Origin of the sequence: Exiguobacterium sp. BMC-KP (genome assembly GCF_001275385.1) — a bacterium.
In the GTDB taxonomy this organism is placed as follows: Bacteria; Bacillota; Bacilli; order Exiguobacteriales; family Exiguobacteriaceae; genus Exiguobacterium_A.
On record NZ_LGIW01000013.1, the window covers coordinates 57,672 to 173,014 of the forward strand.

Consider the following 115,343-nt stretch of genomic DNA (forward strand, 5'->3'; position numbering starts at 1 on the left):
GGAATCACCTTCTCTGGAGGTGAACCACTCGCTCAGCCAGAATTCCTGGAGGCTGCTTTAACAGAAGCGAAACGAAATGGATTGCATACTGTCATCGATACCGCAGGATCAGTGATTCCGAAAAACATCGATGCGATTCTCGATGCGACGGATTTAGTTCTACTTGATGTCAAACATATCGACGATGCCGCTTGTCGTGTCTTGACCGGACGGAGTAACGCTAATACACTCGCCTTCGCAAAACGCCTAGCTGAGCGAAACATCCCCGTCTGGATTCGCCACGTTCTTGTCCCAGGCATTACGATGTCTGAACGTTTCCTGCGTCAGACCGGTGAGTTCATCCGAACGCTCGGAAATGTCGAGCGTGTCGAAGTACTTCCATATCATCAGCTTGGAGTCTATAAGTGGGAAAACCTCGGTCTTGCTTATCCGTTGACGGACCTTCTTCCTCCTTCGCCAGAAGAAGCAGATGCTGCACAAACGCTTCTTGAATCATACTTGTGTTAACTTTTCCATTTTGTTACAATGACGTCATAGATTATGAACAGGAGGTACAACACCGAAATGAAGCAATCACTCGTACACGTCGCTTGATGAATGAAATCATCTCTTTCGCAATGCAGTTGCGGATGTCTGACGCTACGAGTCTGCTCTTTTTCGGTGTGACCGGTCATTGGTCATCGCCTTCTTTGAGTTACTCCTGCACACCATCCGCGCGCTTCGGATGGTGTGTTTTCATTTCATCTTACTGGAAATGAAACCTAAAGGAGCTGCTTTTATGCCTACTGAAACACTTACGATTCAACACCTATCGATGGATTACGACGAACGACGCCTTTTCTCGGACGTCTCCTTTCATATTCATGCTGGCGAACACGTCGCTTTGATTGGTCCGAACGGCATCGGAAAAACGACATTGTTACACTTAATCGCTGACCAACTTCAGCCGACTGACGGTTCGATCAAGCGTCATTTCAAAAAACTCGGTCTACTATCACAACACTTCGTAGCGGGCAATCACACCGTTCTCGATGTCGTCGAACGAGCAGATTTAGTCCGTTATCAACTTCGCGCTGACGCCATGAACGGTGACTTGACGGTCTATCAACAAGCACTTGATCTGGACGCCTTCTCGCTTGAAGCAGATGCGACGCGCGTCTTAAAAGAAGTGAAACTAGATGAAGTACTCTGGAGACACGAAGCATCCAGTTTAAGCGGTGGTGAACAGACACGCCTTCAACTTGCCTGTCTACTTCTGTTGCGACCTGATTTCATCATTCTCGATGAACCGACGAATCACCTGGATCAAGAGACACTCGATTGGCTCACCGAATGGGTCAACACGTCACGGGTCTCGATTCTCTATGTCTCACACGAACGATTTTTCATCGATGCGACGGCAGATGCCGTCATTGAACTATCCGAATCAGGAGCAACGCGGTATAACGGAAACTACCAGTTCTATAAAGAACAAAAGGAACATCAAGCCTTGTCACAGCAACGAGCGTATGAAAAACAAGAACGCACACGCAAAGAACTAACCCGCATGATCCAAGGCTATCGGCAGTGGCATCAAAAAGCTTCGGATCAAGCTAGTGAACGCGATCCATATGCGAAAAAGAAAGCCGCTAAACACGCAACAAAGGTCAAAGCAAAAGAACAACAGCTTGAACGTCTGTTAGAGGACCGTGTCAAAAAAACCGAGGTCGCACCGACTGTTCACGTAGCATTCGAACATGAAGCGATTCATGCGAAGCGACTCGTTTCGTTCGAACACGTCACATTTAGGCATGGGACGAAAACCATTCTAAACGACATCTCATTTTCGATCGATCGCAGTGACCGGATTGCCGTTACTGGACCGAATGGAAGCGGAAAAACGACCTTACTTCGTCTCATTGAAGGAGAATATATACCGAATCAAGGGAGAGTGCTACGCCATCCTCGATTAAAAACCGGCTATTTTTCACAAGCCCTTTCCCACTTACCGACGTCAGGTACTTTGTTAGATGCATTACTCGAATTCGGAACAATGAGTGAAACGGATGCCCGGACGTTGCTTGCCTGTTTTTTATTCCGGCGCGATGATGTTTATCGGTCGATTACTGACGCCAGCATGGGTGAAAAATGCCGAATTGCTTTCTTACGCCTTTATTTTTCTGGTGCGCATCTGCTTATTCTAGATGAACCGACTAACTATTTGGATCTCGCAACACGTGAACAAATTGAAGCCGCACTTGATGTCTTCCCGGGCGAACTCCTCTTCGTCTCTCACGATCGCTATTTTACCGATCGTCTATCGAATCGGACATTTGATTTAACGGCTGGATTCGAAGATCATCCAGTTGGAACTGCTACCGTACGAAACGCGCGCCACAGTGACCTTGAAGCAATTCAATCCGATTTAACCCGGCTCGATGCTTTAACGGGGATCGTACCGTTTAATACGGCATCCAATGAATCTCCAGAAAAAGAATAATGCGAAAAAGCATCTGCACTGAGAAAGAGACGTACTCTTTCTTCGTTGCAGATGCTTTTCGTATGTCGTTCGTATTATCGCTTTTGATACTTCACTTTCGTATGCGCTTGTGCTTGTTTGTGGATTTTTTTCCACTTGTCTTTCTCCGCTGCCTGTAACGCAGCGTTTTGCTTACGTTCCGCATAAGCGATTTCTCGTTTTAGCTTTACGAAGCTATTCCAGCGCTCGGTGGATAACATTCCATCCTGTAAAGCAGTTCGTACGGCACATCCTGGTTCCTTGTCATGTTCACAGTTTCGGAAACGACAGTTCTCAGCAAGTTCTTCAATATCGGAAAAGGTCGACGATAAACCGTCACTTCCATCCCACAAGGCTAATTCCCGCATCCCTGGTGTATCGACGAGCAATAGACCATTCGCAAGTCGTTTCAGTTCGCGATGCGTCGTCGTGTGACGTCCCCGTTCATCGTCTTCCCGTACGCCCCCTGTTTCCATTAACTGTTCTCCAGCTAAAGCATTGACAAGCGTCGATTTCCCGACACCAGACGATCCAACTAACACGATCGTCTGCTTGATTTGTAACTGTTCACGCAACGCTTCTAATCCGTCACCGCTCAAAGAATCAACGGCAAGGATTGATGTTCCGAACGCGACTGCTTCGACAGCCTGTAGTTCCATTTCGATCGACGCCATCAAACTCTTTTTCGTCAGGACGATAACAGGTGTCACCCCTGCATCCCAAGCAACTGTTAAATAACGTTCCAGTCGACGGACGTTGAAGTCATGTCCAAAAGCCATGACAAGCAAGGCGACATCGACATTCGCGCAGATGATTTGTTCCTCGGTTTCTGTGCCCGCTACTTTTCGCGAAAATTGAGACGATCGAGGTAAAACACGCTCAATCCGTCCCTTCCCCGGTTCTCGCTCTGTTTGAATGATCCAGTCTCCAACTGCCGGCAATTCTGCCTTTGTCGAAGACTGGAAACGCAGTTTACCAGACAGTTCGCTGAGCGACTCTCCTGATTCGGTTACGACCTGATAATGTGTTTGATAGACAGCTATGATCCGTCCTAATCGTTCTGTTCCTGTCGTTTCGTAGACAGGTGGTGTACCCCATTCGTTCAAATGGTTTCCTCCTCTGATTTAAGGGAGGGAAACCCCTCCCTGGTTTCCGACACATGTTACTTTTTTAGCGTTGATAGTTGCACTCATCAACATCACTCCTCTCAATTCGATTCCTTTCTAGAATATCATATCAAGCGTTCATTCTGATAGCGCTTCCCTCAAAGTCAGACCTTCTCTCCGCCTTAAGTCCGAGAGCAAATACGGTCCAAAGAGCGTCGTGTGAATCAAGGGACTCCCGTATCATAAAGGTATTAACACAAGGGAGGCTTCCTCATGAAGCAATCGAAAGGAAAACAAGTGCTGATGATTCTTGCGGGACTGGCATTACTCGCCGTTGTCATCGGAACATTACCTCACATGATCGGACTCGGTTTAGGAGCGTTGCTCGCATTCTATTCCATCAGTAAGTTCATGCAGTCAAAAAATTGGCCAGCTAAACTTGGCTTCGGATTCATCGCAGCCATCGGGATCGGTCTTGCCCTCTCGAACATCTGGGCTGTCATCGGAATCGTCGCGGCAATCGCATTGTACGTCGGTTACATGCGTATGAAATTACAGCGCGTCGACGTTCAAAACTTATTTGCCCGCCGCCGTACATCAACGACGCACTTTGAAACCGATTGGAAAGACCTAGACGAAAAACGATTTTAATCAAAAGCATGACCCTATACCATTTGCCACTTCCAAGGAGGAATTTTTCATGAAGAACGTATTTGATCAACTCAATGATTTTGCGACACAGATGATGACAGAAGTCAAAAAAGCAGCCGAACAGGGCGAAGTACCTGCTAAAAAACTGGTTCGTCATATTCGCTCAACCGAAGCTGATTTAAAAGAGATCGATCGACTCCTCGAGCGTCAACGGACGTTATTACAAGAGTTGACACAGAAACAAGAAGAAGCGAAGGATTTAGCCGACAAACGTTTCAAGCAAGTGGAAATCGCAAACGAAGCCGGTGAACAACAACTGGCTGAACGTGCAGCCATCGAATCGAAACATTATGGTGAGCAATACCGGTTCTTCGAAGAACTTGTCGCTGAGACGAAACGCGAGTTGAACGAGCTAGAACGCGAAGCGCTCGAGTTGAAATTAAAGCTAGAAGATTTACAAAATAAACGGTACGAATGGATGATGCGTGAAAACGTCTCGAACTTAAAAAACAAGATGAACCAGGTGCTAGATCGTGAACCAAATGCTACTATAAAGGAAGAAGCACATCCGTTCACAGCGGAAGAACCAGAAGCAAAACAACCTGTCGTCGATGAAGATGATATCGATGCGCGTATCGCTGAGCTCGAGCGCCGCATTCACCAATAAGCAGTCAATGGCGAAGGAGGCGTATGCCTCCCTTTGTCATGTTAGAAAGGAGATTGATCGTGCGACGATTAAGTACGAAACAACTGGTCGGTTACGTATCGATCCTGTTCGCCCTCGGTCTGTTCTACGACCTATTATCCGGTGCAGGAAACGTATTATTTGGTGTCTTATTTCCTTTCCTGCTGTATTACGTCGGAATCCATTTCCGGCGCCGTAATCATGAAAAATTAGCGATTCTATTCTACATCGTCGGTACGATCATTCTTGCTGGCGTTGTTCTCAGTTCGGCTGCCATCGGTTTTGTCATTGCCGGGATTTTGCTCTATCTTGGGATCATTCTCGTGACACGGCATTCCGTCCGCGAATTTTTATTTTCACGGATTGCACCGCATCAATATGAAGAGGAAGGCATCAAGATTCAGCCCGCTTATTCCTTCTCGACCCAAGCCGATGCACCGTACGTCTTACAGGATTTAAGTGAACAGTTCATCGTCAAGGATTTAGAAATTGATTTGACGCACGCTTATGTCCCGGAAGGTGAGACTTTGATTGTCGTTAGTGGCGTCGTCGGGGACGTCCGAATTCTGTTACCGTCCGGATACGACTATACGCTCGATACGTCAATCGGCTTCGGAAGTGTCAAGACGGACATCCGCCGGATCCCGACCTTCTTTAATCGACGTATTCAATTTCGAGCACCTGAATACAGTGAGGCAACGCGTAAAGTGCGTATTCATGTCATGCTCGGCATTGGCAATGTGGAGGTGTCTTCGATATGAAGCGTGATCAATTCCCGCTTGGTGTCATTGCGCTCCAAGTCATGACGGGCTTTCTGACAGCCGTCATGACGACGTTATTGTTCTTAAGTACACGTCAAGTCGATTGGCATGTCCTCTTTGTCCGTCAACAAGATTTCCCTGTCCTTCTGCTCGTCATCGGACTATCGTTACTTCTGCCGCTTGCGATCGGAAGCATGCATTACTTTTTCTTAAGACGTGACTTCAAGCGTGTCACGACTGCCATCATTGAACTCGAGCAAGGAAAGGATGTCACGATTGTTCCAGGTCCCTACTTTCATACGTTGACACGTCTGTCGCGGATCGGGAAACGCATCGACGAACAAGTCGAAACGGTACAAAAGATCAGTACGCGTCCGCAACATGTCGAACAAGTAAGAGTTCAAGCTGTCACAGAAGAACGCAAGCGACTCGCACGCGATCTGCACGACTCCGTTTCGCAACAGCTCTATGCTATCTCGATGATGACGACAGCTGCCAAACAAACGATTTTGTCTCAACCTGAAGCTGCAGCTAAACAGATTGAGATGGTCGAAACGATGGCGCAAACGGCTCAGTCTGAAATGCGTTCCCTGTTGCTTCAGCTCCGTCCCGTCGAACTCGAAGGGATGACGTTGCAACAAGGACTTTCTCAGCTACTCGAAGAATTATCTAGAAAGCAATCCACGCAATTGAGCTGGAAGTTAGAAGAGATGTCACTGCCACGACAAATCGAAAACGAGCTATTCCGAATCGTCCAAGAAGGATTAACAAATGCACTACGTCATGCAAAAGCGTCTCATATGGATATTGAACTCCGGCAATTCAACGAAACGATCATCCTGAGCATGAATGATGATGGTGTTGGGTTCGTCGTTGATGAAAAAAAACTTGCTTCTTACGGCATTAATTCAATGCGGGAACGAACGGCTGAGATGGGCGGAACGATCCGACTCATCAGTGTTCCAGGGCAAGGTACCCAAATCGAAGTAAAACTTAGAAAAGATCGGATGGTGCAAGTATGATACGCGTATTATTAGTAGATGATCATGAGATGGTCCGGGCCGGTGTGTCTGCTTTCCTTTCCACACAACCAGACATCGAAGTCGTCGCTGAAGCATCGGATGGTCAAGCGGGAGCCCTGCTTGCGCTTGAACACCGACCGGATGTCATCTTAATGGATTTAGTGATGGAGCCAGTCGACGGTGTCGAAGGAACACGATTGATCCGCAAAGACTGGCCGGAAGCAAAAATTCTTGTCGTGACGAGCTTTCTCGATGATGAGAAGGTCTATCCTGTCATCGAAGCCGGTGCGATGAGTTATGTCTTAAAGACAGCTAGCGCTTTTGATATTGCAGAAGCGATTCGTAAGACCGCAAACGGTCAATCTGTCATGGCAGCACAAGTGACGGGTAAAATGATGGAACGTCTCCGTCGTCCCACGACACATTTGCATGATGATTTAACGGAACGTGAGCAAGAAGTCCTTCAATTGATGGCACGTGGTATGGCGAACCAAGAAATTGCAGACGAATTATTCATTTCCTTAAAAACTGTCAAGACACACGTCTCGAACATCTTATCAAAACTCGATGTCGTAGACCGCACACAAGCCGTCGTCTATGCCTTCAAGCATAATCTCGTCAAATAAGATTTAGCACTTCATTACTTATTCCTTCAGCTCACGCAAGAACCCCAGATTGTCTCCTACTCGGAAACAATCTGGGGTTCTTTGCTTTTCGTTATATCATTTACCAGAGCTTCCATCCTGGAGCGCCTGGAGGAGCATTTTCGATCATATGCCAGATTGGTACCGTATACGCAAACGCAATCAAAGCGAATGTCACGAAGATCCATAACTTCCAGTTCTCAAAGAAGAGTGGCGTTGCCATCGCTTCTTCTTCTGTTTCAGCGATCGGAAATTCTTCCGTTCCTTTTGGTGTCCGGAAAGCAAGCTGGAACATGGCATATAAGAACAAGAGAATCGAGATGAACAAAATCGTTCCACCAATCGCCATGGCAACATGATACGGAATCCAGTCGGCGACGATCGAATCCTTGAAATAGCCGGCCGGACCGGTCCGTCTTGGATTACCGAGTAGACCTGAAATATGCATCGCCGTCGACATGAAGAGCATTCCGATCGTCCAGGCAGCCGTTTGAATAAGCCCGATACGATTCATTGCCGCTGTCAACGTCCGACCACGTAAGAGAGGAACAAGCCAGTACGCTGTTCCGAAGAACGTCAATGCCACAGCGGCACCGACCGTAATATGAAAGTGTCCGGTGACCCATAACGTGTTGTGGACGATGATATTCAGTTGATGCGATGCATTGATGACACCACCCGCACCTGCAGGAATGAAGAACAACATCCCGATGAACGGTGCAAGGAAACGGACATCACGATACGGCATTTTTTTCACCCAACCAAATATCCCAGTCGCTCCTTTTCGACGTCCAGCGAGTTCAAATGTCGCAAACATCGAAAAAGCTGTCATCAATGATGGAATGATGACGAGGAACGTCAAGACGACTTGGATATACTTCCAAAATGCTGAGATTCCTGGTTCTAACAATTGATGGTGAAAACCGACCGGGAACGAAAAGAGTAGGAACAATAAAAATGACATACGTGCTAACGCGTCAGAAAAAATCTTTCCTCCAACGATTTTCGGAATGACGGTATACCAGACAATGTAAGCAGGTAACAACCAAAAATAGACGAGTGGATGACCAAAGTACCAAAATAGTGTCCGCGATAGTTCAATTCCGACCTTATCCGTCCAACCGAGGGATAAAGGAAGTAACTGAAAGAGAATCGTCGCTGCTACGCCGAGTGTCGCAACGACCCATAACAAGGCAGTCATGATACTCATGTACGCTTGCAGGGGTGGATGAACACCAGGGTGTTCCCGCTTATAATCAGCATACATGCGGAACATGGCACCCGAAGCAATCCATGTTCCGACGACGAAGATGACGAGTCCGATATAAAATACAGGATGTGCCTTGAGTGGGGCATAGAATGTATAGAGGACGGAAGCTTCTCCTGCAAGTACCATCCATGTGACGAGGATGACACCAAGAATCATGAACCAGAATCCGACCCATCCGAGACGTCGTGGAAAATCTTCAAATCGTCCAAATGATTGACCTAAAAATGAGAACAATAACCCAAAAATGAATAGTGTCGTAAAGACGATCGCAAGCATTAATCCATGAGCGGTCAGAAGCTCATAATATCCGATTCCGGCGATTTCTGGGATGGCACCTGTACGTACCATCGTTTGCAATAGTCCACATAAACCACCGATCAATAAGGCAACGAGTGAAAAACTAACATGCGCGAAGGCAAGTTTCGCTTCTTTAATTCCGATGACAGTAGCCGGCAGACCACGCTCCATCTCAAACTGTCTTAGTTTTTTAGAAATGGCATTCATCTTATTCCACCACCTTGATTTTAGTTGCCATCATATGATGACCTGATCCGCAATATTCGTTACAGACGACAAGATATTCGCCTGCTTCCTTGAACGTATACTCGATTGAATTAATATGTCCGGGAACGACCATCATGTTGACGTTTGTCTTGACGATTTCAAATCCATGTACGACGTCCTTTGATGTCACGAGAAAATCGACCGTCGCCCCTTTAGGTATGACCATATCTTTTGGTGTAAACTGAAAAGCTTGTGAAACGATGACTGCTTCGTAACGGTTGTCATCAATCTTCTTTAGCCCTGGCTTATCGAATGGTTTCGTTTGATCGACTTTCGTCGGGTCAATCAACGTCGCATCGGATGGCGGTTGATTCCCAGATGCAAAGGCTGATACACCGATGATAGTCAAGAAGACTGCTAACATCGCTACTCCGAAGATCAACCAGATTTTTTCTAGACGATGAATATGCATCGTAACTCCCCCTTAACGTGATATAAATAATAGAAAGATTGAGCTCCACATCCCGATGATGACACCTGCTACAATCAGGACAGCAACGAATGTTCCTTTGAGGTTCGATTCTGTTTTTTTGCTCACGGTGATTACTCCTCTCCTGCTTTGAACTTGTCTTAATTGTAAGAATTCAACAGGTCAGGAAACTGTGATAAACATCACTTTAAATGTGAAGATTCCGCAGTTTCTATTTCGAAAACACACAGAAAGTTCACATCTAAATGAGTATAGAAAATTTTTCTACATATAAAAAATGACGTGAGACAGGAAAATCCTGTTTCACGTCGCGATTATTCTTAGATCAGCTATTAAATTCGACAAACACCTGCCGGACACCCTTCACAATGACACAGATCCCGTAGATATTGTGGATCATGAATAATGATTTCTTTTGCCGTCATCGAAATAATCCCTTCTTTTTTCCACTGAGAAAACATACGATTAACGGTTTCACGTGGTGCACCGATCAATTGACCAAACTCCCCGTCGGATGGTCGCTTCGCAAGACGGTAAGTTTCCCCCAGTTGTTCTCCTTCCATCGCAATCAGGCGAAGTAACGTCGAAGCTAATGCACCTGGTTTTCCAAAAAGTAGTAAGTCACGTAGTTTCGTTTCTGTCTGTTTCCGCATCAATGCTTGCCATCGCATGATCTCAAGCGCAAAGGCACCGTCTTTTTTCATGAGCTCTTCTAATTGGTTTTTTGATAAGAATCCGATGATGCTATCTTCCATCGTTTCGATACTGTAGGAACTCGGAAAAGCTTCTCCTACATCAAATTCACCAAACAAATCTCCTTTGAAGTATAAAAACATGAGTAATGGACTGCCTTTTTTCGTCAACTTCGATAGTTTGACGCCTCCTTGTTTCACATAAAACAACTTATCGTTCATTTCCCCTTCCCAACAGACGATGGAATCCTTTTTGAACGTCGTTTCTGTCATGAAGCTTTCAAGCAACGTTCGTGTCTCTGATGATAAGACGAACGTATTGGCTTCAGTCGTTCCACAAGTTAGCATATCCATTTCTCCTCTCCTCTTCTTCTGCTTTTAGTATAGAACATCACAGTCCAAAAGAATGGATTTTCAAAAGATTGTCAAACTTTGTTCAACATTTCACATTTATACTTTAAACATTACCTGACGACTGCTTTTGAGAGTACAAAAGAAATCGTCAGGACTGATATCATTGATCTACGCCATAGTAATGATGAACGATTCGATTGACTGCTTGACCAGGTGTCTGATCATACCAACTGGTTTGAAACTCCTGCATATGCTGACGACATTCTTCAAGTATCGCATCAGACATGACCCACTCTATCAACTGCTCCATCCGCTCTGTTTGTCTGACAGGTAGCGGCTTCGGATACTGATTGATAAGTCCTGGTAGTTGTCGGTATGTGTCAATATCCGGTGTATATAAGAACGCAGGAATTTTCAGCAGACAGCTTTCAAATGGAATCGAAGAATAATCGGTCACAAGAACATCTGTGATAAGCAGATAATCATTGATTGGATACGTATCGTCTAACAAATGCACATACGGAGAACGATCAGTAGAAAGTGCCTGAATCGTCGGATGTAATTTAACGAGAATCGTCCACCCCGATTTAGCGAGTTGTTCGAATTGTTGAATCGTTTGGTCTTCCATTCCTTTGTTTTCTCGATATGTCGGTGCATACAATAAGATTCGGCGGTCAGATTTTACGAACCGCTTTTTAAGTTCAAGTAGCTTACGCTCTCGCTGTCTCTCGTCGAACCAATAATCTGTTCGTGGCATGCCGAACGGTTTAAAGTGGGATCGTTCTAGATCATGCGGTATCATAAATTGTTCAGCACAACGCATTCCGGGAACAATAAAATCTCCGTATTCTTGATAAACACGTCGAAATCGTTTTTGTGCCTGCGTTGACATCGAACGAGTTTTCGATGAGGTCAGTCCAAATTGTTTTAACGTTCCAGCGGCATGCCACAATTGAATCCGTCTTGTATGTTTTCGAGTAGAGGCAACACTGAATTCTCCAATATAATTATCTAAAAAAATATAACGAGAAGTAGCTAAATGATAAGACATCGTAATCAATCGCATAGGATGATAAGCAACTTTACGACTGACATTCCAATAATCTGTCGCCCGCATATAGCGTTTATCGAAGATGAGAACTTGCTTTTGTTGTTTTTTTCGCTGATTTAAGCGAAGATGTATCGGCATCGCATTTTCACCATAGCTCATCCAAAATAACGTTTTTTCTTGAACGGGTAAAAAGCAAAATAGTTTATAGACTATTCGAAAGATGAATAAATAGATCGAAATAATCATTGAACGCATATTTAGTGACTCCCTTAAAAAAGAGACCTCACTTCCGCGAGGCCTCAACATTATTCATTAATTCGAGCCAAGCTCATTTTTAATTTGGCTAGTCGAGATTCCTTCAGTACGCTCTAAGTAAACGACTTCACAATGATCTTTCAAAAAGTCGAACTCACCTTTCCAGTCATCTCCCATTACAAATACATCTACACCATGTTTTTGAACGTCTTCTACTTTTTGTTCCCAGTTGTTTTCTGGAATAACTTCGTCTACATATCGAATGGCTTCTAAAATCAATTTACGATTCTCATAATTATGATACGCTTGTTTATGCTTAAGACGATTGAATTCATCTGTCGAAATTGCAACGATGAGATAATCACCCATTTCTTTAGCTCGACGCAAAATGTTGATATGTCCCCAGTGTAACAAATCAAATGTACCGTACGTAATGACCTTCTTCATCTAAAAAACACTCCCCGTTTATTTAATATTCTCTAAGATATCCATTGCAGCTCTTTTTGCTGCATGACCGTCATCCCATTCACAATAGTGACGACGAAATGCTTCACTCTTCAAATTGAATCGTCGCTCCCACGAATCAATTTGTCTAATTTCTTCAAAAAGAAGTTGTTCGTCTTGAATCAACGGACCCGGTGCTTCTTTCTCAAAAGAAAAATAAAATCCTCTCAAGTGATCACGATAATGTTTGAGATCATAGGTGTAGAATAGCATAGGACGTTTCAAGTGCGCATAATCGAACATCACAGAGGAATAATCCGTCACCAAGATATCTGCCGCTAAGTATAGCTCAGAAATTTCAGGATATCTAGAGGCATTCTTAATCGCTGATACAGCACTCAAATCCAGTTGATTTCCAACAAGATAATGGAGTCGTACAAGCATCGTATACTCATCACCAAATTCTTCATCGAATCGTTCAATGGAGAAAGGTAACGTAAATGAGTAGTTTCCTTGTTCAGCGTAATCATCATCTCGCCATGTTGGAGCATATAAAATAATTTTTTTATCGGATTCTATTTGATAATGTGCCTTTACCCGCTCGACAAGACTTTCCTGCTTTTCATTTTGGTACAACACATCATTTCTAGGATATCCGATTTCTAACATTTTGCCTTCGTATCCAAACGCTCTTTTGAAAATTTTACTAGAGTATGCGTTCGGAGAAAGAAGAACATCCCATTTTGCTGACTCTCTTATGAAATCTTTTTTATAGCGATCAGTTGATGTGTTCGCCATTCGGACATCAGTCATATCAAGCGCTAATTTTTTTAATGGTGTACCATGCCACGTTTGATAATATAGAGTACCTTTTCGTTTCACTAGCCACGAAGGAAGGCGGCTATTGGACACCCAAACGCGAGAAGTAGCTAATAAAAAAATCCATTTGATCGTCATCCGATTCACAGATGTTACATGTTCATCCGTTATAGAAACACCGCGTTGTTTGCTGATAATCAGTTCTAAGCCGGCGTTCATCTTTTTCAACTCATCGTAGATGGCTTTAGGACTATCATTGTATTGTTTGCCCAAAAAGCTTTCGAACATGACACGATTTTTCCGTACCGGAAATAAGGTGAAGATTCGCATCATGGTCCGAAGACTTCGCTCCACCATACCTGTTTTTTTCATGAGTCGAATTAATTTCTTCTTCACAATCAAAATCCCTCTCATACCATATATTCAATACAGCTCATCATAACAAAAAGCGCATCCATTTGGAATTGGTATTTGTTCGCATGTAGCGGAACGGTAGATCAAATGCCGTCGTGTTTTTGACGATTCCTTTTCGATGGCTGAACGTCTCGAAGCTATATTTCCCGTGATATCCACCCATCCCGCTTGCTCCGACTCCACCAAATGGTAAGTGGTGCTGTGCGACGTGCATCAGTGTATCGTTGATACATCCACCACCGAACGAAATCCGTTCAAGGATACGATGTTCGACGGCTTTATTCTCTGTGAACAAATAAAGAGCAAGCGGCTTGTCACGATCATTGACGAACGTGATGACTTCCTCGATTTCACGATATGTGAGTACAGGTAGAATCGGTCCAAAAATTTCATCTTGCATCAATGGAGCATCCGTCGCCACATCCGTCATGACAGTCGGCGCCATCTTACGGGTTTCTGGATCTACTTGTCCTCCAAATTCAATCGTACCTTGCGTCAAATAACTGCTTAGACGCTCCAAATGGTCGTCTGAGACGATTTTGACGTACGAAGAAACACCAACACCGTTCCCGTACTGTTTGAAAGCTTCTTCTTCAATCAATTGCAGGAAGCGTTCTTTGACATCTTCGTGAATCAATACGTAATCCGGAGCAATACATGTTTGCCCAGCATTTAACCATTTCCCCCATGCAACCCGCTTGGCTGCTAGACGAAGGTCCGCATCCTTGTGCACGATTGTCGGAGATTTCCCACCTAGCTCAAGCGTGACCGGTGTCAAATGTTTCGCAGCTGCCTGGTGCACAATTTTTCCGACACGTGTGGAACCCGTAAAGAAGATATAATCAAAGCGCTCGTTCAACAAGGCGCTACTGACTTCAGCATCCCCTTCAATGACGATTCCGAATCGTTCATGGAAGGCCGTTTCAAAAACTTCTCGTAATACACGAGAGACGTTCGGTGTCAGCTCGGATGGTTTAAGGACGACCGTATTCCCAGCAGCAATCGCGCCAATAACGGGAGCGAGTGCTAATTGGAATGGATAGTTCCATGGTGCGATAACGAGAACATTGCCATATGGCTCGTACTGAATTTCACTTTTCGATCCGATATGCAAGAGAGGTGTTGCTACACGTTTTGGTCGTGCAAGTCGACGGAGTTGTCTTTCCATCCGTTGAATCTCTCCGTAAACGAATCCGATTTCAGTTGTGAACGCGTCATGCTGTCCTTTATTAAGATCCTGTTTTAATGCTTCATAAATCGCGGCTTCATGCGTTTCGATTGCTTGACGTAAGAATGTCAGCATACTTAAGCGAAAGGCTAGACTGCGTGTCGCACCTGTTCGGAAAAAGTGGCGCTGCGTCTGAAGGCGTTCTGATAGCACTGTTTCTGTAATCGTTGTTTCCATCCGAGAATCTCCCCTTTAACTGATCTATAACACTGTTCTCATCTTACCATATCTCTTTTTCGATACGAAAAAAGACGGAGAGGCTTCTCCGTCTTCCTTCTTATAATTGAATCGCTGTCTCAAGCGCAACTTTCATCATATCGTTGAATGTCGTCTGGCGCTCTTCCGATGTCGTTTCTTCTCCTGTCAACAGATGATCTGAAATCGTCAAGATCGTCAATGCATTCACTTTATGTTTCGCTGCAAGCGTGTAAAGACCTGCCGCTTCCATTTCGATCGCAAGACATCCGAAATCGGCCCATTTTTTGAAATGGTGGAAGTCATCTTGATAGAACTGATCCGTCGTGAAGATTTGACCGACTTTTGCATCGATACCTTGTTCTTTTGCTGCTGTATACGCTTTATGCAACAAATCAAAAGAAGCTGTCGGTGCGTAGTCTAAGCCGTTAAAACGAACACGGTTTTGTGCCATGTCATGAGAAGCACTCATCGCGATGACGACGTCACGGACCTTAACGTCTGGCGTGATACCACCAGCAGTTCCGACACGGATCAAGTTCTTCGCACCGTACGACTGAACGAGTTCATTCGCATAGATCGACATCGATGGTACACCCATGCCTGTTCCTTGAACCGAAACTTTTTTACCTTTATAAGTACCTGTAAAGCCATACATTCCTCGAACTTCATTGTAGAGAACGACATCCTCTAAAAACGTCTCAGCGATGTATTTAGCACGTAACGGATCTCCTGGAAGTAAGACCGTTTCGGCGATTTGTCCTTCAGCTGCATTAATGTGTACACTCATGTACGATTCCTCCTCGATAGTCGTTTAAATCGACAACAATTCACGAAACTCATTCGGTGTCATGCCGAATTGTTTTTTGAACACTTTCCGAAAATACTTATCGTCCTGATATCCGACTTCAAGTGCGATTTCGTAAATGCGCGCTTCCGTCTCACTCAATAATTCCTTCGCCCGATTCAAGCGAATCGTTTGAATGTAATCAGATAAGTTAACAGAAAAACGCTGTTTGAAGCGTCGTGATATATACTCTCGGCTCAAGTAAAACCGTTCGCTCATGAATTGTAGTGTCAATTCTTCCGCATAATGCGTTTCGATGTATTTGGCGATTTGATCAATCGCTTCCCCTGATTCCACTACCGGATGGATACATTCCATCGCGCGGGACAAGGCATCATTGAGTACATCTGGATCAACAGGCTTCAATAAATAATCGAAGGATTGATGCAAAATGGCACGCCGCATATACGTATAATCATCATACCCTGTCAGCACGATCGTGACGACCTTTGGATGATGATTTTTTGTCCATTCTAGTAACGTTAATCCGTCGAGTCCTGGCATTTCGACATCTGTCAGCATTAAATCAATCGTTCCGGTATCCAGTAAGCGTTTGGCTTCTTCCCCATGTTCCGCCTCGTAAATGCGTGAGACCTGCCAACTGTCCCATTCTCCGAGCAGTTTGACCGCTTCCCGTACATGTTGTTCATCGTCTACGATCAATACATTCATGTCAATTCCCCCTTCTCATATGGAATCCGAATCACGATTTTGAATCCACCCTTTACAGATGCAGAAGAGAGCGTCATATTTGCTTCCTCCCCGTAAAAAATCAAGAGACGTTCATAAATATTATGGAGACCAATCCCACTTGTCTCAAGATCTTCCGGACTACGATGCATGCGCATTTTCCGATCAATTTCTTCGAGTCGCCCTGCTTCGAGGACGGCGCCGCTATTCTCAATTTGAATGATGAGGCGTCCGCCGTCCGTCCGTACTTTATAAGCGAGATAGTTTTCTGTTGCTGCTAATTGTTGACGGAAGGCGTGCTTAAAATAGTTTTCAGCAAACGGTTGTAAAATCATCTTTGGTACTTCAATGTCATTGAGGTGCCAAGGGACGTCGACGATATAACGGAACCGTTCTGGAAAACGTTGCTGTTGCAAACGAATATACGCCTGGAGATGATCGACTTCTTGTTTTAACGTCACGATCGTCTGCTCATTATTCATCGAGTAACGCATCATTTGAGATAAACCCGTGATGGAGCGATACGCGATCTTCCGGTCTCCTTGTAACGTCGTCGTACCGATGGATTGCAAGGCGTTGAATAAAAAGTGTGGATTGAGCTGGGATTGTAATGCCCGTAGCTCATTCGTCCGATTCTCAAGTGCCAGTCGATACTCCCGTTTGATTAAACGATCGATGCGTTGAATCATACGTTGAAACTGGCGGTTGAGTAATCCAATCTCGTCATTCGTCGTCGCAACGAATGGCGCTGATAAATCCCCTTGTTCGACTCGCCAGACATTTGCCGTCAACTGTTTGATTGGTTTCGTAATCTGCATGGCAACGAGACTTGCTGCAATGATCATGACAAATAGTGAGACGAGACCAATCAAAACAAGAATCAATGCTGTTTCGTTCGCTCCTTGGATGACCGATGCATACGGAATTCGTTTGACTAGTGTTAGTGGAACTCCATTCGTCATCGTCTTCGAGTAGACAATGAAAGATTTTCCGACACGTAAACTCCCACTCTTCCCAGTAAATTGATCTACTGGTAGTTTCATCTCTGCTCCAGTCTGTGCCAAAACACGCTGATCTGTCATCAACCACAACGATTCTTCTGGATCATTCTCGAACAGCTTCAACTGTTGTTCAAACACACGGACAGGGATATCCACCGAGAGGAAGCCGAGCGGCTCATCTGTTTCGACACGATCGATGCGATAACGAAAACTAACAACTTGTTTTTCATCGAGAATCATCGTGTGTACATTATACGGTTCAATGGTGTGCGCCCCGTCAATTAACCAGCCATTTTTTTGTTTCATCAATTGAAAGTAATCCGTTTCCTGCATCCAATCGAATGTTCCCCGACTCGTCGTTTTCATATTGTAGACCGAATACTCCGAATAGCCATTTAAGATGACGAAATGCAACTGCTCGATATCCTGACGGGACAAAAACAGACCTAACATCGCTCGCGAAACGACTCCATCCGATTCGTCTAGTTCCTTGTCTGCTCCAACACGCATGATGTTCATCAACGAACGATTCGCATACAGACTCGTCGATAGACGGCGAATATCCTCTATGTAGTGGGTCACCTGTGTATTTCCCCGCGTCAACACATTCAGGCTAGAACGTTCTGCCTGTTCGATGTTTTGATGCCGCACATACAAGTAGGAAATCGATGTCGCGAGGGCTGTTGGAATCAAGATTGCCAGGACGACGAGACGAATCAAACGCGTCCGGATACTTTTCATAAAAGGCGCCCCCATCCTTTTTCTTGTAATCAATCGTATCATAACCTTGAATCCGCTTACATCATTTCCTGATATTCTCTTTCTCGATTCGCTAAAAAAATTCTTTTCTGTTTCGACTTGATTCCGAATGAATTTTACTATAACATCATCAATGTTCGTTTTTTAATCAATTTGTTATGAAGGTGGTCCTTTTATCCATGTTTAAACTTGCCGCACATCAAACAACCGTAAAACGTGAAATCCAAGCTGGATTCGTGACGTTCATTACGATGGCATATATTTTGCTCGTCAACCCGACGATTTTAGCAGATGCCGGTATCCCGCAAGCTCAAGCTTTTTCTGCGACGATCATCGCGACATTGATCGGTACACTTCTGATGGGACTTTATGCGAATCTCCCCATCGCAGTCGCACCCGGAATGGGACTCAATGCGTATTTTACTTACACACTTGTCGTTGGTGAAAAAATCCCATATCAAACAGCACTCTCAGTCGTATTCGTCGCTGGTGTCATTTTCTTATTGTTATCACTCTCACCGATTCGAACGAAGTTAATTGAAATCATTCCGATGACATTAAAGCTTGCTATCACAGGTGGAATCGGTCTCTTCATCGCTTCACTCGGTCTGAAGATGTCAGGAATTTTAGTCGCTAGTGAAGATACACTCGTCACAATCGGTGCATTGACATCACCAGAAGCACTCATTACGCTCATTGGACTGTTAGTTGCAGCTATTTTGACGATCAAACGTGTACCAGGTGCTATTTTGTACGCCATGGTCCTTTCTGGATTGATTGCATTCTTGACAGGTGAATTGAAGTTTTCCGATTCCTTCGTCGCATTACCAACATTACCAGAAGGACTGATCATCACTAATCCGTTCAACGCCATTCAAGATGTGTTCCAATATGGTTTGTTCAGTGGTGTTCTCTCATTCGTGCTCGTGACGATGTTTGACACGACAGGAACGATGGTCGCAGTTGGAGAACAAGCCGGACTAATTGAAGAAGATGGATCGTTGAAAAACAGCGAACGTGCACTATTATCTGATTCAACAGCAATGGTTGCTGGTTCATTGTTTGGAACAAGCCCAACAACCGCTTACGTAGAATCTGCAGCAGGTGTCGCTGCTGGTGGACGAACTGGACTCACATCCGTGACAGTCGGAATTTTATTCGGCTTATCTGCCATCTTCGGACCGTTCGTTCAATCAATTTCGAGTGTTCCAGCAATCACTGCTCCAGCATTGATTTTAGTCGGTGCCTTCATGATTCAAAATATTAAACAGATTCCATGGGATGATTTCAGTGAAGCATTCACGGCTTTTCTTGTCATCTTGATCATGCCATTATCCGGTAGTATCGCAACTGGTATCGCATTTGGTTTCATCGTCTATCCGATTATGAAAGCTATCCAAAAAGAGCGCGTTCATCCACTCATCTATGTATTCGCGCTTCTCTTCTTCATTCAATTATTCTTCCTGTAATACAAAAAACATGCCTGTTCCGTTAATTGATCGGACCAGGCATGTTTTTTGTATTATTCTTATTTCTTCATTTTATCCCATGTCTTCGTAAAATCTTGCAACATTTCGTCAGCCGTTTTTTGCTTACCGACATATGCTTGCATGATTGCTCCGAACTCGTTTACTGCTCCATCCGGATACTTGAACCAGTTCCATGAGATTGTTTTTCCATCTTTCGAGTACGCTTGAATATCATCTGCAAGCGGTCCTAAATCCTTCGCTTCGATTGATTTGAAAGCTGGAATGAATTTGAATTTATTGACCATATAATCTTTCCCTGTATCAGATGTTGCCATCCATTCGAGGAATTTTTTTGCTTCTGCTTTATTCTTCGAGTTCTTGTTGACAACCCAGTTGTTTGGTACGCCGACAGGAAGACGATCCATCTTTTCTTTATCATCATTAATCGGCATCGGGATGAAGCCCATGTTGATTTCAGGGTTTACATCCGTGATCAATTGTTGTGCCCAGTTCCCTTGTTGAATCATCGCTGTCTTACCTTCAGCAAACTGAGAAACTTGTGTGTTGTAATCCGTCGTCAACGGATTTTTGTTCCCGTACTTGATCGTTAAATCAAATAGATTCATGAACTCCTTGAACTGTTTGTTGTCTTCAAACTTTGCTTTTCCAGCATTCAAGTCCGCGATGAACTGGTCCGGATCATCCTGCTGCGCGACCGGAATGTTCAAAAGGTGATTTCCAAGAACCCACCACTCTCCGTATCCGATCGAGAACGGTGTCACTCCATCTGCTTTCAATTTCTTCGAAGCATCAGTCAACTCAGTTAACGTTTTTGGAAGTTCTGTGATACCAGCTTTTTTGAAGATATCCTTATTATAGATGAAACCATATCCTTCGAGGTTCATCGGCATTCCGTATAACTTCCCGTCGATTGTCATCGGCTCTTTTGAGAGGTCTGTCAAATCACTGACCCATTTTTCATCCGATAGGTCTTCTAGTTTGTCCTGCCATGTTTTCGCTTCTGTGAATCCACCGTTGTTGAAAACATCAGGTTCATTGCCTGAAGCGAATTGTGATTTCAGAGCCGCACCATAATCCGATCCGCCACCAACAGTTTGTACGACGACTTTCGTTCCTGTTTCCTTCTCATATGCTTTTGCCATCTTTTCCATGTCTTTTGCGATTTCAGCCTTGAATTGGAATACGTTGAGCGTCTTACCATCTTTTGAACCACTATCTTTCGAGTCATCGCTATTCAATGTACCGCCACCACATGCTGCCAAAGCGACAACCATCGCCGTCGTGACGACAGGTAATGCTGCCCATCTTCTTTTACGCATTCGGATTCCCTCCCTGATTTCGTTTCATATTCGTGCTACATCTTCACAATAAATGAAAACGCTTGCAATGAAGAGAGAGAAAGTTGTCCGGTGTGGTGGAAAATATTGAACAATCGTTATCCGAGTCTTTTCATCGGAATTGTTGTATCATGAAACTAGAGATTCTTTCATGAATAGGAGTTTGATGCCATGTCCTTGCAACTAACGATTTTATTGATTGGTATATTGCTGTTTGCTGCCGTTTGGACGACAAAGTTATCGAGTCGTCTTAATATTCCGGCACTATTAATTTTTATCGCACTTGGAATGATTGCCGGAAGCGACATTACAGGCTTTATTCGCTTTGACGACGCTGAACTTGCGCAGCTTCTCGGAACGGTTGCTCTGATCATCATTTTATTCGAAGGTGGACTGCAAACCGCCTGGAAGGAAGTACGTCATGAATTAGCTCCTTCTCTTTCTCTTGCGACATTCGGGGTCTTTATTGCTACCTCCATCGTTGCCGTCGCTTCCCATTACATTCTTGGCTTCAGTTGGGCGAATGCTTTCTTGCTTGGAGCAATCGTTGGTTCGACCGATGCTGCCGCCATTTTTTCTGTCCTAAGTGGTCAGCCCATTCGACGTAAAGTCGGATCCACACTCGAGGTCGAATCTGGAACGAACGACCCGATGGCCGTCTTTTTGACAGTCTTATTCCTTGAGTTCGTAACAAACCCTGAAGAGGCGTCACTCTTAGCAGGACTTGGTTCACTCGTTTGGGAAATGACGATGGGACTTCTAATTGGTTTATTTATCGGATGGGCAGCCTCGACATTGATCAATCGCATCGATTTGTCCTCGTCTAGCTTTTATCCGATCCTGCTCATGTCGTTTGCTTTCTTGTCTTTCGGATTAGCTGATACGTTCCATGCCAGCGGATTTTTAGCTGTTTATGTCACGGCGATCTATATTAGCAATCACGAACTCGTCTACCGTCAGACGCTCGTCCGCTTTACGATGAGTATGGCTCACCTTGCCCAAATCGGGATGTTCATCGTGCTCGGTCTGCTCGTCTTCCCAAAACAATTGCTTGATGTACAGGTCATTCTATCCTCTATCGCACTGGCACTGATCTTGATTTTCATTGCTCGCCCTCTATCGGTCTGGGTAAGTCTCCTACCGTTTCGTTATTCGTGGCAAGAAAAGGTCTTTATTTCCTTTGCTGGTCTAAAAGGAGCGGTGCCAATCATTCTCGCGACATATCCACTCGTTGCGGGTATTGAGAATGCATCGATGATTTTTAATATCGTTTTCTTCACGGTTCTGCTGTCGACACTGATTCAAGGGAGTATGTTGACGTTTCTTGCTGAGCGGTTACGTCTGAATGAGACACAGACCTCTGCTATTCATACGGTCATTGAGTTCATGTCGATCGGTAAACCAAATGCAGAAATCATTGAATTGACGTTACCGATGTCCCATCCATTCATTGGAACGACCATTTCAGAAATTGATTTACCACAGGAATTTTTGATTACCGCCATCATTCGTGATGATCAAATTATTACTCCTCGTGGTGACACTGCTCTTGAAGGCAACGATCAATTATTACTGCTTACTCCAAAACATCGGATTAAGACACTCAAACGATTCTTGTTTCCCCCTGCTTAAGGTTCATACAAAACAGGGTAGTAGATGCTTATCATCTACTACCCTATTTTGATCTGTTCACTTATTCTGTTGCTTCGTCTTTGCGTCTTGCGTCTGTTCTTTCTGTTTTGCTTTAGAGCGACGATAGAGGATATAGCCTCCAAGAACCACGACGATTCCGCCTAGAATCCACCACAACTCCTGCTCTAACCCTTTTAACATCGATTCAGCCCGTTCTACTCCAAACCGTTCACCGACCCAAATGTAAAAGAAGGAAACTGGAAAAAGTCCAATACTTGAAGCGAGTAGATAATGCTTGAACGATAAACCGAACAAACCACACGGGATCGAGACAACTGAGCGAACAACTGGGAAGAACCGTCCAAATAATGCTGACCATGTTCCGTACTTCGCGACAATCCGCTCTCCCTGAGCGATTTCTTTTTCTTTAATCAGTAGCCATTTACCGTACCTGACCAGGATCGGACGCCCCGCATAACGACCAAGAAGATAAAAGACCGTTGCCCCCATTAGACTTCCTAAAAAACCGACAAGAACAGCCACTGTCCAACTCACCGTTCCGTTTGACACATATAGACCTAGTAGCGGTAAGCCGACTTCTGCTGGAATCAATTCCGTTCCAAGACCAACGATCATAATTCCTAAAAACAGCCAGAGATTGGATTCTCCGGCTGAGAATAACCATTCCAACATACAAGTAACCCTCCGTTCATCCTCTCGCTGGACGGAGGAGATAATAGATGATGACGACTAGTGTCGTCCAGACGCCTGTGAAAATCCCGATGATCCCGACAATAAAGAAGCCGAGTGCAACGATTGAGCCTGTCTGTTTATAATCCCGCCACATTGTCCGTAAGCCTTTAATGTTGAACCATAAAAACGCAATGAACAAAATAGGGATGAGTATCCCAACGATTAATAGAGAAGACATGCTTTCACCTCTTTCTTATTTATTGTTATCCCCATTCTATCAGGAATCGACACGTCTTTCCTCCGCCTAAGGTCTTATGAACTTTAAAAAAAGAGTACACTTCCGAATGGAAGTATACTCTTCAGTATTTAAAACGTCATTCTTTTGACGCTTTCTTACTATATATATGTCAGAGCAAGTGAATGCCTTCAGCTTGAAGACTCTTACGTGTCTCTTCCGACCAAACAGAAGCTTGAACTTCACCGATATGACGCTTCTTCAATAAGAACATCGCCATACGGGATTGACCGATCCCTCCACCCATCGTTAACGGTAGACGCTCTTCGAGCACACCTTGATGGAACGGGAAAGCCAACTTATCTTCTTCTTGAGCGATTTCTGTCTGCTTTAACAGCGCTTCACGGTCAACGCGGATTCCCATCGAAGACAACTCGAATGCTCCGATCTCTGGGTGGTGGACTAAGATGTCACCGTTGAGTGTCCAGTCATCGTAATCTGCAGCTCGACCGTCATGCTTCTCTCCTGAAGCTAGTGCGCCACCGATCTGCATCAAGAAAACAGCACCGTAAGTCTTCGTAGCTTCTGTTTCACGTTCTTTTGTCGAGAGTTTCGGATAAGCATCCTCAAGTTCTTGCGTCGTCATGAAATGGATCGTTTCCGGTAAGATCGCTGAAATGCCATACTCTACTTCCACTTCTTGTTCGACTTGGCGAATCGTTGCGTAGATTGCTTGTACCGTTTCTTGTAAATAAGCACTCGTCCGTTGTTCTTTCGTAATGATACGTTCCCAGTCCCACTGATCGACATGTATAGAATGAGTCGCATCTAACATTTCATCGCGACGAATCGCATGCATCAATGTGTACAACCCTTCTCCTGCTTCAAATCCGTACGTATGGAGTGCTTGGCGTTTCCACTTCGCAAGGGATTGAACGATTTCAAGATCTGCTGTGTGATCTAGTGCATCAAAGCGAATGATTCGCTCCACTCCGTTGAGGTGATCGTTGACACCGAGTGTACTTTCTACGAACAATGGTGCTTCGACACGTGTCAATCCGAGTGTTTTCGAAAAGCGTTCCTCAAAGCGTTTCTTTACGAGTGTGATTGCTTCCTGTGTGTGTTTCATCGATACGAGTGTTGTCATGGTGGTATTCCTCCTCAATTGTGTTTTGAAAAAGAAGCCATAAAAAAGAGCCCTTCTTTCCCAAGAATATGGGACGAAAGACTCGGTTCCGCGGTACCACCCATGTTAGCAACGATGTTGCTCACTCAAAAGACGAATCACTTCATCTTCGGCCTTATGATAACGGACAGGCAACTCCGGCTACGCCTACTGACATTCGGGTTCGGGTAGCGACTCCGGGAGGTTCTTCGCATCTTGCTTCCGACTGGGCTCTCACCATCCCCAGCTCGCTATACGGTCGTACAAGGTGTTACTCTTCCCTTCAACGTCGTTGTTACAATTGAATTGAGAACATCGTACAACATGTCACAAGTGTTTGAAAAGACTTTTTTTTAAAAAACATACAAGTTGTCAGATTAATCTGACGTAAAAAACATAACAAAAGCGTTCTCGCAGAAGCGAGAACGCGCTTACAAAAATTATTTGATGGATCCACTCGTAATTCCTTGAATAATCTGTTTTTGTAGGGCAAAGAAGAACAATAATAATGGAATGATCCCAAGCACGAGTCCGGCAAGCGCTAAGTCCCATTGCTTCGTATACTGACCGAAGAAATAGAATGTCGCGAGTGGAATTGTCCGTAAATCGACGTCTCGTAACATGAGCGATGGTAATAGGAAATCGTTCCAAATCCAAAGTGTGTTCAAAATGATGATCGTCACCGTAATTGGCTTGAGTAATGGGAAGACGATTCGCCAGAATACACCCCATTGCGAACAACCATCAATAATGGCCGCCTCCTCAATTTCTTCAGGAATCGATTTCATGAATCCATGATATAGGAAAATCGATAATCCAGATCCAAAACCAAGATACATTAGAATCAATCCCCAATAACTGTTCTGCAATCCGAGATCACCAGACAGTTTCGATAAGGGAATCATGATCGATTGGAATGGAATGATCATCGCCGCAACGAATAAGAAGAAGATAATCGTCGACAAACGTGTTTTCGTCCGAACGAGTTTCCAAGCTGCCATCGAACAAAAGATGATGATGACTGCGTTAGCACCAACAGTAATGATGACGGAGTTTAAAAAGACTTTTCCGAAGTTCATCGCTTCCCATGCTTCTGCATAGTTCGATGTCATCCATTCCTTCGGAAGACCCGATGTATTCGTAAAAATATCGCCCTGCGTCTTGAATGAATTCGAAACAACATAATAAAACGGAATCATATACAGAAGACCCATCAGTAAGGCTGCCAGTTCGACTGTTCCAAGACGTAAAGAATAGCGACTTTTCGTCTTTTTAGAACGCTTTGGTTTCTCCTCTTGCGGAGTTGGTAACGGTTGCGCCGTACTCATGCTTCCACCTCCCGTTTTTTCGTCAGATAGACTTGAGTGACTGTAATCGCCGCAACAACGACGAAGAAGATGATTGCCTTCGCTGATCCGAGCCCAAGATTATTGTTCGTAAACGATTCTTTATAGATATTCAAAGCAAGCATCTCAGTCGATTTGAATGGTCCGCCATTCGTGAGTGATAAGTTCGTATCGAATAACTTGAAGGACCATGAAATCGTTAAGAAGAGACAAATCGTGACCGACGGCATGATCAGCGGCAACGTAATGTTCCGTAACGTCGACAGACGATTCGCACCATCGATTTTTGCTGCTTCAATCAGCTCTTGTGGAACGTTTTGTAGAGCCGCGATATAGATGACCATGATGTAACCGCCACCTTGCCAAATTGAAACGATGACAATTCCCCAAAATCCTGTTCGAGCATCTCCTAACCATGGAAGTTCAAATATGCTCCACCCTGTCAATTCACCGATTGATGCGAATCCTTTAACGTAGATGAACTGCCAGACGAATCCGAGAATCAACCCACCGATTAAGTTCGGCATGAAAAAAATCGTTCGCAAGAAATTACGTGTACGAATATTTTGCGTTAATAAAAATGCCAAGATGAAACCGACAACATTCGTTAAGATGACGGCGACGACCGTGTAGCGTGTCGTTAACCAAAATGACTGCTGGAACTGTTCGTCACTTGTAAAGAGACGGACATAGTTATCAAAGCCGATCCAATTTAATTCTCCGGTCACTCCGTTCCAATCCGTGAACGAATACATGACGCCATTAAAAAACGGTACAAGCACGATCACTGCGAATACAAGAAAGACCGGTCCGACGAAGAGCCAAAAATCAAGACCGCGTTTCCACTTCTTTTGTCCAGATGTCATTGTTTCATCCCTCCTCCACTCTACAGTACGTCTTTCTCTCACACTTGAACACGTCACCATTTGACCCATTGGGTGGAAAATATTGAACGTTTTCCTTTGGCGCGTTTGTATCAGATACGCTACTATTAGAAAAAAGAGAGATCCAATCAAAGAGGGAGTCGATACCATGGAAAAGACCATTCGTTCTGACTTAGAAATTGCACAACAAACCGTCTTACGACCGATTCGAGAAATTGCGGACCGGATTGGTTTACAAGAAGAGGATTTTGATACGTACGGAAAATATAAAGCGAAGTTGACAGACGGGCTGCTGAACCGGTTGGCAACAAAATCTGACGGCAAACTGATTCTTGTCACTGCGATCAATCCAACGGCTGCCGGTGAAGGGAAATCGACCGTTACCGTAGGACTCGGACAGGCGTTACACCGGGCCAAACACAAGACGATGATCTGTTTGCGCGAACCCTCACTCGGTCCGACGATGGGCTTAAAAGGTGGCGCATGTGGTGGCGGCTATAGCCAAGTCTTGCCGATGGAAGAGATCAATCTGCATTTCACAGGTGATATGCATGCAATCACGTCTGCTCATAATACGATCAGTGCCTTACTCGACAATCATTTGCATCAAGGAAATGTCCTTGGGATTGATCCGCGTCGCATCGTCTGGAAACGGGTTCTTGATTTGAACGATCGTGCCCTACGCCAAGTCACGATTGGTCTCGGTGGTCCTGCTCATGGTGTGCCTCGTCAAGAAGGATTCGATATTACAGTCGCTTCTGAAATCATGGCTGTTCTTTGTCTCGCCGACTCGATTATGGATCTCGAACAACGGCTGAGTCGCATCGTCGTCGCCTATACGTACGATCAACAACCTATAACAGTCAAAGACATTCAGGCAGCGGGAGCTGCAACGTTACTCCTAAAAGATGCGTTTCGACCGAATCTCGTTCAAACGGTCGAAGGAACACCCGCACTGATTCATGGTGGTCCATTCGCAAATATCGCACATGGCTGTAACTCTTTGATTGCCACACAAACTGCGCTGAAACTGAGTGATTACGTCGTCACAGAAGCAGGATTCGGAGCTGATTTAGGTGCTGAAAAATTCTTCAATATCAAATCACGGATTGGTGGTCTCCATCCGGATGCCGTTGTAATCGTTGCTACGGTTCGTGCCTTGAAAATGCATGGTGGAGTAGACAAAACGCAACTCAGTGAAGAAAATCTGTCTGCCTTAACGGATGGTCTTGCTTTACTTGAAAAACACGTCGAGACGATGAACTTGTTCGGTGTCCCTGCTGTCGTTGCCTTGAACCGTTTCTTCACCGACACAGAAGCTGAACGGAACATGATCTTGACATGGTGTCAGGAACGCAATATTCGTGTGGCAGAAAGTGAGGTCTTTAGTAAGGGTGGTGCCGGTGGTGAAGCACTCGTCACCGAAATCATGCAAGCGCTTGAGGAGCCAAGTCAGTTCCGCCCACTCTATCCTGACGTATTACCGCTCCGTCAAAAAATCGAACGGATCGCGAAACATGTCTATGGCGCAGCAGATGTTCACTTTGAAGCCAAAGCGCTACGTGAACTCGAGCGGTGTACAGAGATGGGATTGAATGATTTACCGATTTGTATGGCAAAAACACCATTTTCGTTAACCGATGACCCTGCGCGGTACGGTCGTGTCGAAGACTTCACGATTACGGTTCGCGAAATTCGACCATCGATTGGTGCAGGATTCATCGTCGCACTGACTGGGAATGTATTAACGATGCCCGGATTACCTGCAGTACCTGCCGCCTTCCACATGGGCGTCTCAGAAGACGGACAGGTATTCGGACTTTCTTGATGAGAGGATGAGTTACATGACGATTGATCATTCACATTGGATAGCCTCTGACGGCTATACAACGACATTGCATAGTCTCGAAGCGCACGATCCTAAAGGCGTTGTGATCGTCTTTCACGGGATGATGGAGCATGGGGCACGGTATGAGGAATTTGCCGAATTTCTCTATGCTCATCATTACCATACGATCATTGCAGACTTACGCTGCTTCGGGACGCGTGCAGCACAGCTCGGAACGCTCGGACACCTTGAGCCGAATCACGGATTTAAACAATTGATGCAAGATGCTGAAGAGCTCGTGTATGACATCCAAGAACGCTACCCGGAATTACCTGTATTCATTTTCGGTCATAGCTTTGGTTCCTTGATTGCTCGCCGGATTGGTCAAACACTCGGTCATTCGGTCGCGGGTGTCATCGCTAGCGGTCCTCCGACTAGTACTGGGTTACTCGGTAATATCAGTGAAAAGCTCGTCGAGCGTCAGATCAACCAGATGTCAGCGACCCACCCAGCTGAGCGATTTGGACAACTCGTTTTCGGACGCTATAATTTACGTTTCTTCCCGGCACTTTCTAAAAATGCCTGGTTATCTTCGGATCCGCAATCCGTCATGCGTTATGATGCTGATCCGTTGTCCGGTCAAACGGTTACACTCGGCTTCTTCTATGAGCTACTGCAAGCAACGAAACTCGTCAATGCGCTTGCCTCCATCTATCAACACCCACGTCATTTACCTCTTCTGCTGATTGCAGGTGGCGATGACGCGGTGGCGTTTGACGGCAAAGGGATTCATCACTTGTTTGACATGTATAACCGTGTCCGCGTTGATGCTGTACAGCTGACGATTTATCGTGGATTGCGTCACGAGCTCTTCCATGAGTTCGAACGAATTCGTGTTTTTGCCGATATCGCGAGCTGGTTGAATAAACAAGTCAATCCAGCAACCGCGCGATCGTCTTCCCGTTCTTCTTAAGACCTAACGACCGATACAAAAAAGGCAGTGGATCCTAACGATCCGCCGCCTTTTTCCATCTCTATTATTTACCTCATTGAATCCAAGTCAATGAAGAAATCATTGCTTCGATTTCCTCGATCTCAAGCGTCTCGCGTTCTGCAGAGTACGTCAACAGAACTAACCGTTCCCCGTCCGAGTAAGCATAGATCCGTAAGAAGATATCTTCTTCTTTTCCATCTACTGCGAGCAACGCTTCTTTTGTTGAATTGCGACGAACTTCAAGTGCTCCCGTCAGTTCAATTCCGAACTCTTCAACCAACAGGTTGATTTCTTGTTCTGCTGCTTCATACGGTGTCAGCTCTTCAGAATCTGATTCATAAATGGATAACTGTAGCGTACCCATTGCATTTTCATCCGTCGAATAAAAACTGACGTACGTTTCTTCTTCTTGATATTCAAATACCTTTGGATATTCTAACGTGATCCAATGATCGACTGTGTACTGTTTCATTTAAATTCCTCCATTCGTTGTATCTTTTCAAAGTGGATACCCGTCACAGCCATACACTCGAATTGTCGAGCGAGCTGAGCAGAGACGAACATGCGCTGTGTGCGTTCATCTCGCATCAGGTGGTGCGGACATATCGAATCGTTGATCCGTCGCTCTGTCAAAAAATAGACACGTCGTCTCGGGATCGGACGGAAGACATCCGTCGTATGTAGATATTCGATTCGACTGACAGATAAGAGATTGAGAAGATAGTACGGAACCACTCCGTCTTTCGTCTCAAGATGTACCTTGAGACACTGTACAGAAAAAGGCGCGTATGCTTCAATGACACGTTGCATACGTTCCGAGACGAGCGGCAGATCGAATGTGTTTGGAAGGACATCCGGTAACAAATCCGCATCTTGATTGATGGAAAAAGCAAGTACACCTACGTTATGGAACCACTCTCCTATCAATAAGCGATGACGATCGAATTGATGGTGGCAAATCGCCTTCCATCCTTTTCCCATCGTCTGTTCGCTCCAAACTCGAACTTCATTCACCAGACACTCTCTCCTCTACCCAACATTACCCATATTACAAATCAAGATTACCAGTGGAAACGATTAACTAGTATTATTGTACACTGAAATTTAAAAGAAATTGCTTTTTTTCATAAAAGTTATGGAAATGACCTCTTTGCTATGCTACTATATTTCATGTAGCCAATACGCGGGTGTAGTTTAATGGTAAAACCTCAGCCTTCCAAGCTGATGACGAGAGTTCGATTCTCTTCACCCGCTCCAATTATGACATAACATAGGTCTAGGACCATTTCCCTCTAGAGGGCAGGCGACTCGCGACGTGCGAGTCGTCTTTTTTATTTGTTCTGCTGATGATTCCAGCGAATTTATGGGTATACAACGATATAGATAGAGATTCGTAAAGGAGGATTCGTATGATTCAGATGAAAATGCCCGGCGTAACGATTTATCAAAGTACACTCATGAAAACGACATCAACATTGATCGAGACGCCTGATTGTCTGATCGTCGTCGACCCTGGCTGGTTACCCGATGAGATTGCAACGATTCGTCGAGACGTCGAAATTGTGCGTCGTGAACGACCATTATACATCGTCTATACGCATGCTCATTTTGATCATATTTTAGGTGCCTATGCCTTTACGGATGCCATCGTCATCGCTTCTAAACCGTTCATCGATGTCGACCGACAGGAAGCACTCCAAGCCGTTCAAGACTTCAACGATGAATTTTACATCGACTCTCCCGTTCTCTTTCCAGACGTGACGCATGTCATCCATGAATCGGAGACGACGTTGACAATCGGTCAAACGAAACTGATTTTCTTCTTGACGCCCGGTCATGAAGCGACCCATCTTTCCTTCATCGTCATGCCACTCCACTTATTAGTCTGTGGTGATTACGCTTCCGACGTTGAAATCCCCTTGATTGAACATGATTCCGCTGAGTATTTGACGACGCTCGAGTTACTCGAATCGTTCATTTACGAATATGAAGTCAAACTGTTGATCCCCGGACACGGTCATATTTGTGACGTCCGAACGGAGATGATTGAACGACTTCATCAAAGCTATGATTATATTCTTGCACTCCGTGCCGGAAAAGAATCCGACTGGGCTCCTTCTTGGCAAACAACCTCTTTCATGAAACGCCTGCACGAAAAAAATAAGCGACAAGTCAAACGAGAACAGGAAGAACGATTAGCCCGACGCCATTATGATTAACTTCTCTCAAACGAAAAGACTCGGTCGCTAAATATAGACGACCGAGTCTTTGTGATTATCCAAGTAATGTGACGAGTAACGCTTTTTGTGCATGAAGACGATTCTCAGCCTGATCAAAGATGACAGACTGTTTGCCATCGATGACATCTGCCGTGACTTCTTCTCCCCGATGTGCGGGCAGGCAATGCAGGAAGATAGCTGCGTCATTTGCTTGATCCATGATCTGTGCGTTGACCTGATATCCTTCAAATGCTTGAAGACGCATCGTCGCCTCTTCTTCTTGTCCCATGCTCGCGAAGACATCCGTATACACGATGTCAGCACCACTCGCTGCTTCTTCAGGACTCGTTAAGACGACAATGTTCCCTCCTGTCTCCTTTGCGATGACCTGTGCCTCATGAACGACTTGTGGATCGGGAGCATAGGCCGCCGGTGTACAGATCCGGATTTCCATACCACTGAGTGCTCCACCAATCATCAATGAATGCGCCATGTTATTCCCATCTCCGATATACGTCAAAACCTGTCCAGCCCGTGTTCCAAACGTTTCTTCAATCGTTAGCAAATCAGCGAGCACTTGGCAAGGATGATGCAAATCCGTCAGTCCATTAATGATTGGAATCGTGCCATGCGTAGCAAGCGTCTCGACGATGTCATGACCGAATGTCCGGATCATTAGTGCATCGACATAACGGCTCATGACTTGAATCGTATCCGAGAGCGGCTCGCCCCGTCCGATCTGCATATCCGCGCCACTTAGAACGATTGGATGCCCTCCTAGTTCGACGACGCCCACCTCAAACGATAAACGCGTCCGTGTCGATGCCTTTTCAAACAAGAGCGCTACTTTTTTATTTTTCAACACCTCTTCATACTTATTCGGTTGTTGTTTGATATCTTTCGCGAGGACCAATAAATCAGTAAGTGCTTCCGGTGTCAGTTCCGCCATCGTCAAAAAATGCTGCAGTTGTTGCATCGTCTTCATTTCACTTCCTCCTTGATTGGTTGTGTCCATGTATGAAGTGGCTTCACAGCATAAGGCTGCTGTTCTGTCGCTTGTAAATGATAGTGCGCTAGTTCCGGTTCTGTTAAGACTTGTACCCCAGCAGCCAGCGCTGCTGCGCGACTCGCTTTTTCTTCTGTTACGTGTGAATAGAAGATGGCACAACTTGCCCAATCAATCGTTTCATCTAACGGTACGCCTATTCCGAATGCTTCTGTATCTGCTCCCGCAACGATCATGTCTCTTGTCGTCAAATGACGCTTCGTCGTCTCGTCGAAGATAAACCGTTCTAACGCGAATCCATCTGTCGTCCATTGAAGGGTTTCACCTGTCGAACGCATGACGGGACCGGTTTTAGGATCGACTCCTTGTAGTTTCAGTGTTGAAAAAACAGGTGTCTTGACGGCATGGAAATTAAGTTTCGTCTGTTCCGTCGGTAGTTCGATCGCTTGTCCAGCTGCTGCTTGGACTGCCCATTGTAAAATCGGTTGACCCGTTACTTTTGCGACGATTGGCAATGTCCGAGAGGCCCGTGGATTGATCTCAAGAACGTAGACCTGGTCTTGATGCAGGACGAATTGAATATTAAACGCTCCTTTGTATGCCATCTGTTGCCCGATCATCTGTGCAATCCGTGCTACTTCGTCTTGAACAGTAGCGCTGAGCGATACGGGTGGTAAAATCATCGTCGAGTCTCCAGAGTGAACCCCTGCCCGTTCCAATTGTTCCATCAAAATTGGAACATACGTCGTTGTTCCATTCGTGATGCAATCGACTTCGATTTCTTTTCCTTGAAGATAAGCATCCACAAGGACAGGGAATGACAATTCTGAAGCGATTGCCTCTAACTGCTGTTGGTTGTGAATAATATGCATTCCTTTTCCTCCGATGACATAAGAAGGACGAATCATGACAGGATAGCCGATTGTTGTTGCAACTTCTGTCATTTTCTCGTGTGTCGTGACTTCTTGTCCCGGAATTCGATCGACACCGATGTCGTCTAAAAATTGATAGAACCGCTCACGGTCTTCCATCTGATCAATGACATCTGCTGTCGTTCCAAGAAGGTGATAGCCTGCTTGCTCAAGACCCGCCGCAAGAGCAATCCCCGTTTGTCCTCCGAACTGAACTAATACGTCTTGGCACTCTTCTGCTTCTAGCACATGTATGACGTCTTCGAGTGTCAACGGCTCGACATACAAGCGATCCGCGACTTCGAAGTCGGTCGAGACCGTCTCTGGATTATTGTTGATCATGATCGTTTCGTAACCGGATGCTTGTAGCGCACGCACGGCGTGAACAGAACAATAATCAAATTCGATCCCTTGACCGATTCGAATCGGTCCAGCACCGATCACAGCGACTTTCTTTTTCGTTGATGCCATGACTTCCGTCTGTCCGCTCCAGTTTCCGTAGAAATAAGGGGTTGTGCTCTTGAACTCTCCCGCGCACGTATCAATCATGTGATAGACAGGAGTGATGCCTTGCTCTTTCCGTAAGTGCTCGATGTCTACAGAACTGACACCTGTCAAAAATGCAATCTGCTCGTCCGTGAAGCCCATCATCTTCGCAGTTTTGATAGAAGAGATATCTGTCGTTTTGATTTTTAATTGTTGATCGACGAGTCGTTTGAGTACTTTGACGAATAAGGCTTGCACCTTCGTCTGCTCGACAAGTTTTTCGACGGTCGTCACCTCGCGATCCAGTAGCGCGAGCATTGCAAGCAATCGACGATCTGTCGGCGCCATCACTTCTTCCCATAACGCGTTGATATCAGCTGTTTTCATCCATGTTGGATAAAGAGGAGCTTGTTCGATTCCTGCACCACGCCATGCTTTTTGCAATGCTTCTTCTAGCGTTTTTCCCATCGCCATGCTTTCACCGGTCGCCTTCATTTGTGTCCCAAGCGTCCGGTCACTGCTAGCAAACAAATCGAATGGGAAACATGGTACTTTTGCCGTGATGTAATCCATCGTCGGTTCAAAGCTTGCCATGGTTTCCTTCGTAACAGGATTGATGCAGTCATCGAGTCGTTCGCCAAGCGCAAGACGCGTCGCTAATTTCGCGATCGGATACCCGGTCGCTTTTGAAGCAAGTGCTGAAGAACGACTGACACGTGGATTGACTTCAATGACGAAATAGCGTTCTTCCGTCGGGTGGATCGCGAACTGGATGTTACATCCACCGATCACACCGAGATGCGACACGATTTTACGAGCTTCCGTGCGCAATTGTTGATTCATCCGATCCGAAATCGATTGAATCGGTGCAAAAACGACCGAGTCTCCGGTATGGACGCCGACGGGATCAATGTTTTCCATATTACAGACGATGATCGTCGTATCTGCGCTGTCACGCATGACTTCGTATTCAACTTCTTTATAACCCGCGATACTTACTTCAACCAGACACTGTGAAATCGGACTCGCTTGTAGACCGTTTTGTGCTAACAGACGGGCTTCATCTTTCGTTAAGGCAATGCCACCACCCGTTCCTCCGAGCGTAAAGGCGGGGCGGATGACGAGTGGTACACCATGCACTGCCATGAAATCTTCAAGCTCTGCTAGCGACTCGATCGTTTGGCTTTCCGGAAGTGGTTGCGCCAGTTCAATCATTTTTTGCTTGAATCGCTCACGGTCTTCGCCGTCCCGGATTGTCTCAAGTGACGTTCCGAGAAGTTCGACACCGTATTGTTCTAGCACTCCTGCTTCTTCGAGTGACATTGCAAGATTGAGTGCCGTTTGTCCACCGACCGTCGCTAGAAGGTGTGATGGTCGATCTTGTTCGATGATAGCCGTTGCTTTTTCAAGAGTCATCGCCTCAATGTAGACATGATCTGCCGTGCTCGGATCCGTCATAATAGTAGCCGGATTCGAATTCATTAAGATGACCTCGCATCCCGCTTCTCGAAGCGCCTGACAGGCTTGTGTGCCGGAATAATCAAATTCTGCTGCTTGCCCGATGACGATCGGACCCGAACCGATGACGAGTACTTTCTGTTTATCCCACATATGCTACCTCCTGATGTAATACGGTATTTACGAATTGATCGAAGACGACCATCGCCTCTGTCGGTCCCGGACTCGCTTCTGGATGAAATTGGACTGTCATGATTGGTAAAGTAGGATGAATCAATCCTTCGACGGATCCATCATTGATATGTTCGTACGCGAGTTCCATTTCAGATGTTGTGATACTTTTGGCATCAACGGCATACCCATGATTCTGAGACGTCATGAACACTTGTCCAGACGCTAAGTGACGAACGGGATGATTTGCCCCACGATGCCCATGATGTTGTTTTAATAAGGTACAGCCGAACGCATGAGCGAGGACTTGATGCCCCATACAAATTCCGAGCGTCGGATAGCTCGTCGCTAGTTCACGGATTCCTGAAAGAAATGGATCGAGTTGTGTCGGATTACCGGGTCCGTTGGAAAACAGAAGACCATCCGGTGCAAGCGCTTGAATCCGTTCTGGTGTCGTATCATACGGTACGACTGTTATCCGCATATGTCGTTCAAGCAAGGCGTCGATCATCGATTGCTTCACACCATAATCGATACAGACGACATGTCCTTGTTCCACTTCCGGTACGTATTCGATATCTGACGTCGTCGAGACGGAGGCGATATACGCTGTGTCTATAGTCTCAAGGGATGTCATGTCTTCTTGCATCATGTCACCAAACTGGTCACCCTCCGTCCGTAACAGATGCACAAGGGAACGAGTATCCACTCCCGACAGGATGGGAACGTTCGCTTCGCTTAACCAACTCGCAAGTGATGTCCCTTCCCCGTCCTCTGCTAATGTTTGGACGACGACTCCAGCGACTTGGACCTGCTTGCTTTCTGAAGCCTCCACTTGTATGCCGTACTGTCCAATCAATGGGTACGTGAAGACGAGAATCTGTCCCTGATAAGACGGATCCGTCAGGACTTCCTGATATCCTGTCATCCCTGTGAAAAAAACGACTTCTCCTTTGACAGGTGCTGTTCCTTGCCACGAACCGGTAAACGTCGTTCCGTTCGCAAGTGTTAGTTTTCCGGATTGTTTCATACGATAACCTCCTGTTGACAAACAAGTTGTATTTTTTCGACCGCTTGCATGAGTTCCTGTTCTGTTACGAACAGCGATGGCAGCAAACGAATGACAGAGGGACCAGCCGAGACGACGAGAAGACCCTCTTGGCGTAAAGCGTCAATGAGCGATGCAACAGGAATCGTACACTCGATGCCAATCATCAAACCGCGCCCTCGAACAGAGCGGACAATCGTATCTGGTAAGCTTTGTGTCAATTGCTGGCGCAAAAATTCTCCTTTTTCTTGAACATCCGCCATGACTTCCTCACTCAATAAAAGATCAAGTGTTGCTTCTGCAGCTGTCATCGCAAGCGGATTCCCACCGAAAGTCGAGCCATGAGAACCAGGCGTAAACACTTCAGCCGCCTCTGCCGTTGCGAGTAATGCCCCGACTGCAAGCCCACTTCCAAGTCCTTTCGCAAGAGTGATGATATCTGGTATTAGTGGTGTCTGCTCAAACGCAAAACGAGATCCCGTTCGACCGATACCCGTTTGCACTTCGTCGACGATGATTTTGACGTCATACAATCTCGCCTGTTCCATCAATGTCTCAAGCCACGTATCGTCTGCAACGACGACACCACCCTCTCCTTGAATGATTTCAAGCCAAACGGCAGCTGTTTGTTCCGTGATTTCTGCTAAACTCTCCATATCGTTAAATGGTAAATGTTTAAATCCATTCACCATCTCTCCGTATCCTGCTTTGATTTTCTCCTGTCCTGTCGCGCCCATCATCGCAAACGTTCGCCCATGGAACGATTGTTTGAACGTGATGACCTCCGTTTTCCCTGTCCATTTTCGAACAAGTTTATACGCCGCCTCGTTCGCTTCCGCACCACTATTACAAAAGAAGGCATGACTGAGATGACTGTCTTCTGTTAATCGCTGCGCTACTCGCTCTTGTTGCGCAATTTGAAATAGATTCGACGTATGCCAAATCTGATTCAATTGTTCTTCTAGTCGTTGCTGAATATAAGGGTGCCGATGCCCCGTGTTGCAAACAGCAATCCCCATGATGAAATCGAGATATGTTTTTCCTGTCGTATCCTCAACGATCGACCCTTGTCCTTTGACCAATTCCACATTAGTACGTTGATAAGTGGGCAGTAGTGCGCTCATGTAATTCCTCCTTGATTCGTGTCCCGATAGCCGCTACGTTTTTTCCCGATCGGATGATGACTTCCGGTATGCCATGTTGCGCTGCCTGCATCATCGCTTCAACTTTTGGAATCATCCCACCGTAAATTTCCCCGGACGCTATTGCTGCCTCGATCGCTGCATAGGTAATCTCCGATTGATAGTCACCGTTTACTTTTACTCCCTCGACATCCGTCAACAATTCGAATCGATCGACGGACCAAGCTTTTGCGACTGCAATGGCACATGCATCTCCGTTACTGTTCAAGGCACCTTGTTCTCCTGTAACGAGAGACGTGACGACGGGCACATAACCATTCGTACTTAATACCGTGAACAATCGTGGATGAATGTGTGTGATATGACCGACTGCCCCGAGTCCTTTGACTTTTTTACCATGGACACTCGCACCGTCTAGACCACTCATCCCGACCGCTGGTATTCCTGCCTGATTCAATTGTTGGACGATACCGGATTGAACTTCACCGGCGAGAATGCGTCTTGCCCCAAGTAAGACACCATCCGTCGTCACACGTACACCGTCCCGAAACACGGGTTGGATGCCCTCTTGTTCGCAGTAACTAGATAAAAGTGGTCCGCCGCCATGGACGATCAATAGTTCGTTTCCTGTTTCGACCCATGCTTTCCATTCTTCAAAGTATCGTGTATCAAGTTGTTCCCAGACACTACCACCTAGTTTGATGACTTTTCGTTTCGTCATGTCCGATAACTCGCATTGATTTTGACGTAATCGTATGTCAGGTCACAACCATAGGCGTGTCCTTGTCCTGTACCGTCATGCAAATCGATATGAATCCGGACGTCCTGCTGTGCCAAATCCTTCGAAGCAACCGTTTCATCGAATAAGACAGGCATACTCTGTTGCAACACCCACTGCGAGCCAATTTTGATATCAACGTTCGAGACATCGAGCGGCTCCTTGATACTGCCAACTGCAGCGATGATTCGTCCCCAGTTCGCATCTTCCCCAAAGATGGCTGTTTTGACGAGAGACGATCCGACGACTTGTTTGGCGATCATCCGCGCTACTTCATCAGTTTGTGTTCCGTCTACCGTCACTTCGATCAACTTCGTCGCACCTTCCCCGTCCCGCGCAATCTGTTTCGCTAAATCTTGGCAAACCGTTTCGATCGCCTGTTCGAATGCTAACGCTTCGTCTGTCCCTTCAACGATCGTTGCTCCTCCTGCAGCTCCGCTCGCTAAAATCATCACCATGTCATTCGTCGAACTGTCACCATCTACGGTAATGCAGTTGAACGTCCGATGAATCGTCCGGCGTAATAGTGTCTGTAAGACATCCGGTTCAATCGTTGCATCGGTCGTCAAGAACCCAAGCATCGTTGCCATGTTCGGGTGAATCATCCCTGACCCTTTCGCCACGCCACATACTGAAATTTGAACATCCCCTTGCATGTATTGTTGACCAGCTGATTTCGTACCGGTATCGGTCGTCAGGATCGCATGGGCAAAATCATTCGCGGCATCCTTGTCATTTGTAGGTATCAGCTGTGGAATACCTGCCAGTAACGTATCAATGGCTAACGGTTGACCAATGATTCCTGTTGAAGCAATCGCGACTTGTTCTGGAGCAATTCCGAAGTGGGTCGCTAACGCTTGTTGGGATGTATACGCATGTGATAGACCAAGTTCTCCTGTGCAGGCATTCGCATTTCCGCTGTTGACGAGGACTGCATGAATGTGTCCTTGTGACGCCTGTAACGCTTGCTTCGTCACAGTGATCGGTGCTGCTTGCACCTGATTCGTCGTATAGACAGCTGCGGCACTTGCGCCTTCCTCACACCAAATCAAACCAAGATCCTTCCGCTTTCGCTTTAGCCCGACGTGTACCCCTGAAGCTTGAAATCCCTTCGGTGTCGTGATCGTCAATGGGGTCTCTATTTGTACTTGCCACACAGGCGTTCCTCCTCTTTCATCTCAAAGTATTTAAATATAGATCGGTTGTTGGGTCAGACCAGACATTTCATCAAATCCTGCTAAAATGTTGGCATTTTGAACGGCTTGTCCGGCAGCTCCTTTTTGCATGTTATCGATGACTGAAACGATGGTCACGCGCCCTGTCCGATCATCCTTATAGACGGTCAAATCACAGTGATTACTCCCGACGACGGACTTGATTTCCGGATCAGCCTGTTGGATTCGGACGAATGGTTCCGTTGCATACTGGTCAATCAACCAGGATCGCCACTCCGCTTCCGATAAATCAATCAACGGCTGGACCGTCATAATCGCCATAATTCCTCGATTGATCGGTAGTAGTTGGGTCGAGAACGTGATCGGATCCGATGATCCAGTCCATTCGAAAAGTGCCTGCTCAATTTCCGGAATGTGCTGATGCTGATTCACTTTATACAAACGAACGTTTTCGCTGGAATGGACATGATGCGTTTGTGCCGTTAACGTTTTGCCAGCCCCCGTTAGACCAGAAGAAGCTTGAATGATGATTTGAGATGGATCGATTTTTTTCTCTTTTAAGAATGGTGTCAGTCCGAGCAAAACTGCTGTCGCGTAACAGCCCGGATTCGCAATCCATTTACTTGCCGCGACAGCTTGACGATTCCACTCCGGTAATCCGTAAGCTGCTTTTTTTTGTATGTCCACAGCTACTGGTTCCTTGTTGTACCACGTTGCATATATGTCAGACGGAAGTCGTAAATCACCACTTAAATCAATGATGTAACCGGACCAGTTTTGAAGTTGTTCTAGGTACTGTTTTGAGATTCCGCTCGGTGTTGCTAAGAAGACCATTTCTGTTTCTGTTTCTATAAGATTTCCTATTGAGAAAGAAGTTAAGGATGAGTATGTTTTTTTATTCATGAATGGGAATACGTCATTCATCTCTTCACCTGCCATCGAATCACTCATTAAGCAGACGATTTCAAAAGAAGGATGTGCTTCTAACAACCGAATCAGCTCAATTCCGGTATATCCTGTTACTCCAATAATGGTGCATTTCATATCTGTCCGCTCCCCTTCGAAGAATGTTATACCGATTTAAACATATGTATATTTATACTGTCAATTGAATTTTTATTAGTTTTTACACAAAAAAGAAGCGTTGAAGCGATTGTCTTATAGAAGACAGTCCCTTCAACGCTTCTTTTACTTCTATCTGCTTAACGCTTTTCAGCACGTTGCGCTACGAGATGATCAATTCCAAATACACCTGCACCCATAATCGCAACGACTACCACAAAAATCAGTGTAAACATATGTATCCTCCTCATCGTTCACAAAAATGTCATTTGATACTTCCTATTGTGCAAGATTTGAAGGAAAAAAGAAAGCGTTTACGACAAAAAATCGCCACATTTATAATTTTTTATATTTTTTATAGAAACGCTTATGGTTGACGCCATCCATAATATTCGTTAGTATTACGTTTGTTCAATGCTTTTGTGCATAAAAGCGTGTTAGCAACAGAGAGCTATTATACTTTCATATTCATTTAAGGAGGTGGAAGCATGCGCATGTCATTCCGTGAATCCGCAGCTATCCTAGGAATCAGCATCATTATTTTATTGTCCGCGTTATTCGGTGCCAAAGCCGAACCGCATCTTGCCATCTTATCCAGTCTTATTTTCGTCTCAGGATATGCCGTTTACCGTGGTTTTAAGTTCGAAGACGTCGAACATCATATGATTCAAGGTATTCGGGAAGCGATTAAACCCATCTTGATCATGCTACTCGTCGGTATGACGATCGCGGTCTGGATGATGAGTGGCGCAGTGCCGACCCTTCTTCATTTTGGTTTATCTACACTTTCAGCGACTTGGTTCGCTCCAAGTGCGCTTCTGATCGCGATGGTCGTTTCGACCTTTACGGGTAGTTCTTTTACAACAATCGGTACGGTCGGTGTTGCCTTAATGGGAATCGCGATTGCACTAGGCGTCAATCCGGCACTTGCAGCAGGAGCAATCATCAGTGGTGCGTGTTTCGGAGATAAGATGTCACCCTTATCGGACACAACGAATTTTGCACCGGGAATCGTTAACGTTTCCGTATTTGATCATATTCGTTTCATGATGGGAACGACGATTCCTGCTATCACGATTACGTTCATCTTATTCTTCATCTTTGGACGTAGTAGTGGTACTGTCGATTCATCTGCTGTTCAAACGACACAACAAGAGTTAGCTCGTTTGTTTGACTTATCACCTTGGACATTGCTTTCACCATTGCTCGTCATGGTGTTAGCGCTACGTAAGATGCCTGTCATCCCAACACTCATTGCAGGTGTGTTGAGTGGATTACTATTAACAGGTCTCGTACAAGGAAACTGGAGCATCTCGAACTGGATGGCAGTCATTCAGAATGGTTTAAAATTAGAATCGTCTAGTAAGACTGTTACGGCAATCATTACTAAAGGTGGATTGCAATCGATGATGTGGTCGGTTTCACTCGTCATGCTCGCCCTTGCTTTCGGTGGCGTCTTGCGTGGTATCGGTGTCATCGATGTCGTCATTGAACGGACGGTTTCCCGATTGAAACGCGATGGTAGCATCATCTCATCGGTTGCCTTATCATCGATCGGTGTTAACTTGATGGCTGGGGAACAATACTTGTCCATCTTGCTACCGGGTCAAGCATTCAAGAAAATTTTCGAAGAGCGTCAGATTGATCCGCGTTTCCTTTCTCGTTCACTCGAGGATGGTGGAACACTCGTCAATCCACTCATTCCGTGGGGAGTTTCTGGAGCATTCTTCGCTTCTACTCTTGGTGTCCCAGTAACCGAATACGTCCCGTTCGCATTCTTTTTACTTCTTTCACCATTGTTTACGTTCTTGCTTGCTTTTCTTCGTCCGACGAAAATCGAAACGAAACAGACACTCGCTTCTTAAGTCAATTCTCATGTTAGAGATCCGATATGATATATCGGGTCTTTTTTTCCGACCGCTATCTTCTTTATTCCTTATCAAATACGTCAGATTTGAGACGAAAACGGCTTGGAATCGCGTTTTTTTTAAGAATCATGTGTAAAGATGAAACGAACTGGGAATATACCAAACATAAGAATAAAAATTACAGAGAATGATAGAGAGAGAGTACATTCCTGTTCGACCAAGGAATGACTTCGATGTAATTGTGGGAGGAGTTAATATGATCAAACGTGGTACGCTGGAGCGACTTGATGGCAAATACGCTGTCCTACTGTGGGAAAATGGTTCAAGTTTCATTCCACGACGTTATTTACCACCTGAAGCACGGTTAGGCGATACGATTATCTTTGACGGTACAACTTATACGTTAGATGTCAGCAATTCATCACCCTCTTCCTTTCAGACATTTTCGTTTCGGCAAATGGGTTGATGATCGATAAAAAGCCATTCCATCTCGTGTATTGACTATAGAGAAGAATTTTCTCTCATCAGTCTTTCATGAAACGAATGGCTTTTTTGCTTTATCTCCGAACATATAGGGAGTGATCGCAACAAGATGGACAAGGAAAGTGATGAATATCAGATATTTCGATTCGTTCCAACACCGTCTGATCATGTGGACATTCATAATGTGGCTCGACGACATCGAGCTGCAAGAACAATGCACACCAAAAGCGATTCGAAAACCGGGAACATGTCGGACAATGATATAGATCTAATTGATGTGGTACCCATCCATCCGCTAATTCTTCTTGGTGAAGCTGGTAGTGCTGAATTAAGCGAAAACGATTCCAGTCATCCAAATACGCCCGTTGTAGGATCGGTTCATGCATTGAAGGGACGAACCAAAGAGGAAGACCCGTCATGAACGCTTCGACCCCTTGCGTCAAGAGAGCAGGAAACGTTGGCCACCCATCTAGTTGACCGAGTTGAAATGTTTGTTGAAAGGAGCAGTTGCGGCATCGGAGTTCCATCGTCATCCTCCTGTTCGTTTCACCATCTCTTTTAACATCTGTTCCGTCACAGGACCGACGTGTTTCGCGAGAATCGTTCCTTTCTGGTCTAATACATAGGTTGCTGGCATTGCTACAAGACGATACGCATCCTCAGACGTTCCTTCCCGATCATATAACACAGGATATTCCACAGGTGTTTGCTTCAAAAAATCCGCGACATCCGAAACACGTCGCTCTGAAGTCGTGACATTGATTCCGTAGACCGGTATATCGGTATGTTGTGAGAAGGCGTTCAGTTCTGGAATCTCCTGTTTGCAAGGTGGACACCACGTCGCCCAAAAATTAATGACAAAGACATCATGATTGATTTCGTCTAGATTGATGGTTTTTCCTTCTTGTCGCAAGGATAGATTTGGGGCTTTCATCCCTACTTCTAGACCACCTTGCGATGCTTGTTTTTGTTGTTGTTCCACTTTCGACTGCTTTTCGTCATATGTACGATAACCTTGGTAGGCAATACCAATGACCGCAATCGCTAGGATCAGATAGATCAGCGTTTTTTTCACATCTAACCCCCTCCTTCTTTGTTAAGTGTAGCAGACTTCCTCTTTTCGTCCTTCTTCTTTTATCAACAAAAAAGCGAACTCTTCTGCATCGTATGCCAAAAGAATTCGCTACATTTTATAGGATTGACTTCTTAAACGATTCAACCGTTAGTTAAAACGTGGTAGTTGTTTTTTGACTTGACGATTATCTTTGACGCTACCGACTGCTTCTGCTCCACCTAAAGCTTCGTTCAAGGACGTCTTTCCTTCCTTGACTTCTAGACGTCGATTGAATACCGATCGATTATCGACAGATGCAACGAGGATCGATGCGACATCCGTTTCCGAAATCGTCGCGTCCTTCGTATCCTTTAAATCTTCATCCGCTTCAATCAAACCACGCCCCTCACCTGTTGTGATGGCTACGGGACAAATAATCGTATACGTCAAACCACTATGTTCAATCTGTTCTTCTGCAGCATTTTTAGCAGCATAGAACGGATAGACATCTTTCTTAAATTGCTCAGGTCGATCTGCACCATAAGCGCTCAATAACACAAAGTGACGGACACGCGCTTTTTTCGCTGCATCGATTGTTTTTAAGGCAACCGTCCGATCCAGCAGTTCAATTTCTGTCGCTTCACCATCTACTCCTGCGGTTGCCGCACAAATGACTGCATCCTGTCCTGCGACTCCGTGCTCAATGACTTTTTCGAGTTCTGTTTCGATGTCGACATAATGAGCCTTTACACCGAGTTTTTCGAATCGTTCCACCAAATGTTCGTGACGAACGATGACCGTGACCTGATGACCCTTGGCAAGTGATTTGACGACGCGCGCTCCAATCGTACCGGATGCACCTACGACTAGTACTTTCATATGGGGGGTCCCTCCTCGATAAGTTAGTCACCTTCGTGGAATGTTAAGATGTCGTGTCCGAAAATCATCGATTTCAGACATCACTTAAACGATCCACTAAAGGAGCAACGTACATCAATTTATACCCGCAATGACCGATGAGAAACCCCTCCACTTCAGTTCTTCAATGTTCCATAGAATGTCGTATCGAGACGGTCCCGTAGTTCTTGCAACGCCTTTTCATCCGGTAGGTCATAGAAAATTCCGTTCAGTCGTTGACTCACTGCTTCAATTTCATAATGTTTTCGTTCTGACATCAAGGCAAGAGATAACCCTGCTGTTGCCATCTCACGTACACTCAAATCGAGATTCATCTCTTCTTTCATATACGTATGCGCTGCTGGGATTTTTGACCACCCAGTCGGTTTCAATAAGTGTGTCGCTACAGCTTGTATGACTTCGGACTGACGATTTGCACGTGCTCCATCATTATCTGTTTTTCGATGTCTCGAATAGGCAAGTGCCATCGCGCCATCCATATGGTATTCCTTCCCTTTCTGGAATGAATACTGATTTGCTTTCCCACTCGCATCCTGCTCAGAGAATGTTCCTGTCGAGACAAGGTCGATTCCGCCGATTTGATCCACTAATCCAATGAAACTATCAAAGGAAATAACGATCTTCCCATCAATTTCTTCATCGAGTAGACCAGAAACAGCCTCTTGCGTACACTCTTCGCCACCAAAAGCAAAAGCATGTGTAATTTTGTCTTTTTTTCCATTCTCACAGGAAATTGGTGTATACGTATCTCGAGGAATCGATGTCAATTGAATCGTTCGAGAAAGTGGAATGAATTGCATGACCGACAACGAATCCGAACGTGACCCACGCAATGATTCCCCTGGTCGTGCATCACTACCAATCAGTAAAAACGTAAACGGTTGGGATGCAAAAAGAACGAACGCAATCAGTAGTAGCAAGAATAGTCCAATAACCTTTCGTTTAAAACGACGTTTTTTCTTGATTTTTTTAGGCTGAGCTTCTCGCGAAGATACATCAGCATTCGTCTGTACGGATCGCTCTGACCGGTCAGCCGTCCTCGAACGTCTCGAGCGTTCTCGGCTAGCAAATAACCGTGAACCAGCGCGACCGATCATCTGTCCCATCTGCTTGAGTACGCCGCTCCCGGAACGACGCGATGAACTTTTTCGATCTCGTGGTTGCTCTTCGACATAGCGATGATACGTCACCGGTTCCTGTCGTCTCTCGAATGGTTCATGAGCGATTGGTTCTTCCGACGAGAATGCTTCTTCTTCTTTCGCCTGCTCTTCTAACTCTAAGCGTCGGCGCTCCAAGCGGGAGCGGTGTGGTTGATGTTCTGCCATTCAGATACCTCCGTATCAATCTTTTGCAATCTGTTTCTCTTTCAAGAAATCGCGGAGATACGTCCGTTTCGGTTCGTGCATCGAGGCAGCCATCTGTTTGACCCACCCTTCTGTCCGTTGACCACCAGTCCGTTCTCCGTAATACGATGACGTCGACTCTTCATATTGAGTCAGTAGTTCACGCATCGTATCGTCATCAGTATACGTATTCCGGTGGAAGACCGCATCCATCGGAAGGCGGGGTTTTTTACCGGGTTGTTGATCCGGAAGACCAACGGCAACTCCAAACAATGGTACGACATGGTCCGGAAGATGTAGCAATTCGCTGACGCGACGGGCATCATTTCGCAGGGAACCGATATAGACCGTTCCGTATCCGAGTGACTCAGCAGCTACGACTAAGTTCTGGGCTGCTAGTCCGGCATCGACAGCACCGACAACAAGTGCCTCTGTTGTCTCGATCGTCCGACTTACGTCGCCTCCTGCTAGTTCTGCCGCCAACGTATGTTTATGATAATCCATACAAAAGACGAAGAAATAACTATTCTCTGCAACGTATTGTTGACCACTTGCGACATCGACCAGCTGCCGCTTTAATTCCTCATCTTCGACACCGATGATCGCGTACGCTTGTTGGTAAGAAGACGTCGAGGCAGCTTGCGCGGCCTGGATCAGTGTTTCAATCGTCTTTTCATCTAATTGATGATCTTTAAATTTCCGGATTGACCGATGGTTTAGTAAATGTTGAATCGTTTCATTCATGAGTAATCGTCCCCTTCTGTAAGTAGCTTTCTTATTTAAGATAGTCGTCTCTGACTAAAAAGCGCAAATGAAGAGGTTCGGTTTATGAAAAAAGCGGGAAATGAATAGTGTCGTGCTGTGCTTTTTTTGCGAAGGAGGGCGATCATGAGAATACGGAAACTACGGCTCTTACTGGAACAGTATGGCGATACGACCCTTCGCGATATCATCGTCGAAATCTATCGTCAACTCCCGAGACAAGTCATCGAAGAAAAAGAGTTTGATGCCATGTTGACACAGTTCATGAAGTACAAAGATTTGCAAAAAGAACAAGAACAACCAACTGTCGAACAGACGATTGCTCAGACGGAACGGTTCGTTCAATTAGCATACGACTTACAGTACCTTGAGCCAAATCCGATCGTACCACTTCGCGAACAAAAGAATTGGTATATCACCGCGAAGCGCCTGCTCAAGCATTTACGCCACTATGCCCATCGAAAAAATGGAACTCGGATTGCTTTTGAAGAATTTTTCTTTCTTCTTTCGTCAGCTGCCGGGGAAGAACCTTTATTTTTAAGTAATGATCCCTTTCGATTATTAAAAGTCTCGCAAGTCGACTTCTTTAAAGAATTGGTCGGCTATTATAAAAATGATAGTCATGGTGTCGAGTGGATGGATCGTGCCCTCTACACGGCTTTGAAAGTACCGATGGACGTTGATACGGAGCGAAGTGATCTCCTGCTTGCTGTACTTGCACACTGCGAGACAGCAGAACACCAAGAAGCGTATATCAACTGCCTGAATACGCATGCGAAAAAACTACAATCACATGTTCGGATCGATGCAGATGCTTTGTCCACCTATCAAGAAATTCGCTTCGCGGAACTGCATGCCCTGATCTCACTACGAGCGTTAGAACGAGCAGAAACGATGCTTTTCACAGAGTATATTCCATACTTTTCACATCGTTCGACTCCTTTTCGCTATTATCTCGATTTACTCGAGCGTGCTGGACTCGAACAAGAGCATGAACGAATGGCACGTGTCGGTCGAAAAAAGCGAATTCATTTCTAGGAACATTCTCTTCCTAGTCATATGTGACGGACAAAAAAAGTAAGTGACGATGTACTCGCCACTTACTTTTTGTTGATTTCTAATAGTCTAGGGCAGATTCATCTCAATCAGAAGCATTGACGATTCCAAGCCCAACCGTCGCCAGTAAAGCGATACAAGCAAATAAAAACGCCATATCGTTCGGTGAATCGAATCCTTCATAGATCGGTTCTTTTCGATCAACGATGATATGATCTTTTGTTCCATAATTGCCATATGTCGTTGATGTACTTGTAACTGATTCATCGTAATCTTTAGCTTCTCCTACTATTGTGTTTGCGCTGATAAAAAAAAATAATAAGCCAATCACAACCCAAATATACTTCATATTCAACTAACCTCATTTTCTTAAATAATCCATCTACTTTTCATTTTAAAAATAATATATATTTACCTTTAATTTACTGTAAAATAATAGTTATAAAGACCATTTCATTTATCTAGAGGAGGAATATGATTTGTTCATTGTACCTTATAGTCAATTATCGTGTAGGCAAAAGCGATACGTTCATCAACTTCTACAACATAACCAGTGGCCACAAAATACTTTTCTTTTTCAACCACTCGAAGATCACCAATTTGTTTATCTTAAAAACGATCACGTCTATGCTACGCTTAGTTATCATATTACAAATGACATGGTTTGTCTGATGAATGGTGCCTACTCAAATATCTCCGCATTTTATCATCTTGCAAAATATTTACATGAGTATCTTATTTATCAGGGTGCTAAACAAATTAAAGTACAAATCGTTCCGCCTCAAGATGGCGCATTATCATCCATTTGGAAAGCACTTGGCTACATTCTCTCTTCTGAACAATTTCGATTAATCGGAATTTCAAATGATCGCGTTGCTACGCTGCGTTTTCAACCTATACATGCCCGTAATCAAGAACAGTATCTTACACTTCGTAACACTTCCATTAAAGGATGTGAGTATCTTTTTCCTTACCATTCTGAACATCTAGAACAATGGGTACATTCGAATACGATACCTTATTTGGTTTATGATCAACAATTAGTAATTGGTACACTTCTCTTTCAAAAACACGGTCGTTCGATTCGTCTTCTTGAAATTACTTGCTTGCCTGAATTGAGATATCAAGGATACGGTCGGCGGATTCTTGATACCTTTCAAGCTAAACTATTTAAAATAAATATCAAAACATTCGAAACACTGTTCTTTTCTACAAACTTAGACGTGTTGAGGCTCTATCAAAGAAGTACATTTTGTGATATTCAACTTTTTTCTCACTGGCATACATTTCAAGTTACAACTAATTCGTTAACGACATAATCGCTTAATCACTTCATCATATTCAGATAAGACGTATTCAGCATCGATTCGGTTGAAATCTACTCCACCTTGATCACGAAGCAATAACCCCATTTCATATAATTGCTCGATATAAGTATGTCCCTGTTTTAAAGCAAGTCCAGGGTGATAGTTATGAAAGGCGAGCAATGCATCCTCATTCACTTCAGAAGCAATAGATTCCTGCATTATACGATTTAATAAAGAGGGAAATAGCGTTGTTTGCCGGCCAATTAACGCATAGAACGGAAAGTAGTGTTTAGCGTAGATAAATGTCGGAAGATAAGCATCCATCTCAATTATCTTAAATAACAACGGTGAAGCAGGGCGTTGTAATCGTTCTGAAAGCCCAACGGTCGCCTTGCATTCGCACAGCTGATCAAGCACTCGAATCGTCAACTCTTCTTCGATATCGAGTAATAAGACGAGGTCAAGTAGATTTAATTCATGCGTCTCCATGAATTGATCACTGCGTTGAAGTTGTATCGTATAGGTGAAATCTAACTCTTCAGCAACAAGTGCCCATAACTCTTCGTGGCGCGCTGCATATAGACCTACCGGAAAGTGAAGAGGTTGCCTGACGATGGAGCGATGCCCTTCGAGTGTATAGACTTGATTGACGTCAAGACCGTATGCTAGTAGCATCTCGAGTAATTGGTGACGATTTTGACAAGTAACGAGCGTTTGGAAAAGACGATCAACTTCGACGAGTGGTTGTTTCATCTCAAGCGCTAATTGTAAATGAGCAGGCGAATCTAGCTCTAATGATCGTTTAATAAACTGTAAAGCTTGTTGTTCCACAACATTCAATTGGGCAACATGTATTCGAAATGCTTCGACATCAAGTTCCCTGAAGGCTTGTAGTGCCGGTACAATTGATTGGTTTTTCGTAAAGGGTTTCCACATGATTCCCTCGACCTCCTCATTTCAGTATCTCTTCGTAGTGTACGCAATATCCTACCGTCTTGAAAGCAAAAAATGGAGGATCTTCCGTCGTTTCAGGAAGATCCTCCATTTTTTATTTTTTACCGACTTTTAGAGAAGCGTTTCGAAAGACGGCATCTTGTTTCCCTGTCTTTTCAACACTTGTTCCGACAGACCCATGATATTCGATTTCATCTTTTGGTTGAATGAATTCATATGTGATGGCTGGCTCGCCGCGAAGGCGAACGTGAATGATTTGTCGATGTTGCAAAGAAAAGGATGCGCGCACTTCAAGAAAGGAGGAAGCCGATAAATCATGTTGCCGCTCTAGAATCTTCATTATTTCTTGTTCGGAATCACGGTAGTTTCCTTGCAGTTGGGCATACGAAATGCCGACCCCTAAAGACAAGATACCGATTAAACTAAGAGCGCAAATGACCAGCACTTTCTTCATGACTGATCCACCTCCGAGAAAAGTTCATTCTACTTATTCATCGGCTCATTCAACGACGACGTGAAGTCTTTTTTTTAATCCTTTACGTGAAACTGCATATCCACATGAGGAATATCATCTTCTAAATAAGGTTCGGATACAGTTCGGAAACCAAACGATCCGTAAAACCCTTCTAAGTGTGCTTGTGCTTGTAAGTAGATCGCAGATTCTGCTTGTAAATGAATCATTGCTCGTTGCATCATTTGTCTTGCCAATCCAACAGACCGATGAGAACGATGAACGGCTACCCGTCCAATCGCCGTTCCTTTTTTCGAATGCTCATACATCCGAAGGCATCCTACAATTCGATCACTCTCGTCGCGTACAATCAGATGCGTTGCCTGTTGATCTTGATCATCTAATTCCGGATAAGCGCAGTTCTGCTCGACGACAAAGATATCCGTTCGTAGTTTCAAGAGTGCATACAATGTATCTGGTGTCATGTGATGAAAAGACTCGAACGTAAATTCGTACATAAAAACTCTCCTCTTTTAGTGACGATAAAGTCGCGATAATTGTCCTGCATAGATAGTGACAGGTATATCTCTAAAAATCGTATCTTTTTCCCAATTCAACCCATTCGCTCGTGCGACATTTTGGGAAGCATGATTATCAGGATGAATGATGGAGATGATCCGATCATGCCCTCGATTGAATGCCTCCAGCATTAAGTGCTTTGCCGCTTCACGACCATAACCGACTTTCCAATGCTTTGGTTCGAGCCAATAACCGACTTCTAATTCTTCAATTCCATCGACTTCTTGGATGAGTAAACCTGCGAAACCAATCGGCTCGTTCGTTTCCTTTTTAAATAACAGCAAAAATCCAGTTTGTCGTTCGTCCGAATAGCGCTCTAATTGCCGCTCAAACCATTCTCTTGCTTCTTCTTCGCTTAAGGCAACACCACCGTTGATATAGCGCATGACGCGCTCATTTTGGACAAGCGACTTATAAAAATCGAAATCTGCTTCTTCGAATGGTCGCATCCATAAACGTTCACTTTCCATCAAAATCGCCTCCTTTTATACTTCTCTTTTCCCGAGTTCTTTTCGCTTCATTCCTCTTCATGACAATGCTCTACGTATGACATTTTTCATTACTAATCGATGACATTCACTCTCTACTGCTTGCAATTCCCGGCATAAGTCGGTATTTTGGGAACAGTATGTTGAACAATGACTACACGATTAATGTTAAAATATATTTTGAGCGCATGAGCGCTGGATAGGAATTCACGAAAAGGACTGAGACCATAATGACTGAACAAGTAATGACGGGACTATATGAAGGAATTTCAAAAGAGTCCGTACTAATTAATGAGCCTTTGAAAAATCATACGTATACAAAAATGGGGGGAATCGCAGATTTATTTATCATTCCGACCTCTTATGAAGAAACGGCTTTTGTCGTCCGATATGCTTACGAACAAGATATTCCATTGACGTTGCTTGGAAATGGATCGAATCTTGTCGTCCGTGATGGCGGTATTCGTGGTATTGTCCTCTCTTTCGAGAAGTTAACTGACATCTCGGTCGAAGGACATGAACTCGTCGCTCAAAGTGGCGCAGCAATCATCGAAGCTTCTCGTGTGGCTTACGCACACCAACTCAGCGGGCTCGAATTCGCCTGCGGGATTCCAGGAACGATTGGTGGCGCCTTGATCATGAATGCAGGCGCATATGGCGGTGAAGTCAAAGACTGCTTGCATAGTGCGACTGTTTTGACACGACAAGGCGAACTGCTAAATATTTCGCATGATGAACTCGAACTGGGTTACCGGACGAGTTGCTTCTCAAAGAAAGAATACATCATCCTCGAAGGTCGATTTGCTTTAACAGAAGGTGACCCAGCACTAATCAAGGAAGTCATGGATGATTTAACGCATAAGCGGGAAACAAAACAACCACTCGAGTATCCTTCTTGTGGTAGTGTCTTTAAACGTCCCGAAGGCTATTTTGCAGGTAAATTGATTCAAGATAGTAACTTACAGGGAACGCGCATCGGTGGTGCTGAAGTCTCAAAGAAACACGCTGGTTTTATCGTCAACGTCGAGAATGCATCAGCATCCGACTATATCGCGCTCATTCGTCATGTACAAGAAACCGTTCAAGAAAAATTCGGTATTTTACTTGAGACAGAAGTAAAAATCATCGGTGAAGAAGCGTAATCAATAATCTTATACAAAAGGTGAGTTCCGTATTCGGACTCACCTTTTGTTCGTTTAGATTGACCAGCTTCCGTCACGCATGACGGATTCACGCGTGCCGTCTGCAAGTTCTCCTTCGATCGATAGCTCTGCTGATCCAATCATGAAGTCAACATGAGTCATCGAATCGTTTGCTCCTTGTGCTTCTAGTTCTTCCGCTGAAAGGCTTGGACCATTTTCGAGACACGTCGAGTACGCCCGACCAATTGCCAAGTGGCATGACGCATTTTCATCAAACAGTGTATTGTAGAATAAAATACCCGAGTCTGAAATTGGCGAACGGTGTGGTACGAGCGCAACCTCTCCTAAGTAACGGGCGCCTTCATCAAGTGAAATCAAATCATCAAGTGCTTCTTGTCCTTGTTTTGCTTCTGCTTTGACGATTTTTCCATCTTCGAACCAAAGCGTAAACTCGTCAATCAAGTTCCCGCTGTAACTGAGTGGTTTGGTACTAGAGACGTAACCATTGACGCCTGTCTTTTTCGGTAACGTGAACACTTCTTCTGTCGGTAAATTCGCGATGAAATCCACACCATCTGCATTCGGACCACCGCCACCTAACCAGACATGTCGTTCTGGTAATTCGATCGATAGTTCTGTCCCTGGAGCTGTGTAGTGTAATGTTTTGTATTTCTTCTCTGTCAGGAATTTTGCTTTTGAACGTAGATTATGATCATGATCTGCCCATGCAGCAACTGGATCTGCTTGATCGGCACGTGTTGCCTTTAAAATAGCTGCCCACAGTTCATCGACCGGCTTCTCTGAGTCAGGGAACACTTTTTTCGCCCAGCTTTCAGATGGTGCCGCTACGACGCACCAGCTTACATTGTCACTCATGACGAACTTCCGCCAATTAGCAAGAGCAACACCTGCCGCTTTATTCGCACGTGTGATTCGACTCGAATCAACGCCATTCAATAAATCTGGATCTTCACTAACGACTGATAAGAATGCTGTCTTTTCTTCTGCCAGTTGATCATAACGTGCCTTTAACCAATCCGGGAACGTATCAAACGACTCTTCTGGTGCATTGAAATAACGAATTTTCGTCATCTCATCATCAGACCATTGTACATATACTTGCGTAGCACCTACTTCGTAGGCGACACGCGTGATTTCACGGACAAGTGGCAAATTCTCGATTCCGGCTCGTACCTCGAGTTGTTGTCCTGGTTGTAAATTAATTCCTGTACGTACTGCTAAAGACGCGTACTGTTGTAATTCTGCTTGTGTCGGCATTATGTAATCCCCTTTCTTGTATCTTTATTTTCACGAAATAGTTGCAATTTTGCAAGAAATAAGGCGAAACTAGAAGGAGAATAGAAGGAGGCATCACCATGGAATTCACACCCGGAGATTTTAAATCGGCTTATACGTATTTTCATCGACAGGCACTCGACCTCGTCGGTGATGAAAAAGCACAACAAGAACTGTTAGTTCGAGCAGAAATCGGACTTGCCCACTTGACGCAAGATATTGCGTCTACAGAAAGCTCGGATATCGAACGCGAGGCAGAGCTCGTTCTCTATTTCCAATTAAAACAATTGCTTGAAATGCTTCGTGCTCTGTACCAGAAAAAATTCGAAATGCATACGGAGCAGGAACAATTGTTGTTGACGGCTGTTCTGTACTTCACGTCTCCTGTTGACGCCTTACCGGACGATAACGTCCTCGGGCTCTTCGATGACGCACAAATCGTCGAAACGATTTATGAAGAACTGGCTGCAGATGTCGATCGCTTTCAACATATGGAATAAACGAAAAAAGCAGCTGTCGCGACAGCTGCTTTTTGATTATGCATTTTGCTTCGAAGCAATATGAACAGGTGTCGTTGATTGACGTGATTCATCTACCTCTAGTTTTTCTTTGTTCAGCCACGTATAGATCATTCCCATGAAGACAGCTCCACCGATAATGTTACCAGCTAAAGCTGGCAACAGGTTATGCATCGCTCCGGCAAACGTAATCGTATCCGGATGTGGCACGATTAAAGCAATTGAGAACAATGCCATATTGGCGATGACGTGATCAAATCCGGATGCAAAGAATACTGCGACCAGTACCATCATCATCATAATCTGCGCTAATTCATTCTTCATGTTCTTTGGAATGAAAATCGCTAAACAAACCATCCAGTTACAGAAAATGGCTCGTGTAAAGATTTCCCACGTCGAATGGTGAATTTTTGTTTCCGATACAGCAAACAACCAATTGTTCATCCCAAGTTCTTGTATGATTCCTGTTTGAGAAAAGAGTAGCGCGAACGCTAGCCCTCCGAGTCCATTTCCGATTAGACAAATTAACCAAACCTTCATCGTATCCATCTTCGTCGTATAGCCTCGCATCGTTGCCGTTGTGAAATACATCGTATTCCCTGTAAACAGTTCTGCCCCACCATAAACGATTAAGACCAGTGCCACTCCGAATGTTAGTCCACCGACAAGTGTCGCAACAGGTGACTCCGCCATATATAGACCGTTAATTGCCTTTAAGGTAAAAATGATTGCAAACCCAATGAAAATACCTGCTAGCATAGCACGAACTAAGTACTCGAGAGGACGCACTTGTAACATCCGCGTCGACTTGACTGCTTTATTCCGTAATCCTTCTAATGCTTCTACCTCGTTCATCGTAGAAACCTCTCTTTCTTTTGTTCAACACTTCACAATGTCTGTTCATTTATTATCATACTTCCATCTTAAAAGATGTTCAAGCGTTGAATAGACCTGTTTTATTGTTTTCATAAAAGAACGAGATGTAAACGATATCATTGTGTCGAGATTGTGAAAAATGCCTTTTCTTGTTTTATACAACTAATTATTTCGAATCGAAAGTCCTGATACGAACTGTTCGAAAAAGGTTTGTCGTCTTGATACATCCAGGACATACCTATCGATAACGACACGGTTGAATCGACTCGAAGATGAAGTGGCCCGTTCGATATCAGTTGGCGTATAAGCATCAAATGCTTTCCGGTCTATTTTAAAATCAGCACGTGAATAGGGATCGGTGTAGTGAATTTCAAGATTAGTCAAGTCAGGAATCGTTGAGAATAATACGAGTGTATGATGCATGAGGACTTTTGATAAACGAGCGTTTAAAAAATCCTGATTCACTTGTAATGTACCAGTGTCCGTCCCAATCCACGCACGCCGCTCTTTTCCAGTGACGTCATAGGCAAGCCGTAACGATTCTCCTTCAACATCTACCTGTTCTAATTCCGATGAAAACGGGAGTTGTTCGGCTAACTGACGAATCGCTACCGTATTCATCATCGAAGCACCGACTTGTCTTGCTACGATATCACCATCATGCCAAATAGACGTTCGATTTTCTTCATCTGGTTGTTGAAAAATACGAATGCCTATCAGTATCCCTAAACAGATACATCCAATAATCAAGAACGTTTTTTTCATTTTCATCACCTTCCTAAAAAAACTTACCCTTTTTCATCTTTTTTCATAAGAAGGGTTGAAATTTTATGCATATGGGCGTACTCTTGCAGGCAGATACTCACAGAAGGAGGAGCATGAGGTCACTCATCATATTGCCATGACTACTACGACACACCCACAGAAAAAGAGAGTTGAAAAAATCAGTTTTTTAATCATTGGTACATTACTTTATTCCCTTTACATCAGTTTACTACTATCTCCAAATGATATCGGATCCGGTGGTATCATGGGGATTACGCTCGTTGTGCAAGAGCTCTTCCATACCCCAATCGGCTTAACACAGTTGCTCTTAAACATCCCACTCTTCATTTTAGGTTTCCGTTTTCTACGTAAGCGATTCATGTTCTTATCTGGCATTATCGTCATTGCTTCTTCTTTTTTAATCGACTGGATTCCAACTCAAATCGTTCCAGAATCTTTAAATGATCCGCTTGTCGCTTCCATCTTTGCTGGTCTAGTCTCCGGTCTTGCAATGGCATTGATTTTCTTCGGTGGCGCGTCTACCGGCGGGCTCGATATTCTTGGAAAGTTTTTCTTCGCTCGTTTTCATAACTGGCCACTTCCTCGTATATTTCTAATGCAAGATCTTGTCATCTACATTCTTGTCTGGTGGGTCTTCGATTTGAAACACGTTATGTACGCTCTCATCATGAGCTTTGTTCGCGCTAAAGCCCTTCAAACGGTCTATAGTTTTTATTCTGCTTCTAAGCAATGTATCATTATTTGTGAGAAAGCAGATGAAATCAACGAAGTCATTACAAAAGAGCTTGGTCGTGGTGTTACGATTTTGGATGCACGGGGTGGATACTCCAACCGAACGAAAAAAATGGTCTACGTTGTCGTTCAAAATAACGAAATCGTACGCTTGCAAGAGATCGTCGCTTCTGTTGAGCCAAATGCATTCGTTACGTTCTCGGAAATTCATACGGTTTTCGGAAACTACAAGGAACATTCCTATTCGTTTTAACATTAAGCGCAGCTAAGCTGCGCTTTTTCTTCTACAAAACAGCTTCTCGGATTGTACTAGCTTTCCTGCTTTTTTTATTCAAAATGCTGACTTTCTACTTTCCTATCCCTATTCAAAAAATAGACAGGCTTCACTTTTCTTGTAATAGTAGTTAAGCTAATGACATGTCTTTTTATTTAAAGGAATGATTGCATGCACTCACTATGGCGTCAGCGTATTCTGCTGATTCTTTTGATCAGTTTATTTGCTTCTATACCAATCATTTATGCCTTGTCCGGTTATCGGACAATTGCAGCGATGACAGCGCAGATGAAGGATCATGATATACCGTTAATTAATCAAGTCGACCAGCTAGTTGAACATAATCGAGATCGAGCAAATGCAGTCCGTGGTCTCTTATTGTATGAGGATAATCGTTACATCGAACAATATTATTTTTCGACTTCGAAAATTCATGATTTACGTAACGCTCTGAATCAATCATCAACTACTCCGGGGGCAATCAAGGATTTACTTCGGCGAAACAATGTATGGGAGTCTGAAATTGAACGGGTTTTCGTCGTATATGAACGTCAAAGTCCTGCAGCAGCAAAACGTCTTGCAAGACAATCGACTCAAACAACTCAGACAATTCTTGAAGACTTATCCCGTGTAAAAGATGATTTGTATCAAACCCTTCAAGCAAAATTACAACAATCGGATACGTTAATTGCTACATATAAATGGATGTGCCTCGGCTTGTCCATTCTGTCCTTTTTAATGATTAGTGCAACGATCTTTTTCTTCCATCGCTTTGCTCCTGCCATATCAAAGCAATCAGCACAAGAATAAACGAAAAGCGCAGCTATTGCTGCGCTTTTCGTTTATTCTAAAAATCATTCAAGTACTGCTTTTCCCTCTTGTACATGTTCCATCGCCATATGGACAAGCGATGATACATGATGATCATCCAAGGAATAATAGACGACTTTTCCTTCTTTACGAAACTTTACAAGTCCCTGTTTCAATAGGGATCGCAGATGATGCGACGCTGTCGCGATCGAACAATCAACAGAAGCAGAGACGTCACAAACGCACAATTCTTCTTCAATCGTCAAAGCATAAACGATTCGTAATCGTGTCGCATCTGATAAAATTTTAAACAATTTTCCAATTTCAAGCGTCGGAATTGTATCAACGACATGTCCGATTTCGGTCGCGCGCTGTTCGTCAATCGCGATCGTTTCACAACGGGGAATGTCCATGTCCGTCACCTCGTTTCTATATATATTGCACCACGAGAAACAGGACATTGCAAGTTCAGCGCATTCGTCTGCGAATGAGCCAAAACACGAGCCACCCCCCGACAAAATCTCCGATATCCCAGACAATTCGATTTTGGTCGACAGCACGCACCCCGATATCGATGACTTTTGTACTTTCTAATCGATTCGTATAACGCTGGCGCAATGAAGCTGGGATCGGCAACCGAAGAAGTATCCGATAATAAATATCTAAATGAGTATGCCCCCAGATTTCTGTCGCAATCGAACTCGTTTTAATATACAAAGGTCGCTTGTAACGTCGCTCATACTTTTCCTTCAATAAAAGAGCCATTTCATAGGATATACGATTAGGACGCGGAAATAAAACTTTTCCTAGATGATAAATCCCCTGATTATCGACCCGAATGATTTGTGGTTCTAACCGATACCGGATCCAATAGCCCCGAAAACGGATCGTCTGCCATTTCAATACAATCACCTCTGAACGAATTATACCCTGTTCTGAAGAGATTGATGCCATTCTCGCACAGCATCTGTCATTTGCTTTGCAGCGAGCTGCCGATCTTCTTTAGCAAAAATATCAGAAATGACCGCGTATCCTTCTAGTAGAATCGGTAGAGACGAGACATTTGTTGCTGTAATGCCACCAATACCAATCAAAGGTAAGTGAACCGCTTCTCGAATCGCCTGAAGTGTCGTATACGGCATCGCATCAGCGTCTGCTTTCGATGACGTCGCAAATAAAGACCCCACCCCTAAATAAGATGCCCCATTTTGTTCTGCTTCCATTGCTTGCTCAACAGTTGCAACCGATACACCGATTACAGCGTTCGGTAAGAGACGACGTGCTGCGGTTAGAGGAATGTCCTCTTGTCCGATATGCAAACCGGCTCCGACGAGTAACGCGATATCGATTCGATCATTGATGATCAATGGAATGTCGTGACGATCCGTGAGTGCTTTTAACTGAACTGCCTGTTCAAAGAACTCCTTTCCTTGCGCTGTTTTTTCCCGTAGTTGCACGATGGTTACCCCACCTAAAATCGCTTCTTCAACGACCGTTTCGATAGCAACTCCTGGATGATATCTACGATCCGTCACGGCGTAAATCGAATAATCAATTACCACGTTCCGTCACCTCCGTCAGATCTTGTTCCGTCATCAGGCTGATGGCATTGAACAACTCTCGTTTAAAATCGCCTAGACCTTGTGCCGATGCTGCCCGCTCTCCTGCTTTTCCCATGACGAACGTTCCATGAACTGCCGCCTCATACGCCGTATAGCCTGCACCAAGGAAGCTAGCAATTATCGATGCCGTCATACAACCTGTTCCTGTGATGTCTCCAAGACGAGGAGTACCCACGTTCAATTCCATTTCGCGTGTGCCATCCGTGATGTAATCGATTGGACCGGTGACGACGACGACGGATTGCTGTTTGCGTGCGAATATACGGATACTTTCTCGATCCATGCTTCCGTCTCCCACAGCATCGACTCCCTTCGTTCGTCCATTCTCTCCAAGTAGAGTCTTGATTTCAGAGACATTTCCTTTAATGATCGTACATCCGAAATCGATTAATTCTTTTGAGAAATCGGTTCTTAATGTCGTAGCTCCTGCTCCGACTGGATCGAGGATGATTGGAACGTTCAATCGTCCTGCTTCACGTACTGCCAGTCGTTGTGCTTCCTGCATTTCTGCATCAAGTGTACCAATGTTCAAGACAAGAGCTTGTGCGAGTCGAACCATCTCTTCTACTTCTCGAATGTCTTCCGCCATGACGGGGGATGCCCCAACAGCTAATGTGACGTTTGCGCAATCGTTAATCGTCACCGTATTCGTCAGATGGTGAATGAGTGGTTTCTGTTCAAGAATGGTCGTAAACATGTGCATCCCTCCAAAGTGAATGAAAATGGTGTGTCGGTCCAATACCTTGTCCGAGGACAAATCCATGACGGATTGCTTCCGTGACATAGCTTTTTGCCTGTCGTACACTACCTGGTAAATCTTCTCCCAGCGCCATCCGTGCTGCAATCGCTGCAGATAAGGTACAACCCGTTCCGTGGGTATGTTGGTTGTCTAACCGTTCGGATGTGAAGCGATGTTCTTTCGTTCCGTCAAACAATAAATCCGTCGCCTCTCCGGGTAAGTGTCCACCCTTTAATAAGACTGCGCCCGTCTGCGTAGCCAATTGATGCATCGCAGACCGCATGTCCTCTAGATTGGTTACTGACTTTCCCGTTAAACGCTCAGCTTCTAGTAAATTTGGTGTAATGAGTGTCGCAAGTGGTAGTAACTCCATAATCAGTGCTTGTTCTGCCTCTGTCCGTAACAAGGCATGTCCACCTTTTGCGACCATGACTGGGTCTAATATGATCGGAACTGTCTGTTTACGAAGATGTGTAGCGATGACACGAATCGTCTGCGCATTCGAGACCATCCCGATTTTGATCGCATCGACACGAATATCTGAAAAAATCGATGTTAACTGGGCATCAACGATTTCCGGAGATAGCTCTTCCACCGCTTGAACACCTAATGTATTTTGCGCCGTGACAGCAGTCAGAACACTCATTCCATAAACGCCTAAAGCCGAAAATGTTTTTAAATCTGCTTGAATTCCAGCTCCACCACCGGAGTCGGATCCTGCAATCGTCAATACATGTTTCATGTTTCTCTCACCTTCCCATCGAGCAATGTAAGGGAGTCGTTACCGACAAAAAAAGCGCCGACCGCTGTAAAAAAGCAGTCGACGCTATACAAAAGCGTTATACACGCATTCCGATATCCGTTCGGCTCAACTTTCCTACGCTGGTATTATCCAGTTCAGGTAATAGGGTCGAAAACAGATTGGTTTTCCTCTCAGCCAGATTCCTCCAGCTCCCCTAGTTGCTCAAGTATTCGTTTCGCCTTAACTGTAGCATAGGGAACAAAAAAAAACGAGCCGAAGCCCGTTTTTGATTACAGATATGCTAATGGATTCACTGCATTCAGAGGAGAAGAGGCACTGTATTGATACCCTCCGACATGTAGTTCGAAATGCAAGTGTGGTCCTGTTGAATTTCCCGTACTACCAAGTGTTCCGACTTGCTGACCTTGAGAAACGGTTTGTCCTGCATGAACAGACAATGAACTCATATGGGCGTAGACAGTCGTGTACACTTTCCCGTCAAGGAAGTGCGAAATCATGACGTGATTCCCGTAAGGTCCACCACCTGATGCGGTAATGACCGTTCCGGCTGCTGATGCGACGATTGGAGATCCGACGGGACCTTTAAAATCGACACCATTATGGAATGTATAACCGTTTGCTCCACTAGCTGGTCCAAAACCTTGTGAGACGCCACCAGAAGATGGTCGAACAAATTTCCCACCACCTGAAACGATTGGTGTTGCATCTGAACTTGTTGATTCTGTATTCTTATTTGCTTGTTTTGCTGCTTGAGCATTCGCTTTAGCGGCTTTTTCAGCTGCTGCTTTCTCTGCTGCTGCTTTTTCAGCCGCTGCTTTAGCAGCAGCTTTCGCTGCCGCAATCGCACGTTCTTGAGCTTCAAGAGTCGCTTGCAGTTCTTTTGCATCTAGAAGTTCTGTCGTGAACTTCGTCTTACCTTTTCGTAATTTTTTCAGTGTAGCACTACGCTCTTTCATTTGAACTTTTAACGCTTTCTTTTGTTCAAGCAATACTTTCTTTTCTTGCATTTGCTCCGCTTTTTTCTCGACGAGTGCTTGTTTTGCTTCTGCTAATTTTTGTTGTGTCGCGATGTAATCCGAAATCATTTTATCATCTTGCTCAGCGATTTTTTTCCCAGCCATGACACGGCTAAATAAATCACCCAAATCCTTTGATCCAAAAATGACTTCTTCCCATTTAATCGAGTTCCCATCGTTTTCTTGGAACACACGTAAGCGATCACCAAGAAGTTCTTCCTGCTTCTGTAGCATCTCTTCGTAACGAACGATATCTGCTTTTAACTCGTCAATTCGAACGTTCAACTGTTTAATTTGTTTATTTTTTTCGGAAACTTGGAAAATCTTTTCGTTAATCGCTGCATCAATTTGATTGATTTGACGTTGTTCTTTTGAAATTTTCGACTCTTGTTTTTTAATCGCTTTTTCTAATTTACGTTGTTCTGCAGCATTTTCAGCCTTTTTTTCTTTAATCGTTGCTGCCGCGATCGGTTGTGTTCCTGTTATAAGTAATGCCCCTAAAACAATGGTAGAAATTAGTTTTTTTAGCATATATCGTATTCCTCACTTATGTTTTTTCATATTTTATTATAGTATTCAAGTTTCTTTCATCTCTGAAATAGATTATAGCACCCTAATCATTTCAAAAAAATTTCATTTACATTTCAAATGCAAACGTTTTTTTGTAATATAAACATTTATTTTTTGAAAAGCACAAAAAAAGAACCGTTGCTAAGCAACGATTCTTCACTAATTAAAACATAGTCATCGGGTTTACTGAGTTAGCTGGACCCGTTGCACTATAGCTGTATCCACCAACGTGAATTTCGAAGTGTAAGTGTGGACCAGTTGAATTCCCAGTGCTTCCGCGTAAACCAATTTGTTGACCTTGGCTGACACGTTGACCTGCATGAGCATTTAATGCACTCATGTGCGCATACAATGTCGTATATGTCTTACCGTTCAATTGGTGAGCAATCATGATGTGGTTTCCGTAAGGTCCACCACCTGATGCTGTAATGACTGTTCCCGTTGCAGCTGCCACGATCGGAGTCCCAACTGGACCACCGAAGTCGATCCCGTTATGGAACGTATAACCGTTTTCTCCTCCAGCTGAACCATATCCTTGTGTGACAGCCCCAACTGTTGGGTGAATGAATAGACCACCTGATACTGGTGCTGGTTTAGGTGTTGCAGGAGCTGACGGTGCTGGAGCAGGTGCAGCTGGTGCTGGTGTAGATGCTTTTGGTGTCGACTGTTTCGTCGAACCAGAAGATTTTGCTGATTGTGCTGCTTTTTCTTGCGCTGCTTGCTGAGCCGCTGCTTCTTTAGCAGCTTGTTGTTCTGCTTCTTTTTGAGCTGCCGCTTGCGCTGCTTCAGCTTTTGCTCGTGCTTTCGCTTCACGTGCTGCTTGTGCTTGACGCTCTTTTTCGATACGTGCTTCACGTTCACGTGCTGCTTTTTCAGCTGCAATCGCTTTTTCTTGAGCGATTAGAATTTGCTGGACTTCTTTTGCATCCATTAATTGTGTTTCGAATTTCTCTTTTTTCTTACGTAGTTCTTTTAAACGTTTGTTCCGCTCTTTTAATTGAGATTCAAGATCCGCTTGCTGACGTTTTAATTCCTGCTTTTCAACGACTAACTGCGCTTTCTTCTCTTTCACTTTTTGTTGCGCATCTGCTAATTGCTTTTGCGTATTTTGGTAATCCGTGATCATTTTATCATCTTGTTTTGAAATGGATTTCCCTGCCATGACACGGCTTACGAGGTCCCCAACGTTTTTAGCACCGAAGATAACTTCTTCCCATTTAATCGAGTTTCCGTCATTCTCTTGCATGACACGAAGACGATCACCTAGAAGTTTTTCTTGGCGTTTTAGTTTCGCTTTATATTTCTCAATTTCTTTTCCAAGTTCAACGATTTCTCGTTCTGTTGCTTTGATTTGACGATCTTTTGTTTCGACAGCAAAGATTTTTTCGTTCAAAGCTTCGTCTAGTCGATTGACTTCTTGTTGTGTTTTAGAGATTTTTTGACCTTCCTGATTAACGGAAGACTCTAAGTTTTTTTGCTTTTTAACATTGTCTTGTTGCTGTTGTTCGTTTTTGGCTTTCTGTTCACTTAAATCATCAGCTGCTGCAAAATGAGGTGCGGATGAAAGAACCAGTGCGGAAACGATAAGCGACGCGAACGTTTTTTTCATGTAGTATTCCCTCTTTTTCTATAATGATATGTTTTATGATTTATCGTAAAAATTTGCGTTAAATTTAAATTCTGTAATAGTTTTTCTTTTTTATAAGAACGTTTTTGATTATAGCATTCATTCCTCTTCCATAATATTTCAGTGATATTTCATTTTAAATAAATCTTTCCTCGACTATGTAATAGAAACATTTGGAAGATATCTCATCGTTGCAACTTTGATTCATTTTTGGGAAACTGAAGCGAATAGAAGGAGGATATCATATGAAATTAGATCATACTGGAATTGCTGTCCGTGACATGCAAGAAGCGATTTCATTCTATACAAAAGTGTTAGGTGGCACATTAACTCGTGAATATTCGAATCCCGCTCCTGGTGTTGCTTCTAATATTGCAGTCATTGAGTTTGATGATGCGCATATCGAGTTATTAACACCAACCAGTCAAGATAGTCCGATTGCTCGGTTTTTGAAACAACGCGGAAAAGGTGTCCATCACATTGCTTACCGTGTAGAGGATTTGGATCAAGCTATTCTAGAAGCCAAACAACAAGGTCTAACATTTTTAGAGGATACGTATCGAACAACACCGTTCGGACGACGACTGATTTATATGAATCCTCGTCATTCACACGGTGTCATTACCGAACTTTGTGATTATCCCGAGAATGCATAAAAAATCAGCACTGCGACGTCGCAGTGCTGATTTTTTATGTCCTGATATTAGCCGAGTTTTGCTACGATTTCCCGATTAAATGCCGGAATATCATCTGGTTGACGGCTTGAGACGAAGTTGTCGTCGACAACAACTTCTTCATCCGTAAAGTCTACACCCGCATTTTCTAAATCGATCCGAATCGATTTATAACCTGTCATTTTTCTTCCTTTGACGATTTTTGCGTTAATCATCAACTGTGGTCCATGACAAATTGAGAAGATCGGTTTTTTCGACATATCGAATTCTTCGACGAATGAGACGAAACGATCATCTTCCCGTAGTAAATCCGGTGAGAATCCACCCGGAATCAAGAGCGCATCGTAATCTGCCGCTGAAGTCTCATCAATCGAGAGATCAACGGTGACTTTTGCCTCTTCCTGCTTCCCAACGAGTTCTGCACCTTTTTTGGAGCCAATAACAGTAATCTCGTGTCCTGCTTCTTTTAATGCATTAACCGGTCCTGTGAATTCTACATCTTCAAAATGATCGGCGAGTACAACGGCTACTTTTTTAGACATGTGATTCATCCCCCAAGTTGTTTAATTTAAATCGGATCTTCTCCGCGATCTCGTGGAGAAACCGTATCATCTGGCATTTCATCTTTTCCTTTTAGGATTTCCTTTTGTTGCTCCTCTGTCAGTTTCCGCTCTTTATCAGACAGACGATCCCGTTCATCTTCGAATTCTTCATTTGGACGATCGGTTTCTTTTGGTGCCATCGAAAACCCTCCTCAAGACCCATCACTTATAATGAATCGACGACTTTAACAGAAAGATCGACATCGATATTGCCACGTGTCGCTTTTGAATACGGGCAGAAGTTGTGTGTTTTCTCTAGTAACTCTTCTGCTTCTTCTTGCGATACACCCACGACTTCGACGACGAGTTTCGCTGCAATTTTCACACCGTTATCCGCTTCATCCTGTAAGAGGCTGACTTCTGAATTCGTCCGCGTCTCAACTCGTTTTTTTGCTTGGCGCGCCATCAAGTTGTAGGCACCATCAAAACAAGCGGCATATCCTGCTGCGAATAACTGTTCCGGGTTTGATGTCGGAATGTCTTCTTTGCCTTTTGTTCCTGGCATGACTAAATCGAGATTAATGACGTTATCGTCTGAAGCAACTTTCCCGTCGCGACCACCGACTGCAGATGCACGTGAAGTAAGAATGACGTTTGACATAATAAAAAACCCCTTTTCCTGTTGAATTGAAAAATGCTTTTTTTGCCACATAATCAGTAATACCCGTCACTGACGGAGATAAACACATAGAGTGTCAACTGCTTCAACTGCTCGATTTTGTTGATGGACAAAAAAAGACGATGAACTTCAAGTCCATCGTCTTTTGAATGCTATTTCTTATCCGATATCTTCTGTTTCAATTGCTTCTTGATCAGGCAACTGAAGATAAATTGATTTGACCTGGTGATTATCGACTTCCATCACTTTAATCGTGTACGCCTGATAGCGGAATTCTTGACCGCTCGACACTTCTGTATCCTGTGCCATGACCCAGCCACCAATCGTATCAATGTCTTCCTCTTCAATTCCAAGGTTAAAGCGCTCATTTAAGTCGTCAATCAAGACACGTCCTGAAATCCGATACAACCTCTCATGAATCTGCTCGATATCTGCTTTCTCATCTTTATCGAATTCATCTCGGATTTCTCCAACGATTTCTTCCAATATGTCTTCCATCGTAATCACACCAGCTGTACCACCGTACTCATCAATGACGAGCGCCATTGGCGTCCGCTCCACCTGCATTTTCAACATCGCGTCTTGAAGCGGTGAATACTCAGATACAATCGGCAAGTTGTGGATGTAATAACTTAATGCTTTCCCCTTGTTTGCCATATGATCCGTAAATAACTGCTTTGCATTGATGAAGCCAAGGATTTTATCCTTATCTCCCTCTTCCGCTACTGGATAACGTGTGAACTGATACTCTTCAACAAGGCGAATGATATCCTCCATCGATGCATCGTTCGAAATCGTGATTAAGTCCGTTCGCGGTAACATGATATCTTTTGCGATCCGCTCATCGAACGAGAAGATGTTCTGCATGTAGGAAAGTTCAGTCTGGTTGATTTCTCCACTCTTATAACTCTGTGTCATGATGATTTTAATCTCTTCTTCAGAATGGACTTCTTCGTGTCCCGCTGGCTCGACGCCAAACAAACGAAGAATCACGCGTGCTGAACCATTCAATGTCCAGATGAACGGTTTCATGATTTTACCGAACCAATAAAGTGGTGGCGCGAGTAACATCGTGATCGCTTCCGTTTTTTGAATGGCGAGAGATTTCGGAGCAAGTTCTCCAAGTACGACATGAAGAAACGTTACAATCGAGAATGCAAGAACAAACGAAATGATCGTCGAAACGGAATTCGGGATGTCAATCTCTTCGAACAACATACCGAGAATTGCGCCTACCGTCGATTCTCCTAACCACCCGAGACCAAGCGCTGTCACGGTAATACCAAGTTGACAGGCTGATAAATAATAATCCAAATTCTCAAGTAGCCGCTTCGCCACTTTCGCAGTCTTGCTTCCTTCTGTAATCAACTGATCGATTCGAGACATTCGCATTTTGACGACCGAAAATTCGGCGGCAACAAAAAAAGCCGTCAAGACGATAAGTAGTGCAATGACGAGTAGTCGAATAATGATCGTTGTCGTGTCGAATGTCTCCATTGAGTGTGTACTGTCCAATCGTTTCCCCGAAGAAAGGGGATTCACCTCCATTTAATATAAAGCCAGATGCCGAGGCATCTGGTGGTTTACAGCAAAAAGAAGCTTCAATCTTTCAAAGCTTCCCTACTTTTTCATATTCATACTATAACGGAACTTTCATAAAATGTGTACTTGAAGACATCATTTCAATCCATCATACAACATAGAGAATGAAGATCACGATCATGAGTAACATCGCGATTCCTTTTAATAATGCACTTGATAAAATTCCTAGGACAGTCCCAATTCCGACTGAAACTGAAGTTTGCCATGTCTTTTTACTAATGATTTTCTCCGTTAAGATGGCAAACACAAAGGGGAAAATCAATAATCCGATACCCGGCAATATAAATGGTCCTGCAATCAATCCAACTGTCGTCGCAATCTTAGCTGCTTGTGAGCCTCCCCGCCGATCAACGGTGTAGGCACTGACGAGGTAGTCGAGTGTAAATAAGAGGATGATAAAAATCGCTTGAATCACCCAAAAACTAATCGATAACTCAGAGAAGCCGAATCCAAATCCATAAATCAAAAAGCCCACTACTAAAATTGGTGCACTTGGGATGATCGGATATACGAGACCTGCAAAAGCGACTAGAAAACAAACGACGATCAGACTCCATAACAAGATTGTCACTTTCTATCCCTCCCTTCCTGTGAAACTCTTGCCCATTATTACGTCGAAGGTGAGGCAAAGGTTTCATTCAACGCCCGATGTATTTGATTTTGTAGAAAATCGCGATCCCAGTCGTTCATTTTTTCAAAACGTGCTTCCGAACAGATGTATGGAATGAATCGTTGAATCGTCTCACAGTGACTTGGTAACCCATTTTTCTTCATTGTCCCGAGTGACTCGAGCATCGTTGCAAGAACAGAAATATCCTCTGCTCCGTAATGTCGCAGTTGATAAAACGTCGTATATAACAATTGTTGATAAGTTTCCCGGACGATGATATGTTGCTGTTCCTCTCCAACGACTAGTACACCATCCGGTATCACAGCATACTGGCGCATTAAATCACCTATGATCCGAATGGCATGTCTTGCTGTATTCGGATCATTGATTCCTGGAGAGATAGCACGTAATGCAACTTCACTTAACTTTTCAAGAATAAATGCAAAATCCTGTTCTGAAGATTTCGTCGGACCAATCAAGATGTTTCCATCGATATCTTTGCATGTTGCGCGTCCGATGACCTCTCCCTCTGTTACGAAAGAACCGACCGTTCGATGAATATACACGTTTTCTTTCTGATCGAAGGCATCATAATCAACCGCTTGAATATATCCAGTTTGTGTCGCCTGAATACGATGAGGATGATTTATCGTCATCTTCTTTTCTGTAATTCTCTGTTCTCCCGATTCCAAATGCTTGAGTTGACGTTTTAACAATTCATTCCCTTCACTGTGCAATCGATCGAGTAAAGTCGTGACGCGAATCGACTGGCTGACGATATGAATGAATGCGACGAATGCGACGATCGATATCAGCACAACGAGAACGGCTACAGCTGAAGCGACAACGCTCGTCTTTAAAGCCGGACGAAGGAAAAACAACATCGTCATGGAATAACTGACTGCTCCGATGAAAATACCGAAAATGTGTTGCACCTGTCGATTTTCAATGAAGTTAGGTAACGTGCGTGGTGAGAATTGTGATGAATAGGTCGTCAAGACGACAAGAATGGTCGAGAATGTAAATGTCATCATGGCGAGCAGTCCGGTAAAAACCGAACTGTGGATCGTCTGTGCTAAGCCAAGTGTCGTTTGCCACTCTTTTGGAAACCAGTCTGATACATACACATCTAACCACGTCACGACACCCGTCAGTCCTATACCGATAAGTCCGTAAAGTAACGGCCACCACCAATTAATTTCTCGTGATAGGACTTTCAGTTTCTTCAAAATAAAATTCCTCCTCTTTATAGTACTATATTGAATAAATTCCTGATTTAGAGCGCTTTAAAACCCTATTCCATTCATCAGTTTGAGCAATATATTTGGTCGAAGTGCACGGATGTGTTTTACTTCTTTTCATAACGTGAATAACTTAATTGTTATGAAAACGAATGGGAGATGAAATGATATGGCTCAACAAAACGAAGCAACATTGCATACAGATTTCACGAAAATTTATATTGATGGTCAGTGGCGCACAGGCGCAAGTGACAGCAACATGACGAATACGAATCCGTTCACGGGTGAAGAGCTTTTCACGATCTCTGCAGCGAATCAACAAGATTTAGATGATGCGTATGAAGCGGCTCAAGTCGCTCAAAAAGAGTGGGCGAAAGTTCCTGCTTTAAAACGCCAAGGTCTGATCGAAAACTTCTTGAAAGTCTTATACGAAGAAAAAGAAACAATCATCGAATGGTTGATTAAAGAGTCCGGCAGTACACGTATTAAAGCAGAAGGTGAATTCCTTGCTTCTGTCCTGATCGTCAAGGAAGCTGCTACATTCCCACTGCGGATGCACGGTGAAATTCGTCCATCGGTCGTACCAGGTAAAGAAAACCGAATCTACCGTAAAGCACTTGGCGTCATCGGCGTCATCAGTCCATGGAACTTCCCGTTCCATTTAGCTGTTCGTTCGATTGCTACTGCCATTGCCATCGGAAACGCAGTCGTCGTCAAACCGGCTACAGATACACCTGTCTCAGGCGGATTGATTTTTGCTAGCCTGTTCGAAAAAGCCGGATTACCAAAAGGCGTCTTGAATGTCATCGTTGGTCGCGGTTCGGAAATTGGCGACGCGATCGTTGAACATCCTGTACCACGCCTGATTTCATTTACAGGTTCCACTGAAGTTGGTCGTCACATTGGTGAGCTTGCCGGCAAACATTTGAAGAAAACGGCGCTTGAACTTGGCGGAAACAACGTCTTCGTCGTACTTGATGATGCAGACCTCGACCGCGCTGTTGAATCTGCTGTCTACAGCAAGTTCTACCACCAAGGTCAAATCTGTATGTCAACGAACCGGATTCTTGTTGCCTCTTCGATTCATGATGAGTTCGTCGAGAAGTACGTTGCTCGTGTAAAAGAATTACAATACGGTGATCCATCACACGACCGGACACAAGTCGGACCGCTCATCAACCAATCACAAGTTGAACGGATTCTTGAAGACCTCGAGAAAACAAAAGCTGCTGGCGCAACCGTTCGTGTTGGTGGAGAAGCTAAAGATAACGTCATCGCACCTACAGTCGTGACAGGCGTTACGAATGATATGCCGCTTGCTAAAAATGAAATCTTCGGACCAGTCGCTGTCATCATCCCGTTCGATACGGATGAAGAAGCACTTGAAATCGCGAACTCACTCCCATACGGATTAAGTGGTGCTGTGCACGGTTCTTCTATTGAACGTGCGACTGCCTTTGCGCTTGAAGTTGAAACAGGTATGATTCACATCAATGACCAATCAGTCAACGATGAGCCACATATGCCATTTGGTGGTGAAAAAGATTCAGGACTTGGTCGCTTCAACGGTGAATGGGTACTTGAAGAATTCTCGACTGTCCAATGGTTGTCTGTCATGCATGATCGCCGTCAATACAAACCTTTCTTCGAATAATATAAGAGTAGGGTTCTCCCCTACTCTACATACTTTTATTAAGGAGTGATTTTATATGCCATTATTACGATTCGACGTTATTGAAGGACGTTCAGAAGAAGAGTTAAAAACCTTACTCGACACCGCACACGATGCAATGGTCGAAGCATTTGATGTCCCAGAACGTGATCGTTATCAAATTGTGCATACGCATAAAGCACATGAGATGGTCATTCAAGATACAGGACTTGGTTTTGAACGGAGTAAAGATATCGTCCTCATCAGTGTGACAAGTAAAACGCGGACGGAAGAGAAAAAACAACGTCTTTATCAATTACTTGCCGAACGTTTGCAAGCAAACTGTGGACTTGCACCGACTGATTTGATGGTTTCGATCGTCGAAAACGATGCTGCAGACTGGAGTTTTGGTCTCGGTGAAGCACAGTTTTTGACAGGCAAACTATAATTTCTCGCAAATAGAACGAAAAAAGGAAGTGTATTACCGATAAGGTTCGGTAGTACATTTCCTTTTTTGCTTACATTTCATTAAATAATCAACGAACATTCATATGATTTATTCCTCAGTCTCCTCCACCTTCTCACGTGGATTTTCTCTCTGTAATGGTGCTTTCCAACTAAACTGATCAGGTTCTGGAACGAAATCGAGACCACCTGGATGAAATGGTTGGCAACGGAGCAAACGACGTGTCGTCAAATAACTGCCTTTTACTGCACCATGACGTTCGATCGCCTCCATCCCGTAATGGGAACATGTTGGATAAAATCGACAGGTAGCTGGTTTCATGGGAGAGATAGCTTTCTGATAAAAGCGAATTCCTCCCATTAAGACACGTTTCATACTGTCCCTTCTTTCGTCTTTTTTTTCTAGTGTAACGCATCTTTCCATCATTTTCAGATGTTCTGCCTTATACTAAAAAGAGAATTAAAAGAAGGATGTGTTGAAATGAAGGCATTAACATTCCATGAATTCGGAACGTCCGATGTACTACGGTTCGAAGACCTGCCAACACCAACAATCACCGAACATGAAGTTCTGATTGAAATGAAAGCGATTGGTCTGAATTTCGCAGATATCTATCGTCGCAAAGGTAACTACCATCTAGAAGGTCAGCCTCCGTATATTTTAGGTTACGAAGGATCAGGCGTCATCACAGCGGTTGGTGCAACTGTTTCTACGTTCTACGTAGGTCAACGCGTTGCTTTTGCGGACGTCCCGCTTGCGAATGCTGAGTACGTAGCAGCACCCGTCGATAAATTGATTCCTCTTCCTGACGGTATCTCATACGAAACAGCTGCGTCTGTCTTATTGCAAGGGTTGACGGCACATTATTTGACCCGCGACAGTTATCGCGTCCAACCAGGAGATACCATCTTAGTACACGCTGCTGCAGGTGGCGTAGGTCAATTATTGACACAGCTTATTCGATTACTCGGTGCAACACCGATTGGGTTGACCTCTTCTTCTGATAAAGCACAGATTGCCAAAACAGCTGGCTGTGAGTCTGTCTATTTGTATTCAGAAAACTGGGTCGAGCAAGTGCTTTCACAAACGTCAGGTAAAGGAGTTGATGTTGTCTACGAATCAATCGGTTCGACATTAATGGATAGTTTCCATGTGACAAAAGTTCATGGAACTGTTGTATTCTATGGTATGGCAGGCGGTGACCCTACTCCTGTCGATCCTCGCTTTTTGATGGACACATCAAAAACATTAACGGGTGGTGATCTTTGGAACGTATTAACATCTTCTGAAGAACGAATCCGTAGATCCGGTGAATTGTTTGATTGGATTTTATCCGGTCACCTCACCCTGTCTTCTCCTACAACATTTGCTTTATCTGATGGAAAAGCAGCGCATGACTTTTTAGAAAGTCGACGCAGCACAGGAAAACTACTTTTGCTTCCTTAACTCGTTTTTTTGAGACGACTCCCTGCGAGTCGTCTTTTTTTATGTGAAATCAAGATTATCGATTGCTTTTTTACAATGAAGAGAGTAAAGTAAATCTCATCAAAACCTAAAACTCAAATTAGTTTTGAGTTTTAGAAAGGGGATTTGTATTTATGTTTCGCTCAGAATGGAAGAAATTGAAGAGTCCGATGATGATTGTCGTCATTCTCGCCCTCATCCTCGTGCCATTTCTCTACAACTCCATCTTCTTATCTGCATTCTGGGACCCATACGGTCGGACAGAAGATATTAAGGTCGCTATCGTGAATGAAGACAGTGCGACGAAGTTTAAAGGAGAAAAAGTCGACATCGGGGATCAATTTGTCGATAAACTCAAAAAAAATGATGATTTTGATTGGCAGTTCTTATCTAAGAACAAAGCCGAAAAAGAATTACGTGACGGCAAAATCTATATGACGGTCGTTATTCCGAAGAATTTCTCTAAAAATGCAACGACACTACTCGACGATCATCCGAAGAAAATTGAGTTGGAATACTACTTAAATCCAGCCAAAAACTACTCCGGAACACAAATTTCGAGTACGGCTGCAAAACAATTAAACGAAAAGATCCGAAAATCCGTTACGAAACAATATAGTAGCGCAATCTTCGGTGCCTTAAAGAAAATCGCAAATGGCATGGAAAAGGCATCAGACGGTTCTTCTAAACTTGAGGACGGAAACCATAAAACAGCAGATGGTGCCAAAACGCTGGCAACGAATCTTGGAAAACTCGCGGATGGTAGTCTCACACTGTCCGAAAAACTCGGGGAAGCAAATCAAGGCTCTAAAAAACTCAGTGATGGGGCAACGACACTCGACGAAAAGACCGCCCTCTTCGCTCAAAAAACGGGTGAGTTATCTTCTGGTTTGAACACACTCGATGAAAACGGTGGCAAGTTACAGGCAGGTGCCGCGCAACTCGAAGACGGCGCAACAAAACTCAGTGGTGGCTCAACACAGGTCCGCCAAGGGGCAGAACAACTTGCTGCAGGTACGGCTCAACTCAATGAAAAAATCCCTCAATTGACGGATGGATTAAATCAATTGGACGAAAAGGCACAGGCAGCTAATGCGTTATTAAATCAATTAAATCAAGATGCTGCGCAATCTAAACAAGACTTACGTGCTCGTCGAGAAGCTCTTGAAGCAAATGCCGCTCAACTAAAACAAGTTATTTCCGCTTCTGATCAATTATCAGATGAAGAAAAGCAAAACTTACTAGGCACAATCGGAACTTTAGAAGAAAATATCAAGAATCTCGCTTCACAAGAAGGCGCAATTGATCAGAGTCTTGCTCAAGCTACGGAAGCAACGAAAAAAATCGGTCAACTCGCTGCTGGCGGAAAACAAGTCGAATCAGCTGTATCACAACTAAACGCTGGGCAATTAAAGCTCGTCGATGGTGCGAAACAAGTCGAGTCTGGCGCACAACAATTAGCAAGCGGACAACAGACATTTAATGAAAAACTTGGTCAATATACTGCGGGTGTGCATAAAGCTGCATCAGGCGGCGCACAACTTGCTGACGGTGCAAATCAGCTTTCAGATGGAACGCATCAACTTCAAACAGGTGCTAGCGCGTTAAATAGCGGGTTAGGACAATTGGCATCTGGTTCAACTACGATTACAGACGGAATTGGTAAAACAACCGACGGCGCTTCAAAAATCGCGGATGCCAACACGAAACTCGAAGATGGTGCTAAAACGCTAAAGGATGAGCTCAGCAAAGGAGCTAAAGATGCAACGGTTAAGCCGACAAAAGAACGGGATAATATGCTTGCAGAACCCGTCGTCTTAAAAGAACATGACTATTCGACAGTCAACAACTATGGCTCTGGTTTATCAGCCTATATTCTAAGTATTGCCTTGTTTGCAGGCGCATTGATGTTCTCTTCTGTTTATCAGATTCGTCCAGAACATGGTGAGAGTCTGAACTGGCGCTTCCTTGTCGGTAAATTATCACTTATCTTACCGATTGGAGCATTGCAAGGTGTCGCAGCGGCTACAGCAATCGTTTATGTCCTTGATGCTGATGTTGCGAGTGTCCCTGCGCTCTATGGATTTGCTGCCTTAACAGGGATGACGTTTATTACAATCCTGTTCACGCTCGCGATGCTCCTCGGTCGCGTCGGACAGTTTATTGCCTTCCTACTACTCCTTCTCCAAATCGGTGGTAGTGGTGGTACGTTCCCAGTCGAAATGACACCAAGCTTCTTCCAATCGATTCACGCATTCTTACCAATGACGTATTCAGTCGGTGGATTCCGTGAAGCTCTTGGACTTGGTGTAACGGATGCCCTCGTTTCAAACAGTCAAGTTCTTGCGATTATCTTAGTCGTCGCCTTGATCATCAGCTTCGTTGGAGGGCTCGGAGCCAAACGGATTCTACTCTCAACGAAAGTGAGACGAAAACAACATGACACAGTCTGATAAAGAAACATTGATACTCGACTCAGCGATGGCTTGCTTTTCAGAACTCGGTTATAAAGGAACGACAATTGAGCGTGTCGCTCGACGCGCTCATGTCGGGAAACCGACTGTCTATCAGCTGTTTGAAAGCAAACTCAACTTATTTGAATCTCTCGTGACACGTGTGCTACAAGAGATGAAAGAAGAAGCGGAACGCGCTTATGTCGAACATGCGACAGTGGAAGAAAATAAACAAGCCATGATCGATGCCATTGTTTATCATCAGCAACAACATTTGTTCATTCTTCAAATCATCGAAGAAACACGTAACTTAAAATTACAAGAGATGCAGGAATTACGAACACGAATCGAACGACATGTCGTCGAATATCTTAAAACGCTACTTGAGACTCGCCTTGGACAAGACGATCGCGACGTACCCGTCGACGTCACGGCCTTTTTGATTTTCCGGACGTACATTGCGTTGATTGCCGAATGGCCATTGATTGCTCGTCCGCTCGAACTCGATACGATTCGTCGTGCCATGTTGCGTATCCTATGAATTAAAAAAACCGCCGATCAGCTGATTGGCGGTTTTTTCGATTCTTGATTCTTTTCTAAATCACGTGCTGTCTGGCTAGATGTGACTGTTTTTTCATCCTTCAGCGTTCCAAACAACCAATCTCCTACTGGATTCGAGACACCGAACCAATAATGTTCATTTTTGAAATGATGCAACAGATGCGTCTTTTTCATCCATTTTCCAAAACGCGTTCTCGGTTTCAGCGGAACATGCGCCACATAATGCTTCCATTCGTAAACAAGTAACATAACGATCAATCCACTTGCCGCTGCAGCTGTCAAAACGACAGACTGTGTCAAAAGATATGTCAGACCTGTAAAAAATCCGAGATTCGGTAACGAATACCAAATCGGTAAAAATAACAGATGAAGTTCATTTGGATGTGCATGATGATCATAGTGGAGCCGTTTCAACAGTTTTCGTCCAAGCGCATTTTTAGGTGGTGGTAAATGGAACAAAAATCGATGCGTCAAGTATTCACTGAAGCTAAAGACGATTAATCCAAGGAAAAAGAACAGTAGAATCGACCAATGAAATGGTTGAGCAATGGCATAACCGCTTATTCCGATCAGTAGTAAGAGCATGATCAAAATATCTGGAAATAGGAAAAAACGACGATAGATATCTGACATAGATGCCCTCTCCTTTCTTTTTTGTTACTGCGTCTAATCGTACGTTCATGGATTCGTCACGTTTTTCAATTCATGTCATATAATCATTGTCGATCCTTCCCTTATACTAAATAGAGAATGGAGTGATGATCACTTTGAGTTTATCGACCGGAATCATCTTTGTTTTACTCGCTTATACACTTATGGCGCTTTACGACATGTGGCAAGTATATCGGACAACTAGTAAGCTCTGGATATTCGTTTTATTTCTTGCAACACTAATTAGTCTCGTGATTGCCTTTTTTGTGGCCCCTGTCCTTGCACTATTCTTCTACTGGTCACGCCATCCATTGAAACGAAATATCGGTATTGTGCTACTGATCGTTGTAAGTCTCGTATCAATCATGATGAAATTATCGGGTTGATCGACTCCCTTCATGAATGTTTCATGAAGGGTTTTTCATGTTCTACTACCGAAGAAGAGACGGCGCATCAACTCACGTTCCGGCATCTCCGTCGCATTGAGTACATCTAGAAATGGTCGGTCATCATATGGAATTGTCAGGATTTCTGAACGGACTTGATTCTTCTTCCAGTCGATGATTGCTATTGGAGCGATGGCTGTTTCCTGACATCCAAGTGCACCAGGATTGATATAGAGTGTCTGCCCCGTCTCGACTTGTTGCGTTGGATGATGGTGACCAAAACCAATGATTCGCGCCTCATTTTCCGTAAACAAGGCGGATAAGTTTTCTTTTGTTCCCTCTACTGCTGGTTTAAGCGGATCATCACCGATCTTCTTCGTTAGATCCGCATAGGCATAATGCGTCAGATGCATAATTTGTTCTTGATGCGTGATATTTAACACGCGCGGCAAGCTTTCCAGATACTTCTGATTCTCTTGCGTCAATGTGTCCGCGATCCATTGATGATGCTCTTTAGCATGTCGGTAGCTATCGGGATAAACTTCCTCATAGATCAAAGCAAGAACACATTCATCATGGTTCCCGGAAATCGTTTGAATATCTGATCGTTGTCTCAATAAATTGATAACCTCATTGTGTTCTGGTCCGATTCCAACGAGATCGCCAAGACAATATACGGCATCGATATCTGATTGTTGATCGAGGTAAGACAACACGGCACGCAATGCTGCAGCATTCCCGTGAATATCTGTAAAAATCATCACTTTCATGTAAACGCCTCCATTGTTGATAGGTTAGGATTTCCCGGGTGCTATGGTGAATTCCTGTAAGATTTCGGAAAAAATAAATTGTCAGAAAATATTGATTATTGTTTTTGAGCGTGTTAGGCTTAGAAAAATTCACAGAGAGGGGCACGATTTAATGATTTCGACACAACAACCATTTAACCAAGCTGGACGACTGATTATTCTATGCATGAGGGACTGAAAACTTTTCCGATGATGAAACGGAAATGATTTTTGGGCCCTTCTTTCGATGCATCGAATGAGGCGCCCGCACAGAATGAGTGGCGCCTATCCCAAAAACGGATAGGCTTTTTTCATGGCAAAAATAGAGATAGATAGAGAGGATGACAACGTTGAAAGAATATGCGATGGATCGAATGGTAAAAGTATCAGCTGGAATGGCAAATGCCGTTCTTGTAACACTTGGTGTCGGACTCCTGATTGAGACGCTCGGAAATCTTCTACATATCCAAATGTTACTGACGATTGGCGGTGTTGCAAAAGTACTACTCGCTCCAGCACTTGGTGCCGGTATCGCCTTTCAGCTCGGAGGAAACACACTCGTTTTGTTCAGTGCGATGATTGCAGCCACGATTGGTGGTGCCGCCCTTCAATCGACCGCTTCCGGACTTGTTCTTGTTCCCGGGCAGCCCATCAGTGCATTACTCGCTGCTGCAGTGGCTGTATACGTTGGAAAACGTATAACTGGAAAAACGAAATTTGACATGATGGTCATCCCGATGAGTGCCGTCTTAGCTGGTGGTATCACTGGAATCGGGGCTGCTGCCGTCACGACACCACTCCTTACAAAATTCAGCGCCATGATTACAGCGTCGGTCGAGTCGTCTCCTATTGCTACGTCTCTTGTCATTGCACTCATCTTTAGTGTCTTATTGATGTCTCCTGCTTCGTCCGCTGCACTTGCTATCGCTTTACAACTTGATCCTGTGGCGAGTGCCGCTGCACTCATTGGCTGTTCCGCTCAATTTGTCGGCTTTACGTTAATGGCATACCGTCAGACAGATCCAGGTGGTTTGATTGCTTCGTTCTTTGTGACTCCTAAAGTACAGTTCCCGAATATCGTTAAAAATCCACGTCTTGTCGTTGCACCGTTCCTTGCAGCGATGATCTCGGCGCCTGTAGCGACGCTTCTTCTCTCTTTGAAAGTACCGTATGAACTCGCAGGGCTTGGTTTAAATTCGATGATTGCTCCACTCAACATCTTCGTCAATCAAGGACCACAAGCTTTCTTTGTCTTTTTCTTGACGGGTGTTGTCTTACCCGGTGTCTTGACGTTCGTTTTCTATCGATTGACGACTGTCGCAGGGTGGACGAAGCGCGGTGATCTTCATCTCGAAATTCAATAAAACAATTTACCTTCCTTCCAACTATTCCTGATTGATTTCGGGAATAGTTTTTTTAACGCAAAAAAAATCGCTCCTTCTAAAAGGAACGATTTCGGTATGATTCTGACTGGGCTCGAACCAGCGACCTCTACCCTGTCAAGGTAGCGCTCTCCCAGCTGAGCTACAGAATCATGCTGTGTTGTTACTGGGTATGCTTTTATTATAGCAACATATCGAAAAGTGTAAAGCCTTTTCACAAAAAATTTTTATCTTTTTTTAAAAAGATCTTTTTCAATAAAAACAGTTTTAAAGTTGCGGGTTCTATGAGTGTCCTCTACTATGTAAATAAGCACATATAAATGAAAGGAGCGTTCACATGAACTTTTTAACCCGATTCAGTTTGAAGAACTCGGTTGCTGTCTTCATCATTGCAATCCTATTAATTTTAGGGGGCGTCTATTCCTTCTCACAATTAAAAGTCGATCAGTTCCCGGAAATCGAGTTTCCTCAGATTTCAATCGAAGCGGTTTATCCCGGTGCCTCACCTGACGATGTCGATAAACAAGTCGTCTCAAAGCTTGAAACTTCCCTTAAAGGTATTGAAGGTGCTACCAAGCTGACAAGCTCTTCTTATGAAAGTATTGGTATCTTAAATATCGAATTCCCGTTCGATACTGATATGGATAAGGTCGAACAACAAATCGATGCCGCTATCCAAGATGCAAACCTCCCGGAGGAAGCAACGACGAAATTAAATCGTCTATCATTCGGCTCATTCCCGATCTATAACATCTCCTTCTTTAGTAAGGATGGTAAAGATATCGAGAAAATTCTGAAGGAAGAGATTGAGCCTGAACTAAACAAAATTCCAGGCGTGAACAGCGTCTCCGTTGGTGGTTATAAGGACGATCTCGTTCAAATTACCGTCGATAAGGAGAAAGCGACGAAAGCAGGACTGTCACTTTCGAGTATCAAAGAACAAATCAATGGAAAATATGTCTCGTTCCCATCTGGACAATTATCGGAAAACGACTCGAAGATTCCGATTCGCGTCGAGGAAAAACTAGAAAATCTAGATAAACTAAAAAATCTTCAATTAACACCTGCTGCTGGTGCAACTGGTTCAACTAGTAACAGTCAAACAGGTGGTTCATCGGCTGGCGGTCCGCCGCAAGGTGCAACGCAAGGACCAACAAGTACAACAGGTGGAGCGACTGCAGATCAGGCATCTCAACCTGCAGAACCGATTCGCCTCGAAAATATCGCAAAAATCGAAGCGGTTTCGCAACAAAGCGAAAAAACACGTTACGACTTAAAAGACTCTTTATCGATGGCGATTACGAAAAAACAAGATGCCAATACGGTCGAAATCGCAGATGAAGTCACGAAGATCCTCAATAAATATGACGACCAAGTCGACTATACGATTGGTATCGATTCAGCGAAAGATATCGAGGAGTCCGTTGCGACACTTGTCAAAGAAGGATTACTGGGTGCCCTCTTCGCATCGCTCGCTGTGCTCTTATTCTTACGGAACATCCGTGCGACGATCATCGCTATCGTATCGATTCCGTTATCGTTGCTCATCGCAGCGATCTTCTTGAACTGGCAAGATATCTCATTGAATATCATGACGCTTGGTGGGATGGCTGTTGCAGTCGGTCGTGTCGTCGATGATAGTATCGTCGTCATCGAAAACATCTTCCGGCGCGTTCGAAAATCCGAATCCGGTATGACGGATGAGATCATCGAACAATCGACGAAGGAAATTCTAAAAGCAATTACCTCATCGACGTTGACGACCGTCGTCGTCTTCCTTCCAATCGGATTTGTCGGTGGAATTACTGGTAAGTTCTTCTTACCGTTTGCTTTGACAATCATTTTCTCGTTACTTGCTTCACTACTCGTTGCCATCACGATCGTACCGATTCTCGCGAAGTTTGCTTTCAAGAAGGTACCAGCTGAAGAAAAAGAAGGTGCTCTTCAACGGTGGTACGGTAAGCTGATTGAAAAATCACTCTCGCACAAGGCAATCATCTTGATTGTATCGTTCGTTCTTCTCGGTGGTTCTCTTGCGATCGTACCGCGTCTCGGCTTTACGTTCATTCCGAACGAAGCGTCGAAGACGTTAACGGCATCGCTTGAACTCCCAGCTGCCACATCACTTGAAAAGACAAGTGACGTTTCGTTTGAGATGGAAAAGATGTTCGATAAAGAACAAGCAATTGCTGACGTGACGACTTCTGTTGGTGCCCGTGACTTTACGACAGGCTTACGTCTTGACAATAAAGCAAGCTACTTCCTGAACTTGAAGGACGGCGCAAACGTCGAAAAGACAATCAAGTCACTTGAAACACAGATGGAAGACATCGCTCAAGGTGAAAATGTTGATGTTAAAATTAGTGTGGCTGAGCTATCGACAGGTGGTCCTCCATCGAATAACAACGTCGATGTCGACTTGTTCTCAAACGACCTTGAAGCCCTTCAAGAAGCAGCAAAACTCGTCGAAGATAATATGTCGAAAAACAATGATTTGAAATATATCACAAACAACTTCAGCGAAAAACAAAAGCAGTTCCTCGTTGAAATTGATCCAGAAAAAGCAAGTGATCGTGGACTATCTGGCTTCCAGATTCTCGGTACCGTTAACGATCAAACGAAACCGGTCACAGTTGGTACGCTAAATCTCGATAATAAGGATCAAGATGTACAATTATCTTACGAAGAAGGACTCGTCTCGAAAGAAGATCTCGAAGACGTCCAACTCTTCTCAGCAAACGGTCCTGTCGCTTTAAAAGATGTGGCGAACGTCAATGAAGTTGAGACATTCACATCGATTCAAAAGCTTGACGGAAAAGTCTATGCTCGCGTATCTGGACAAGTCAAAGGAGACGATGTCCAAAACGTATCGAATGCAGTGAAAGCTGACGTCGAAAAAATTGACTTACCAGACGGTGTTTCATTGACGAGTGGTGGCGGAAACGATGATACAATCGAAATCTTCCAATCACTCGGAATCGCAATCGTCGTTGCAATCGGACTCGTATACCTGACAATGTTGATCACATTCGGAAAAGCTCGTATTCCGTTCATCATCTTGTCATCTCTAATTTTCGTTCCAATCGGTTCTCTTGTCACGCTCTTCTTAGCAAAAGAACCGCTATCGGTCAGTGTCATGATCGGTTTCCTCATGTTGATCGGAATTGTTACCACGAACGCAATCGTTCTCGTTGACCGGATTGGTCAAAACGTTGGACGTGGTATGCCAATTCGTGAATCATTGATTGAAGCGGGTAAAACACGATTACGCCCAATTCTGATGACCGCATTTGCAACAATCATGGCATTGGTACCACTCGCATTGACAACTTCTTCAGGAACGTTGATCTCAAAAGGTCTTGCCTTAACGGTTATCGGCGGATTAACGACATCTACGTTGTTGACGCTCATCATCGTTCCAGTCGTCTATGAGTTGTTCTTCTTCAAAAAAGCAAAAAAAGAACGCACAACTAAGTAACTGCACATCAAAAGGAGCCGATCGCGATTAAAGCGATCGGCTCCTTTCATTCAATAACGCTTACGATTCTAACTGTTCATCGGTTCGTTCTAATGTACCTTCATGTTGCGCTACTAATCCATCGAGAACGGATGGTTCAAACTCTTCACCAATAGCAATGATTCCTGTTTGTCCAGGTGGAATGACACCGAGTGTTCGTTTGAACGTCTCTTGGATTTCTTGATTTTCCTTCATGTCCTTCGAACCACCGATCAGCATACCGGTCATTGAACCAAGCAAGATACCAAACGGTCCTCCTAGGATACCAACTGCCATTCCGATCAGCGAACCCTTGACGGCGCGATTCGATCCGCTTAAATCTGCTGCATCTTCAAATGAAAAAGCACCATTTTCATTCCGTTTAATAACAGCAATCTGTTCAAAATCGACTTGTCCTCGAGCATGATACTTCTTCAACTCACTAAATACTTGATAGGATGTCGCTTCTTCTTTGAACGTAAACGTCATGATATGATGTTTTGCATCTTTTTTTGCCATTCGTTCCACCTCTTTCATCTGAGACGAATAACCGACTAAGTCAACATCCTCTATTTACCATGTTTTTAAGAAGTCGAAACCTTTATTGGTTTCCAAGGTGCGAGGTGGAAGTACTCCTCCATCGTTAGTCCACTAACTTTCAGGCGAGCAGCAAGCGTTGTTCCAACATAACGATAGTGCCAGCTTTCATACGTATAACCCGTCCAAGACTCTTTGCCCGATGGGTAGCGAAGATGGAAACCATACCGGTGAGCATTTGCAAACAACCACTTGGCTTCTTTGGTTTTTGCAAAACTAAACATTGCATATTTTGAAGAGTCTGCTCCTCCGATATCAAAAGCGAGACCTGTTTGGTGTTCGCTTTTCCCAGGTTCTGCACTATAGGTACTCGCCTTCTCATACCCATCACGTGCGACATATTTATCAAACAACGTTTTTTGATAGGTATAGGAGCGATATGTACTAAATGAAACGAGCGTGATCCCCTCTTTTTTAGCGGCTACACGCATTTTCTCAAACGCTGCTCTTGCTTGTTGATTCTCACCAGGAGCGTACGTCGAGCGGAGCGCTAAGTTCTTATTCACGATGAGAGTCTGACCGATACGTTTTCCGCCGATTTGCTCATCCGTGAGGAGATATTTCGTGCTGGCATAACCAATCTTCGTACCATATTGTACTTTTGACCATGTACCGACTTTCGACAGTTCCGTCACATAAATTCCCGTCGAAATAACGGCAATACTCGGTTGTTCCATCGATGCGCCTTGACGTAAATGAAGGGGTGTCTTGGCTTGTCGATAAGAAGATGTCGATGCATCGACTGCTGGTATGTAAGTTGATGTACAAGTTACCGCTGTGGCCAAGGTCATTATAAATATCTGTTTTTTACCCATTTTTTAATTTCCACCCAATCCAATGATATTTATATTCCATATTTTAGATTAATGATACCATTGTTTTTTTAAAACAGGGTTCTTTCAGAATGCTTGTCATGAAAATGAAGTATTTTTGAAGTTTTCCAAATGTAGCTTAAGGACGAATTACAATGGGTAAATAACGATGTATGCGTTTTCGAAACATGATTCTGATGTAGAAAGGAGTAGCGTACGTGTCACTTTGGGAATGGATTTTCAGTATGGGTAGCATCTGCTGGATCGGTGAGATGATTCGTTTTCGGAATCGCTCCGAGTCTAAGTCAGGCGCAGCAGAACAGGTTAGTTTTTATTTGATTTTTCTTGTCCTAAGCGGAACGATCGCCTGCGCTTTCCTCTTTGCAAATGAAACGGTTTCTTCATTCATGCGCATCTCTTCATGCATTTTGTTATGGTGTGGTGTTTCATTACGGCTGTGGGGAATTCTTCACTTAAAACAGCAGTTTACGCGACATGTCGTCGTGGCATCTGGTGATCAGCTCGTCAGTAGCGGTCCCTATCGCTTTTTACGGCACCCGTTATACAGTGGATTGTTGTTGATTACGATGAGCTTTCCCCTTTTCACCGGTCAGTCCGGACTATTCATTCTTTCTGGACTTTTGATGTTCTTTTTCTTGCTCTACCGGATTCGAATCGAGGAAGCGATGTTAACGAAAGGTTTTGGACCTGCCTATACGGTATGGGCCGCAAAACGAAAACGATTGATTCCATTCATCTATTAAAGGAGAAGTGATTCATTTGAAGAAACGCGCAATCGTCATTGGAGCCGGTCTTGCCGGTATGTCTGCTGCCATTCGTTTAGCTGGAGATGGTTATGCAGTCACGATGCTTGAAAAGAATGCGAACGTTGGTGGGAAACTGAATCAACGTAGTGGAAAAGGATTTACTTTCGATACTGGTCCTTCCATCTTAACGATGCCTTGGGTACTGGAACAACTCTTCTCAAGCGTACATCGGAACTTAGATGATTACTTAGAAATCGAACGCATCGAGCCACAATGGCGCACATTTTTTGAGGATGGAACAAAAATCGATGTCAAAGGTGATTTACCTGGAATGCTTGAAGAAGTCGAGCACGTCTCGTCACGTGCTGATTTCGTCGAACTGTTCCGCTACTCAAAGCAAATGTATGATTTGTGCCTCGACAGTTTTTATAAGTACAGCCTTGAAGATTTAAAGGACTTAAAAAAATATCATACAATGTCTGATTTGTTGAAGATGGATCCGATGAATACCGTTGCAACCGGTACGAAAAAACATCTCAATGATCCGTATCTTGAACAACTGTTCAACTATATGGTCATGTATGTTGGTTCCAACCCTTATCAGGCACCTGCAGTCTTCAATCAGATGATTTACGTTCAAATGGGGCTTGGTATCTACTATGTTAAAGGTGGCATGTATCAAATCGCACGTGCCATGAAACGTTTACTCGATGAACTCCGTGTTACGGTCCATCTCAACTCACCAGTGGAACAAATCGTCCTTGAAAATAAAAAAGCCGTTGGTGTCCTATCGAACGGAACCTTCCATGCAGCAGACATCGTCGTCTCAAACCTTGAGGTCATTCCAACTTACGAACGGATCGTACCCGAGAAAAAAGCCCGGAAGCAGGCTAAAAAGTTACAAGCATCGTTCGCACCATCCGTCTCCGGACTCGTATTACTACTCGGTGTGAACCGTGAGTACAGCGGGCTAGCGCATCATAATTTCTTTTTCTCAGAAAATCCAGAGCGTGAATTCGCTCAAATGTTCAAAGAAGGAACACCACCTGAAGATCCGACGATTTATGTCGGTGTTTCCTCGAAATCCGACGCTTCTCAAGCTCCTGAAGGGAAAGATAATTTATTCGTCTTAACACACGTCCCTCCTTTAACACTTCAAAAAGGAGAAGTCGACTGGGATGCCTATCGTGAGGTTGTTCTGGATAAACTGGAACGAATGGGTCTTCACGGTCTTCGGGAATCAATCGAGTTCGAATATCGTTTTACACCGGAAGATTTGAAGGAACTATATGGTCCAAACGGTGGATCGATTTATGGAGTAGCAGCTGATCGAAAGAAAAACGGTGGGTTCAAAATCCCATCGAAGAGTGACTTATATGAAGGACTTTATTTCGTCGGTGGTTCTACACATCCAGGGGGCGGTGTCCCGATGGTTACTTTGTCCGGTCAATTAACAGCGGACTTGATTCGCAAGCATGAAGGCGCTGTTCCTACGACTTAATATTTCTTCAATCAAAAAAGAGATGGAACTGATACAATCATCAGTTCCATCTCTTTTTCACTTCGTATTATTCCAAAGTGGTACGACGCGAATACTCACTTCAACCCCTGATTCTACCTCCATTCGGCACACGGCCGGCATCGGTAAAGACTTCCAAAACGTGTAATCAAAAGTTGAGTCAAATGTCTCTAAGAGCAACACCATGATATTGCCATGTGTACCAAAGACCAACGTCTCTTCCGGATACTTCTTCACCAGTTCGTCGATGAATTGCCGAATTCGCAGCGCCCCTTCTTCATTCGTCTCGCCACCGTACGGATTTACGTTCGGATGTTTCCATACATACGTGACGGCTTCTTGAAAATCATCCAGTTCCCCTGGCGCTAACAACCGCTCTCGTAACGCTTCTTCCTCGATGATCGATCTTTGACGATCCATAGCAAGCGGCGCAATCGTCTCGATCGCGCGTAGATACGGACTGCTGTAGAACCGGTCAATCGGTATCCCTTGAAACGTCTCAAGTAGACGTTTTGCATCTGCTTGTCCTTTGTCAGAAAGTGGACGTGTCCGTTCCTCTGGTGAGTACGTCGAATGGGCGTGCCTTACAAAATAGAGTGTCGTCATGGTTGAAGCTCCCCCTTATTATTGCATCCAGCGGTAGCCGATGCCGCGAACCGTTTCAAGATGTTGTTCGATCGGAAAATCGGCAACACGCAATTTTTCTCTTAAATGTCTAATATGCGAGTCAATCGTTCGTTCTTCGACAGACGCTTCCACTCCCCATAGCAATGTCGTTAATTGATCGCGTGTCCATATGCGTCTTGGCGAATCCAGAAAAACGCCTAACAACTCGAATTCTGTTTTCGTCAACGAAATTGTTTGTTGTAAGTAGCTACAACGATATCCTTTCCGATCATAGGATAGACCATCATATCGTTGCTGCAATAAAACTTCCATCCGTCCAATCAGTTCCCCTTCTTGAATCGGTTTTGATACGTAATCATTCGCCCCGACTTCTCGCGTCCGGATGATGTCCTCTCGCTGATTTCGTGCCGTTACCATTAAAATCGGAACGTTAGAATGTTCTCGAATGAGACGGCAACATGTCCAACCGTCCATCTCTGGCATCATGACATCGAGTAAAATCAGATCGAATATATTTTGACGACAGAGATCAAACGCTTGTTGCGCAGAATCCACAAGCTGACACGTATATCCATACGGTTGAATGTATAATTTCAGTAGTTCAAGCATTCTCGGTTCATCATCTACGATTAATACATGCGGCATTTTATTTCTCCTTCCACTGCAGTGTAACTTGTGTTCCTTGTCCAAGTTGACTCTTGATGATCAACTCTGCTCCATGTGCCTGCGCAATGGCTTCAACGATCGATAGTCCAATACCTGTTCCTCCATGCTTTCGAGAACGAGACGCTTCCGTTCGATAGAGTCGTTTCGTTACATGAGGCAAGGATTCTGCAGCTATCCCTTCTCCTGTATCTTCGATTTGAATGAAAGCACCTGCTTCATTGACACCATAACGAACGATGATTTTCCCAGACGAAGTATGTCGACGCGCATTTTCGATGATATTCATGATCATCTGACGTAGCTGCTGCGCATCACCCATCACTTGTAATCGCTCACCTTCTATCTCGAGCAAAATATTTTCTTGTTCGATGTCCTTACGCACTAACCGGATCACCTGATGAATCAAATCTTCGATATCGATTGGCTTTCGTTCCATCGTAAAAGCATTGGCATCAATCCGCGCTAGCCAAAATAATTGTTCGATCCACTCATTCATTTGCTGACTTTCTTCTCGAATGATTGTGATGTAGCGTTGTTGTTCATCCGGCGTCAACGTTTGACGTTCGAGAATGTCCGCGTAGCCCTTAATATATGTTAAAGGAGTTCGTAATTCGTGGGATACGCTTGTTAAAAATTCGGAGCGTTCCCGATTCAAAAAATCGAGATCCTGTTTTAATTGTTGAATGGAACGCGCCAATTGTCCCAGTTCATCTTGCCGATCAATCGGCAACTCTCCTCCTTCTCCATCCAAGAGACGCGCCGTCGCGTCTTCCATCTGAATCAACGGACGTGAAATAAGACGGGTCGTCCAAATACTTGCTGCACCTGCTAATAAAAGTGCCAGTAGACCGACTTGGAAAAATTGCTGTTTCAAAGGATCAAGAACGTGATCCACTATTTTTTTAGAAGCGAACATAAACACATGACCACGATGTTCTCCCTCAATGGTAATCGGACTGTCCGTCATTAAAAAATTTCGCATCGTTACGACTTTACCTTGTTGACGATAATCAAAATCTGTATGTTCTAATACACTTTTCATTTCACGCGTTAAAAGACGTGACGCTTCAAGTTGTTTCCCACTCGCATCTGTGATGACTACCGTAAACGACGAGTTTGCTTCCATCATGTTGACATGTTGCATCGTTGCTTGATTATACGAATCGACAAGTACATCACGATGTGTATTTCCGCGGTTCAGCAACCCATCGACTACTTCTTGTGTCCGCGTTTGAGATAACTGATAATACAATGTTCCGAACAGCACACTGCCGCAAATTAAAAATGCCGCAAGAACGATTCCTCCGACCGAGTATGAAATACGACGCATGATGTTTCCTCCTTTTCCTCTCTCATTTAGTATAGCGAAGAAAAGCGTCATGAACGCAGGCGGGCAAAACTGTCACCTCGTCTGCACACGATTTGCACAAATGCTGGGTATAGTAAAAAAGACTTGAGATTTCAGGAGGAATGAAGGATGAAAAAATCATGGACGTTAACAGCTCTCGCTCTTAGTTCCACGCTTTGGCTCGGTGCTTGTGGATCCGATTCAAGTAATGATGGAAGTACGGGTAATTCACATGACATGTCTCACGGAGATATGATGCATTCAAGTGACGGAAAACTACCATCCGGTTTAAAAGAAGCAAGTACTCCGACTTATCCGAAAGGAAGTGACGTCACGTTGACGACGGATCATATGGACGGTATGAACGGAGCAAAAGCAACCATTGCTGGAGCTTACGATACTGTTGTGTATGCAATCAGTTACAAACCAACCGATGGTGGGAAAACAGTGAAAAATCACAAATGGGTCATTCAAGAAGAACTTGATCCAGTACCAACTAAGCCATTACAAGTTGGTGATGAAACAACCGTCAAATCAGATCATATGAAAGGCATGGATGGTGCGAAAGCAACGATTGATGAAGTAAAAGAGACGACAGTCTACATGGTAGACTATACACCGACTGATGGTGGTGATCCGGTCAAGAATCATAAATGGGTCACAGAAGATGAGTTGAAGAAGTAATAAAAAAAGCCCGCTTTTCCATTAAAGGAAAAGCGGGCTTTCGGTATGATTCTGACTGGGCTCGAACCAGCGACCTCTACCCTGTCAAGGTAGCGCTCTCCCAGCTGAGCTACAGAATCATGTTTGCAGTACGTTATGTACTTGCTAGGACATGTATTAATATATCAAGAAACTAAAAGGCTGACAAGTGTTTTTCGAAAAAAAAAAAAAAAGAAAAAAAGAAAAAAAGAAAAAAAGAAAATGGAGGAATCAAACCCCGCTTCCTCCATTTTGAATGACTTATAGGAATGTTGAGACTTGATCGATTGGTAAGCGTAACGCTGGACGTTTTTTCGCATCTTCGACCGCTTTACCTACAGCAATCAACATGACTGGTACGTACCGTGATTCTGTGATAAACGTTTCCGCAAAACGCTGATGATCGAATCCACCCATTGCGAGTGTTGATAATCCACGCGCTTCTGCAGCAAGCATCAACTGCATCGCAGCAAGGCTCGCATTCGACATCGCTGCATCGCGCCCGTATGCTTCGCTTTGGTAAGCACCCTCTACTTGCGCCTTGATTGAATCGAATAAATCCTCTGTCATACCGCCTGCTTCTACTGCTGGACCATAGACTGGATTATAGTTTCGATTCGCTTGAACGTCTCCCAAAATCGCGATGACTACTGAAGCTGAAGTAATAGCTGGCTGATTATAAGCAATCGGCGCAAGTTGTTGTTTTGCTTCTTCTGAATGGAAAACGGTAAAGTGCCAGTGTTGTAGATTCCAAGCACTCGGCGCTGCTGTCGTCCATTCTAATAGTTCTTCTACTTCCTGTTTTGAAAGTTTGAACGTTTCGTCGTAATGACGAACAGAACGTCGTTCAGTTAAGACACGCATTGTATCAAGTGTTGCTTGTGTCATGTATGAATCCCCCTTATCATTATCAGATTACTTAGGTATCGTAGCATGTCTCTTTTTTATTGTCCTGTATCAATACTCGACATTTATAAACTGTTATAAAACAATGATTGACATTAACAAACTGTACTAATACAATAAAAATAAGAAAATTGTCATTGCGTTTTATTTTGAAGGAGGAAAAACACATGGAACAGCCCCTTTATCAAGAAGCATCTGCTGAGTTTTATCGTGAACTTCCCGTAAAGACGTGTGCCCATTGCGGAAAAGAAATGGATGAGCAATGTGAATCCTATCAAACGGAATGCAGTGAATGCGCTGTAACAGAACACTAAAAATACTCGAGACAATCACTTATCAAAGTGGTTGTTTTTTTATTTTAGACAGACTATTTCTAATTAAATTGATATTTTTTAGAAAAATCGATTTTCGTCATCTTTTTGTCATCTGTTTGTTACAAACGAAACAGTCAAAATGTTACATTATCTGTATATGATATTTTTTGACAAAAGGAGCGACAGACAACGATGGATCCATTTACCTCAAGCCACGCTAGCGAACTCGGTCCACGACCGCGTACAAAAAAAAGAAAGTTTCTTCCACGGTTTTTCTTACTTCTCACACTCATCTTTCTTGGAGTTGGAGGATATGTTGCGTACCGATACGTTTTTGCACTTGATCAAAAATCGACCACTGCGGGTCAATCCATCACCGAAGTTCCTGTCGTCAGTATGGAAAAAGCACGTGTGGAAAAATGGAATGGTGTGACGAAAAAAGTCGCCTATTTGACGTTTGAGGATGGTCCATCTGCTTTAACGCCGGATTTACTTCGAACATTAGATCAACTTCATACCCGCGCCACTTTCTTTTATCTCGGAACACAGGTAGATGCTTTCCCGAAAGAAGTCAAAGCTGCTGCTAAAGCTGGTCACTACATCGGATTACATGGTGAAACACATGATTACGATACATTGTACGAAAAAGGTAAGTATGTCTCAGAGATGCAAAGTGTTCAGAACAAGATTCATGCATTGACACAATTAACACCTCATTTGACACGACCACCCTACGGTTCAACACCTGGCATTACGAAAAAGATGGCATCTGACATTCATGTATCAGACTTCCGTGTGTGGGACTGGTCAATCGATTCAATGGATTGGTATTACAAAGATAGTGCAAAAGAAGTAGCGAATACGGTCATTCGACGAGCAGAGCGCCCGTTCGAAATCATTCTCTTGCATGAACAACCACAAGCTATCAAAGCACTTCCGGCCATCGTTGCAGGACTTCAGAAAAAAGGATATCAGTTTGCAATTTATGATGAAGATTTCCACATTCCGTACAACTTCGCGCAATACTCGAATTTATAAGGAGTTACTATTCAGATGAAAAAATCACTCTTAGCGTTGCTGTTTCTATCAAGCTTCGGACTTGTTGCCTGCTCTAACGATTCACGAGCTTCTCTTCATGAAAAGCTAGAACAACAAGTGAAAGATGAGGAAAAAGCATTTACGCTAGCCGATCAACGTGCTCGTAAGGACGAAATTTCAGTTAATACGTACCAAGCCGTTCTTGATGCAGGGGCTGAAGAAATCAAACGCTCCCAAAATGAACGGGAGGAACTAGACGCCTTAAATGATGAACGTCTTGCCTTATTGAACCAAGAAGAAACGATACGTAAAGAAATATACACCGAACTCGACCTTGAAGAACTTAAGGATGTTGTCAGTAAGCTTGATGGAAAAGCAAAAACAGAAGGAACTGCGTTAATAGCAATCATTAAGGCGCGTCAGCAGACATTTCAAACGTTCTCGAAAACGTATCGTCAAGCGATGGACGCCGAAAAGAAAGTGCTTTCACACTTGACGAAAAAACCGGATTTCGTTAAGATTGATGAGTCAACGGCGGATTTAAATCGTTTAACACGGAAAGCTACCGCGTCTTTAAAGAAGTGGAACACGCTGACTGTTCAGTACAACCAAACGAAAACCCGACTGTATCGTTTGCTCGACACATCAACTCAATAAATCACACAGGTTGCAACCAAACCCTGTCCAAAAAACCTGGACAAGGCCCTGTTGCAACCTTTTTTGTGTGGTTTTTATTAAAAATGGAGGGAATTTATTCATGCATCGTTCAAAAGCAACCTTATTCGTTCTGATTGGCGCTATCAGTTATGGTGTCCTCTCAACGATCGTCAAACTCGCTTATGCCGCTGGATTTAACTCAGCAGCCGTTTCAGGTAGTCAATTTTTCTTCGGCTGGCTCATGATTTTCGGACTTGCCTTATTCACGAAAAACCTTCGTCTTGATATCAAGACAGCTGGTCTGCTCATGCTAATCGGTATCTCAAGTGGTACAACCGGTTATCTGTACTATCAAAGTCTTCAGACCGTATCCGCATCCGTTGCGATCATTCTCTTATTCCAATTCACTTGGATTGGTGTCATCATCGACGCTCTCGCATTCAAACGTTTACCATCTCGCGCACACTTCCTGTCCGCGATTCTACTGATTGGCGGAGCAATTCTTGCGAGTGCTGCTTACTCGAGCCCCCTCGACCTACGCGGAACGTTGTTTGGTCTTGGAGCGGCTGTTAGTTTCTCGATTTTCCTACTCGCTAGTGGACGCATTGCCAACCATCTCCCCGTCATAAAGAAGAGTTTTTATATGATGACAGGTGGTCTTGCTTTCGTCATGATCATGTACCCACCGACGACGTTCTTATCTTCTACGAATTTCGAAAACGGTCTTCTTCTATATGCGATCCCGCTCGGTCTATTCGCCTTGATTTTGCCACCACTCTTATTTGCCGCTGGTGCGCCTCATCTGTCTCCAGCAAGCGTCTCTTTGCTCGGAGCAGCAGAATTGCCAACAGCTGTCATCTGTTCCGTGTTAATTTTAGGTGAACATCTGATGAGCTCTCAATGGATTGGGATCGTCATCATCTTGATTGGAATCTTTTATCCGATCTATCGCTCGAGCAAAACAGCACCTGTTGTGAACGTACAGCAAAACGACCTTTCCTGAGCTCAGGAGAGGTCGTTTTTTCTTTACTTCTGTCGTTTCATCGCATCCGCAACGAATTCGACATCCGTACCAATAATGATTTGAACACTTGTTGCCCCCATCTTCATGACACCTTTCGCTCCAGCCGCTTTAATCGCTGCTTCGTCAATGATGCTTGGATCTTTGACTTGTAAACGTAAGCGTGTCGCACAATTGTCAATCGATGTGACATTTTCTGTTCCTTGTAATCCAGCAAAAATCTGAGCAGCTTGTTGCTCATATTTATCGTCTGAATCCGTCAGAACGACTCCCGTGTCTGTGACGAGCGATTCATCTTCACGACCTGGTGTCTTCAAATCGAATTTCGTGATCATGAAGTAGAACAGGAAGTAATAGACGACCGCGAACGCGAGACCAACCGGAATGATAAGCAATGGTTTTTTTGCAATACCGAAATTCAAGGCATAATCGATAAAACCAGCTGAGAAGGAGAAGCCGTGTAAAATACCGAGCAAGTTAACGATTGCCATCGATAGACCTGTCAATACAGCATGGATGACATATAAAACAGGTGACAAGAACATGAACGAGAACTCGATTGGTTCCGTGATTCCTGTCAGGAAGGACGTGAGTCCAAGACCAATCATCGCTCCGGCAACCGCTTTTCGATTTTCTTTACGCGCAGCCATGACGATCGCGAAGGCTGCAGCAGGTAACGCAAACATCATGATTGGGAAGAAACCAGCTTGATAAATTCCTGCCGTCGGATCTCCAGCGAAGAAGCGCGCAATGTCTCCGTTCGCAACTGTACCATCTGCTTTTTCATATGAACCGAAGACAAACCAGAAAATATTATTCAAGACGTGGTGTAATCCAACAGGAATCAAGAGACGGTTAAAGAATCCAAACAAAGCAGCGCCTCCTGCACCAAGACCAACCATCCATTCACCAGCACCATTGATGCCTTGCTCGATGAACGGCCAAACATAACCAAAGATGAAAGCAAGCACGAGCATGACTGCTGATGTAATGATCGGAACGAAACGACGACCACCGAAGAAGGCTAACCAATCCGGTAACTTAATGTTATAGAACCGATTATATAGAAGCCCTGCGACGATACCTGCAATGATTCCGCCGAATACCGCCATATTAACGGTCGAACCGAGTGTCGCCTGATTCGCAATCGAACCAAGTGTCGCTCCGTCGACCTTGGTCGAGGAATCATTGACAATCGCAGCGATTGCATCATACTTCGCCTGAATCTGTGCACTCGAATAATCCTTGTTCATCGAGTCGACACCATTCTTTAAGACAAGATACCCAATGGCTCCCGCAAGACCCGCTGCCCCACTTGCATCAATCGATAGACCGATTGCGACACCGATGGCAAATATTAATGGAAGGTTATCAAAAATAGCCCCTCCTGCTGCTACCATCAACGGAATATCCAGCATATCCGCTGAACCTAATCGGAGCACGATTCCCGCAGCCGGCAATACTGCGATTGGTAGCATCAAGGCTTTACCAATTCGTTGTAGAAACTGCAACATACCTTTCACCCTTTCCTGAATAAACGATAATGACAGAACAATGTAAACGCTTTTACGTTTTTTATTATTCCACATAAACAACTAAATGACTAGACCTTTATACAAATTATTTTTATCTTTTTAGTTGATACAAAATTTCATTATAGCAGACACTAAAAACCGGACTAGAATAATTATCTAGTCCGGTCTTATTTATTTAGAACAATCTTAACGACGGTTTGTATCTTCAAAATTCTGTTGGACGTTTCCGACTGTTTTCTTCGCGTCACCTTTTAGTTGATCTTTTTTACCTTCGCGCTCTGTCGATTTATCACCTGTCGCTTTACCGAGTGCTTCTTTTGCTTTACCGGCTACTTTATCGACGATACCATCCACTTTTTTATTGAGACCACTGTTGTTTGACATACTCATTACCCCCATTTAAAAGTTTTTTTTGCGATAGTTGTATGTTCCCTTGTTACTGATTTTCAAACGTTTCTTCAATTAAAATCGACACTTCTCCAAACAAAAACAACAGTGAACGGACTGTCCACTGTTGTTCAATCGAAATCTATCCTAATTACTGAGCGACGGATACACCTAATACTTGTTCAATCCGTTCGAATGCCCAATCCAACTCTTCTTTTGTGATGACGAGAGGTGGTGCAAAACGAATGACTGTCTCGTGCGTCTCTTTACAAAGCAATCCTTTTTCTTTCAACGCTTCACAATATGGTCGCGCTGCTTCTGTCAATTCAACACCAATGAATAATCCGCGACCACGTACTTCTTTAATCATCGGGTTGTTGATTTGTTTCAATTTGTCCATGAAGTACGTACCGAGTTCGAGTGAACGTTCCGGTAGCTTTTCCTCTTCTAACACTTCAAGTGAAGCAATCGAGACGGCACATGCGAGTGGATTACCGCCAAACGTCGACCCGTGTGATCCTGGATTAAAGACAGAAAGGACATCTTTATTTGCAGCAACACATGAAATCGGGAATACGCCACCACCGAGTGCTTTACCGAGAATATACATATCTGGTGTTACTTCATCCCAGTCAGATGCAAACCATTTACCAGAACGACCAAGTCCAGACTGGATCTCATCAGATACAAGAAGTACGTTTTGCGTACGACACACTTCTTGCGCGTCTTTTAAGAAACCATCGTAAGGAATTAAAATCCCCGCTTCTCCTTGAATCGGTTCAAGGATAAAGGCTGCTGTATTTTCAGTGATCGCTTGTTTTAACGCATCGAGATCTCCGTACGGAATCGTCTTGATTCCAGGAAGGAGCGGACCAAATCCCCGTTGATATTCTGCTTCTGTCGACATCGAGACGGCTGTCATCGTCCGACCATGGAAGTTTCCTTCACAAACGATGATTTCAGCATCCCCCGGAATTTGTTTCACTTCATATGCCCAACGACGCGCTGCTTTAACTGCTGTCTCGACTGCTTCTGCACCCGTGTTCATCGGTAGCACCATATCTTTTCCAGTCAATTGCGCTACTTTTTCATAGAAAAAGCCCAGTTGATCATTGTGGAAGGCACGTGACGTCAATGTAATCTTATCTGCCTGACGTTTTAGTGCCTCGATAATCTTCGGATGACGATGCCCTTGGTTAACCGCTGAATAGGCACTCAGCATATCCATATAACGGCGTCCTTCAGGATCCGTGACAAAGACACCTTCTGCTTCTGAGATGACGATCGGGAGTGGATGGTAGTTATGTGCTCCGAACTGTTCTGTCTGTTGAATGATTTTCTCTGTTTGATTCATCGAGATTCCCCCTCATAACTCTTTAGAAAACGCTTTCAATATTATTATAGCAGATTCTTTCACAGAATCTTCATCTAAAAAATGTCTTATCGAAAGGATTCTAGTGCGTAAGAATTGAATATATTGGGAATAGACAAGACAAGTGAACCGTCATCTCTTTTCATCATAAAGGAGCGTGCGCACGTAATGGACCGTTCGACCATTGATTCCTACGAAGTCGTCATTCAAGAATTTCCTTTACCCGCTTTCATACTCAATACTGATTTGACCATCCGCTCTTGGAATGAGCTTGCCGAAAATCATTGGGGCTGGACACAACAAGAAGTCGTTGGTCAGACTGTTCCACTTCTGGAACGGGAAGACATGGCATTTAGCCAACAGATTTGGCATGCCTTCTTGGAACGCCGTCAATCCGTCCAATTACCGAATGCCTCCTTATTGCATAAAACTGGTACTTCTGTAACGTCAACACTTCTTTTATCCCCTTTGCTTGATGATACAGGAACCGTTATCGCTGCTTTCGCCTGCTGTATCCCTTCGGCTGAGCAGCAAACAAACATGAAACCACTTTTTCAAGGATTGATGGATTTGCGTCATGCATTCGATCAGATCGCTTCTGTCGCTGTCTTCGACGCACGAGGGACGATCACGTACGTCAATGATCAGCTCATCGATGTGACGGGCTATTGTTCTGAGATGCTTCTTAATCAACCTTGGTCTCTTATTTTAGATTCATCTAGTCCTGTTGTTACAGAGATTCGGACACAACTGCGCGAACGCAAAGCTTGGTCTGGTCGCCTTAGTCTCACTTCACAAACAGGCGAACGAAAACATCTACAAGCGACTTTGCTTCCAATCTACGATGCAAACAGGATTCGCTTCCAACATCTGTTCATTGGGAATGACATTACGGAAACAACTGCCCTTGAAGAAGAACTTGATTTTTTAGTGCATCATCACGAGATGACACATCTATTGAATAAACGAGGATTTTTGCGTGAAGGTGAAGCATTATTCCAATCTGCTGCTTCGCATGATCCGATTGCACTCATTTTGTTCGATATCGATCGCTTTAAAGTCATCAACGACTCGTTTGGCACACACGTCGGTGATCAACTTCTTCAAGCAATGGCAACTCGTCTTTTACAACATACGACAGATGTACTTGCTTTTCACCCGACGAGTGATCTTTTCGGTGTCTTATTACCTGCACCATCGAGCAACCTACTTTTCCAGTATGCTCGAAAATTACAACAAGCATTGCAACGCCCTTACTACATCAATGGTCACTCGCTCATCGTTTCTTGTACATTCGGCATTACCGTCTATCCATCCGAAGCGAAAACGCTTGAGGACTTATATCGCCGTTCGGAAATGGCTCTGTATGCAGGGAAATCAATTGGTACTGGAACGATTCAGTATTTAACGCATGAGATGGATGCACAATTTACACGAAAAATCCAACTCGAGCGTTCCCTCTTCACCGCACTCGAAGATCAATCTCTTTACCTTGCTTATCAACCAATCATTGAACTTCAAACACAAGTCGTTAAAGGCTTCGAAGCCTTATTACGCTGGAATCACACGGCGCTTGGAAGTATTCCACCAGACGAATTCATCCCACTCGCTGAAGAAGCCTCATTGATCACACCAATCAACAACTGGGTCATCATTGAAGCATGTGAGCAGCTCGCGAAATGGCAACAGACGATCAATCCTGAACTGACGATGGCAATCAATATCTCACCGCATCAGTTCCAAAGTGACTCCTTCATTCGTACGTTGCAGCACATCGTAACAGAACGACTCATTTCCCCATCTTCGATTACGTTAGAGATGACAGAAAACATTGCGATTCTTCAGACGCAACGAACGGTCGAACGCATGCACCTCATTAAGTCGCTCGGTTTCCGCTTATCGATTGATGATTTCGGAACCGGTTATTCTTCTTTACAGTATCTTAGTGCTTTTCCAATCGATGAATTAAAAATCGATAAAGTCTTTATTGATGGATTGGCAACAAATGATCATGCCTTGCTGGATTCCATCATTCAACTCGGTCACAATCTAGAATTGAATCTCGTTGCTGAAGGAGTCGAGACTGAACACGCGTTAGCTTATCTAAAAACGACATCTTGTCAGTACATGCAAGGATTTATTTTCTCTGAACCCCTTTCCGTACAAGATATAGAAACGCGATTCTTAAAACCTTAATCAAAAAGGAAGTCACGGTAGATTAAAACCACCGTGACTTCCTTTTCGTAACATTTTTATAATTGAATCTCTCCTACGACCATTCCATAAACAGCTACTCCAGCTAATACAACAAGAATCATGCTCGCAATCCATTCATACCGTGACATACCCGTCCGTTGCTGTTCTCGTTCTGCTAGTGCATAAGCAAGAATTCCTGGCGCATAGACTAATGCTGCAATGACGATATACCAGATTCCCGATGCATAGACGAGCCAGATGGAATACGCCGATGCAATGATAGAGAAGAGCAACATTTTTCGATTGCGTTCTTCTCGCGATGTTCGAATGCTGTACAACGCTGATAACAAGTACGGTAACAATGCACAAATCCCCGCGATACTCGATAGGACAAGATACGTTTGTGCTGAGAAGAGTGCGATACCTGCAACAACTTGTGTCGCGATTTGTGTAATCAGTAATGCGCCGACTGGTGCTCCTTTACGGTTCGTCTTAGCGAATGCTTTCGGGAACGCACCGTCTTTTGCAACAAGGTATGAAATCTCAGATGCTAAAATCGTCCATCCAAGAAGGGCTCCAGATAGTGAGATGATCAAACCAATCATGATGATTGTCGCTCCAACTGGTCCAATCGCCGCCTCTAGTACATATGCCATCGTTGGTTCTTTCAGTCCAGCCAGTTTTTCTTGGCTAAGGACGCCAAGTGATAAGACCGAAATAAGGATGTAGATGACTAAAACCCCAACGAGCCCTGTTACTGTCGCCTTACCGACATCACTCCGATTTTTAGCACGACTCGATAAAACGACTGCTCCTTCGATGCCGACGAAAGCCCAAAGTGTGACGAGCATCGTTCCTTTGACTTGGTCGAAAATCGAACCAAGTTCTGTTCCCTCTCCCCAAATATCTAAATTGAACGTCTTTACATTAAAGGCGATCCCAACAAGAAGAATGAAAATCAAGATTGGAACGAGCTTCGCGATCGTCGTAATCAGATTGACGAGCGTCGCTTCCTTAATCCCACTCGAGACAAGCCAGAATAATCCCCATATGACGACTATACTCATGAGGAGCAGGAAGATCCGATTTTCTGCTGCGAAAATCGGGAAGAAATAACTAATCGCGTTAAATACGAGCGTGATATTCGCAACTGTTCCGATCCAGGCTGATACCCAGTATCCCCAGGCACTGTTGAAGCCGACAAAACGTCCGAATCCTTCACGTGCGTATGCGTAAATCCCGCCTTCAAGCTCCGGTTTACTGTTTGCGAGGTGCTGGAAGACTAATGCGAGCATAATCATCCCAATCCCTGTGATACTCCATCCGATGAGGATAGGTCCTGCACTTGCACTTTGGGCCATTGCACCAGGAAGGTTAAAGGCACCTCCACCGACCATTGAACCGATGACCATTGCAGCAAGCGCAAAGAAGCCGATTTTTTGCTGATTCATGATGAGACACTTCCTTTTTTCGTATATCTATTACATCTTACGTATATTCATTCGAAAGACACAAAAGTCATTATAACAAATCACCTTCTAAAGTAAAGAAAGGATTTGAGACGAATGAACTGGATTCATGTATTTCAGCTCGAGGACTTCTTAAAACTCCTATTAGCCGCTACACTTGGAATTTTCATCGGATTCGAGCGTGAAATCAAAAATAAACCGGTCGGTATACGCACTAGCCTCGTAATTACCCTCATCAGTTGTCTTTTAACCATCGTCTCCATTAAATCCGTTTTGCTCTATCATGATATGGCGACTCATGTTCAGATGGACCCCATGCGTCTTGTTGCCCAAATCATTACTGGAATCGGATTCATCGGTGCTGGTGTCATTTTGCGTCGTCCTCATGATATCGTCAGCGGACTAACGACTGCCGCCATTATTTGGAGTGCAAGCGGAATTGGAATCGCAGTCGGTGCCGGCTTCATCTGGGAGTCAATTTTTCTCGTTCTCTTTCTCTTTTTCTTATTGGAAGGATTAACGTGGATGATGCGTCGCACTAATAATAGTCGCTTTGAGGCGAACGTTCTCGTTGCACACCTGTTACTCCCTTCCGGACTTGACCCGAAAGATATCGTTCTTGCCTTGGAGCGTAAAGGTGTACGTATCACGAATATGCGTTTACGTGGAGATCCGGTTCGATTGACTTTACGAATGTATTCCCCGCATGCACTGACCTTATTCCTACTTTATGACTATTTAAAATCACTCGGAATTGAGGATATAGACCTTGATCAGTAAGAATTATCTGAAAATTTATGTTGCATTTTTAATCACTTTCACTTAAATTAACAATATGTTCACATTTTTCTGAAATATTTAACACTAACTCTCGGGGGGTCATCGTTCCATGAATAAACCATCGAAAATCGCTTTTGCTGGACTATCCAGCATCGCGCTACTTGCTGTCGCTGCATGTGGGCAAGGAAATGACGAAAACACAAGCGGATCGGATTCGAAAAACAAGAAAAAGGAAGTCACGCTCGTTTCAACGACGGATGTACCTCAGTTAGATCCGACGAAAACGACGGACTCGACTTCCATCATCGTCACGAACAACGTCTTTGAAGGGCTGTATCGTCTAGATGGCGATAACAAACCGACACCTGGTATTGCAGAAAGCGTTGAAGTATCCGATGATAAAAAAACATATACGTTCAAACTGCGTAAAGATGCGAAGTGGTCAGATGGATCAGCCGTCACAGCAGATGATTTCATCTATGCTTGGAAACGTGCACTTGATCCAAAGACAGCAGCAGAATACGCGTACATTTTACAAGATTTAAAAAATGCCAACAAAATCATGGCGGGAGATGCTGAACTCGATGAACTTGGTGTCAAAAAAGTCGACGATCAAACACTCGAAGTACAACTCGAAGCTCCAGCCCCTTACTTCCTTGGTTTGACAAGCTTCCCAACCTATTTGCCATTAAAACAATCATTTGTTGAAGATAAAGGCGATAAGTTTGCAACGAGCGTTGATACAATGGTCTTCAATGGACCTTTCGTTCTCGACAAGTGGCAAGCGAACTCGGGTTGGACGTACAAGAAAAATCCAGATTACTGGGATAAAGCAAGTGTCAAGATGGATCAAATTAACGTTAAAGTCGTTAAAGAAATCTCAACAGGTGTCAACCTCTTCGAATCAAAAGAAGTCGATTTTGCACCGATTACATCTGAGTTTGTCTCGCAATATGAAAAATCAGATGATTACAAAACACGTCCAGATGCTCGAATTAACTTCCTCCGCTTTAACCAGAAGAATAAAGCGTTAAAAAACAAAAACATTCGAAAAGCACTTGCACTTGGATTTGAGAAACAAGGGATTGCAGATGTCATCCTAAATGATGGATCAAAACCAGCGAACTTCATCGTTGCGAAAGATTTCACGTTCACACCGGACGGGGAAGACTTCCGTGCGAAGTACCCTGATCTTCAAAGCTATGATGCGGATGAAGCGAAAAAAGCTTGGGATGCTGGCTTGAAGGAACTCGGGGTTAAAACAGTAGAATTCAGTATGCTCTCACGAGATGAAGATGCCTTCAAAAAAGTTTCTGAGTACTTAAAAGGAGACCTCGAGAAACATCTTCCTGGTTTGACGATTAATATTAAACAACAACCATTCAAGAACTTCCTTGACCTTGAATCGAAAGGCGACTATGATATTTCTACTGCCGGATGGGGACCTGACTACCAGGATCCGATGACATTCCTCGATATGTGGTTGACAGGTGGAAGCTTCAACCGAATGGAATATTCGAACAAAAAATTCGATGATCTCATCAAGGGAGCAAAACAAGAAGCAGATGAAGCAAAACGTTGGTCTGACATGCAAGAAGCTGAAAAAATGCTGTTGACAGAAGACTATGCGATTGCACCAATCTACCAAAAAGGTGAAGCTTACTTGCAACGGACGAACATCGATAAATTATACCGTCACCCATTCGGTGCCGATATGAGCTTTAAATGGATGGAAGTAAAGTAAAACCTTTAAATCAATCATGAACAAGTGGTGGACCTTGTCCGCTACTTGTTTTTTGTTTACAGACGTTCATTTCTAAAAACAACAAAGACCCCTTCTGACGGAGCCATCGGGGGTCTTTACTGTGCGATTTGTTTGTAAAAAGCAATCTCTTCATCCTGTCCTTCTTCCACGGCTCGAAAGAATTCCGCGAAGTATGCATAGAGTACGGTACGTTCTTCATACGTCGGTCTAGCTTGACGAATGACGGAAAATGCAAGATTTCGTAACTGACGCTTTGTCCGTCGATGTGTCGGTAGTGCATGGAACTGACGAGTAAATGAACGATAAACATCTGCAATCAAAGCTTCATGTCCTTCAAAATAGGATTTATCCATTAATCATGATCTCCTTTCTCATTTTGTTGTCCTACTATCTTCTACGGCATTCCGAGATAAAAGTTTCATCATAAGTGAGATTTCTCACAAATGATATAGAACTTACTATAACAAGCTTTCCAAAATGATTCAACATCCAAACTATTAAGTTTCATTAAGGATTTCTAGCCCTTTTGTAAAGTAGCTTATTTTGATTCTAACGCACAACAATCGATATAAAAACGGTCTGAGTCCCGGAATGAGACTCAGACTCGCGACGGACATTAATCTGCCTGGACCGAAATATGCTGGAAGTGTTTCACGTCGAATAACCCACTGTCGGTCAGTTTCAACTCGGGAATGACGGGCAAGCAAAGGAAAGACATCGTCAAATACGGATTGAACGAACGATCGGCTTCTAACACATCGAGCGCATCGTTTAACGCTTCGAGTGTATCTCCGACTTCTTGGAACGGACGATTTGTCATCAGCCCAGCGATTTCAAGTGGTAACTCAGCAAGGACCTCTTGACCGTTAACAGCGATGACACCGCCACCTGCTTGAACGAGACGTTCTGCAGCGAGTTGCATCTCTTCGTCCGATGCACCGACGATGACGAGATTATGCGAATCATGAGCAACGGTTGCTGCAATCGCGCCGCGTTTCATCTTGAAACCTTTAACGATGCCGACTGCCGAGAAGGCTGTCCCGTGATGACGTTCAATAACAGCGATCTTCAATAGATCCTGCTCTGGGACTGGTACAAAGTGTCCGTCTTGAAGCGGGACGTCGAGAATCAAGTGCTCCGTGACGATACTTTTCGGAATAACTCCGATGACATGGGCACGTGATGAATCAAGCGGGAGTGCAAACACTTCTGGCGTAATCGGTTTTGTATTCAATGTTCCACGTAAGGATTCCGGGACATGCGCACGTCGCACTGGTCGGATCGTCTTCCCTGCTCGTGCGACACAGTTCCCTTGAATATAGACCTCGTCAATAACGACGTTATCTGCATCCGATAACAAGACAAAGTCCGCCCGGCGTCCCGGTACGATGGCTCCACGATCGTCTAAACGATACGCATTCGTCGCGTGCAACGATGCCATTGCATATGCTGTCTCGCGTTTAATCCCATGACGGATTGCATAGCGGATATTGTAGTCAATCGTTCCCTCACGTAATGTATCGTCCAGATGCTTATCATCCGTACAGAAGAGGAAACGACTCGCATTACTTTCTGTCACGGCATCGAGTACTTCTTTTAAGTTTCGGGCTGCCGAACCTTCGCGTACCTCGACATATAGACCGCGACGAGCTCGGACAATCGCATCTTCCTTGCTGACGGACTCATGATCCGTTCGAATCCCAGCGACACCATAAATGTTGATCTCACGCGGTCCTAGTCCTGCTGCGTGACCATCGACGAGTTTTCCTGCGTCTTCAATCTGTTTGATTTTTTGGAGCATGTCACGATCGGCTCGTTCAACAGCTGGATAATCCATGACTTCTCCTAAACCATGGACACCCGGGTGATCGACGAACGGCGCAAGTGCTGCCGCGTCAAGTGATGCCCCAGCATGTTCAAACGAAGTCGCTGGTACACAGCTCGGTAACATCATGCGGACATCAAGTGCGAGTCCCTCTGCATCATCTAGCATGAAGGATAATCCTTCCGCGCCTTTAACATTTGCGATCTCATGCGGATCGGCGATGATCGTCGTCACTCCTAACGGTAAAATTGCTTGCTCATACTCACTCGGTGGTACCATCGATGATTCAATATGGACATGGGCATCGACGAAACTTGGCGCGATGAAGAGACCTTCTCCCGGACGATTCTCGATTCCTTCATATCCTTCTCCGACAGCAGCGATATAGCCTGAATCAATCGCTACGTCCGCTGTATAGGTCTCACGTGTCATGACATCAATGACTGAAATATTCTGATAGACGATAGCCGCTTTCTCTTTTTTTGCAGCAATCGCGATCAATCGTTCGCGCACTGTTTGTTCCATCCTGTCTCCTCCTGTTGTAAGCGTATTTTTACCATCTTACAATTACTTTGGAAGCTGTTGCAATTTATTTTTTGTAACGTCAAGATGAAAGAGTATTGATTTAATGTCTGAGGGGGAAAAACGCATGAAATATCGTGTCGGTTCACTTATTCCAAACATCGATCCATCTGTTTATTTAGCGGATGGATCAAAAGTCATCGGTGAAGTTTCGATCGGAAAAGACTCATCCGTCTGGTTCAATACAGTCATCCGGGGAGATGAAGGTCCGATTCAAATCGGGGAACGTGTTAACATTCAAGATGGTTCGATGATTCATCAGTATGAAGGGTATCCGACCATCATTGAAGATGAGGTGACGATTGGTCATATGGCGATGATCCATGGTGGCATCATTCGAAAAGGCGCATTGATTGGGATGTCGGCGACGATTCTCGATGAAGCTGAGATCGGAGAAGGTGCATTCGTCGCTGCGGGGAGCCTTGTTCCACCGAAAATGAAAGTCCCAGCAGGCGCGATGGTCATGGGTGTCCCAGCAAAAATCGTCCGGGATATCAGTGACCATGATCGCTTCATCATGGAACGGACGGTGCGAAAATACGTCAAACGAGGTCAGCAGTATGCCGACAGTTGCGAGGCGATTGAAGAAGATTTGACAAGTTTGTGAGAACGTTTACAAAGTTCACGGGTTCTTAACACCTCCCCTCTTCCGTCTTTACAATTCTTCCGTACACTAAGGATGTAAGAGATGAATCAAGACACAGAGAGGGGATTTTATATGATTCCAGTATACGAAGAACGCATCATGTCTGATTTGTTTTCATCTACGAATAACCCAAGTTACGGTTTGCCGACGTTACCTGAAACGGAAACAGATTGGTTGACAGTCGAGATTCAAGCACGTATCGTTAAAGATGCCGAGCACCGCCTTGGAACATTAAACCGAGAGGAAGAACGTGTATGATTCAGCAACGCACTGTTCGCGCTTGGCTCGCTAGTCGCATCAAAAAATAATTTAATCACTTGATTACGTATTTTCCAAAACGATATAGCGCGTCAGCGCGCATTCAAAAAGAGCCGAAGCGGATTCCCGCCTCGGCTCTTACTCATTATTTTGAAATCAAGCCTTCTTCAATCAAGAAATCACGCGCAACTTTTTCCGGGCGCTGTTTCTCAACGTCTGCTTTGTAGTTCAATTCTTGCATCTTTTCATCCGTGATTTTATCCTTCAACGTGTTGAGGACTTTTTCCAGTTCTGGATGTTCTTCAAGTGTTTCTTGACGAACAAGTGGTACTGCATAATATGGCGGGAAGAATTTCTTATCATCTTCTAGTACCGTCAAATCGAATTTTTGCAACAGACCATCTGTCGAGAAACTATCGATGACGTTCGTTCGACCATTCGTCAGTGCTGTATAACGAAGCCCTCCATCGACCGGTTGTACATCTTGGAATTTCATATCTGGATACTTTTTCTTCAGACCAAGATAACCGTCTTCACGATTCGCGAATTCGATTGTTGATCCGAGAATCAAGCGATCACTGACTTTTGACATATCGGACACCGTCTTTAAGTCATATTTTTCGATGTCTTCTTTCGTCATGGCGAGAGCGTACGTATTATTAAATCCGATTGGATCAAGAACGTCGACCTGACTTTTCTCAGGAATCATCTTCCCGACTTTTGCATAGACTGTTTCCGGATCTGTCTCGACATCTTGCTTTAGAACGTCGATCAACAAGGTTCCTGTGTACTCGACATACGCATCGATTTCGCCTTTTTCAAGTGCTCCGTAAGCGACTTTCGTCCCCCCGAGATTTAACTGACGTTCGACTTCTAAATCTGTTTTGTCTTCGATTAAATCCGCTAACATATTTCCGAGAATCAATTGTTCCGTAAAGTTCTTCGATCCGATGACAATCTTATCTTCCTTGAGGAAAGAATAAGCGACTGTTCCACCGATCAATAAAAAGACGATACTTGCAATCGCAATCTTACGTCCGGCTGGCATCGCCTTGCGACGCTTACGTGCTTTGTTCTTGATTCGACCATCCGCAAGTGGAATCCCGTTCGGTGCCACCGAATATTCAATCCGACTGACGACGAAGTCGATGACGAGTGCTAAAATACCAGCTGGAATCGCTCCGGCAAGAATTTGATTATTATCAACCGTTTGAATACCCGAGAAAACGAGGTAACCAAGACCACCGGCACCAATGAACGCGGAAATCGTCATTAAACCAACGGCTGTAACCGCAGAAATCCGAATCCCTGCCATCATGATTGGTAAGGCAAGTGGAATCTGGACCTTACTGAGAATTTGACGATCCGTCAAACCAATTCCTTTGGCTGCTTCGAGCGTATCCCCTGGAATGCTCGACAGACCCGTATACGTATTTTTAACGATTGGCAATAGTGAATAGAGGACGACCATGATGATCGCCGGTGTTGATCCGATCCCGATGAACGGAATCAAGAAACCGAGTAAGGCAAGACTCGGAACCGCTTGAACAACGCTCGTCAATGCGAGGACCGGCTTTGCAAACTTTTGATAACGGGTGATCAATATCCCGATCGGAATCCCGAGGACGACAGCGATGACGACAGCAAAGACCGTCAACTGCAAGTGCTCAAGCAATAAGTCACCGATCTGATCGGTATTGTTTTTTACATAATCAAAGAATCCGTTCATTGGACTTCCTCCTCGTGAATGAATTGCTCACTCAGGACGGAAAGTAAGCTACTACGTGTAATCAATCCTCTTAGTTTTCCAGTCGCATCCGTTACCGGAAGATAGCCTGTCTCTTCCTGATTCATGACCTCAAGGACATCGAGTAACGAATCATGTTCATTGACGGCGATGATTTCACCTTCCATGACTTCTTCGATTCGTTGACTCTTATCCGGAATCGTCTGGATATTCTTCAACTTAATTAGACCTTGTAAGACGCGGTCACGATCAGTGATCAACAGGCTGTCGACTTTTCGACCGCGCATGATTTCAATTCCCTGTAACAACGTGCGTTTGCCACTGATTGAAACCGGATCCTCGATCATGATATCTTCTGCCTTAATGAATTCTGGACTACTCCAGATTTTATTTTTCCCAATGAACGATTCGACATATTCATCTTTTGGATGACGGAGAATTTCTTCTGGTGTATCGAACTGAACGATCTCCCCGTCACGCATGATACATATCCGATCCGCTAATTTGATCGCTTCATCCATATCATGGGTGACGAAAACGATCGTCTTTTTCACTTCTTCTTGTAAGTTGAACAGTTCTTCCTGTAGATCGTTTCGAGTAACAGGATCGAGTGCACTGAATGGTTCATCCATCAAAATGACATCTGGATCGTTCATCAAAGCTCGCGCAAAACCGACACGTTGTTGCTGCCCACCACTGAGTTCGCTCGGATAACGATCGATGAATTGTTTCGGATCAAGCCCGACCATCGTCAATAATTGTTCTGTCCGTTGATCCATCTCATCGTGGTCTTTCCCCTCAAGTCCGGCAATCAATTGAATGTTTTCCCGAACCGTCATATGAGGGAACAGACCTGTTTGTTGAATGACATATCCCATATGACGTCGTAATTCGATCGTATCCGTCTTCATGATATCTTTCCCATTGACTAAAATCGTACCTGAAGAAGGTTCGATCAAGCGATTAATCATCTTAAGTGACGTCGTTTTCCCACAACCACTTGGTCCGATGAAGACAACGAGTTCACCCTTTTGAATCTCGAGCGATAAACCTTTCAAGACGACGTTGTCCTTGAACTGCTTACCGACGTTTTTGAATTCGATCATTCCTTCTCACTCCTTTTTACTATTTCCATATATTATGGTTTCCCAAAAAGATTACGGTTTAAACAAATTTTCTGTAATTTAGTTTTATTTCTTTGCAAAACGGGAATTTCTTAGTTCTTTTTTTAAAATAAAGGGAATACCTTAATAAAGAGTACTCATAAAGCATGTTTTTTATGAAGGAGGTACTAGACGATGAACATCAAGAAACCCACCATCATGATGATCGGATTGCTTCTCCTTAGTCCATTATCGATTCCTTCACAGGTTGATGCAGCGAGCTCTACGTTTGTGACAAAAGGAACGACGACACAAAAAGTCGTCGCATTGACGTTCGATGACGGTTCAGATGGAACGAACATTGCAAAAATCTTAAGTATCTTAAAAAGTAACCAAGTGAAGGCGACTTTCTTCTTAACAGGCAGTGGCGCAACGAACCATCCCCAATCGATTAAAAACATCACAACCGCCTCTCCTACACACCAAATCGGCAATCACTCGTATTCACATCCGGATTTTACGACATTAACAGCAAGTCAAATGACGAGTGAATTATCTCGGACGGAGTCTCTTATCCGGTCCTTGACCGGAAAAACGACAAAACCGATTTTCCGTGCGCCGTTTGGTGCAAGCAACAGTAACGTGTTAAGTGCCGTCGGAGCCGCAGGATATACGAAAACAATTCAATGGAATATTGATACGACGGATTGGAAGGGCATCTCTTCAACAGCCATCTTGGATCGTGTGTTGCCAAAAGTCGTTCCTGGTTCGATCATTCTGATGCATACCGGCGCTGGTGCAAAAGGAACACCGACTGCCCTGCCAACGATGATTTCGAAACTCAAAGCCAAAGGCTATTCGTTCGTCACGATTTCAGAATTACTCCGCTCACCAACTACGACGGGTACGACGTATACCGTCAAAGCAGGCGATACACTCTATTCGATCGCACGTAAATACAACGTCTCGGTTTCTGCCCTCGCGAGTGCGAATAACATCACGAACTGGAATCTGTTGAACATTGGTCAAGTCTTAAAAATTCCGACAACGACTTATACGGTTAAATCCGGTGATACGCTTTACTCCATTGCCATGCGTTACGGTGTTACTGTCACAGCATTGATGCAGGCAAATGGCATCACGAATCCAAATCTCTTACTCGTCGGACAAGTCTTGAAAATTCCAAATTGACCAGGCTTATGCCAACACAAAAAAGCGATCCTTCTCCGTGAAGAGAAGAACCACTATAGATTGTATGCATGAAACCGACGCAATCGCGCCGGTTTTTCGTCTTTTACCAATCGATCATCTCTGTATGTTACGATTCCGACCGGACACCATTGATCCCAAGATCACACTGAACCAAATCCGCATATGTTTGTCGACGGACGACTTCACGGGACTCCCCGTCCCGGACGAAAACAAGTGCCGGACGTAAGAACTGGTTGTAGTTGCTTGCCATCGAGAAGTTATATGCCCCTGTTCCAAACACAGCGAGCGTATCGCCACCATTCGGTTCAACCAACTGCGCTTTTTCAGCGACAAGATCACCTGATTCACAAGCTGCTCCGACGACCGTCACTTCCGTCGTTTCACCCTTCATCCGGTTCGCGATGACCGTCTCGTAGACAGCCCCGTAAAGCGCTGGACGAATGTTATCCGTCATTCCGCCATCGACCGAAAGATATGTCCGAACGCCTTCGATTTCTTTGATCGCTCCGACCGTATAAAGTGTTGTGCCTGCATTCGCGACGACCCAGCGACCTGGTTCGATACCGATTCGCGGACGTTCGATACCGAGTCGTTCCGTTTCCGCTTCGATCACGTCCATGACGCGCGCAATCGTCGCTTCAAAATCAAGCGGTTGATCGTCCTGTGTATAGGCAATGCCGAAGCCACCGCCCACATTAACTTCGCTGACCGTAAAACCATGATGGGCACGGATCGTTTCGACGAAGCCCATCATCGTCCGAGCTGTCTGTTCGAACAGTGACGGATCTTGAATTTGCGAACCGACATGACAATGGATGCCGAGTAAGGACAGATGTTCTGATGCTAAAATCGCTTCGATCGCATCTAAATAATCTGACGCATGCGTCGAGAAACCAAATTTCGTATCGACACCACCCGTCTGGATTTTCGCATGTGCTCCCCCGATGACTTGTGGCACGATCCGGATTAGGACATGAACGGTCTGACCAGCTTGTGCCGCAATCGCTTCGAGTTGTGCGATCTCTGCAAAGTGATCGATGACGATCCGTCCGACACCTTCCTCAACGGCATACTGAAGATCAGCCGTTGATTTATTCGAACCATGGAAATAAATCCGTTCTGCCGGAACCCCGGATTGACGGGCGATGAAGAGTTCCCCGCCCGTGACGACGTCAATTCCGAGACCATGACGCACAACTTGTTCATACACCGCACTGACAGTCAGTGCTTTTGAAGCGAAGGAAGCATACGTATTCGGATACTTATCAAGGAAGTGTTCCCGGACGGTTGCCAGTCGATCCGTCAGCTCCCGTTCTGCCATCACGTACAATGGTGTTCCGTACTGTGCTGCAAGATCGGTAGCTGCGACACCATCGATGTGCAACGTATTGTTTTCTTCTGTCAGGTATTGACTTCCATACATAATAAGTTCCTCCTTATAGATACTGATGCGTCAAGCGCCACGACCGGGCACACATCTGCTCTGAATTGTTCGCTGCACCCGTCCGAGTGATATCGTCAATTTCAACGCCATCCCCGTATAGCACGACTTCGTCTCCGACTTTAACCGTCCCATCGACGGCGACGAACGTATGACTCATGAATAGTTTATTGATGACGGGATAAGGCTTCCCTTGAATGTGAACTGGTAAAGCGGCCCGTCCACGGACGACACCGTCTCCATATCCGACTGGTAAGATGGCAATCCGCATCGGTTCCGTACTCGTAAAATTTGTTCCGTATCCTACATGTTCACCCGGTCCGATTTCACGAATTTCAACGACTTCTGTCGTCATCCGAAGTGACGGCACAAGCCAGTCCATCTTTTCGATCGGCGAATAACCGAACAAGAAGATTCCCGGACGAACATAGTTACAAAACGCGAGACGCGGATCGTGTTTGACGATCGTCGCACTGTTTTCCGAATGGATATACGTGAACGTATGGCGCTTTCGTAACACATCGGCAATGGCAACGAAACGTTCGACTTGTCCATCATGATCCGCATCCGGTTCGTCGGCAAGCGGAAAGTGTGTATATAAACCTGTTAAATCAAGCGAATCTGCTTGCGCAAGCGCAAGGACAGCTTCCGCTTCCTGAAGCGAACTGACACCAAAACGGTTCATCCCGACGTTGATCTTCAAATGTAACTCGATTCCCTGCAGCTGTTCACTGTGTAGGGCGAGCCATTCTAGCGATGAGACACCGAGTGCAATTCCGAAACGTCGTGCTGTTTCAAAATCCTCCGTCGGATTCATAACCAGTACATAACTGTCTGGAAAATTCGTTTTGATTTCAATGGCTTCGTACAACTCGGCGACAGCAAAATGATGAACATCAGACGCCATCAGCGTCTCGACCATCTCGAGCATACCTAAGTTATACGCATTGTTCTTGACCACGGCGAAAATACGTTTACGTGACCGAGCGAAGACCGATGCGACATTCTGTCGCACCGCCTTCCGATCGATCGTGACGAGTGTACGCGTCGTCATTCCGCGACAGCTGGTGTCACATACGTCAACCAGTCCGCATATTGCGGCAATTGACCTGTGACGGCTTGACGGTAAAGACCGAGCAACTCATCAGCGACGTTCCGTGTTCCGCCATTGATCGAGATATGATCGATTTCACCGACACTCGTGATTTCAGCAGCTGTTCCTGTTAAGAAGATCTCATCAGCGACATATAACTCGTCGCGTCCGATATGACGTTCAACGACAGGATAGCCTTGATCTTGTGCCAAGCGGATGATGACTTGGCGTGTAATACCGTCGAGTACTGAACAATCGAGCGACGGTGTATGAATCGTTCCGTTTTTTAGAAGGAAGAGGTTCGCAACACTCGCTTCACTGACGTTTCCGTTCATGTCGAGTGCGATTGCTTCATCAAATCCATCACGAATCGCTTCACCTTTTAAAAGTTGTGAGTTCATGTAGTTAGCAGCCGCTTTCGCTTGCATCGGCATCATCGTTGATGAGACACGGCGATACGATGCGACTTTGGCACGAATGCCAGCGCCTTTATCGAAGTATTCCCCAAGCTCCCAGCAAGAGATTCCGACATGAACTGTCGTATCTTTCGCCATCAATGCTTGCCATGGCGTACCGAGGAACACGAATGGACGGATGTAACACGATTCAAATCCGTTTTTCGCAACCAAATCGATCGTTGCTTGAACAAGTTCGTCAACAGTATACGGAATCGTGACATGGTAATACGCACAACTGCGGAAGAGACGTTCGATATGTTCCTTCAATTGGAAGATCGCCGGTCCATCCGGTGTTGCGTATGCACGAATTCCTTCAAAGAATCCACTACCATAGTGAATCGCATGTGACATGACGCTTGTGTTTGCATCTTTCGGATCATG

Annotated in this window: 115 protein-coding genes, 3 tRNA genes, 1 riboswitch and 1 other annotated feature (2 of these 120 cut by a window edge); of the genes, 43 read left to right on the forward strand and 75 right to left on the reverse strand. The window is 44.3% G+C overall.

Annotated features, from left to right (window positions below):
* Together pflA and abc-f are read left to right on the forward strand one after the other, a co-directional pair.
* A protein-coding gene (gene pflA / locus ADM98_RS03135) for a pyruvate formate-lyase-activating protein (RefSeq protein ID WP_053452220.1) crosses the window boundary here: on the forward strand, window positions 1-507 show its 3' portion. The gene continues 213 nt to the left of window position 1, outside the view; the window shows 507 of its 720 coding nt (coding positions 214-720); its start codon lies beyond the left edge, outside the window; its stop codon occupies window positions 505-507.
* Between the two features lie 271 nt (window positions 508-778).
* Window positions 779-2,479, forward strand: a complete 1,701-nt coding sequence (gene abc-f / locus ADM98_RS03140) for a ribosomal protection-like ABC-F family protein (protein ID WP_053452221.1) — start codon at window positions 779-781, stop codon at window positions 2,477-2,479.
* 74 nt (window positions 2,480-2,553) lie between these two features.
* Here abc-f and rsgA read toward each other — a convergent pair whose 3' ends face one another.
* Window positions 2,554-3,603, reverse strand: coding sequence for a ribosome small subunit-dependent GTPase A (rsgA, locus tag ADM98_RS03145; RefSeq protein ID WP_053452222.1), 1,050 nt, complete (start codon window positions 3,601-3,603; stop codon window positions 2,554-2,556).
* Window positions 3,604-3,876: 273 nt separating this feature from the next.
* Between rsgA and ADM98_RS03150 the strand changes: the two genes are divergently transcribed.
* From ADM98_RS03150 to ADM98_RS03170, 5 genes are read left to right on the forward strand one after another with little or no spacing between them, the layout of a single operon-like run.
* A complete protein-coding gene (locus tag ADM98_RS03150) occupies window positions 3,877-4,254 on the forward strand; it encodes a lmo0954 family membrane protein (RefSeq protein WP_053452223.1) in 378 nt (125 codons plus the stop codon).
* A 49-nt stretch (window positions 4,255-4,303) separates the two neighbouring features.
* Complete coding sequence (locus tag ADM98_RS03155) at window positions 4,304-4,921, forward strand: PspA/IM30 family protein (protein WP_053452224.1); 618 nt, start codon at window positions 4,304-4,306, stop codon at window positions 4,919-4,921.
* Between the two features lie 59 nt (window positions 4,922-4,980).
* Window positions 4,981-5,700, forward strand: coding sequence for a cell wall-active antibiotics response protein LiaF (liaF, locus tag ADM98_RS03160; protein ID WP_053452225.1), 720 nt, complete (start codon window positions 4,981-4,983; stop codon window positions 5,698-5,700).
* Window positions 5,697-6,722 carry a sensor histidine kinase gene (locus tag ADM98_RS03165; RefSeq protein ID WP_053452226.1) on the forward strand — a complete coding sequence of 342 codons (1,026 nt, stop codon included), beginning with the start codon at window positions 5,697-5,699 and terminating at the stop codon, window positions 6,720-6,722. Before liaF ends, ADM98_RS03165 begins: the two co-directional genes overlap by 4 nt.
* On the forward strand, window positions 6,719-7,348 hold the full coding sequence (locus tag ADM98_RS03170) for a response regulator (protein WP_023467256.1): 630 nt from the start codon (window positions 6,719-6,721) through the stop codon (window positions 7,346-7,348). Before ADM98_RS03165 ends, ADM98_RS03170 begins: the two co-directional genes overlap by 4 nt.
* 100 nt (window positions 7,349-7,448) lie before the next feature.
* On the opposite strand, the gene ADM98_RS03175 is transcribed toward ADM98_RS03170, so the two are convergent.
* The 11 genes from ADM98_RS03175 to ADM98_RS03220 form a co-directional block, all read right to left on the reverse strand.
* A complete protein-coding gene (locus ADM98_RS03175) occupies window positions 7,449-9,140 on the reverse strand; it encodes a b(o/a)3-type cytochrome-c oxidase subunit 1 (protein ID WP_053452227.1) in 1,692 nt (563 codons plus the stop codon).
* Window position 9,141: 1 nt separating this feature from the next.
* On the reverse strand, window positions 9,142-9,612 hold the full coding sequence (locus ADM98_RS03180) for a cytochrome c oxidase subunit II (protein ID WP_053452228.1): 471 nt from the start codon (window positions 9,610-9,612) through the stop codon (window positions 9,142-9,144).
* 12 nt (window positions 9,613-9,624) lie between these two features.
* On the reverse strand, window positions 9,625-9,738 hold the full coding sequence (locus tag ADM98_RS17225; RefSeq protein ID WP_235504821.1) for a cytochrome C oxidase subunit II: 114 nt from the start codon (window positions 9,736-9,738) through the stop codon (window positions 9,625-9,627).
* 224 nt (window positions 9,739-9,962) lie between these two features.
* Window positions 9,963-10,676 (reverse strand): Crp/Fnr family transcriptional regulator, encoded by a 714-nt coding sequence (locus ADM98_RS03185; RefSeq protein ID WP_235504822.1) that lies wholly within the window; start codon window positions 10,674-10,676, stop codon window positions 9,963-9,965.
* Window positions 10,677-10,836: 160 nt separating this feature from the next.
* Window positions 10,837-11,982: a CDP-glycerol glycerophosphotransferase family protein gene (locus tag ADM98_RS03190; protein WP_053452229.1), complete on the reverse strand. Its 1,146-nt coding sequence runs from the start codon at window positions 11,980-11,982 to the stop codon at window positions 10,837-10,839.
* 57 nt (window positions 11,983-12,039) lie between these two features.
* The gene (gene tagD, locus ADM98_RS03195; RefSeq protein ID WP_053452230.1) at window positions 12,040-12,429 is read right to left on the reverse strand and encodes a glycerol-3-phosphate cytidylyltransferase; all 390 of its coding nucleotides are present in this window, start codon (window positions 12,427-12,429) and stop codon (window positions 12,040-12,042) included.
* Window positions 12,430-12,447: 18 nt separating this feature from the next.
* A complete protein-coding gene (locus ADM98_RS03200; RefSeq protein ID WP_235504823.1) occupies window positions 12,448-13,617 on the reverse strand; it encodes a CDP-glycerol glycerophosphotransferase family protein in 1,170 nt (389 codons plus the stop codon).
* A 64-nt stretch (window positions 13,618-13,681) separates the two neighbouring features.
* Window positions 13,682-15,064 carry an aldehyde dehydrogenase gene (locus ADM98_RS03205; protein ID WP_053452232.1) on the reverse strand — a complete coding sequence of 461 codons (1,383 nt, stop codon included), beginning with the start codon at window positions 15,062-15,064 and terminating at the stop codon, window positions 13,682-13,684.
* Window positions 15,065-15,164: 100 nt separating this feature from the next.
* Entirely contained in the window at window positions 15,165-15,872 is a 708-nt protein-coding gene (gene deoD, locus ADM98_RS03210) for a purine-nucleoside phosphorylase (protein ID WP_023467244.1), read from the reverse strand.
* Window positions 15,873-15,896: 24 nt separating this feature from the next.
* A complete protein-coding gene (locus ADM98_RS03215) occupies window positions 15,897-16,601 on the reverse strand; it encodes a response regulator transcription factor (protein WP_053452233.1) in 705 nt (234 codons plus the stop codon).
* A complete protein-coding gene (locus tag ADM98_RS03220) occupies window positions 16,598-18,361 on the reverse strand; it encodes a sensor histidine kinase (RefSeq protein WP_053452234.1) in 1,764 nt (587 codons plus the stop codon). The genes ADM98_RS03215 and ADM98_RS03220 overlap by 4 nt, the downstream gene beginning before the upstream one ends.
* A 197-nt stretch (window positions 18,362-18,558) precedes the next feature.
* On the opposite strand from ADM98_RS03220, the gene ADM98_RS03225 reads away from it, so the two are divergent.
* On the forward strand, window positions 18,559-19,848 hold the full coding sequence (locus ADM98_RS03225; protein WP_053452235.1) for an NCS2 family permease: 1,290 nt from the start codon (window positions 18,559-18,561) through the stop codon (window positions 19,846-19,848).
* A 59-nt stretch (window positions 19,849-19,907) separates the two neighbouring features.
* Here ADM98_RS03225 and ADM98_RS03230 read toward each other — a convergent pair whose 3' ends face one another.
* Window positions 19,908-21,188, reverse strand: a complete 1,281-nt coding sequence (locus ADM98_RS03230) for an ABC transporter substrate-binding protein (RefSeq protein ID WP_053452236.1) — start codon at window positions 21,186-21,188, stop codon at window positions 19,908-19,910.
* A 189-nt stretch (window positions 21,189-21,377) separates the two neighbouring features.
* On the opposite strand from ADM98_RS03230, the gene ADM98_RS03235 reads away from it, so the two are divergent.
* On the forward strand, window positions 21,378-22,838 hold the full coding sequence (locus ADM98_RS03235; protein WP_053452237.1) for a potassium/proton antiporter: 1,461 nt from the start codon (window positions 21,378-21,380) through the stop codon (window positions 22,836-22,838).
* A 57-nt stretch (window positions 22,839-22,895) separates the two neighbouring features.
* Here the strand turns inward: ADM98_RS03235 and ADM98_RS03240 are convergent, their stop codons facing one another.
* The 5 genes from ADM98_RS03240 to ADM98_RS03260 form a co-directional block, all read right to left on the reverse strand.
* Window positions 22,896-23,531: a DedA family protein gene (locus ADM98_RS03240; protein WP_053452238.1), complete on the reverse strand. Its 636-nt coding sequence runs from the start codon at window positions 23,529-23,531 to the stop codon at window positions 22,896-22,898.
* A gap of 16 nt (window positions 23,532-23,547) precedes the next feature.
* A complete protein-coding gene (locus ADM98_RS03245; protein WP_053452239.1) occupies window positions 23,548-23,769 on the reverse strand; it encodes a hypothetical protein in 222 nt (73 codons plus the stop codon).
* Between the two features lie 169 nt (window positions 23,770-23,938).
* Entirely contained in the window at window positions 23,939-24,913 is a 975-nt protein-coding gene (gene asnA / locus ADM98_RS03250; RefSeq protein WP_053452240.1) for an aspartate--ammonia ligase, read from the reverse strand.
* A gap of 66 nt (window positions 24,914-24,979) precedes the next feature.
* Window positions 24,980-25,227, reverse strand: a binding site (T-box leader).
* Window positions 25,228-25,371: 144 nt separating this feature from the next.
* Entirely contained in the window at window positions 25,372-26,259 is an 888-nt protein-coding gene (locus tag ADM98_RS03255; RefSeq protein WP_053452241.1) for a carbohydrate ABC transporter permease, read from the reverse strand.
* On the reverse strand, window positions 26,256-27,143 hold the full coding sequence (locus tag ADM98_RS03260) for a carbohydrate ABC transporter permease (protein WP_053452242.1): 888 nt from the start codon (window positions 27,141-27,143) through the stop codon (window positions 26,256-26,258). The genes ADM98_RS03255 and ADM98_RS03260 overlap by 4 nt, the downstream gene beginning before the upstream one ends.
* 166 nt (window positions 27,144-27,309) lie before the next feature.
* Here ADM98_RS03260 and ADM98_RS03265 point away from each other — a divergent pair, with 166 nt between their 5' ends.
* Together ADM98_RS03265 and ADM98_RS03270 are read left to right on the forward strand one after the other, a co-directional pair.
* Window positions 27,310-28,989 carry a formate--tetrahydrofolate ligase gene (locus ADM98_RS03265; protein WP_053452243.1) on the forward strand — a complete coding sequence of 560 codons (1,680 nt, stop codon included), beginning with the start codon at window positions 27,310-27,312 and terminating at the stop codon, window positions 28,987-28,989.
* A gap of 16 nt (window positions 28,990-29,005) precedes the next feature.
* A complete protein-coding gene (locus ADM98_RS03270) occupies window positions 29,006-29,962 on the forward strand; it encodes an alpha/beta fold hydrolase (RefSeq protein ID WP_082318482.1) in 957 nt (318 codons plus the stop codon).
* A gap of 73 nt (window positions 29,963-30,035) precedes the next feature.
* On the opposite strand, the gene ADM98_RS03275 is transcribed toward ADM98_RS03270, so the two are convergent.
* Both ADM98_RS03275 and ADM98_RS03280 read right to left on the reverse strand, forming a co-directional pair.
* Window positions 30,036-30,455: a hypothetical protein gene (locus ADM98_RS03275; protein ID WP_023467229.1), complete on the reverse strand. Its 420-nt coding sequence runs from the start codon at window positions 30,453-30,455 to the stop codon at window positions 30,036-30,038.
* A complete protein-coding gene (locus ADM98_RS03280; protein WP_235504824.1) occupies window positions 30,452-30,997 on the reverse strand; it encodes an imm11 family protein in 546 nt (181 codons plus the stop codon). The genes ADM98_RS03275 and ADM98_RS03280 overlap by 4 nt, the downstream gene beginning before the upstream one ends.
* A 169-nt stretch (window positions 30,998-31,166) precedes the next feature.
* Between ADM98_RS03280 and ADM98_RS03285 the strand changes: the two genes are divergently transcribed.
* Window positions 31,167-31,240, forward strand: a tRNA-Gly gene (locus ADM98_RS03285).
* A gap of 152 nt (window positions 31,241-31,392) precedes the next feature.
* Window positions 31,393-32,202 carry an MBL fold metallo-hydrolase gene (locus tag ADM98_RS03290; protein WP_053452245.1) on the forward strand — a complete coding sequence of 270 codons (810 nt, stop codon included), beginning with the start codon at window positions 31,393-31,395 and terminating at the stop codon, window positions 32,200-32,202.
* 55 nt (window positions 32,203-32,257) lie between these two features.
* Here the strand turns inward: ADM98_RS03290 and argF are convergent, their stop codons facing one another.
* The 7 genes from argF to argC are packed head-to-tail and all read right to left on the reverse strand — an operon-like array spanning window position 32,258 to window position 41,421.
* The gene (gene argF, locus ADM98_RS03295; RefSeq protein ID WP_053452246.1) at window positions 32,258-33,187 is read right to left on the reverse strand and encodes an ornithine carbamoyltransferase; all 930 of its coding nucleotides are present in this window, start codon (window positions 33,185-33,187) and stop codon (window positions 32,258-32,260) included.
* Complete coding sequence (carB, locus tag ADM98_RS03300; protein WP_082318483.1) at window positions 33,184-36,216, reverse strand: carbamoyl-phosphate synthase (glutamine-hydrolyzing) large subunit; 3,033 nt, start codon at window positions 36,214-36,216, stop codon at window positions 33,184-33,186. Before carB ends, argF begins: the two co-directional genes overlap by 4 nt.
* Window positions 36,206-37,264 carry a carbamoyl phosphate synthase small subunit gene (locus tag ADM98_RS03305; RefSeq protein WP_053452247.1) on the reverse strand — a complete coding sequence of 353 codons (1,059 nt, stop codon included), beginning with the start codon at window positions 37,262-37,264 and terminating at the stop codon, window positions 36,206-36,208. Before ADM98_RS03305 ends, carB begins: the two co-directional genes overlap by 11 nt.
* Window positions 37,261-38,406, reverse strand: a complete 1,146-nt coding sequence (locus ADM98_RS03310; protein WP_053452248.1) for an acetylornithine transaminase — start codon at window positions 38,404-38,406, stop codon at window positions 37,261-37,263. Before ADM98_RS03310 ends, ADM98_RS03305 begins: the two co-directional genes overlap by 4 nt.
* The gene (gene argB / locus ADM98_RS03315) at window positions 38,372-39,145 is read right to left on the reverse strand and encodes an acetylglutamate kinase (protein ID WP_053452249.1); all 774 of its coding nucleotides are present in this window, start codon (window positions 39,143-39,145) and stop codon (window positions 38,372-38,374) included. The genes ADM98_RS03310 and argB overlap by 35 nt, the downstream gene beginning before the upstream one ends.
* The gene (gene argJ, locus ADM98_RS03320) at window positions 39,142-40,359 is read right to left on the reverse strand and encodes a bifunctional glutamate N-acetyltransferase/amino-acid acetyltransferase ArgJ (RefSeq protein WP_053452250.1); all 1,218 of its coding nucleotides are present in this window, start codon (window positions 40,357-40,359) and stop codon (window positions 39,142-39,144) included. The genes argB and argJ overlap by 4 nt, the downstream gene beginning before the upstream one ends.
* Window positions 40,360-40,389: 30 nt before the next feature.
* Window positions 40,390-41,421 carry an N-acetyl-gamma-glutamyl-phosphate reductase gene (gene argC / locus ADM98_RS03325; protein ID WP_053452251.1) on the reverse strand — a complete coding sequence of 344 codons (1,032 nt, stop codon included), beginning with the start codon at window positions 41,419-41,421 and terminating at the stop codon, window positions 40,390-40,392.
* Between the two features lie 506 nt (window positions 41,422-41,927).
* On the opposite strand from argC, the gene nhaC reads away from it, so the two are divergent.
* Both nhaC and ADM98_RS03335 read left to right on the forward strand, forming a co-directional pair.
* The gene (gene nhaC, locus ADM98_RS03330; protein ID WP_053452252.1) at window positions 41,928-43,304 is read left to right on the forward strand and encodes a Na+/H+ antiporter NhaC; all 1,377 of its coding nucleotides are present in this window, start codon (window positions 41,928-41,930) and stop codon (window positions 43,302-43,304) included.
* A 259-nt stretch (window positions 43,305-43,563) separates the two neighbouring features.
* Window positions 43,564-43,773, forward strand: a complete 210-nt coding sequence (locus ADM98_RS03335; RefSeq protein WP_023467214.1) for a DUF3006 domain-containing protein — start codon at window positions 43,564-43,566, stop codon at window positions 43,771-43,773.
* A gap of 91 nt (window positions 43,774-43,864) precedes the next feature.
* On the opposite strand, the gene ADM98_RS03340 is transcribed toward ADM98_RS03335, so the two are convergent.
* The 5 genes from ADM98_RS03340 to nfsA form a co-directional block, all read right to left on the reverse strand.
* Window positions 43,865-44,317: a hypothetical protein gene (locus tag ADM98_RS03340; protein ID WP_053452253.1), complete on the reverse strand. Its 453-nt coding sequence runs from the start codon at window positions 44,315-44,317 to the stop codon at window positions 43,865-43,867.
* A 2-nt stretch (window positions 44,318-44,319) separates the two neighbouring features.
* Window positions 44,320-44,865, reverse strand: coding sequence for a TlpA family protein disulfide reductase (locus ADM98_RS03345; RefSeq protein WP_053452254.1), 546 nt, complete (start codon window positions 44,863-44,865; stop codon window positions 44,320-44,322).
* Between the two features lie 147 nt (window positions 44,866-45,012).
* Complete coding sequence (locus tag ADM98_RS03350) at window positions 45,013-45,723, reverse strand: NAD(P)H-binding protein (protein ID WP_023467211.1); 711 nt, start codon at window positions 45,721-45,723, stop codon at window positions 45,013-45,015.
* 155 nt (window positions 45,724-45,878) lie between these two features.
* On the reverse strand, window positions 45,879-47,087 hold the full coding sequence (locus ADM98_RS03355; RefSeq protein ID WP_053452255.1) for an LCP family protein: 1,209 nt from the start codon (window positions 47,085-47,087) through the stop codon (window positions 45,879-45,881).
* A gap of 15 nt (window positions 47,088-47,102) precedes the next feature.
* The gene (gene nfsA / locus ADM98_RS03360; RefSeq protein WP_053452256.1) at window positions 47,103-47,849 is read right to left on the reverse strand and encodes an oxygen-insensitive NADPH nitroreductase; all 747 of its coding nucleotides are present in this window, start codon (window positions 47,847-47,849) and stop codon (window positions 47,103-47,105) included.
* A 144-nt stretch (window positions 47,850-47,993) separates the two neighbouring features.
* On the opposite strand from nfsA, the gene ADM98_RS03365 reads away from it, so the two are divergent.
* A complete protein-coding gene (locus tag ADM98_RS03365; RefSeq protein WP_053452257.1) occupies window positions 47,994-48,905 on the forward strand; it encodes a hypothetical protein in 912 nt (303 codons plus the stop codon).
* A gap of 103 nt (window positions 48,906-49,008) precedes the next feature.
* Here the strand turns inward: ADM98_RS03365 and ADM98_RS03370 are convergent, their stop codons facing one another.
* A complete protein-coding gene (locus ADM98_RS03370) occupies window positions 49,009-49,272 on the reverse strand; it encodes a hypothetical protein (protein ID WP_053452258.1) in 264 nt (87 codons plus the stop codon).
* A 322-nt stretch (window positions 49,273-49,594) separates the two neighbouring features.
* Here ADM98_RS03370 and ADM98_RS03375 point away from each other — a divergent pair, with 322 nt between their 5' ends.
* Window positions 49,595-50,242, forward strand: a complete 648-nt coding sequence (locus tag ADM98_RS03375; protein WP_160315910.1) for a GNAT family N-acetyltransferase — start codon at window positions 49,595-49,597, stop codon at window positions 50,240-50,242.
* On the opposite strand, the gene ADM98_RS03380 is transcribed toward ADM98_RS03375, so the two are convergent.
* The 4 genes from ADM98_RS03380 to ADM98_RS03395 form a co-directional block, all read right to left on the reverse strand.
* On the reverse strand, window positions 50,231-51,166 hold the full coding sequence (locus ADM98_RS03380; RefSeq protein ID WP_053452260.1) for a hypothetical protein: 936 nt from the start codon (window positions 51,164-51,166) through the stop codon (window positions 50,231-50,233). The two genes, ADM98_RS03375 and ADM98_RS03380, sit on opposite strands and share 12 nt — an antisense overlap.
* A gap of 112 nt (window positions 51,167-51,278) precedes the next feature.
* Window positions 51,279-51,638, reverse strand: coding sequence for a hypothetical protein (locus tag ADM98_RS03385; protein ID WP_053452261.1), 360 nt, complete (start codon window positions 51,636-51,638; stop codon window positions 51,279-51,281).
* 74 nt (window positions 51,639-51,712) lie between these two features.
* Complete coding sequence (locus ADM98_RS03390) at window positions 51,713-52,153, reverse strand: GNAT family N-acetyltransferase (RefSeq protein ID WP_053452262.1); 441 nt, start codon at window positions 52,151-52,153, stop codon at window positions 51,713-51,715.
* A 15-nt stretch (window positions 52,154-52,168) separates the two neighbouring features.
* Window positions 52,169-52,684, reverse strand: a complete 516-nt coding sequence (locus ADM98_RS03395) for a GNAT family N-acetyltransferase (RefSeq protein WP_053452263.1) — start codon at window positions 52,682-52,684, stop codon at window positions 52,169-52,171.
* A 248-nt stretch (window positions 52,685-52,932) separates the two neighbouring features.
* Here ADM98_RS03395 and murB point away from each other — a divergent pair, with 248 nt between their 5' ends.
* A complete protein-coding gene (murB, locus tag ADM98_RS03400; RefSeq protein WP_053452264.1) occupies window positions 52,933-53,844 on the forward strand; it encodes a UDP-N-acetylmuramate dehydrogenase in 912 nt (303 codons plus the stop codon).
* 54 nt (window positions 53,845-53,898) lie between these two features.
* Here murB and ADM98_RS03405 read toward each other — a convergent pair whose 3' ends face one another.
* Complete coding sequence (locus ADM98_RS03405; RefSeq protein WP_053452265.1) at window positions 53,899-55,122, reverse strand: aminopeptidase; 1,224 nt, start codon at window positions 55,120-55,122, stop codon at window positions 53,899-53,901.
* Window positions 55,123-55,220: 98 nt separating this feature from the next.
* Between ADM98_RS03405 and ADM98_RS03410 the strand changes: the two genes are divergently transcribed.
* Window positions 55,221-55,640 carry a YkvA family protein gene (locus ADM98_RS03410; RefSeq protein ID WP_053452266.1) on the forward strand — a complete coding sequence of 140 codons (420 nt, stop codon included), beginning with the start codon at window positions 55,221-55,223 and terminating at the stop codon, window positions 55,638-55,640.
* Between the two features lie 36 nt (window positions 55,641-55,676).
* Here ADM98_RS03410 and ADM98_RS03415 read toward each other — a convergent pair whose 3' ends face one another.
* The gene (locus ADM98_RS03415) at window positions 55,677-56,513 is read right to left on the reverse strand and encodes a formate/nitrite transporter family protein (protein WP_053452267.1); all 837 of its coding nucleotides are present in this window, start codon (window positions 56,511-56,513) and stop codon (window positions 55,677-55,679) included.
* A 183-nt stretch (window positions 56,514-56,696) separates the two neighbouring features.
* Entirely contained in the window at window positions 56,697-57,299 is a 603-nt protein-coding gene (locus tag ADM98_RS03420; protein ID WP_053452268.1) for a hypothetical protein, read from the reverse strand.
* A gap of 136 nt (window positions 57,300-57,435) precedes the next feature.
* On the opposite strand from ADM98_RS03420, the gene ADM98_RS03425 reads away from it, so the two are divergent.
* Together ADM98_RS03425 and ADM98_RS03430 are read left to right on the forward strand one after the other, a co-directional pair.
* Window positions 57,436-58,305 (forward strand): YitT family protein, encoded by an 870-nt coding sequence (locus ADM98_RS03425; protein ID WP_053452269.1) that lies wholly within the window; start codon window positions 57,436-57,438, stop codon window positions 58,303-58,305.
* Window positions 58,306-58,497: 192 nt separating this feature from the next.
* A complete protein-coding gene (locus ADM98_RS03430; RefSeq protein WP_053452270.1) occupies window positions 58,498-59,136 on the forward strand; it encodes a CHASE3 domain-containing protein in 639 nt (212 codons plus the stop codon).
* A 44-nt stretch (window positions 59,137-59,180) separates the two neighbouring features.
* On the opposite strand, the gene ADM98_RS03435 is transcribed toward ADM98_RS03430, so the two are convergent.
* The 7 genes from ADM98_RS03435 to ADM98_RS03465 all read right to left on the reverse strand — a co-directional run bounded on the left by ADM98_RS03435 (window position 59,181) and on the right by ADM98_RS03465 (window position 65,455).
* Entirely contained in the window at window positions 59,181-59,549 is a 369-nt protein-coding gene (locus tag ADM98_RS03435) for an ArsR/SmtB family transcription factor (RefSeq protein WP_053452271.1), read from the reverse strand.
* 55 nt (window positions 59,550-59,604) lie between these two features.
* A complete protein-coding gene (locus ADM98_RS03440; RefSeq protein WP_235504825.1) occupies window positions 59,605-60,090 on the reverse strand; it encodes a hypothetical protein in 486 nt (161 codons plus the stop codon).
* Window positions 60,060-60,698: a thiamine phosphate synthase gene (gene thiE, locus ADM98_RS03445; protein WP_053452273.1), complete on the reverse strand. Its 639-nt coding sequence runs from the start codon at window positions 60,696-60,698 to the stop codon at window positions 60,060-60,062. The genes ADM98_RS03440 and thiE overlap by 31 nt, the downstream gene beginning before the upstream one ends.
* Entirely contained in the window at window positions 60,688-61,455 is a 768-nt protein-coding gene (gene thiM, locus ADM98_RS03450) for a hydroxyethylthiazole kinase (RefSeq protein ID WP_053452274.1), read from the reverse strand. Before thiM ends, thiE begins: the two co-directional genes overlap by 11 nt.
* On the reverse strand, window positions 61,436-62,239 hold the full coding sequence (thiD, locus tag ADM98_RS03455; protein WP_053452275.1) for a bifunctional hydroxymethylpyrimidine kinase/phosphomethylpyrimidine kinase: 804 nt from the start codon (window positions 62,237-62,239) through the stop codon (window positions 61,436-61,438). Before thiD ends, thiM begins: the two co-directional genes overlap by 20 nt.
* A gap of 115 nt (window positions 62,240-62,354) precedes the next feature.
* Window positions 62,355-62,465, reverse strand: a riboswitch (TPP riboswitch).
* A 64-nt stretch (window positions 62,466-62,529) separates the two neighbouring features.
* Complete coding sequence (locus ADM98_RS03460) at window positions 62,530-63,807, reverse strand: murein hydrolase activator EnvC family protein (RefSeq protein WP_053452276.1); 1,278 nt, start codon at window positions 63,805-63,807, stop codon at window positions 62,530-62,532.
* Window positions 63,808-64,009: 202 nt separating this feature from the next.
* Window positions 64,010-65,455, reverse strand: a complete 1,446-nt coding sequence (locus tag ADM98_RS03465; protein WP_053452277.1) for a murein hydrolase activator EnvC family protein — start codon at window positions 65,453-65,455, stop codon at window positions 64,010-64,012.
* A gap of 263 nt (window positions 65,456-65,718) precedes the next feature.
* Here ADM98_RS03465 and ADM98_RS03470 point away from each other — a divergent pair, with 263 nt between their 5' ends.
* Complete coding sequence (locus ADM98_RS03470) at window positions 65,719-66,129, forward strand: VOC family protein (RefSeq protein WP_053452278.1); 411 nt, start codon at window positions 65,719-65,721, stop codon at window positions 66,127-66,129.
* A gap of 47 nt (window positions 66,130-66,176) precedes the next feature.
* Here the strand turns inward: ADM98_RS03470 and ADM98_RS03475 are convergent, their stop codons facing one another.
* The 6 genes from ADM98_RS03475 to ADM98_RS03495 all read right to left on the reverse strand — a co-directional run bounded on the left by ADM98_RS03475 (window position 66,177) and on the right by ADM98_RS03495 (window position 70,809).
* Window positions 66,177-66,689: a type 1 glutamine amidotransferase domain-containing protein gene (locus ADM98_RS03475; protein ID WP_053452279.1), complete on the reverse strand. Its 513-nt coding sequence runs from the start codon at window positions 66,687-66,689 to the stop codon at window positions 66,177-66,179.
* 26 nt (window positions 66,690-66,715) lie between these two features.
* Window positions 66,716-66,889, reverse strand: coding sequence for a hypothetical protein (locus tag ADM98_RS17440; protein ID WP_023467179.1), 174 nt, complete (start codon window positions 66,887-66,889; stop codon window positions 66,716-66,718).
* A 26-nt stretch (window positions 66,890-66,915) separates the two neighbouring features.
* Window positions 66,916-67,350: an organic hydroperoxide resistance protein gene (locus tag ADM98_RS03480; protein ID WP_035412467.1), complete on the reverse strand. Its 435-nt coding sequence runs from the start codon at window positions 67,348-67,350 to the stop codon at window positions 66,916-66,918.
* Between the two features lie 177 nt (window positions 67,351-67,527).
* Entirely contained in the window at window positions 67,528-68,865 is a 1,338-nt protein-coding gene (locus ADM98_RS03485; protein ID WP_053452280.1) for a hemolysin family protein, read from the reverse strand.
* A gap of 193 nt (window positions 68,866-69,058) precedes the next feature.
* Window positions 69,059-69,541 carry a DUF456 domain-containing protein gene (locus ADM98_RS03490; protein ID WP_023467174.1) on the reverse strand — a complete coding sequence of 161 codons (483 nt, stop codon included), beginning with the start codon at window positions 69,539-69,541 and terminating at the stop codon, window positions 69,059-69,061.
* A gap of 38 nt (window positions 69,542-69,579) precedes the next feature.
* A complete protein-coding gene (locus tag ADM98_RS03495) occupies window positions 69,580-70,809 on the reverse strand; it encodes a DUF2254 domain-containing protein (protein WP_053452281.1) in 1,230 nt (409 codons plus the stop codon).
* 181 nt (window positions 70,810-70,990) lie between these two features.
* Here ADM98_RS03495 and ADM98_RS03500 point away from each other — a divergent pair, with 181 nt between their 5' ends.
* On the forward strand, window positions 70,991-72,475 hold the full coding sequence (locus ADM98_RS03500) for an aldehyde dehydrogenase family protein (RefSeq protein WP_082318485.1): 1,485 nt from the start codon (window positions 70,991-70,993) through the stop codon (window positions 72,473-72,475).
* A gap of 55 nt (window positions 72,476-72,530) precedes the next feature.
* Complete coding sequence (locus tag ADM98_RS03505) at window positions 72,531-72,920, forward strand: tautomerase family protein (RefSeq protein ID WP_029340806.1); 390 nt, start codon at window positions 72,531-72,533, stop codon at window positions 72,918-72,920.
* A gap of 108 nt (window positions 72,921-73,028) precedes the next feature.
* On the opposite strand, the gene yidD is transcribed toward ADM98_RS03505, so the two are convergent.
* Window positions 73,029-73,313, reverse strand: coding sequence for a membrane protein insertion efficiency factor YidD (gene yidD, locus ADM98_RS03510; protein ID WP_053452282.1), 285 nt, complete (start codon window positions 73,311-73,313; stop codon window positions 73,029-73,031).
* 105 nt (window positions 73,314-73,418) lie between these two features.
* Between yidD and ADM98_RS03515 the strand changes: the two genes are divergently transcribed.
* The 3 genes from ADM98_RS03515 (at window position 73,419) to ADM98_RS03525 (ending at window position 77,396) form a co-directional block, all read left to right on the forward strand.
* A complete protein-coding gene (locus ADM98_RS03515) occupies window positions 73,419-74,384 on the forward strand; it encodes a quinone oxidoreductase family protein (RefSeq protein WP_053452283.1) in 966 nt (321 codons plus the stop codon).
* Window positions 74,385-74,536: 152 nt separating this feature from the next.
* A complete protein-coding gene (locus tag ADM98_RS03520; RefSeq protein ID WP_053452284.1) occupies window positions 74,537-76,855 on the forward strand; it encodes a YhgE/Pip domain-containing protein in 2,319 nt (772 codons plus the stop codon).
* Complete coding sequence (locus tag ADM98_RS03525) at window positions 76,842-77,396, forward strand: TetR/AcrR family transcriptional regulator (RefSeq protein WP_029340803.1); 555 nt, start codon at window positions 76,842-76,844, stop codon at window positions 77,394-77,396. Before ADM98_RS03520 ends, ADM98_RS03525 begins: the two co-directional genes overlap by 14 nt.
* Before the next feature lie 17 nt (window positions 77,397-77,413).
* Here ADM98_RS03525 and ADM98_RS03530 read toward each other — a convergent pair whose 3' ends face one another.
* Window positions 77,414-78,049, reverse strand: coding sequence for a sterol desaturase family protein (locus ADM98_RS03530; protein WP_053452285.1), 636 nt, complete (start codon window positions 78,047-78,049; stop codon window positions 77,414-77,416).
* 125 nt (window positions 78,050-78,174) lie between these two features.
* Here ADM98_RS03530 and ADM98_RS03535 point away from each other — a divergent pair, with 125 nt between their 5' ends.
* On the forward strand, window positions 78,175-78,453 hold the full coding sequence (locus ADM98_RS03535) for a hypothetical protein (protein WP_053452286.1): 279 nt from the start codon (window positions 78,175-78,177) through the stop codon (window positions 78,451-78,453).
* Between the two features lie 35 nt (window positions 78,454-78,488).
* Here the strand turns inward: ADM98_RS03535 and ADM98_RS03540 are convergent, their stop codons facing one another.
* Window positions 78,489-79,223 (reverse strand): metallophosphoesterase family protein, encoded by a 735-nt coding sequence (locus tag ADM98_RS03540; RefSeq protein WP_053452287.1) that lies wholly within the window; start codon window positions 79,221-79,223, stop codon window positions 78,489-78,491.
* Between the two features lie 359 nt (window positions 79,224-79,582).
* Here ADM98_RS03540 and ADM98_RS03545 point away from each other — a divergent pair, with 359 nt between their 5' ends.
* A complete protein-coding gene (locus ADM98_RS03545; protein ID WP_053452288.1) occupies window positions 79,583-80,605 on the forward strand; it encodes a PTS transporter subunit IIC in 1,023 nt (340 codons plus the stop codon).
* Window positions 80,606-80,702: 97 nt separating this feature from the next.
* Here the strand turns inward: ADM98_RS03545 and ADM98_RS03550 are convergent.
* Window positions 80,703-80,775: transfer RNA gene (locus ADM98_RS03550), tRNA-Val, on the reverse strand.
* A 185-nt stretch (window positions 80,776-80,960) separates the two neighbouring features.
* Here ADM98_RS03550 and ADM98_RS03555 point away from each other — a divergent pair.
* A complete protein-coding gene (locus tag ADM98_RS03555) occupies window positions 80,961-84,101 on the forward strand; it encodes an efflux RND transporter permease subunit (protein WP_053452289.1) in 3,141 nt (1,046 codons plus the stop codon).
* Between the two features lie 60 nt (window positions 84,102-84,161).
* Here ADM98_RS03555 and ADM98_RS03560 read toward each other — a convergent pair whose 3' ends face one another.
* Window positions 84,162-84,638, reverse strand: a complete 477-nt coding sequence (locus ADM98_RS03560) for a hypothetical protein (RefSeq protein WP_053452290.1) — start codon at window positions 84,636-84,638, stop codon at window positions 84,162-84,164.
* A gap of 65 nt (window positions 84,639-84,703) precedes the next feature.
* Window positions 84,704-85,507, reverse strand: coding sequence for a M15 family metallopeptidase (locus ADM98_RS03565; protein ID WP_152910949.1), 804 nt, complete (start codon window positions 85,505-85,507; stop codon window positions 84,704-84,706).
* Between the two features lie 239 nt (window positions 85,508-85,746).
* On the opposite strand from ADM98_RS03565, the gene ADM98_RS03570 reads away from it, so the two are divergent.
* Complete coding sequence (locus tag ADM98_RS03570) at window positions 85,747-86,292, forward strand: methyltransferase family protein (RefSeq protein WP_053452292.1); 546 nt, start codon at window positions 85,747-85,749, stop codon at window positions 86,290-86,292.
* Between the two features lie 16 nt (window positions 86,293-86,308).
* Window positions 86,309-87,796 carry a phytoene desaturase family protein gene (locus ADM98_RS03575; protein WP_053452293.1) on the forward strand — a complete coding sequence of 496 codons (1,488 nt, stop codon included), beginning with the start codon at window positions 86,309-86,311 and terminating at the stop codon, window positions 87,794-87,796.
* A gap of 57 nt (window positions 87,797-87,853) precedes the next feature.
* Here the strand turns inward: ADM98_RS03575 and ADM98_RS03580 are convergent, their stop codons facing one another.
* Genes ADM98_RS03580 through ADM98_RS03590 form a run of 3 tightly spaced genes read right to left on the reverse strand, consistent with a single transcriptional unit; the run spans window position 87,854 to window position 90,437 of the window.
* Window positions 87,854-88,420 carry a histidine phosphatase family protein gene (locus ADM98_RS03580; RefSeq protein WP_053452294.1) on the reverse strand — a complete coding sequence of 189 codons (567 nt, stop codon included), beginning with the start codon at window positions 88,418-88,420 and terminating at the stop codon, window positions 87,854-87,856.
* A gap of 18 nt (window positions 88,421-88,438) precedes the next feature.
* Window positions 88,439-89,086 carry a response regulator transcription factor gene (locus ADM98_RS03585; protein WP_053452295.1) on the reverse strand — a complete coding sequence of 216 codons (648 nt, stop codon included), beginning with the start codon at window positions 89,084-89,086 and terminating at the stop codon, window positions 88,439-88,441.
* 1 nt (window position 89,087) lies between these two features.
* Window positions 89,088-90,437: a sensor histidine kinase gene (locus ADM98_RS03590; protein WP_053452296.1), complete on the reverse strand. Its 1,350-nt coding sequence runs from the start codon at window positions 90,435-90,437 to the stop codon at window positions 89,088-89,090.
* A 147-nt stretch (window positions 90,438-90,584) separates the two neighbouring features.
* Between ADM98_RS03590 and ADM98_RS03595 the strand changes: the two genes are divergently transcribed.
* The gene (locus ADM98_RS03595) at window positions 90,585-91,139 is read left to right on the forward strand and encodes a YdhK family protein (RefSeq protein ID WP_053452297.1); all 555 of its coding nucleotides are present in this window, start codon (window positions 90,585-90,587) and stop codon (window positions 91,137-91,139) included.
* A gap of 46 nt (window positions 91,140-91,185) precedes the next feature.
* Here the strand turns inward: ADM98_RS03595 and ADM98_RS03600 are convergent.
* Both ADM98_RS03600 and ADM98_RS03605 read right to left on the reverse strand, forming a co-directional pair.
* A tRNA-Val gene (locus tag ADM98_RS03600) sits at window positions 91,186-91,258 on the reverse strand.
* A 160-nt stretch (window positions 91,259-91,418) separates the two neighbouring features.
* Entirely contained in the window at window positions 91,419-92,045 is a 627-nt protein-coding gene (locus ADM98_RS03605) for a nitroreductase family protein (protein WP_053452298.1), read from the reverse strand.
* A 185-nt stretch (window positions 92,046-92,230) separates the two neighbouring features.
* On the opposite strand from ADM98_RS03605, the gene yhfH reads away from it, so the two are divergent.
* The 4 genes from yhfH (at window position 92,231) to ADM98_RS03620 (ending at window position 95,075) form a co-directional block, all read left to right on the forward strand.
* The gene (gene yhfH, locus ADM98_RS17105; protein WP_082318487.1) at window positions 92,231-92,377 is read left to right on the forward strand and encodes a protein YhfH; all 147 of its coding nucleotides are present in this window, start codon (window positions 92,231-92,233) and stop codon (window positions 92,375-92,377) included.
* A gap of 192 nt (window positions 92,378-92,569) precedes the next feature.
* Complete coding sequence (locus ADM98_RS03610; RefSeq protein WP_053452299.1) at window positions 92,570-93,415, forward strand: polysaccharide deacetylase family protein; 846 nt, start codon at window positions 92,570-92,572, stop codon at window positions 93,413-93,415.
* A gap of 15 nt (window positions 93,416-93,430) precedes the next feature.
* The gene (locus tag ADM98_RS03615; protein WP_053452300.1) at window positions 93,431-94,072 is read left to right on the forward strand and encodes a YkyA family protein; all 642 of its coding nucleotides are present in this window, start codon (window positions 93,431-93,433) and stop codon (window positions 94,070-94,072) included.
* Window positions 94,073-94,172: 100 nt separating this feature from the next.
* Window positions 94,173-95,075: an EamA family transporter gene (locus tag ADM98_RS03620; protein ID WP_053452301.1), complete on the forward strand. Its 903-nt coding sequence runs from the start codon at window positions 94,173-94,175 to the stop codon at window positions 95,073-95,075.
* 23 nt (window positions 95,076-95,098) lie between these two features.
* Here the strand turns inward: ADM98_RS03620 and nagE are convergent, their stop codons facing one another.
* The 3 genes from nagE to ADM98_RS03635 all read right to left on the reverse strand — a co-directional run bounded on the left by nagE (window position 95,099) and on the right by ADM98_RS03635 (window position 98,369).
* The gene (gene nagE, locus ADM98_RS03625; protein ID WP_053452302.1) at window positions 95,099-96,607 is read right to left on the reverse strand and encodes an N-acetylglucosamine-specific PTS transporter subunit IIBC; all 1,509 of its coding nucleotides are present in this window, start codon (window positions 96,605-96,607) and stop codon (window positions 95,099-95,101) included.
* Between the two features lie 207 nt (window positions 96,608-96,814).
* Window positions 96,815-97,012, reverse strand: a complete 198-nt coding sequence (locus ADM98_RS03630) for a CsbD family protein (protein ID WP_053452303.1) — start codon at window positions 97,010-97,012, stop codon at window positions 96,815-96,817.
* Between the two features lie 154 nt (window positions 97,013-97,166).
* Window positions 97,167-98,369 (reverse strand): ornithine--oxo-acid transaminase, encoded by a 1,203-nt coding sequence (locus ADM98_RS03635; protein ID WP_053452304.1) that lies wholly within the window; start codon window positions 98,367-98,369, stop codon window positions 97,167-97,169.
* Between the two features lie 186 nt (window positions 98,370-98,555).
* Here ADM98_RS03635 and ADM98_RS03640 point away from each other — a divergent pair, with 186 nt between their 5' ends.
* Window positions 98,556-100,583 (forward strand): sensor domain-containing protein, encoded by a 2,028-nt coding sequence (locus tag ADM98_RS03640; RefSeq protein WP_053452305.1) that lies wholly within the window; start codon window positions 98,556-98,558, stop codon window positions 100,581-100,583.
* Between the two features lie 56 nt (window positions 100,584-100,639).
* On the opposite strand, the gene ADM98_RS03645 is transcribed toward ADM98_RS03640, so the two are convergent.
* The gene (locus ADM98_RS03645; protein ID WP_200904882.1) at window positions 100,640-102,037 is read right to left on the reverse strand and encodes a basic amino acid/polyamine antiporter; all 1,398 of its coding nucleotides are present in this window, start codon (window positions 102,035-102,037) and stop codon (window positions 100,640-100,642) included.
* 111 nt (window positions 102,038-102,148) lie between these two features.
* On the opposite strand from ADM98_RS03645, the gene ADM98_RS03650 reads away from it, so the two are divergent.
* Together ADM98_RS03650 and ADM98_RS03655 are read left to right on the forward strand one after the other, a co-directional pair.
* Complete coding sequence (locus tag ADM98_RS03650) at window positions 102,149-102,832, forward strand: MgtC/SapB family protein (RefSeq protein ID WP_053452307.1); 684 nt, start codon at window positions 102,149-102,151, stop codon at window positions 102,830-102,832.
* A 109-nt stretch (window positions 102,833-102,941) separates the two neighbouring features.
* Entirely contained in the window at window positions 102,942-104,576 is a 1,635-nt protein-coding gene (locus ADM98_RS03655) for a peptide ABC transporter substrate-binding protein (protein WP_053452308.1), read from the forward strand.
* 116 nt (window positions 104,577-104,692) lie between these two features.
* Here ADM98_RS03655 and ADM98_RS03660 read toward each other — a convergent pair whose 3' ends face one another.
* A complete protein-coding gene (locus tag ADM98_RS03660; RefSeq protein WP_053452309.1) occupies window positions 104,693-104,950 on the reverse strand; it encodes a hypothetical protein in 258 nt (85 codons plus the stop codon).
* A gap of 263 nt (window positions 104,951-105,213) precedes the next feature.
* Window positions 105,214-106,947, reverse strand: a complete 1,734-nt coding sequence (gene ade / locus ADM98_RS03665) for an adenine deaminase (RefSeq protein WP_053452310.1) — start codon at window positions 106,945-106,947, stop codon at window positions 105,214-105,216.
* Window positions 106,948-107,071: 124 nt separating this feature from the next.
* Here ade and ADM98_RS03670 point away from each other — a divergent pair, with 124 nt between their 5' ends.
* Together ADM98_RS03670 and ADM98_RS03675 are read left to right on the forward strand one after the other, a co-directional pair.
* Entirely contained in the window at window positions 107,072-107,611 is a 540-nt protein-coding gene (locus ADM98_RS03670; protein ID WP_053452311.1) for a gamma carbonic anhydrase family protein, read from the forward strand.
* Between the two features lie 111 nt (window positions 107,612-107,722).
* Window positions 107,723-107,908, forward strand: coding sequence for a hypothetical protein (locus ADM98_RS03675; RefSeq protein ID WP_029340780.1), 186 nt, complete (start codon window positions 107,723-107,725; stop codon window positions 107,906-107,908).
* 145 nt (window positions 107,909-108,053) lie between these two features.
* Here the strand turns inward: ADM98_RS03675 and ADM98_RS03680 are convergent, their stop codons facing one another.
* Together ADM98_RS03680 and ADM98_RS03685 are read right to left on the reverse strand one after the other, a co-directional pair.
* Window positions 108,054-109,637, reverse strand: coding sequence for an ABC transporter permease/substrate-binding protein (locus tag ADM98_RS03680; protein WP_053452312.1), 1,584 nt, complete (start codon window positions 109,635-109,637; stop codon window positions 108,054-108,056).
* The gene (locus ADM98_RS03685) at window positions 109,634-110,761 is read right to left on the reverse strand and encodes an ABC transporter ATP-binding protein (protein WP_053452313.1); all 1,128 of its coding nucleotides are present in this window, start codon (window positions 110,759-110,761) and stop codon (window positions 109,634-109,636) included. The genes ADM98_RS03680 and ADM98_RS03685 overlap by 4 nt, the downstream gene beginning before the upstream one ends.
* Window positions 110,762-110,953: 192 nt before the next feature.
* Between ADM98_RS03685 and ADM98_RS03690 the strand changes: the two genes are divergently transcribed.
* Entirely contained in the window at window positions 110,954-111,949 is a 996-nt protein-coding gene (locus ADM98_RS03690) for a LysM peptidoglycan-binding domain-containing protein (protein WP_053452314.1), read from the forward strand.
* Between the two features lie 127 nt (window positions 111,950-112,076).
* Here ADM98_RS03690 and lysA read toward each other — a convergent pair whose 3' ends face one another.
* The 3 genes in view from lysA to ADM98_RS03705 are tightly spaced (at most 13 nt apart) and all read right to left on the reverse strand, a layout consistent with a single transcriptional unit that may run on beyond the window.
* The gene (gene lysA, locus ADM98_RS03695) at window positions 112,077-113,393 is read right to left on the reverse strand and encodes a diaminopimelate decarboxylase (RefSeq protein ID WP_053452315.1); all 1,317 of its coding nucleotides are present in this window, start codon (window positions 113,391-113,393) and stop codon (window positions 112,077-112,079) included.
* A 13-nt stretch (window positions 113,394-113,406) separates the two neighbouring features.
* Window positions 113,407-114,465, reverse strand: a complete 1,059-nt coding sequence (alr, locus tag ADM98_RS03700) for an alanine racemase (protein WP_053452316.1) — start codon at window positions 114,463-114,465, stop codon at window positions 113,407-113,409.
* Window positions 114,462-115,343, reverse strand: partial view of a branched-chain amino acid transaminase gene (locus ADM98_RS03705; protein ID WP_029340775.1) — the 3' portion only. The gene runs 51 nt beyond the window's last position; the window shows 882 of its 933 coding nt (coding positions 52-933); its start codon lies beyond the right edge, outside the window — the gene reads right to left on this strand; its stop codon occupies window positions 114,462-114,464. The genes alr and ADM98_RS03705 overlap by 4 nt, the downstream gene beginning before the upstream one ends.

Coding starts and splice junctions, on each gene's coding strand:
- ADM98_RS03310 (WP_053452248.1), bottom strand. CDS start 38,406: ATGAGCGCACTACTGCCCACTTATCAACGTACTAATGTGGAATTGGTC.
- ADM98_RS03340 (WP_053452253.1), bottom strand. CDS start 44,317: ATGGAACTCCGATGCCGCAACTGCTCCTTTCAACAAACATTTCAACTC.
- ADM98_RS03305 (WP_053452247.1), bottom strand. CDS start 37,264: ATGAAACAATCCGGAAAACTAACACTTGCGAACGGAACGACGTTTACC.
- deoD (WP_023467244.1), bottom strand. CDS start 15,872: ATGAGTGTACACATTAATGCAGCTGAAGGACAAATCGCCGAAACGGTC.
- ADM98_RS03500 (WP_082318485.1), top strand. CDS start 70,991: ATGGCTCAACAAAACGAAGCAACATTGCATACAGATTTCACGAAAATT.
- lysA (WP_053452315.1), bottom strand. CDS start 113,393: ATGTATGGAAGTCAATACCTGACAGAAGAAAACAATACGTTGCACATC.
- ADM98_RS03260 (WP_053452242.1), bottom strand. CDS start 27,143: ATGACATCTGGACAAAAGAAGTGGAAACGCGGTCTTGATTTTTGGCTC.
- abc-f (WP_053452221.1), top strand. CDS start 779: ATGCCTACTGAAACACTTACGATTCAACACCTATCGATGGATTACGAC.
- ADM98_RS03675 (WP_029340780.1), top strand. CDS start 107,723: ATGATTCCAGTATACGAAGAACGCATCATGTCTGATTTGTTTTCATCT.
- ADM98_RS03365 (WP_053452257.1), top strand. CDS start 47,994: ATGAGAATACGGAAACTACGGCTCTTACTGGAACAGTATGGCGATACG.
- ADM98_RS03420 (WP_053452268.1), bottom strand. CDS start 57,299: ATGAAAAAAACGTTCTTGATTATTGGATGTATCTGTTTAGGGATACTG.
- ADM98_RS03590 (WP_053452296.1), bottom strand. CDS start 90,437: ATGCGTCGTATTTCATACTCGGTCGGAGGAATCGTTCTTGCGGCATTT.
- ADM98_RS03235 (WP_053452237.1), top strand. CDS start 21,378: ATGTCCTTGCAACTAACGATTTTATTGATTGGTATATTGCTGTTTGCT.
- ADM98_RS03390 (WP_053452262.1), bottom strand. CDS start 52,153: ATGTACGAATTTACGTTCGAGTCTTTTCATCACATGACACCAGATACA.
- ADM98_RS03530 (WP_053452285.1), bottom strand. CDS start 78,049: ATGTCAGATATCTATCGTCGTTTTTTCCTATTTCCAGATATTTTGATC.
- ADM98_RS03415 (WP_053452267.1), bottom strand. CDS start 56,513: ATGAACGAGGTAGAAGCATTAGAAGGATTACGGAATAAAGCAGTCAAG.
- ADM98_RS03545 (WP_053452288.1), top strand. CDS start 79,583: ATGACAACGTTGAAAGAATATGCGATGGATCGAATGGTAAAAGTATCA.
- argF (WP_053452246.1), bottom strand. CDS start 33,187: ATGAAGACGATGCAACAACTGCAGCATTTTTTGACGATGGCGGAACTG.
- ADM98_RS03335 (WP_023467214.1), top strand. CDS start 43,564: ATGATCAAACGTGGTACGCTGGAGCGACTTGATGGCAAATACGCTGTC.
- ADM98_RS03245 (WP_053452239.1), bottom strand. CDS start 23,769: ATGTCTTCTCTATTAATCGTTGGGATACTCATCCCTATTTTGTTCATT.
- ADM98_RS03620 (WP_053452301.1), top strand. CDS start 94,173: ATGCATCGTTCAAAAGCAACCTTATTCGTTCTGATTGGCGCTATCAGT.
- ADM98_RS03170 (WP_023467256.1), top strand. CDS start 6,719: ATGATACGCGTATTATTAGTAGATGATCATGAGATGGTCCGGGCCGGT.
- ADM98_RS03475 (WP_053452279.1), bottom strand. CDS start 66,689: ATGTCTAAAAAAGTAGCCGTTGTACTCGCCGATCATTTTGAAGATGTA.
- ADM98_RS03615 (WP_053452300.1), top strand. CDS start 93,431: ATGAAAAAATCACTCTTAGCGTTGCTGTTTCTATCAAGCTTCGGACTT.
- ADM98_RS03265 (WP_053452243.1), top strand. CDS start 27,310: ATGGAAAAGACCATTCGTTCTGACTTAGAAATTGCACAACAAACCGTC.
- ADM98_RS03660 (WP_053452309.1), bottom strand. CDS start 104,950: ATGGATAAATCCTATTTTGAAGGACATGAAGCTTTGATTGCAGATGTT.
- asnA (WP_053452240.1), bottom strand. CDS start 24,913: ATGACAACACTCGTATCGATGAAACACACACAGGAAGCAATCACACTC.
- ADM98_RS03355 (WP_053452255.1), bottom strand. CDS start 47,087: ATGGCAGAACATCAACCACACCGCTCCCGCTTGGAGCGCCGACGCTTA.
- ADM98_RS03565 (WP_152910949.1), bottom strand. CDS start 85,507: ATGACCTTGGCCACAGCGGTAACTTGTACATCAACTTACATACCAGCA.
- ADM98_RS03175 (WP_053452227.1), bottom strand. CDS start 9,140: ATGAATGCCATTTCTAAAAAACTAAGACAGTTTGAGATGGAGCGTGGT.
- ADM98_RS03270 (WP_082318482.1), top strand. CDS start 29,006: ATGACGATTGATCATTCACATTGGATAGCCTCTGACGGCTATACAACG.
- ADM98_RS03595 (WP_053452297.1), top strand. CDS start 90,585: ATGAAAAAATCATGGACGTTAACAGCTCTCGCTCTTAGTTCCACGCTT.
- ADM98_RS03155 (WP_053452224.1), top strand. CDS start 4,304: ATGAAGAACGTATTTGATCAACTCAATGATTTTGCGACACAGATGATG.
- ADM98_RS03680 (WP_053452312.1), bottom strand. CDS start 109,637: ATGAACGGATTCTTTGATTATGTAAAAAACAATACCGATCAGATCGGT.
- ADM98_RS03585 (WP_053452295.1), bottom strand. CDS start 89,086: ATGCCGCATGTATTAATCGTAGATGATGAACCGAGAATGCTTGAACTA.
- ADM98_RS03655 (WP_053452308.1), top strand. CDS start 102,942: ATGAATAAACCATCGAAAATCGCTTTTGCTGGACTATCCAGCATCGCG.
- yidD (WP_053452282.1), bottom strand. CDS start 73,313: ATGAAACGTGTCTTAATGGGAGGAATTCGCTTTTATCAGAAAGCTATC.
- thiM (WP_053452274.1), bottom strand. CDS start 61,455: ATGTTTACGACCATTCTTGAACAGAAACCACTCATTCACCATCTGACG.
- ADM98_RS03220 (WP_053452234.1), bottom strand. CDS start 18,361: ATGAAAAGTATCCGGACGCGTTTGATTCGTCTCGTCGTCCTGGCAATC.
- ADM98_RS03165 (WP_053452226.1), top strand. CDS start 5,697: ATGAAGCGTGATCAATTCCCGCTTGGTGTCATTGCGCTCCAAGTCATG.
- ADM98_RS03535 (WP_053452286.1), top strand. CDS start 78,175: ATGATCACTTTGAGTTTATCGACCGGAATCATCTTTGTTTTACTCGCT.
- ADM98_RS03205 (WP_053452232.1), bottom strand. CDS start 15,064: ATGGAAACAACGATTACAGAAACAGTGCTATCAGAACGCCTTCAGACG.
- ADM98_RS03200 (WP_235504823.1), bottom strand. CDS start 13,617: ATGAAAAAAACAGGTATGGTGGAGCGAAGTCTTCGGACCATGATGCGA.
- ADM98_RS03255 (WP_053452241.1), bottom strand. CDS start 26,259: ATGAGTACGGCGCAACCGTTACCAACTCCGCAAGAGGAGAAACCAAAG.
- carB (WP_082318483.1), bottom strand. CDS start 36,216: ATGTGGGATAAACAGAAAGTACTCGTCATCGGTTCGGGTCCGATCGTC.
- ADM98_RS03635 (WP_053452304.1), bottom strand. CDS start 98,369: ATGAATCAAACAGAGAAAATCATTCAACAGACAGAACAGTTCGGAGCA.
- ADM98_RS03435 (WP_053452271.1), bottom strand. CDS start 59,549: ATGGACATTCCCCGTTGTGAAACGATCGCGATTGACGAACAGCGCGCG.
- murB (WP_053452264.1), top strand. CDS start 52,933: ATGACTGAACAAGTAATGACGGGACTATATGAAGGAATTTCAAAAGAG.
- ADM98_RS03215 (WP_053452233.1), bottom strand. CDS start 16,601: ATGAATGTATTGATCGTAGACGATGAACAACATGTACGGGAAGCGGTC.
- ADM98_RS03560 (WP_053452290.1), bottom strand. CDS start 84,638: ATGGCAAAAAAAGATGCAAAACATCATATCATGACGTTTACGTTCAAA.
- ADM98_RS03350 (WP_023467211.1), bottom strand. CDS start 45,723: ATGAAAGTACTAGTCGTAGGTGCATCCGGTACGATTGGAGCGCGCGTC.
- yhfH (WP_082318487.1), top strand. CDS start 92,231: ATGGAACAGCCCCTTTATCAAGAAGCATCTGCTGAGTTTTATCGTGAA.
- nagE (WP_053452302.1), bottom strand. CDS start 96,607: ATGTTGCAGTTTCTACAACGAATTGGTAAAGCCTTGATGCTACCAATC.
- ADM98_RS03520 (WP_053452284.1), top strand. CDS start 74,537: ATGTTTCGCTCAGAATGGAAGAAATTGAAGAGTCCGATGATGATTGTC.
- alr (WP_053452316.1), bottom strand. CDS start 114,465: ATGACGACGCGTACACTCGTCACGATCGATCGGAAGGCGGTGCGACAG.
- ADM98_RS03525 (WP_029340803.1), top strand. CDS start 76,842: ATGACACAGTCTGATAAAGAAACATTGATACTCGACTCAGCGATGGCT.
- ADM98_RS03405 (WP_053452265.1), bottom strand. CDS start 55,122: ATGCCGACACAAGCAGAATTACAACAGTACGCGTCTTTAGCAGTACGT.
- ADM98_RS03460 (WP_053452276.1), bottom strand. CDS start 63,807: ATGCTAAAAAAACTAATTTCTACCATTGTTTTAGGGGCATTACTTATA.
- ADM98_RS17440 (WP_023467179.1), bottom strand. CDS start 66,889: ATGGCACCAAAAGAAACCGATCGTCCAAATGAAGAATTCGAAGATGAA.
- tagD (WP_053452230.1), bottom strand. CDS start 12,429: ATGAAGAAGGTCATTACGTACGGTACATTTGATTTGTTACACTGGGGA.
- ADM98_RS03375 (WP_160315910.1), top strand. CDS start 49,595: ATGAATGGTGCCTACTCAAATATCTCCGCATTTTATCATCTTGCAAAA.
- ADM98_RS03190 (WP_053452229.1), bottom strand. CDS start 11,982: ATGCGTTCAATGATTATTTCGATCTATTTATTCATCTTTCGAATAGTC.
- nfsA (WP_053452256.1), bottom strand. CDS start 47,849: ATGAATGAAACGATTCAACATTTACTAAACCATCGGTCAATCCGGAAA.
- argC (WP_053452251.1), bottom strand. CDS start 41,421: ATGAAATGCACCATTATTGGAGTAACAGGATATACCGGAATTGAGCTG.
- ADM98_RS03650 (WP_053452307.1), top strand. CDS start 102,149: ATGAACTGGATTCATGTATTTCAGCTCGAGGACTTCTTAAAACTCCTA.
- ADM98_RS03640 (WP_053452305.1), top strand. CDS start 98,556: ATGGACCGTTCGACCATTGATTCCTACGAAGTCGTCATTCAAGAATTT.
- nhaC (WP_053452252.1), top strand. CDS start 41,928: ATGCGCATGTCATTCCGTGAATCCGCAGCTATCCTAGGAATCAGCATC.
- ADM98_RS03485 (WP_053452280.1), bottom strand. CDS start 68,865: ATGGAGACATTCGACACGACAACGATCATTATTCGACTACTCGTCATT.
- ADM98_RS03395 (WP_053452263.1), bottom strand. CDS start 52,684: ATGGAAAGTGAACGTTTATGGATGCGACCATTCGAAGAAGCAGATTTC.
- ADM98_RS03185 (WP_235504822.1), bottom strand. CDS start 10,676: ATGGATATGCTAACTTGTGGAACGACTGAAGCCAATACGTTCGTCTTA.
- ADM98_RS03430 (WP_053452270.1), top strand. CDS start 58,498: ATGCACTCACTATGGCGTCAGCGTATTCTGCTGATTCTTTTGATCAGT.
- ADM98_RS03380 (WP_053452260.1), bottom strand. CDS start 51,166: ATGTGGAAACCCTTTACGAAAAACCAATCAATTGTACCGGCACTACAA.
- ADM98_RS03425 (WP_053452269.1), top strand. CDS start 57,436: ATGACTACTACGACACACCCACAGAAAAAGAGAGTTGAAAAAATCAGT.
- ade (WP_053452310.1), bottom strand. CDS start 106,947: ATGGAACAAACAGTGCGCGAACGATTGATCGCGATTGCTGCAAAAAAA.
- ADM98_RS03515 (WP_053452283.1), top strand. CDS start 73,419: ATGAAGGCATTAACATTCCATGAATTCGGAACGTCCGATGTACTACGG.
- ADM98_RS03290 (WP_053452245.1), top strand. CDS start 31,393: ATGATTCAGATGAAAATGCCCGGCGTAACGATTTATCAAAGTACACTC.
- ADM98_RS03540 (WP_053452287.1), bottom strand. CDS start 79,223: ATGAAAGTGATGATTTTTACAGATATTCACGGGAATGCTGCAGCATTG.
- ADM98_RS03685 (WP_053452313.1), bottom strand. CDS start 110,761: ATGATCGAATTCAAAAACGTCGGTAAGCAGTTCAAGGACAACGTCGTC.
- ADM98_RS03670 (WP_053452311.1), top strand. CDS start 107,072: ATGAAATATCGTGTCGGTTCACTTATTCCAAACATCGATCCATCTGTT.
- argB (WP_053452249.1), bottom strand. CDS start 39,145: ATGACGAAACGAAAAGTCATCAAACTAGGTGGTAGTGTCTGGGAACAA.
- ADM98_RS03225 (WP_053452235.1), top strand. CDS start 18,559: ATGTTTAAACTTGCCGCACATCAAACAACCGTAAAACGTGAAATCCAA.
- ADM98_RS03230 (WP_053452236.1), bottom strand. CDS start 21,188: ATGCGTAAAAGAAGATGGGCAGCATTACCTGTCGTCACGACGGCGATG.
- ADM98_RS03275 (WP_023467229.1), bottom strand. CDS start 30,455: ATGAAACAGTACACAGTCGATCATTGGATCACGTTAGAATATCCAAAG.
- ADM98_RS03630 (WP_053452303.1), bottom strand. CDS start 97,012: ATGTCAAACAACAGTGGTCTCAATAAAAAAGTGGATGGTATCGTCGAT.
- ADM98_RS03610 (WP_053452299.1), top strand. CDS start 92,570: ATGGATCCATTTACCTCAAGCCACGCTAGCGAACTCGGTCCACGACCG.
- ADM98_RS03370 (WP_053452258.1), bottom strand. CDS start 49,272: ATGAAGTATATTTGGGTTGTGATTGGCTTATTATTTTTTTTTATCAGC.
- ADM98_RS03180 (WP_053452228.1), bottom strand. CDS start 9,612: ATGCATATTCATCGTCTAGAAAAAATCTGGTTGATCTTCGGAGTAGCG.
- ADM98_RS03440 (WP_235504825.1), bottom strand. CDS start 60,090: ATGGCATCAATCTCTTCAGAACAGGGTATAATTCGTTCAGAGGTGATT.
- ADM98_RS03480 (WP_035412467.1), bottom strand. CDS start 67,350: ATGTCAAACGTCATTCTTACTTCACGTGCATCTGCAGTCGGTGGTCGC.
- ADM98_RS03555 (WP_053452289.1), top strand. CDS start 80,961: ATGAACTTTTTAACCCGATTCAGTTTGAAGAACTCGGTTGCTGTCTTC.
- ADM98_RS03150 (WP_053452223.1), top strand. CDS start 3,877: ATGAAGCAATCGAAAGGAAAACAAGTGCTGATGATTCTTGCGGGACTG.
- ADM98_RS03690 (WP_053452314.1), top strand. CDS start 110,954: ATGAACATCAAGAAACCCACCATCATGATGATCGGATTGCTTCTCCTT.
- ADM98_RS03240 (WP_053452238.1), bottom strand. CDS start 23,531: ATGTTGGAATGGTTATTCTCAGCCGGAGAATCCAATCTCTGGCTGTTT.
- ADM98_RS03580 (WP_053452294.1), bottom strand. CDS start 88,420: ATGACGACACTCTATTTTGTAAGGCACGCCCATTCGACGTACTCACCA.
- ADM98_RS03410 (WP_053452266.1), top strand. CDS start 55,221: ATGGAATTCACACCCGGAGATTTTAAATCGGCTTATACGTATTTTCAT.
- ADM98_RS03605 (WP_053452298.1), bottom strand. CDS start 92,045: ATGACACAAGCAACACTTGATACAATGCGTGTCTTAACTGAACGACGT.
- ADM98_RS03505 (WP_029340806.1), top strand. CDS start 72,531: ATGCCATTATTACGATTCGACGTTATTGAAGGACGTTCAGAAGAAGAG.
- thiD (WP_053452275.1), bottom strand. CDS start 62,239: ATGAAACATGTATTGACGATTGCAGGATCCGACTCCGGTGGTGGAGCT.
- ADM98_RS03385 (WP_053452261.1), bottom strand. CDS start 51,638: ATGAAGAAAGTGCTGGTCATTTGCGCTCTTAGTTTAATCGGTATCTTG.
- ADM98_RS03470 (WP_053452278.1), top strand. CDS start 65,719: ATGAAATTAGATCATACTGGAATTGCTGTCCGTGACATGCAAGAAGCG.
- ADM98_RS03465 (WP_053452277.1), bottom strand. CDS start 65,455: ATGAAAAAAACGTTCGCGTCGCTTATCGTTTCCGCACTGGTTCTTTCA.